This is a genomic window from Mesorhizobium sp. LNHC252B00 (genome assembly GCF_000502955.1).
Classification (GTDB): Bacteria; Pseudomonadota; Alphaproteobacteria; order Rhizobiales; family Rhizobiaceae; genus Mesorhizobium.
In genome coordinates this window covers 1-101996 of sequence record NZ_AYWO01000021.1, presented here as the reverse complement: position 1 = coordinate 101996, position 101996 = coordinate 1, and the positions used below count along the sequence as shown (strand labels likewise).

107 protein-coding genes and 4 pseudogenes are annotated in these 101996 nt (G+C 62.7%); 61 read left to right on the top strand and 50 right to left on the bottom strand.

Features of this window, described 5'->3' with window-relative positions; translation table 11 throughout:
• Window positions 1-141: 141 nt before the first annotated feature.
• Entirely contained in the window at window positions 142-936 is a 795-nt protein-coding gene (locus X744_RS147525) for an SDR family oxidoreductase (protein ID WP_023761318.1), read from the bottom strand.
• A gap of 216 nt (window positions 937-1152) precedes the next feature.
• On the opposite strand from X744_RS147525, the gene X744_RS147530 reads away from it, so the two are divergent.
• On the top strand, window positions 1153-1608 hold the full coding sequence (locus X744_RS147530) for a MarR family winged helix-turn-helix transcriptional regulator (RefSeq protein ID WP_023761317.1): 456 nt from the start codon (window positions 1153-1155) through the stop codon (window positions 1606-1608).
• An 86-nt stretch (window positions 1609-1694) separates the two neighbouring features.
• Here X744_RS147530 and X744_RS147535 read toward each other — a convergent pair whose 3' ends face one another.
• Window positions 1695-2873, bottom strand: coding sequence for an MFS transporter (locus tag X744_RS147535; protein ID WP_023761316.1), 1179 nt, complete (start codon window positions 2871-2873; stop codon window positions 1695-1697).
• A 190-nt stretch (window positions 2874-3063) separates the two neighbouring features.
• Here X744_RS147535 and X744_RS147540 point away from each other — a divergent pair, with 190 nt between their 5' ends.
• The 4 genes and pseudogenes from X744_RS147540 to carB all read left to right on the top strand — a co-directional run bounded on the left by X744_RS147540 (window position 3064) and on the right by carB (window position 9126).
• A complete protein-coding gene (locus X744_RS147540; protein ID WP_023761315.1) occupies window positions 3064-3420 on the top strand; it encodes a helix-turn-helix transcriptional regulator in 357 nt (118 codons plus the stop codon).
• 66 nt (window positions 3421-3486) lie between these two features.
• A complete protein-coding gene (locus X744_RS147545; protein ID WP_023761314.1) occupies window positions 3487-4245 on the top strand; it encodes a metallophosphoesterase family protein in 759 nt (252 codons plus the stop codon).
• Between the two features lie 324 nt (window positions 4246-4569).
• The gene (locus tag X744_RS147550) at window positions 4570-5463 is read left to right on the top strand and encodes an SH3 domain-containing protein (RefSeq protein ID WP_031260757.1); all 894 of its coding nucleotides are present in this window, start codon (window positions 4570-4572) and stop codon (window positions 5461-5463) included.
• A 224-nt stretch (window positions 5464-5687) separates the two neighbouring features.
• Window positions 5688-9126, top strand: a pseudogene (carB, locus tag X744_RS01000000170090) (carbamoyl-phosphate synthase large subunit).
• A gap of 708 nt (window positions 9127-9834) precedes the next feature.
• On the opposite strand, the gene X744_RS147555 reads toward carB, so the two are convergent.
• The 12 genes from X744_RS147555 to X744_RS147610 form a co-directional block, all read right to left on the bottom strand.
• On the bottom strand, window positions 9835-11097 hold the full coding sequence (locus X744_RS147555) for an ATP-binding protein (protein WP_023761310.1): 1263 nt from the start codon (window positions 11095-11097) through the stop codon (window positions 9835-9837).
• A 119-nt stretch (window positions 11098-11216) separates the two neighbouring features.
• Window positions 11217-11609, bottom strand: coding sequence for a RidA family protein (locus X744_RS147560; protein ID WP_023761309.1), 393 nt, complete (start codon window positions 11607-11609; stop codon window positions 11217-11219).
• 246 nt (window positions 11610-11855) lie between these two features.
• Window positions 11856-12248: a RidA family protein gene (locus X744_RS147565; protein ID WP_023761308.1), complete on the bottom strand. Its 393-nt coding sequence runs from the start codon at window positions 12246-12248 to the stop codon at window positions 11856-11858.
• A 98-nt stretch (window positions 12249-12346) separates the two neighbouring features.
• Window positions 12347-12808: a DUF6644 family protein gene (locus X744_RS147570; protein ID WP_023761307.1), complete on the bottom strand. Its 462-nt coding sequence runs from the start codon at window positions 12806-12808 to the stop codon at window positions 12347-12349.
• On the bottom strand, window positions 12809-13198 hold the full coding sequence (locus X744_RS147575) for a DUF6152 family protein (protein ID WP_023761306.1): 390 nt from the start codon (window positions 13196-13198) through the stop codon (window positions 12809-12811).
• 181 nt (window positions 13199-13379) lie between these two features.
• Complete coding sequence (locus X744_RS147580; protein WP_023761305.1) at window positions 13380-13925, bottom strand: DUF4142 domain-containing protein; 546 nt, start codon at window positions 13923-13925, stop codon at window positions 13380-13382.
• A gap of 95 nt (window positions 13926-14020) precedes the next feature.
• Window positions 14021-14764 carry a DUF899 family protein gene (locus X744_RS147585; protein WP_023761304.1) on the bottom strand — a complete coding sequence of 248 codons (744 nt, stop codon included), beginning with the start codon at window positions 14762-14764 and terminating at the stop codon, window positions 14021-14023.
• A 134-nt stretch (window positions 14765-14898) separates the two neighbouring features.
• Complete coding sequence (locus X744_RS147590) at window positions 14899-15321, bottom strand: lysozyme inhibitor LprI family protein (RefSeq protein WP_023761303.1); 423 nt, start codon at window positions 15319-15321, stop codon at window positions 14899-14901.
• Between the two features lie 158 nt (window positions 15322-15479).
• On the bottom strand, window positions 15480-16304 hold the full coding sequence (locus tag X744_RS147595) for a carbohydrate ABC transporter permease (protein WP_023761302.1): 825 nt from the start codon (window positions 16302-16304) through the stop codon (window positions 15480-15482).
• Between the two features lies 1 nt (window position 16305).
• A complete protein-coding gene (locus X744_RS147600) occupies window positions 16306-17268 on the bottom strand; it encodes a sugar ABC transporter permease (protein WP_032907893.1) in 963 nt (320 codons plus the stop codon).
• A 52-nt stretch (window positions 17269-17320) separates the two neighbouring features.
• Window positions 17321-18589, bottom strand: a complete 1269-nt coding sequence (locus tag X744_RS147605; RefSeq protein WP_023761300.1) for an ABC transporter substrate-binding protein — start codon at window positions 18587-18589, stop codon at window positions 17321-17323.
• Between the two features lie 215 nt (window positions 18590-18804).
• The gene (locus X744_RS147610) at window positions 18805-19707 is read right to left on the bottom strand and encodes a lytic transglycosylase domain-containing protein (protein WP_023761299.1); all 903 of its coding nucleotides are present in this window, start codon (window positions 19705-19707) and stop codon (window positions 18805-18807) included.
• Window positions 19708-19888: 181 nt separating this feature from the next.
• Here X744_RS147610 and X744_RS147615 point away from each other — a divergent pair, with 181 nt between their 5' ends.
• Window positions 19889-20458 carry a methylated-DNA--[protein]-cysteine S-methyltransferase gene (locus X744_RS147615; RefSeq protein WP_031260755.1) on the top strand — a complete coding sequence of 190 codons (570 nt, stop codon included), beginning with the start codon at window positions 19889-19891 and terminating at the stop codon, window positions 20456-20458.
• A 12-nt stretch (window positions 20459-20470) separates the two neighbouring features.
• Here X744_RS147615 and X744_RS0137780 read toward each other — a convergent pair whose 3' ends face one another.
• Window positions 20471-20800, bottom strand: a complete 330-nt coding sequence (locus X744_RS0137780; RefSeq protein ID WP_031260754.1) for a hypothetical protein — start codon at window positions 20798-20800, stop codon at window positions 20471-20473.
• Between the two features lie 277 nt (window positions 20801-21077).
• Here X744_RS0137780 and X744_RS147620 point away from each other — a divergent pair, with 277 nt between their 5' ends.
• The 3 genes and pseudogenes from X744_RS147620 (at window position 21078) to X744_RS1000000175385 (ending at window position 22012) form a co-directional block, all read left to right on the top strand.
• The gene (locus X744_RS147620; protein WP_010910991.1) at window positions 21078-21290 is read left to right on the top strand and encodes a cold-shock protein; all 213 of its coding nucleotides are present in this window, start codon (window positions 21078-21080) and stop codon (window positions 21288-21290) included.
• Between the two features lie 271 nt (window positions 21291-21561).
• Window positions 21562-21756, top strand: coding sequence for a hypothetical protein (locus tag X744_RS147625; RefSeq protein ID WP_023761295.1), 195 nt, complete (start codon window positions 21562-21564; stop codon window positions 21754-21756).
• Window positions 21753-22012: pseudogene (locus tag X744_RS1000000175385) on the top strand (hypothetical protein). The gene X744_RS147625 and the pseudogene X744_RS1000000175385 overlap by 4 nt, the downstream one beginning before the upstream one ends.
• Window positions 22013-22043: 31 nt before the next feature.
• Here the strand turns inward: X744_RS1000000175385 and X744_RS147630 are convergent.
• The 3 genes from X744_RS147630 to X744_RS147640 form a co-directional block, all read right to left on the bottom strand.
• Entirely contained in the window at window positions 22044-22607 is a 564-nt protein-coding gene (locus X744_RS147630; protein WP_023761293.1) for a glutathione S-transferase family protein, read from the bottom strand.
• Between the two features lie 107 nt (window positions 22608-22714).
• On the bottom strand, window positions 22715-23563 hold the full coding sequence (locus X744_RS147635) for an EAL domain-containing protein (RefSeq protein WP_023761292.1): 849 nt from the start codon (window positions 23561-23563) through the stop codon (window positions 22715-22717).
• Window positions 23560-24447 (bottom strand): EAL domain-containing protein, encoded by an 888-nt coding sequence (locus X744_RS147640; protein ID WP_023761291.1) that lies wholly within the window; start codon window positions 24445-24447, stop codon window positions 23560-23562. The genes X744_RS147635 and X744_RS147640 overlap by 4 nt, the downstream gene beginning before the upstream one ends.
• 219 nt (window positions 24448-24666) lie before the next feature.
• Between X744_RS147640 and X744_RS147645 the strand changes: the two genes are divergently transcribed.
• Window positions 24667-25869 carry a pyridoxal phosphate-dependent aminotransferase gene (locus tag X744_RS147645; protein WP_031260752.1) on the top strand — a complete coding sequence of 401 codons (1203 nt, stop codon included), beginning with the start codon at window positions 24667-24669 and terminating at the stop codon, window positions 25867-25869.
• 197 nt (window positions 25870-26066) lie between these two features.
• Here the strand turns inward: X744_RS147645 and X744_RS147650 are convergent, their stop codons facing one another.
• Window positions 26067-26462, bottom strand: a complete 396-nt coding sequence (locus X744_RS147650; RefSeq protein ID WP_023761288.1) for a cupin domain-containing protein — start codon at window positions 26460-26462, stop codon at window positions 26067-26069.
• A gap of 311 nt (window positions 26463-26773) precedes the next feature.
• Between X744_RS147650 and X744_RS147655 the strand changes: the two genes are divergently transcribed.
• Both X744_RS147655 and X744_RS147660 read left to right on the top strand, forming a co-directional pair.
• The gene (locus X744_RS147655; RefSeq protein ID WP_031260751.1) at window positions 26774-28825 is read left to right on the top strand and encodes an elongation factor G; all 2052 of its coding nucleotides are present in this window, start codon (window positions 26774-26776) and stop codon (window positions 28823-28825) included.
• A 721-nt stretch (window positions 28826-29546) separates the two neighbouring features.
• Window positions 29547-30044 (top strand): isoprenylcysteine carboxylmethyltransferase family protein, encoded by a 498-nt coding sequence (locus X744_RS147660; RefSeq protein ID WP_023761286.1) that lies wholly within the window; start codon window positions 29547-29549, stop codon window positions 30042-30044.
• Window positions 30045-30210: 166 nt separating this feature from the next.
• Here the strand turns inward: X744_RS147660 and X744_RS147665 are convergent, their stop codons facing one another.
• Both X744_RS147665 and trxB read right to left on the bottom strand, forming a co-directional pair.
• Entirely contained in the window at window positions 30211-31107 is an 897-nt protein-coding gene (locus X744_RS147665) for a LysR family transcriptional regulator (protein ID WP_023761285.1), read from the bottom strand.
• Window positions 31108-31186: 79 nt separating this feature from the next.
• The gene (gene trxB / locus X744_RS147670; protein ID WP_023761284.1) at window positions 31187-32161 is read right to left on the bottom strand and encodes a thioredoxin-disulfide reductase; all 975 of its coding nucleotides are present in this window, start codon (window positions 32159-32161) and stop codon (window positions 31187-31189) included.
• Between the two features lie 249 nt (window positions 32162-32410).
• Here trxB and X744_RS147675 point away from each other — a divergent pair, with 249 nt between their 5' ends.
• Entirely contained in the window at window positions 32411-32890 is a 480-nt protein-coding gene (locus tag X744_RS147675; RefSeq protein ID WP_023761283.1) for an Lrp/AsnC family transcriptional regulator, read from the top strand.
• A 224-nt stretch (window positions 32891-33114) separates the two neighbouring features.
• Entirely contained in the window at window positions 33115-33909 is a 795-nt protein-coding gene (locus X744_RS147680) for a glycosyltransferase family 2 protein (RefSeq protein WP_031260750.1), read from the top strand.
• A 4-nt stretch (window positions 33910-33913) separates the two neighbouring features.
• Here the strand turns inward: X744_RS147680 and X744_RS147685 are convergent, their stop codons facing one another.
• The 5 genes from X744_RS147685 to X744_RS147705 all read right to left on the bottom strand — a co-directional run bounded on the left by X744_RS147685 (window position 33914) and on the right by X744_RS147705 (window position 37879).
• Window positions 33914-34579: an HAD family hydrolase gene (locus X744_RS147685; RefSeq protein ID WP_023761281.1), complete on the bottom strand. Its 666-nt coding sequence runs from the start codon at window positions 34577-34579 to the stop codon at window positions 33914-33916.
• Window positions 34572-35144 carry an SIS domain-containing protein gene (locus X744_RS147690; protein ID WP_023761280.1) on the bottom strand — a complete coding sequence of 191 codons (573 nt, stop codon included), beginning with the start codon at window positions 35142-35144 and terminating at the stop codon, window positions 34572-34574. Before X744_RS147690 ends, X744_RS147685 begins: the two co-directional genes overlap by 8 nt.
• A 7-nt stretch (window positions 35145-35151) precedes the next feature.
• Window positions 35152-36645 (bottom strand): D-glycero-beta-D-manno-heptose-7-phosphate kinase, encoded by a 1494-nt coding sequence (rfaE1, locus tag X744_RS147695; protein ID WP_023761279.1) that lies wholly within the window; start codon window positions 36643-36645, stop codon window positions 35152-35154.
• Window positions 36646-36785: 140 nt separating this feature from the next.
• Entirely contained in the window at window positions 36786-37418 is a 633-nt protein-coding gene (locus X744_RS147700) for a LysE family translocator (RefSeq protein WP_023761278.1), read from the bottom strand.
• Window positions 37419-37642: 224 nt separating this feature from the next.
• Window positions 37643-37879, bottom strand: a complete 237-nt coding sequence (locus X744_RS147705) for a type II toxin-antitoxin system Phd/YefM family antitoxin (RefSeq protein ID WP_023761277.1) — start codon at window positions 37877-37879, stop codon at window positions 37643-37645.
• A gap of 156 nt (window positions 37880-38035) precedes the next feature.
• Between X744_RS147705 and rfaD the strand changes: the two genes are divergently transcribed.
• From rfaD to waaC, 3 genes are read left to right on the top strand one after another with little or no spacing between them, the layout of a single operon-like run.
• Window positions 38036-38986, top strand: coding sequence for an ADP-glyceromanno-heptose 6-epimerase (gene rfaD / locus X744_RS147710; protein ID WP_023761276.1), 951 nt, complete (start codon window positions 38036-38038; stop codon window positions 38984-38986).
• Window positions 38959-39966, top strand: coding sequence for a lipopolysaccharide heptosyltransferase II (gene waaF, locus X744_RS147715; RefSeq protein ID WP_023761275.1), 1008 nt, complete (start codon window positions 38959-38961; stop codon window positions 39964-39966). The genes rfaD and waaF overlap by 28 nt, the downstream gene beginning before the upstream one ends.
• On the top strand, window positions 39963-41012 hold the full coding sequence (waaC, locus tag X744_RS147720) for a lipopolysaccharide heptosyltransferase I (RefSeq protein ID WP_023761274.1): 1050 nt from the start codon (window positions 39963-39965) through the stop codon (window positions 41010-41012). The genes waaF and waaC overlap by 4 nt, the downstream gene beginning before the upstream one ends.
• A gap of 137 nt (window positions 41013-41149) precedes the next feature.
• On the opposite strand, the gene greA is transcribed toward waaC, so the two are convergent.
• The gene (gene greA, locus X744_RS147725) at window positions 41150-41623 is read right to left on the bottom strand and encodes a transcription elongation factor GreA (protein ID WP_013530066.1); all 474 of its coding nucleotides are present in this window, start codon (window positions 41621-41623) and stop codon (window positions 41150-41152) included.
• 272 nt (window positions 41624-41895) lie between these two features.
• On the bottom strand, window positions 41896-42429 hold the full coding sequence (locus X744_RS147730) for a tetratricopeptide repeat protein (RefSeq protein WP_031260749.1): 534 nt from the start codon (window positions 42427-42429) through the stop codon (window positions 41896-41898).
• Window positions 42430-42575: 146 nt separating this feature from the next.
• On the opposite strand from X744_RS147730, the gene X744_RS147735 reads away from it, so the two are divergent.
• From X744_RS147735 to X744_RS147760, 6 genes are all read left to right on the top strand, one after another.
• Window positions 42576-43001: a DUF3775 domain-containing protein gene (locus tag X744_RS147735; protein ID WP_023761271.1), complete on the top strand. Its 426-nt coding sequence runs from the start codon at window positions 42576-42578 to the stop codon at window positions 42999-43001.
• A 186-nt stretch (window positions 43002-43187) separates the two neighbouring features.
• The gene (locus X744_RS147740) at window positions 43188-44258 is read left to right on the top strand and encodes an extensin family protein (RefSeq protein ID WP_031260748.1); all 1071 of its coding nucleotides are present in this window, start codon (window positions 43188-43190) and stop codon (window positions 44256-44258) included.
• Window positions 44259-44373: 115 nt separating this feature from the next.
• The gene (locus X744_RS147745; RefSeq protein WP_031260747.1) at window positions 44374-45177 is read left to right on the top strand and encodes an extensin family protein; all 804 of its coding nucleotides are present in this window, start codon (window positions 44374-44376) and stop codon (window positions 45175-45177) included.
• A gap of 72 nt (window positions 45178-45249) precedes the next feature.
• A complete protein-coding gene (locus tag X744_RS147750) occupies window positions 45250-45951 on the top strand; it encodes an LssY C-terminal domain-containing protein (RefSeq protein WP_031260746.1) in 702 nt (233 codons plus the stop codon).
• A gap of 43 nt (window positions 45952-45994) precedes the next feature.
• Window positions 45995-46186, top strand: coding sequence for a hypothetical protein (locus tag X744_RS147755; RefSeq protein ID WP_023761266.1), 192 nt, complete (start codon window positions 45995-45997; stop codon window positions 46184-46186).
• A 75-nt stretch (window positions 46187-46261) separates the two neighbouring features.
• On the top strand, window positions 46262-47572 hold the full coding sequence (locus X744_RS147760) for a hemolysin family protein (RefSeq protein ID WP_023761265.1): 1311 nt from the start codon (window positions 46262-46264) through the stop codon (window positions 47570-47572).
• 27 nt (window positions 47573-47599) lie between these two features.
• On the opposite strand, the gene X744_RS0137775 is transcribed toward X744_RS147760, so the two are convergent.
• A complete protein-coding gene (locus X744_RS0137775; RefSeq protein ID WP_156938596.1) occupies window positions 47600-47854 on the bottom strand; it encodes a DUF1127 domain-containing protein in 255 nt (84 codons plus the stop codon).
• 127 nt (window positions 47855-47981) lie between these two features.
• Here X744_RS0137775 and X744_RS147765 point away from each other — a divergent pair, with 127 nt between their 5' ends.
• Complete coding sequence (locus X744_RS147765) at window positions 47982-49499, top strand: winged helix-turn-helix domain-containing tetratricopeptide repeat protein (RefSeq protein ID WP_031260744.1); 1518 nt, start codon at window positions 47982-47984, stop codon at window positions 49497-49499.
• 37 nt (window positions 49500-49536) lie between these two features.
• Here the strand turns inward: X744_RS147765 and X744_RS147770 are convergent, their stop codons facing one another.
• The 3 genes from X744_RS147770 to X744_RS147775 form a co-directional block, all read right to left on the bottom strand.
• Window positions 49537-50415: a DMT family transporter gene (locus tag X744_RS147770; protein ID WP_050589574.1), complete on the bottom strand. Its 879-nt coding sequence runs from the start codon at window positions 50413-50415 to the stop codon at window positions 49537-49539.
• A gap of 179 nt (window positions 50416-50594) precedes the next feature.
• Window positions 50595-50723: a hypothetical protein gene (locus tag X744_RS1000000176050; protein ID WP_023761261.1), complete on the bottom strand. Its 129-nt coding sequence runs from the start codon at window positions 50721-50723 to the stop codon at window positions 50595-50597.
• A 263-nt stretch (window positions 50724-50986) separates the two neighbouring features.
• On the bottom strand, window positions 50987-51592 hold the full coding sequence (locus X744_RS147775; RefSeq protein WP_023761259.1) for an NADPH-dependent FMN reductase: 606 nt from the start codon (window positions 51590-51592) through the stop codon (window positions 50987-50989).
• A gap of 89 nt (window positions 51593-51681) precedes the next feature.
• On the opposite strand from X744_RS147775, the gene X744_RS147780 reads away from it, so the two are divergent.
• Window positions 51682-52050, top strand: a complete 369-nt coding sequence (locus X744_RS147780; protein ID WP_023761258.1) for a helix-turn-helix domain-containing protein — start codon at window positions 51682-51684, stop codon at window positions 52048-52050.
• Between the two features lie 111 nt (window positions 52051-52161).
• Here the strand turns inward: X744_RS147780 and X744_RS147785 are convergent, their stop codons facing one another.
• Window positions 52162-52557, bottom strand: coding sequence for an acyl-CoA thioesterase (locus X744_RS147785; protein WP_023761257.1), 396 nt, complete (start codon window positions 52555-52557; stop codon window positions 52162-52164).
• A 104-nt stretch (window positions 52558-52661) separates the two neighbouring features.
• The gene (locus X744_RS147790) at window positions 52662-53603 is read right to left on the bottom strand and encodes a phosphoribosylaminoimidazolesuccinocarboxamide synthase (protein ID WP_031260743.1); all 942 of its coding nucleotides are present in this window, start codon (window positions 53601-53603) and stop codon (window positions 52662-52664) included.
• A gap of 270 nt (window positions 53604-53873) precedes the next feature.
• Between X744_RS147790 and X744_RS147795 the strand changes: the two genes are divergently transcribed.
• Genes X744_RS147795 through X744_RS147805 form a run of 3 tightly spaced genes read left to right on the top strand, consistent with a single transcriptional unit; the run spans window position 53874 to window position 57612 of the window.
• Complete coding sequence (locus X744_RS147795) at window positions 53874-55490, top strand: GMC family oxidoreductase N-terminal domain-containing protein (RefSeq protein ID WP_031260742.1); 1617 nt, start codon at window positions 53874-53876, stop codon at window positions 55488-55490.
• On the top strand, window positions 55487-56698 hold the full coding sequence (locus X744_RS147800) for a mandelate racemase/muconate lactonizing enzyme family protein (protein ID WP_023761254.1): 1212 nt from the start codon (window positions 55487-55489) through the stop codon (window positions 56696-56698). The genes X744_RS147795 and X744_RS147800 overlap by 4 nt, the downstream gene beginning before the upstream one ends.
• Window positions 56695-57612, top strand: a complete 918-nt coding sequence (locus X744_RS147805; RefSeq protein ID WP_023761253.1) for an NAD(P)-dependent oxidoreductase — start codon at window positions 56695-56697, stop codon at window positions 57610-57612. The genes X744_RS147800 and X744_RS147805 overlap by 4 nt, the downstream gene beginning before the upstream one ends.
• Window positions 57613-57692: 80 nt before the next feature.
• Here X744_RS147805 and X744_RS147810 read toward each other — a convergent pair whose 3' ends face one another.
• Window positions 57693-58631, bottom strand: coding sequence for a diacylglycerol kinase family protein (locus X744_RS147810; protein ID WP_031260741.1), 939 nt, complete (start codon window positions 58629-58631; stop codon window positions 57693-57695).
• Between the two features lie 689 nt (window positions 58632-59320).
• Here X744_RS147810 and X744_RS147815 point away from each other — a divergent pair.
• The 3 genes from X744_RS147815 to X744_RS147825 all read left to right on the top strand — a co-directional run bounded on the left by X744_RS147815 (window position 59321) and on the right by X744_RS147825 (window position 61568).
• Complete coding sequence (locus tag X744_RS147815) at window positions 59321-59755, top strand: DUF4383 domain-containing protein (protein WP_023761251.1); 435 nt, start codon at window positions 59321-59323, stop codon at window positions 59753-59755.
• A gap of 6 nt (window positions 59756-59761) precedes the next feature.
• Complete coding sequence (locus X744_RS147820) at window positions 59762-60892, top strand: hypothetical protein (RefSeq protein WP_023761250.1); 1131 nt, start codon at window positions 59762-59764, stop codon at window positions 60890-60892.
• 154 nt (window positions 60893-61046) lie between these two features.
• Window positions 61047-61568 (top strand): hypothetical protein, encoded by a 522-nt coding sequence (locus tag X744_RS147825; protein WP_023761249.1) that lies wholly within the window; start codon window positions 61047-61049, stop codon window positions 61566-61568.
• Window positions 61569-61635: 67 nt separating this feature from the next.
• Here the strand turns inward: X744_RS147825 and X744_RS147830 are convergent, their stop codons facing one another.
• The 3 genes from X744_RS147830 to X744_RS147840 form a co-directional block, all read right to left on the bottom strand.
• Complete coding sequence (locus X744_RS147830) at window positions 61636-62166, bottom strand: dihydrofolate reductase family protein (protein WP_023761248.1); 531 nt, start codon at window positions 62164-62166, stop codon at window positions 61636-61638.
• A 104-nt stretch (window positions 62167-62270) separates the two neighbouring features.
• Window positions 62271-62894, bottom strand: coding sequence for a hypothetical protein (locus X744_RS147835; protein WP_031260740.1), 624 nt, complete (start codon window positions 62892-62894; stop codon window positions 62271-62273).
• 18 nt (window positions 62895-62912) lie between these two features.
• The gene (locus tag X744_RS147840) at window positions 62913-64535 is read right to left on the bottom strand and encodes an FAD-binding oxidoreductase (protein ID WP_031260739.1); all 1623 of its coding nucleotides are present in this window, start codon (window positions 64533-64535) and stop codon (window positions 62913-62915) included.
• A 231-nt stretch (window positions 64536-64766) separates the two neighbouring features.
• Between X744_RS147840 and X744_RS147845 the strand changes: the two genes are divergently transcribed.
• Window positions 64767-65228, top strand: coding sequence for a DUF2314 domain-containing protein (locus tag X744_RS147845; protein WP_245266804.1), 462 nt, complete (start codon window positions 64767-64769; stop codon window positions 65226-65228).
• 13 nt (window positions 65229-65241) lie between these two features.
• Here X744_RS147845 and X744_RS147850 read toward each other — a convergent pair whose 3' ends face one another.
• Both X744_RS147850 and X744_RS147855 read right to left on the bottom strand, forming a co-directional pair.
• Window positions 65242-66210, bottom strand: a complete 969-nt coding sequence (locus X744_RS147850; RefSeq protein ID WP_023761244.1) for a DUF3137 domain-containing protein — start codon at window positions 66208-66210, stop codon at window positions 65242-65244.
• A gap of 65 nt (window positions 66211-66275) precedes the next feature.
• Complete coding sequence (locus X744_RS147855; RefSeq protein WP_023761243.1) at window positions 66276-67334, bottom strand: CapA family protein; 1059 nt, start codon at window positions 67332-67334, stop codon at window positions 66276-66278.
• 108 nt (window positions 67335-67442) lie between these two features.
• Here X744_RS147855 and X744_RS147860 point away from each other — a divergent pair, with 108 nt between their 5' ends.
• The 10 genes and pseudogenes from X744_RS147860 to X744_RS147885 all read left to right on the top strand — a co-directional run bounded on the left by X744_RS147860 (window position 67443) and on the right by X744_RS147885 (window position 79046).
• A complete protein-coding gene (locus X744_RS147860) occupies window positions 67443-68699 on the top strand; it encodes a hypothetical protein (RefSeq protein WP_023761242.1) in 1257 nt (418 codons plus the stop codon).
• Window positions 68700-69133: 434 nt separating this feature from the next.
• On the top strand, window positions 69134-70777 hold the full coding sequence (locus X744_RS147865) for a DUF2778 domain-containing protein (protein ID WP_023761241.1): 1644 nt from the start codon (window positions 69134-69136) through the stop codon (window positions 70775-70777).
• Between the two features lie 125 nt (window positions 70778-70902).
• Window positions 70903-74103: an excinuclease ABC subunit UvrB gene (gene uvrB / locus X744_RS0137770; protein ID WP_023761240.1), complete on the top strand. Its 3201-nt coding sequence runs from the start codon at window positions 70903-70905 to the stop codon at window positions 74101-74103.
• A gap of 127 nt (window positions 74104-74230) precedes the next feature.
• Window positions 74231-75136 (top strand): DMT family transporter, encoded by a 906-nt coding sequence (locus X744_RS147870; RefSeq protein ID WP_023761239.1) that lies wholly within the window; start codon window positions 74231-74233, stop codon window positions 75134-75136.
• Window positions 75137-75440: 304 nt separating this feature from the next.
• A pseudogene (locus X744_RS01000000170085) lies at window positions 75441-76966 on the top strand (ABC-F family ATP-binding cassette domain-containing protein).
• A gap of 140 nt (window positions 76967-77106) precedes the next feature.
• Window positions 77107-77387: pseudogene (locus X744_RS01000000170080) on the top strand (type II toxin-antitoxin system RelE/ParE family toxin).
• A 9-nt stretch (window positions 77388-77396) separates the two neighbouring features.
• Entirely contained in the window at window positions 77397-77696 is a 300-nt protein-coding gene (locus X744_RS147875; protein ID WP_023761235.1) for a HigA family addiction module antitoxin, read from the top strand.
• Between the two features lie 141 nt (window positions 77697-77837).
• A complete protein-coding gene (locus X744_RS1000000174580) occupies window positions 77838-78011 on the top strand; it encodes a hypothetical protein (RefSeq protein WP_084025581.1) in 174 nt (57 codons plus the stop codon).
• 161 nt (window positions 78012-78172) lie between these two features.
• The gene (locus X744_RS147880) at window positions 78173-78595 is read left to right on the top strand and encodes a glyoxalase/bleomycin resistance/extradiol dioxygenase family protein (RefSeq protein WP_031260733.1); all 423 of its coding nucleotides are present in this window, start codon (window positions 78173-78175) and stop codon (window positions 78593-78595) included.
• Window positions 78596-78692: 97 nt separating this feature from the next.
• The gene (locus tag X744_RS147885) at window positions 78693-79046 is read left to right on the top strand and encodes a DUF1428 family protein (RefSeq protein WP_023761232.1); all 354 of its coding nucleotides are present in this window, start codon (window positions 78693-78695) and stop codon (window positions 79044-79046) included.
• A gap of 270 nt (window positions 79047-79316) precedes the next feature.
• Here X744_RS147885 and X744_RS147890 read toward each other — a convergent pair whose 3' ends face one another.
• Window positions 79317-80969 carry a sulfotransferase gene (locus X744_RS147890; RefSeq protein ID WP_023761231.1) on the bottom strand — a complete coding sequence of 551 codons (1653 nt, stop codon included), beginning with the start codon at window positions 80967-80969 and terminating at the stop codon, window positions 79317-79319.
• Between the two features lie 267 nt (window positions 80970-81236).
• The gene (locus tag X744_RS147895; RefSeq protein WP_031260731.1) at window positions 81237-81437 is read right to left on the bottom strand and encodes a hypothetical protein; all 201 of its coding nucleotides are present in this window, start codon (window positions 81435-81437) and stop codon (window positions 81237-81239) included.
• 326 nt (window positions 81438-81763) lie between these two features.
• Here X744_RS147895 and X744_RS0137750 point away from each other — a divergent pair, with 326 nt between their 5' ends.
• The 5 genes from X744_RS0137750 to X744_RS147910 all read left to right on the top strand — a co-directional run bounded on the left by X744_RS0137750 (window position 81764) and on the right by X744_RS147910 (window position 83171).
• A complete protein-coding gene (locus X744_RS0137750) occupies window positions 81764-81970 on the top strand; it encodes a cold-shock protein (protein ID WP_031260730.1) in 207 nt (68 codons plus the stop codon).
• A gap of 144 nt (window positions 81971-82114) precedes the next feature.
• Window positions 82115-82384, top strand: coding sequence for a hypothetical protein (locus X744_RS147900; protein ID WP_023761228.1), 270 nt, complete (start codon window positions 82115-82117; stop codon window positions 82382-82384).
• Window positions 82381-82665, top strand: a complete 285-nt coding sequence (locus tag X744_RS147905; RefSeq protein WP_023761227.1) for a hypothetical protein — start codon at window positions 82381-82383, stop codon at window positions 82663-82665. Before X744_RS147900 ends, X744_RS147905 begins: the two co-directional genes overlap by 4 nt.
• A gap of 41 nt (window positions 82666-82706) precedes the next feature.
• Complete coding sequence (locus X744_RS1000000174575; RefSeq protein WP_023761226.1) at window positions 82707-82844, top strand: hypothetical protein; 138 nt, start codon at window positions 82707-82709, stop codon at window positions 82842-82844.
• Window positions 82845-82946: 102 nt separating this feature from the next.
• Window positions 82947-83171, top strand: a complete 225-nt coding sequence (locus tag X744_RS147910; protein ID WP_023761225.1) for a hypothetical protein — start codon at window positions 82947-82949, stop codon at window positions 83169-83171.
• Window positions 83172-83358: 187 nt separating this feature from the next.
• On the opposite strand, the gene X744_RS147915 is transcribed toward X744_RS147910, so the two are convergent.
• A complete protein-coding gene (locus tag X744_RS147915) occupies window positions 83359-83763 on the bottom strand; it encodes a Kazal-type serine protease inhibitor (protein ID WP_023761224.1) in 405 nt (134 codons plus the stop codon).
• A gap of 502 nt (window positions 83764-84265) precedes the next feature.
• Here X744_RS147915 and X744_RS147920 point away from each other — a divergent pair.
• The 3 genes from X744_RS147920 (at window position 84266) to X744_RS147930 (ending at window position 85624) form a co-directional block, all read left to right on the top strand.
• Window positions 84266-84478 carry a cold-shock protein gene (locus tag X744_RS147920; protein WP_006202520.1) on the top strand — a complete coding sequence of 71 codons (213 nt, stop codon included), beginning with the start codon at window positions 84266-84268 and terminating at the stop codon, window positions 84476-84478.
• 317 nt (window positions 84479-84795) lie between these two features.
• Window positions 84796-85008: a cold-shock protein gene (locus X744_RS147925; RefSeq protein WP_008877668.1), complete on the top strand. Its 213-nt coding sequence runs from the start codon at window positions 84796-84798 to the stop codon at window positions 85006-85008.
• 184 nt (window positions 85009-85192) lie between these two features.
• Window positions 85193-85624, top strand: coding sequence for a BA14K family protein (locus X744_RS147930; protein ID WP_023761222.1), 432 nt, complete (start codon window positions 85193-85195; stop codon window positions 85622-85624).
• 91 nt (window positions 85625-85715) lie between these two features.
• On the opposite strand, the gene X744_RS147935 is transcribed toward X744_RS147930, so the two are convergent.
• The 3 genes from X744_RS147935 to X744_RS147945 form a co-directional block, all read right to left on the bottom strand.
• The gene (locus tag X744_RS147935; RefSeq protein ID WP_023761221.1) at window positions 85716-86354 is read right to left on the bottom strand and encodes an MBL fold metallo-hydrolase; all 639 of its coding nucleotides are present in this window, start codon (window positions 86352-86354) and stop codon (window positions 85716-85718) included.
• Between the two features lie 139 nt (window positions 86355-86493).
• Window positions 86494-86811, bottom strand: a complete 318-nt coding sequence (locus X744_RS147940; RefSeq protein WP_023761220.1) for a hypothetical protein — start codon at window positions 86809-86811, stop codon at window positions 86494-86496.
• A gap of 145 nt (window positions 86812-86956) precedes the next feature.
• A complete protein-coding gene (locus tag X744_RS147945) occupies window positions 86957-87850 on the bottom strand; it encodes a branched-chain amino acid aminotransferase (protein WP_023761219.1) in 894 nt (297 codons plus the stop codon).
• A 245-nt stretch (window positions 87851-88095) separates the two neighbouring features.
• On the opposite strand from X744_RS147945, the gene X744_RS147950 reads away from it, so the two are divergent.
• From X744_RS147950 to X744_RS147965, 4 genes are all read left to right on the top strand, one after another.
• Complete coding sequence (locus tag X744_RS147950; RefSeq protein ID WP_031260729.1) at window positions 88096-88629, top strand: MarR family transcriptional regulator; 534 nt, start codon at window positions 88096-88098, stop codon at window positions 88627-88629.
• Window positions 88616-89335, top strand: a complete 720-nt coding sequence (locus X744_RS147955; RefSeq protein WP_023761217.1) for a response regulator transcription factor — start codon at window positions 88616-88618, stop codon at window positions 89333-89335. Before X744_RS147950 ends, X744_RS147955 begins: the two co-directional genes overlap by 14 nt.
• A 49-nt stretch (window positions 89336-89384) precedes the next feature.
• Window positions 89385-90800: an ATP-binding protein gene (locus tag X744_RS147960; protein ID WP_023761216.1), complete on the top strand. Its 1416-nt coding sequence runs from the start codon at window positions 89385-89387 to the stop codon at window positions 90798-90800.
• A gap of 206 nt (window positions 90801-91006) precedes the next feature.
• Window positions 91007-92029 (top strand): glycosyltransferase family 1 protein, encoded by a 1023-nt coding sequence (locus X744_RS147965; protein WP_031260728.1) that lies wholly within the window; start codon window positions 91007-91009, stop codon window positions 92027-92029.
• Window positions 92030-92082: 53 nt separating this feature from the next.
• On the opposite strand, the gene X744_RS147970 is transcribed toward X744_RS147965, so the two are convergent.
• From X744_RS147970 to X744_RS147980, 3 genes are all read right to left on the bottom strand, one after another.
• Window positions 92083-92442: a tRNA-binding protein gene (locus X744_RS147970; protein WP_023761213.1), complete on the bottom strand. Its 360-nt coding sequence runs from the start codon at window positions 92440-92442 to the stop codon at window positions 92083-92085.
• 17 nt (window positions 92443-92459) lie between these two features.
• Entirely contained in the window at window positions 92460-92960 is a 501-nt protein-coding gene (locus X744_RS147975) for a YbjN domain-containing protein (RefSeq protein WP_013893499.1), read from the bottom strand.
• 344 nt (window positions 92961-93304) lie between these two features.
• On the bottom strand, window positions 93305-93607 hold the full coding sequence (locus X744_RS147980) for an accessory factor UbiK family protein (protein WP_023761211.1): 303 nt from the start codon (window positions 93605-93607) through the stop codon (window positions 93305-93307).
• A gap of 169 nt (window positions 93608-93776) precedes the next feature.
• Here X744_RS147980 and lgt point away from each other — a divergent pair, with 169 nt between their 5' ends.
• The 6 genes from lgt to X744_RS148010 all read left to right on the top strand — a co-directional run bounded on the left by lgt (window position 93777) and on the right by X744_RS148010 (window position 99572).
• Window positions 93777-94631: a prolipoprotein diacylglyceryl transferase gene (lgt, locus tag X744_RS147985; RefSeq protein ID WP_031260727.1), complete on the top strand. Its 855-nt coding sequence runs from the start codon at window positions 93777-93779 to the stop codon at window positions 94629-94631.
• Window positions 94628-95728: a class I SAM-dependent methyltransferase gene (locus X744_RS147990; protein WP_023761209.1), complete on the top strand. Its 1101-nt coding sequence runs from the start codon at window positions 94628-94630 to the stop codon at window positions 95726-95728. The genes lgt and X744_RS147990 overlap by 4 nt, the downstream gene beginning before the upstream one ends.
• Before the next feature lie 128 nt (window positions 95729-95856).
• The gene (pgeF, locus tag X744_RS147995; protein WP_023761208.1) at window positions 95857-96651 is read left to right on the top strand and encodes a peptidoglycan editing factor PgeF; all 795 of its coding nucleotides are present in this window, start codon (window positions 95857-95859) and stop codon (window positions 96649-96651) included.
• Complete coding sequence (locus X744_RS148000; RefSeq protein ID WP_023761207.1) at window positions 96651-97802, top strand: Xaa-Pro peptidase family protein; 1152 nt, start codon at window positions 96651-96653, stop codon at window positions 97800-97802. Before pgeF ends, X744_RS148000 begins: the two co-directional genes overlap by 1 nt.
• A 43-nt stretch (window positions 97803-97845) precedes the next feature.
• A complete protein-coding gene (locus X744_RS148005; RefSeq protein WP_031260726.1) occupies window positions 97846-98481 on the top strand; it encodes a hypothetical protein in 636 nt (211 codons plus the stop codon).
• Between the two features lie 155 nt (window positions 98482-98636).
• Complete coding sequence (locus X744_RS148010) at window positions 98637-99572, top strand: ribose-phosphate pyrophosphokinase (RefSeq protein ID WP_013530002.1); 936 nt, start codon at window positions 98637-98639, stop codon at window positions 99570-99572.
• A gap of 50 nt (window positions 99573-99622) precedes the next feature.
• Here X744_RS148010 and X744_RS08665 read toward each other — a convergent pair whose 3' ends face one another.
• Window positions 99623-100471: a helix-turn-helix transcriptional regulator gene (locus tag X744_RS08665; RefSeq protein ID WP_023761205.1), complete on the bottom strand. Its 849-nt coding sequence runs from the start codon at window positions 100469-100471 to the stop codon at window positions 99623-99625.
• Window positions 100472-100624: 153 nt separating this feature from the next.
• On the opposite strand from X744_RS08665, the gene X744_RS148015 reads away from it, so the two are divergent.
• Window positions 100625-101866: an MFS transporter gene (locus tag X744_RS148015; RefSeq protein ID WP_031260725.1), complete on the top strand. Its 1242-nt coding sequence runs from the start codon at window positions 100625-100627 to the stop codon at window positions 101864-101866.
• Window positions 101867-101996: the final 130 nt, after the last annotated feature.

Sequence of the window (101996 nt, the reverse complement as noted above, 5' to 3'; positions counted from 1 at the left end):
GAGGTCCTTTCAGAATCGATTTCCGCACACCACACAAGAGTCCCTTTGTACTCATGTGCGATTCCCCTGCCCTTGTGGGGAGGGTCGCTGCGGAGCAGCGGGGTGGGGGACCTGGTTCGCAAGCGAACCAGCCTTGCCAGCTCAAGCCGCGTAGCGCGCGGCCGGCTTGTTGGCGTGCAGGCTGCCGAAGAAGACTTGCCGGGCGCCGAGGAAAGTGTCCAGCTTGGCCGGATCGGCAAGTCCCGGCACGGTGACGGCTTCGCCCCTGGCCAGGCCGACAAGTGCTGCATCGACCAGATTGTCGGCGCTCATGACGATCTCTTGCGGGACGCTGTCGATATCGCTGCCGGCAATCTCCCAGAAATCGGTCCGGGTCGCGCCCGGCAACACGACCTGCACCTTCACCTGGGTGTCAGCGACCTCACGCTGCAGGGCCTCGGTGAAGTTGACGACATACGCCTTGGTGCCACTGTAGATGCCGCCGAACGAGGTGTCATAGGCCAGCACCGATGCGATGTTGACGATGGCGCCGCGATTGCGTGCGATCAGGCCGGGCAACACGGCACGGGTCAGCCGCGTCAGGGCGACGACATTGACCTTGATCATGCGCTCGGCGACATCGGCGTCCGCCGTCGCCACCACTTGCGCACCGCCGAGGCCGGCATTGTTGACCAGCAGCGTCACGCTGTCATCGGCTGATATCGCCTGCTCGACGCGGCGCAGGTCATTGTCGTTGGCCAGATCCGCGCTGATCACGCTGACCTTGCGGTCATAGGCATTTCGTAGCTTCTCCGCCAGGTCCTCGAGCCGGTCTGCGCGCCGCGCCACCAGCACCAAGTCATAGCCCTGCCCCGCCAGCCGGTCCGCATAGACCGCGCCGATGCCCGCCGAAGCACCGGTGACGACTGCCGTGCCCTTGTTGCTCTGTCCACTCACTGTCTTGCTCCTTCTTCGAACTGCTTTGCTTCGTTTCGACCTCGCCGCCGGCCCCGAGAGATCACCCTCGCCTTGCAGGCAAAGCCATTTGATTCATTTAGTGGCATATGCCACCATCACGCAAATAGGCATATGCCACTATCTTGTCAATGATCGGAATGGGGATTATTTGAGACGTGGCGGCCGGGCATTATTCGCCGGCACCAAGGACACAGTATGTCGAAGGATACCCTGCCCGGCCTGACGCTCTGCAACAACGCCGCGCTGCGCCGTGCGGCGCGCAAGCTCGGCCAGTTCTATGATGATGTGATGGCGCCTTCGGGCCTGAAGGCCACGCAGCAGGGCCTGCTCTACCAGATTCATATCGGCGATGAGCCGGCGATGGGCGCTATTGCGGCCTCGCTGATCATGGACTTGTCGGCACTCGGCCATACGCTGAAGCCGCTGATCCGCGACGGTTATGTCGAGACCTTCGCCGACCCGGCGGACCGCCGCATCAAGCGCGTACGGTTGACGCCAAAAGGCCTAGTCAAGCTGGATGAGGCGATGAAGCTGTGGCAAATTGCCCAGCAGCGTTTCGAGGACGTGGCCGGCAAGGACAAGGCGGAAAGGCTGCGCGCGGCTCTGGATGAGATCGCCGCGCTGGATTTCGATCTGCCGCCGGCCAGCTGAGCCGGCCGTACTACTCAGCCGGCATTGCGACCGTCCTGGCCGCCCAGTNGATTTCGATCTGCCGCCGGCCAGCTGAGCCGGCCGTACTACTCAGCCGGCATTGCGACCGTCCTGGCCGCCCAGTTGCCGGCCAGCAGGATGCCGAGCCCGACGATCGGGAAGGCTGCGGCGACAAGGCCGAGATCGGCCGGCGCGCCGTAGCGCAGCACGACGCCGCCGACCACGGCACCCAACGCGACGCCCAGGTAGAGCGCCGAGGCGTTAAGCGACAGCACGATCGGGGCGGCATCGGGCGCCAGCTTGATGATGCGGCTCGCCTGCGCCGGTGGGAACGCCCAGCCGACTATGCCCCACGGCACCATCATCGCCATCAGCGCCGGCCCGGCAAGATGGTGCGGCAGGAAGGTCGGGATGACCGACAGCAGGACCAGCATGCCGGCACTCAGCGCCAACGACCAACCGACGGTGCGGGTCGCGCCGAACCGGTCGGCTGCCTGGCCGCCGCCAATGTTGCCGATGACGGCGCCGACGCCGAAGGCGAGCAGCATGCCGGGCAGCGCGATCTGGCTGAGCCCGCCGCCCTCGATGGCGAGCGGCGCGACAAAGGCAAAGACGGTGAAGGCGCCGATCAGCGCCAGCACTGTCGTCAACAGGATCGGCATCACGCCGGGACGCAGCGCGGCAGCCAGCCTGCGCTTCAAGGGCAGCCTGGTGCCAACGATACCCTGCGGCAGCCGATACCACAGAATCGCGCCCGCAAGCGCGCCAAGGCCGGCGATGGCAAAGAAGGTGCCGCGCCAGCCGGCAATGGTGGCAACGAGCGCGCCGAGCGGCGCGCCGACGGCGACGGCCACCGTGGTGCCGCCGACGACGACGGCGATGGCACGCGCCCGGTGATGGTCATCGACCAACGCCACCGCCGTGCCTTGCGCGGTCGCCGCGAACAGGCCCGACGACAGCGCCATTACGACACGCGCGATCAACAGCAGTTCGAAGGAGGAGCTCAAGGCGGCGGCGATGTTGCCGAGCACGAAGAACACCAGCGTCCACAGGATGACGCGGCGCCGGTCCCATTCGCCAGTCAGCGTCGCCAGGATCGGCGTGCCGACCGCATAGGCGAGTGCGAAGGCGGTGATCAGCGTGCCGGCGAGCGGGATGGAGATGCCGGCGTCCGCCGCGATGTCGGGCAGAAGGCTGGAGATGACGAAGCCTTCGGTCGAGATGGTGAACGATCCGAGTGCAAGCCAAAAGAGGCGCTTGTCCATGGGGCGATGTCCTTAGTTCAACAGTTATTGAACAATTGGACAGGAAAGGGCATGATGTCAATGAAGCGAGGGAAAATTAGCTGACCCCTCCTGACAGCCCTGTGTCAGCATGGATTACGCACAACAGTGTGGACAGCTACGGCGGGATGGATGCGTTGAAATCGGCCGAAACTGCGCTTAGTTTCCAGCCATGACCTTGCCACACCCCAATACGGACCAGATCAGCCTGCCCATCGTGCTCGGCGTGCTCGGCGACCCGACCCGGCTCGCCATTGTGCGCTATCTCGCCAGCAAGGAAGGCGTGCCGCTGAACTGCAGCCGGTTCCTCGATCTCGGCTCGAAGACCAATCTGAGCTACCACCTCGCCAAACTGCGCGAGGCCGGCGTCACCCGCGCCGAAGTGGTCGGCACCAACCGCATGATCACGCTGCGCCGCACCGATCTCGACGCCCGCTTCCCCGGCCTGCTCGACAGCGTCATCGCCGCGGCCGGCGACGATCCGGCGCTGCCGGTGGTTGGTTCCCACGACATCGACGTGCCGGCGTAAGCCTCCAAAGCTCGGTTGTTCTGCAAGGCCTGCCTTCCCGCTCGTCAACCCACGGAGCCGCCAAAAATGCGCATTGCCGTCCTCGCCGATATCCATGGCAATGTGCTGGCGTTGGACGCCGTGCTTGAGGATCTGCGCCAGCGCGGCGGCGCGGACCTGACCGTCAATCTCGGCGACAGCGTTTCCGGGCCGCTATGGCCGCGCGAGACGTTTGCGCGGCTGGAGGCGCTCAACCTGCCGACGGTGCGCGGCAACCACGATCGCCGCGTCGCCGCCGACCCGGCCGATGAGACCATGTGGGCCTCCGACGTCTATGCGCAGCAGCGGCTGACACAGGCGCAGCGCGAAGTCCTTTTCACACAGCCGCTGACGCTGGAGATCACGCCCGGCGTGATCGCCTTCCACGCCCGCCCGGACCACGACGAGAAATATCTCGCCGATACGATCGTCAATGGCCAGCTGGTGCGCGCGCCGCTGGCGGCGATCCGGCGCCGGCTGAAGCCGCTCGATCCCGCCTGCCGCATCGCACTGTGCGGCCACAGCCACCGGGCGGAGCTGATCCGCATCCCCGATGGTCCGGTCATCTTCAATCCCGGAAGCATCGGCTGCCCCGCCTATGATGATGCGACACCGCCTGCCCATGTCTCCGAGCAAGGCTCATCGCACGCCCGCTACGGCATCGTGACCTTGGGTGACGCGGGCCAGCCCGACGGTTTCGAAAACATCGCCGTCAGCTACGACCATGAGGCAGCGGCGCGCCAAGCCGAACAGGCCGACCAGCCGGAATGGGCCCACGCGCTCAGGACGGGGTTCATGCCAGACTGAGCGAAGCTCATGTCTGGCTGAACGCACTTGCGTTCATGCCACCAGACTGAGCGAAGCTCATGTCTGGCTGAACGCACTTGCGTTCATGCCACCAGGCTGAGCGAAGCTCATGCCTCAGGCTGAATGCACTTGCGTTCATGCCTGGCTGAACGCACTTGCGTTCATGCCGCCAGGCTGAACTGGTCGGGCTGGCCCGCTGACGGCACGGCCAGAACAGCGATCGAATTTTCGGGCTTACATGGCGGCGCCTCGTCCCTTATAAAACCGGCCGGGTACGCGGCGGGCTCGACCGGTCGCGGTATGATATCACCGCACGGCCAAACGATGAGGCGCACAGTTACGCTCCGAACATCCCTGCATGCGCTGATTGTCGCTCCGCTGCTGATGGCGGCATGGCCCGTCCTTGCCCCCACCATGGCCGAAGAAGCGCCGGATCTCGTCTTTTCCATCGTCACAGGCCTGGCGCCGGACGATCTGCTCAATCTCCGCACCAAGCCATCGCCGGTCGGCAAGACCGAGACACGCCTGGCCAGTGGTGCACGCGTGAAAAATCTCGGTTGCAACGACATTGACGGCCATCAGTGGTGCAAGGTTGAAACCGACGATGCGAAGGCCAGCGGCTGGGCGCCGGCGCGCTACCTCGTCCCCCTCAATCCGGCCCCCTTTGTCGAAGGCGAGACAAAACCGGCGGATGCGCCGGTGGTTGCCTCCACTGGCGACGCGGCGGGCAAGCCGGACGCCGGAGCCGCCGCTGAGGCTGCGGCCCAGCCGCCGCCCGACCTGGCGGCGCGGCTTGGCGGCACCGGTCCGGCAACTGAAAGCATACCGAAAACCGCCACTGAAATCGGCCGCGCCGCGATGCAGGATGCCTATGGCCTGGCACTGGCGGCGGCCGAAACCTCTCTGACAGGAGATGTCCAGGACGCCGCGGCGTCACCGCCGCCCGCTGCTGCCGCCGACGAGATCCCCTGCGCCCGCTATGTCGGCCAGCCGATGCAGCGCTGCACGGTCAGCGCCGTGCGCACCGCCGACAAGGCCGACATCACGGTCACCTGGCCCGATGGCGGCACGCGCATCATCTCCTTCGTCGCCGGCAAGCCGGCCAGCTCCGACGCGCCCGGCGACTTCCGCTTCACCCGAGAAGGCAGCCTCAACATGATCCGCGTTGGCGTGTCGGAACGCTTCGAGATCACGGATCAGTTGGCGCTGGGGGATTAGGGATCAGGGATTGGGCAGTAGGGAATAGGCATTAGGCGCTCGAACGTCCCGTACTGCCTACTCCCCAATCCCTACTCCCTGCTCTCTCGCATTTTCGGGGTTACATCAGTCAAAACTCTTCCCTATAAGGCCCTCCTAGCCTGATACCAGAATCGCGAGCACAACCGGCCGGGTCTTCCCGTCCCGGTTTTTTGTGCAAGCCGCCCGCCGAACGGACCTGTGACATGCCAAGACGCACCGACATCAAGTCGATCCTGATCATCGGGGCCGGCCCCATCGTCATAGGCCAGGCCTGCGAGTTCGACTATTCCGGCACCCAGGCCTGCAAGGCTCTGAAGGAAGAAGGCTTCCGCGTCATCCTGGTCAATTCCAACCCGGCCACCATCATGACCGACCCGGAATTGGCCGACGCCACCTACATCGAGCCGATCACGCCTGAAGTGGTGGCCAAGATCATCGCCAAGGAGCGGCCCGACGCGCTGCTGCCGACCATGGGCGGCCAGACCGCGCTCAACACCGCTCTGTCGCTGCGCCGCATGGGCGTGCTGGAGCGCTACAATGTCGAGATGATCGGCGCCGACGCCACGGCCATCGACAAGGCCGAGGACCGGGCGCTGTTTCGCGAGGCGATGAAGAAGATCGGCCTGGAGACGCCGAAGTCGATGCTGGCCAACGCCACCGACGTCAAGAACACCGATCGCAAGACGCATGAGGCCGAGCGCGCAGCACTCAAGGCCGAGAAGCCGGCCGATCTCGACGCCGCGCTCGATGCGCTGGAAACCCGCTGGAACCTCGGGGAAGGCGATCGCAAGCAGCGCTACATCAGCCATGGCATGGCGATCGCCGCCCAGGCGCTCGACCATGTCGGCCTGCCCGCCATCATCCGCCCGTCCTTCACCATGGGCGGCACCGGCGGCGGCATCGCCTACAACCGCGCCGAATTCTACGAGATCGTCCAGTCAGGCCTCGACGCCTCGCCGACCACCNGCGGACAATTGCATCATCGTCTGCTCGATCGAGAACATCGACCCGATGGGCGTGCATACGGGTGATTCGATCACCGTCGCCCCTGCGCTGACCTTGACCGACAAAGAATACCAGATGATGCGCAACGCCTCGATCGCGGTGCTGCGCGAGATCGGCGTCGAGACCGGCGGCTCCAACGTGCAGTTCGCCGTCAACCCGGCCGATGGCCGTCTGGTCGTCATCGAGATGAACCCGCGCGTCTCGCGCAGCTCCGCCTTGGCTTCGAAGGCGACCGGTTTCCCGATCGCCAAGATCGCGGCGAAGCTTGCCGTCGGCTACACGCTGGACGAGCTGGAGAACGACATCACCGGCGGCGCGACGCCCGCCTCCTTCGAGCCGTCGATCGACTATGTCGTGACGAAAATCCCGCGCTTTGCGTTTGAAAAGTTCCCCGGCGCCGAGCCGGTGCTGACCACCGCGATGAAGTCGGTCGGCGAAGTCATGGCCATCGGCCGCACATTCCAGGAATCGCTGCAGAAAGCGCTGCGCGGCCTCGAAACCGGCCTCACCGGCCTCGACGAAATCGAGATCCCCGGCCTCGGTTACGGCGCCGCGACCGCCAACCATGCCGACGACCGCAACGCCATCCGCGCCGCACTGGGCACCCCGACGCCCGACCGGCTGCGCATGGTGGCGCAGGCGATCCGCATGGGCACCTCGCTGGAAGACGTGCACGCCATGTGCAAGATCGACCCGTGGTTCCTCGAGCAGATCGCCGGCATCCTCGCCATGGAAGCCCGCATCCGCGAGCACGGCATCCCCGAGGACGCCGTCAATCTGCGCATGCTGAAAGCCATGGGTTTTTCGGACGCCCGCCTCGCCTCGCTGACCCGAACCGACATCGAAGTGATCGAGAAGGCGCGTGAAAAGCTCGACGTCCATCCGGTCTACAAGCGCATCGACACCTGCGCGGCCGAGTTCGCCTCGCCCACCGCCTACATGTACTCCACCTATGAAGTGCCGTTTGCCGGCGCGCTCGCCAACGAGGCGCAGGTCTCGTCGCGCAAGAAAGTCGTCATCCTCGGTGGCGGACCCAACCGCATCGGCCAGGGCATCGAGTTCGACTATTGCTGCTGCCACGCGGCCTTTGCGCTGCGCGACGCCGGCTATGAAGCGATCATGATCAACTGCAACCCGGAGACCGTGTCGACCGACTACGACACCTCCGACCGGCTCTATTTCGAGCCGCTGACGGCGGAGGACGTGCTGGAAATCCTGCGCGCCGAGCAGGCGTCGGGCGAACTGGTCGGCGTCATCGTCCAGTTCGGCGGCCAGACGCCGCTGAAGCTGGCGGATGCGCTGGAGAAGGCCGGCATCCCGATCCTCGGCACCTCGCCCGATATGATCGATCTCGCCGAAGACCGCGACCGCTTCCAGAAGCTGCTGCACAAGCTCGGCCTCAGCCAGCCGAAGAACGGCATCGCCTATTCGGTCGAGCAGGCCCGCCTTGTCGCCGGCGAGCTCGGCTTCCCGCTGGTGGTGCGCCCCTCCTATGTGCTCGGCGGCCGCGCCATGCAGATCATCCACAGCGAGGGCATGCTGCAAACCTATTTGCTCGACACCGTGCCCGGCCTGGTGCCGGAGGACATCAAGCAGAAATACCCCAACGACAAGACCGGCCAGATCAACACGCTGCTGGGCAAGAACCCGCTGCTGTTCGACACTTATCTCTCCGGTGCCATCGAGGTCGATGTCGACTGCCTGTGCGACGGCAAGGACACCTTCGTCTCCGGCATATTGGAGCACATCGAGGAGGCCGGCATCCATTCGGGCGACAGTGCCTGCTCGCTGCCGGTGCACTCGCTGCCTTCGGAACTGGTCGACGAACTGGAACGGCAGACGGCCGCACTTGCCCGCGCGCTCAATGTCGGCGGGCTGATGAACGTGCAGTATGCGATCAAGGACGGCACGGTCTATGTGCTGGAGGTCAATCCGCGCGCATCCCGCACCGTGCCCTTCGTCGCCAAGACCATCGGCCGGCCGATCGCGAAAATCGCTGCCCGCATCATGGCCGGCGAGAGCCTGGAAGACGCCTTCGCCCATTACGGCGCCATGCCCGACCCCAGGAACCCCGGCCACATCGCGGTCAAGGAAGCCGTGTTCCCCTTCGCCCGCTTCCCCGGCGTCGACATATTGCTCGGCCCGGAAATGCGCTCGACCGGCGAGGTCATGGGCCTCGACCGCGATTTTGCGCTCGCCTTCGCCAAGAGCCAGCTGGGCGCCGGTGTTGATCTCCCCCGCTCCGGCACGCTGTTCGTCTCGGTGCGCGACGAGGACAAGAAAGGCATCCTGCCGGCCGTCAAGCGCCTCGCCGGCCTCGGCTTCAAGGTCATGGCGACCTCCGGCACTGCCCGCTTCCTCGCCGAAAACGGCGTCGTCGCCGAGAAAATTAACAAGGTCCTGGAAGGCCGCCCCCACATCGAAGACGCCATCCGCAACCGGCAGGTGCAGATCGTCTTCAACACGACTGATGGCCAGAAGGCGGTATCGGACTCCAAGTCGCTGCGGCGAGCCACGCTGATGCAGAAGGTGCCGTATTATACGACGCTTTCGGGCGCGGCGGCTGTGGCGGAGGCGATTGCGGCGCTGAAGGCGGGGAGTTTGGAGGTCAGGCCGCTGCAGGAGTATTTTGGCTAACGAACATTCGCCCTCGCGGCAACAGGGCGACTAGCTACTTCTTTTCAGCCTTTGGTTTTTTCAAGTCGCGAAGATATTCGACAAGCTCGTGCACCAAAGTTGATGGGTTATTAGAACCGGATTTGGCATTAAAATCCTGGAGCTTCCTGGCATTCGAGATAGCTTTTTCAGTATTCTTCGAAAGGACCTCATAAGAGTTCTTTGCTCCTTCTCATACTTAGTGAAATATTCTTTCAATTTATCTATTACATGGTCACACGAAGATTTCTTGCCGACCGCATTGAAGGCAGCTGTCGAATAAATGAAATGCAACGAAACCCATATTTCAAAGCAGGGAGTCGACGTAACTGCAAATAATTTTCCGGCCTTGGCAGCACTATGGTTGTTTAATCTTTCAATAGCTGCGTCATAATTTTGGTGGCCGTCCCTATCAAAAACGCAATATACCCTATCGAAAGGCTCTCGCGATCTAATTGCCGCCTCGGCGGCGCTTACGATAGTCATTGGGTCTGTTCCAGCAGCGTTCTCCACTCGAATGTTTGCGCTGCTGAGCTGGCAATCCGCCTTAAGACCATTGAAATAATTAGGCTCGGTTTTGCTGCCCTCACATATTATCAAGACATAGTCATATGGAGCACGAGTCGGCGCCCGCCGTGCGTACTGCCTAGATGATCTTCCACGGCGGACAGGTGCCATCTTCGATGCTTACTATGATGGAAGGATTGGAAGCGCCCCGTAACGCCCACGTAAGTATCCTCGTTCATAAGCTTCGTCAACTCGAGGACTAAAATCCGTCAAAGGATAAATGCTTGAAGCGCCACGTCTGTCTTTCTCAACGAACCAAATCTGATCGCGGCGGAAGAGGTCTGCTGACAACAATGAAGTATTATGCGTGCTGAAAATCAACTGGGCGTTTTGATAATTACTTTCGTTTGAGTTAAATTTCTCTATTAGATATCTGATCAATAGCGGATGAAGGCTAGTGTCAATTTCATCGATCAATAATACCTCGCCTCTTTCAAAAACATTTAGCCAGGCGCCAGCGGTTCTAAAAAGCATCTTTGTTCCACTCGATTCATCCTCGAAGTCCAAATCGATCTGGCCTTTTCTTTCATCATCCCAATGGGACAACCTTATTTTCAAGAGATCAGGCGAAGGTTGACCTGCCCTTTGATGAAGGATCAAATCCAATCCACCGCCCATAACAACCGCCCCGGCAGCAATACTTTCTCGCTTAACCTCCAGATCAGCTATCCCAAGATCAGCTTCTTGCAAGAAAGGCAGAAGCTTCTCTTTTCCACCTGTAGAATCGAGCAGCTGTATGGTCATGTTTGGATTCAGGCGTGTTTCATCGACTATAACCACCAGCCTTTTTTGAAACCATTCAAAAATTGGGAGCAGTTGCGTGCTATTCAACTGAACAGCTGTCGACAGAAATAGAGCATCCGGCCTAGTAGAATCGCTCCACAAGGATTTCTGACCGACCATGAACGAGCTAAATCTCCATTCATATTCTTCATTAACGCGGTTATAATCTCTTTGAAAAAGCGTTCGGCCGCGCGGATTTACATACTCAATAAGCCATTCACTTTCAAATCTTATAGACGACAGAGAGAACCCGTATTCATACCTGACGCCGTTTTCTGCGAACGTGATAATGAATTCGCTGGGCGCGCTACGCGTTTTTTCAGACATTTTATGCGGCGAATATGCGAACTGCTGGGAAGTGGTTTTTCCGGCCGAAGTCACGACCTGTGTCTTCATGAACTGCATGGCGCGCAGCAAGTTGGTTTTGCCTGCTGCATTTGGTCCATAGATTGCGGCAGAGCGTAGAAACCTCCCGAAACCCGGCAGGGTCGTCTTGAAAGTGTTTGTTGACAAGTGTTCTCGGTTGGCATTTGCCGCCGCCATGGAGAACACCTGCTTCTCCCTAAATGATCGAAAATTCTCAACACTAAATTCGATCAACATAGCCATGGTCCTTTATTTTAACGCGTTATTTTGCGCCTTTTCCGCAGATTTGTCAATATAATTGCCATCAACGCCCGTTTTGGGAAATTTGGGCACGATCACGGCGTCCTCCAGACTCCTCACGCCACAGCCACACACTCGATCTCGATGTCAAACTCCATCGGCCAAGACGCCACCGGCACGAAGCTGCGCGCCGGCGGGTTGACGGTGAAGTACTTCGCGTAAACCCGGTTGATGGCGTTGTAGAAGCCCGAATTGACGGCGTAGATGCGCACCATCACCACGTTGTCCAGCGAAGTGCCGGCCGCTTCCAGGCAATGTTTCAGCGCCTTCAGCGACGCCTCGGTCTGCGTTTCGATGTCGCCGCGCACCATCTCGCCGGTCACCATGTCCACCGGCGGCGTCGCCGAGATGAACACGAAGCCGTTGGCCTTGACCGCTGTCGAACAGGGAAGGCCGAGCGCCCGCACCTTGTCCGACATGACCGGCACTTCGATGATTTCTTTCTTCATGGTGGTTCTCCTCCCCTTTGTTGGACAGGTTGGCGCAAAGGCCCCCTCACCCAGCCTCCGCTTCGCTCGGCTGACCTCTCCCCGAGGGGAGAGGAGACTTGCAACGTCGGCGCCTTCCTCTTCTCCCCAGCGGGGAGAAGGTGGCCGCGCAGCGGTCGGATGAGGGGGTCTTTTGCGTGAACCTCTGATTTCGGGGAGCTTGTCCCGGCACTGGCGGAACGCCAGCGCCGACGCATGGTCCAGGCCTCAACCCGTCGCCACGCACTCGATCTCGATATCGAACTCCATCGGCCACGACGCCACCGGCACGAAGGTCCGCGATGGCGGGTTTTCGGGAAAATGCCTGGCATAGACGCGGTTGATGGCGTTGTAGAAGCCGGAATTGACGGCGTAGATGCGCACCATCACCACATTGTCCAGCGAGGTGCCCGCCGCTTCCAGGCAGTGTTTCAGCGCCTTCAGCGACGCCTCGGTCTGGGTTTCGATGTCGCCCTTGACCAGCCTGCCGGTCGCGATGTCGAGCGGCGGCGTGCCGGACACGAAGACCAGCCCCGCGGCCCTGGTCACCAGCGACAGCGGCACGCCCAGCGTGCGCACGGCCGCCGACAGCACCGGCACTTCGATGATTTCCTTCTTCATGGCAATCCTCCCTGAGTTTGCAGGAGCTTATCCTGGCACGGGCGGAACGCCAGCGCCGTTCTTCCCTTCTCCCCCAGGGGGAGAAGGAAGATGCGGCGCTAGAGAAAACCGATGAACCGTCCGGCGAAAAGCACTGAGGTCCACAGCAGAATCGAAAGCACGGCCAGAGCGGTCCCACCTGCCGGTTCGTCGCTGCCTGTAGCGCGGCAAAAGCGCAGGAAGGCGAGCAGGTTGACGCCGGCAACAAGGATGAGTGTCATCTTGGCCAGGAAGATCGGCATCGCCGCATAGGTGCTCGCCCTCACTGAAAACAGCAGCGAGCCTGTGACGAGCGCACCCGCGAACGCCGCCAATGCAATGCGGCGCAGCAGCGCGACGAACGCCGCGTGCGGCAGCGAGCGGAAGGCGCCGCAGATCCTGAGGTCCATCAGAACGACGCTGGTCAGCAGCGCGCCGATCGACATGATGTGGAGCGCATTGACCACGGGGTAGGCAACGAAGGAGGCCTTCAGCCAGCGCGCGAAGGCAAGTTGCTCGATACCGGCTAGGAACTCCGCCATCTAGGCCGGTGGCACACGCTCTGGATGGACAACGTATGTCTCGCCATTGACGATGATGCGCACCGCCTTCATGCGCTTTTCGGTCCCCTCGAGCGAGCGGTTGCCGATCGCGGTCACTTCGTCGCCGACCTTGGCAACGTCCTCCGTGAAGCCGGCGGCGATCGTGCGGGATGCCGGCGCCAGCTCCACTCGCCAGGCCTCTCCCTTTGCGTCGACATCCAGCGTGGCATGCGGATTGCCGATATAGATGGCCGTGATCTTGCCCCTGAGTTCGAAAAACCCATCCTGCGTCCACGACCAGCCATGATGGGCATAGGCTGCGGTGCCGGCGGCGAGGATCACGGTCGCCGTCAGCGCGACGCCGCGAATTGCGTTGAAAGGTGACTGCATCGCTGGTCTCCTCGGTTCATTCAGCAGGCAATCGAGAGTAGGACACGGCACGGCAAGGTCAAATCACATCGGGAAAGGCCGGTGCCGCCAGGGCCAGCTTGTGGTGCTTGGTTTTGCCAGACGGGCTGGCATCCACCGCAGCACTCTACGGCTCCGCCGTAGAGCGCGGACTTGAACGCCTTCAACCCTGGTGCGCGACCGCCAGTTCCTTCACGTGCCTTTCGTGCATCTTCAGCGTCGGCAGCGTCTTCTTGGCGAATTCCTTCATCGCCGGATCGTCGCCCGACTTTGCATAGGCGCTGAACAGCGCGACGGCTTCCTTGTGGGCGTTGGTCTGCATCTCGATGTATTTCGCCTGGAACTGACCGCCGGTTGCGCCCTTCAGCTCATCGAGCATCTTCTGCTCCTTGGGCTGCAGTGCCGGACCGGAAGGCGCCGTGGCCGAGGTTGTCTGGCCGAGGCTGAGAGCCGTCTTGAAATCCTCGCTGGCCTTGGTGTGATCGGCGATCATCTGCTTGGCGAACGCCTTGACATCAGCGTCGGTCGCCTGTTGCTCGGCGAGCTTGCTGGACTGGATCTCGAACTCATTGGCGCTTGGCACCATTTTGATGAAGGTCGAAGTGTCGACCTTGGTCGTGGCGACAAGCGGCGCGACCGTCGTCGATTGGGCAAAGGCGGGCGCGGCGCCCAGCAATGCCGCGGCGGTAAGGACAAGAAGGGTCTTCATGGCAGGTCTCCGGGTTTGAACTATCCCTCGGACAATCCAACGCGGTTAAAGCGACGAGGTTGCGCGGACCTTTTTTCTCCCCAAACGACGGCATCTCAATGGCAGCAAGCCTCGCCATATTGCAGCTGTTCGTGCCAGTTCGGCCGGCCTTCCGGCGTGAAATCCATCAGGTTCCACAGGATCTCGCAGGTGCCGATGGCGCGTGGGTCCTGGCCGGGCTCCGGGGGCGCGAAGCTGAGCTCGGACGACCAGAAATGGCGGATGCCATCCGCGTCACGATGGAATACCGACAGCACCGGGATCTGCGCGCCGTCGGCATCCTCGGCATTGTAGTCGCGCTTGAAGCTGTTGTCGGCCGAAGATACCAGCCGCATGTTGCGCCAGCCCCTGTCGCGGCCGAGCGTGACCAGGTTTTCGAGCGCGGTCTTTGCGACCACCGCGAAATTGAAGCCGGCCGCCTCGAGATGCCCGACCGCGCCGTCGAACTGGTCGAGCAGCGCCGTGCAGGACGGACATGGCTGGTCCTGTCGCGCGAGCTTCGCCGTGCCGCCGCTGGTGGCCACGTCGCGCTTTTCCTGCGGATGGCGGGGAAACATCATGTTGTACAGGATCAGGCTGTTCTTTCCCGGCGCGAACAGCTCCGACAGTTTTATTTTCGCGGGCCTGCCTTCGGTGTCCAGCCCGTCGAACGCATAGTCCTGGCGGATCAGTCCGCCCGGCGGCAGCGCCCGCCGTGCCTCGGCCACGGCCTCCATGGCGCGGCGCAGTTCGATTTCCTTCCGCAGCAGTTTTTCACGCGCGGTGCGGTATCTGGCGGATTCGTTGGGAAAGGTGATCATGACAGTCTCCTTGGGTCGTCGCGCCGGCGTCCCGGCACGGTTGCTCTGCGACCCAAGGACGTTTTGCGGCCACCGGATCCGACATTTGCGCAGGAGCGCGGCGACGAAGCCTTCCCGAAAACGTCGGACGGACGCTACCGCGCTGCCGGCACCGGGCAGTCCGTGTCGGCATCCGTGCAATTGAGGTAGCCTTGCAGGTCCTTCAGCCTGTTGTTGGTGAGGGACGCCTGGCAGGAGGCCACGACCATCGGATACGTGCTGCCCGCATCGGCAGGCGGACCGCCCTGGAAACTGCATTCGGCGTCGCGGAAAGCGACCCAGGCGCGCTGCGCATTGACCAGCAGCTTCTTCGACGCCGCATTGTCCTTCAGCCTGCGCTCGATCTGCCTGTAGGCGTCGTTGAGCTTCTTGTCGGCCGCGTCGAATGCCTTGCCGGCGCACGCGTTCATGGTCGCCTGGTCCTCCGCGTTGGCGCAGTCGTCGGCGGCCCGCGCGGTGCCGGCATAGAGCGGAACGGCAAGTATCAGGGTGGCAAGGCTGGAGAGCAGAAACCGCATCAGTTTTCCTCCGGTTCAGCAGCGCCCCACGCAGGCGAAGCTTAGCAACCGGACGAGTGCAGGCAAGATGCCGCCTGCCGCGTTGGTGGACAGTGCCTTTACTTGCCCCGTTCTCGCGGCAGCTCGGCAAGACGCGCCGCAGGATGACAGCCGCCACCTCACCCCTTGACCCCGCCGGCGGTGAGGCCGGAGACGATCTTGCGCTGGAAGATCAGGACCAGCACCACCAGCGGCGCTGTGACGATCACCGACGCTGCCATGATGTTGCCCCACGGGATCTCGAACTGCGAGTTGCCCGAGAGCAGCGCGATCGCCACCGGCACGGTCCGCTGCGCGTTGTTGGAGGTGAATGTCAGGGCGAACAGGAACTCGTTCCACGCGCCGATGAAGGCCAGCAGCCCGGTGGTCGCCAGCGCCGGCCACATCAGCGGCAGGAAGACTTGTGTGATGATGATCCACGGCGTCGCGCCGTCGAGGATCGCCGCCTCCTCGACCTCGACCGGCAGGTCGCGGACGAAGGTTGTGAGCACCCAGACGGTGAAGGGCAAGGTGAAGATCATGTATGAGAAGATCAGCGCGAACAGCGAATTGTAGAGGCCGAACATGCGGACCAGTTCGAACAGCCCGGCCAGCAGCGCCACCTGCGGGAACATCGACACCGACAGGATGGTGAACAGCAGGGCCGAGCGGCCGCGAAAGCGGATGCGTGCAAGCGCATAGGCTGATGTGACGCCGAGCAACAGCGACAGCGCGACGACCGCGCCCGAGACGAACAGCGAATTTATGAGATTGCGCACGAAGCTGCCCTCGGTCAGCACATTCCGGTAGTTGGCAAGACTGACCGTCGTCGGCCACAGATCGGCACGGAACAGATCGGTGCCCGATTTCAGGCTGGTGACGATGGCGTAGTAGAACGGGAACACCGCGACGAAGACGATTGCGCCGACCAGCAGGGTGAAGGCCGTGCGCTTCAGCATCCACATGTCAGCGGCCTCCGTCCAGGCTTATCCGGCCGATCCGGATATAGGCGATGGTGAGCAAGGCGAGGATGAGGAAGAGCAAGGTCGAGGCGGCGGAGCCATAGGCGAACTTGTCGAACTCGAACAGGTTCTCGCGGGCAAACACCGACATCGACTTGGTGTGCACATTGTTGGGCGTCAGCACATAGATCAGGTCGAAGATGCGCAGCGCGTCGAGCGCGCGGAAGATCACGGCCACCATCACCGCCGGACGGATGAGCGGCAACGTCACCCGCCAGAAGATCTGCCACGGGTTGGCGCCGTCGAGCCTGGCGACCTCGATGATCTCCCTCGGCAGCATCTGCAGCGCGGCCAGGATGAGCAGCGCCATGAATGGTGTCGTCTTCCAGATATCGACGACGAGGATCGCCGCCATCGCCGTGTCGGCGTTGGCCGTCCAGGCGATCTTGGCGCTGGTCAGGCCGAGGTTGAGCAACACGACGTTGATGATGCCGAACTGGTCGTTGAGCATCCACTGCCACATCTTCGCCGAGACGATCGTCGGGATGGCCCAGGGGATCAGGATCGCCGCCCTGACGATGCCGCGGCCAGGGAATTTGGCATTGAGAACCAGCGCAACGATCATGCCGAGGATCGTCTCACAGGTTACGGAGATCACCGCGAAGCGCGCCGTGTTCCAGACGGCACGCCACCAGACCGGATCAACGAGCAGACCATCGTAGAGGACCCGCCCGCTCGGCATGCTGAACACCGAGAAATAATTGCCGAAGCCCACCCATTGGCGTGCGTCGAGGTCGGCCAGCGAGGCGTCGGTGAAGCTGAAGTAAACCGTGCGGGCAAGCGGCCAGCCGGCCGCCGCGGCGAGCACCAGAAGCATTGGCCCCAGGAAAAGCCAGGCCGAGCGAACGCGCTGTGCCGTCAACGACGAGTGCGCAGCCCTGGCTTTTTCAGGTTCCATTCTTATCATCCCGCACCCGCTCGTTGCGGCTCCGCCAGGCGGATACTCCGGCATCGTCGCGTCACCAGCCTCGGCCCTTCAGCTTGGTCAGCATCGCTTCGAGGTCGGCCAGATTGTTGGCGGCAGTGCCGTCGCCCGAGAGCGTGTTGTGAACGGCGTTCCAGAACTGGCTCGACGCCTCGTTGTATTTTATCCTGGTCGCGGCCGAGGGACGCGGCACCGCATTGAGAAAGATTTGCTTCCAGCGCGGAACGATCGGCTGTTGCCGGGCGATGTCGGCATCGTCATACAGCGCCTGGATTGTCGGCAGGTTGGATGTCTTCAGCGTGCGGTATTTCTGCATCGCGGGCGAGGCGATGAACTTGACCAGCTCGATCGCGGCATCCTGATGCTTCGAATATTTGGAGACGGCGAGGTTCCAGCCGCCCAAGGTGGCGATCGGCCGGGCACCTTCGCCCGTGCCGGCCGGTAGCGGCGCCACGTCGAATTTGCCCTTGATCGGCGAGCCTCCGCCGTTGCCGAGCGCGTAGGCATAGGGCCAGTTGCGCATGAACACCGCATTGCCGGTCTGCCACACGCCGCGTGATTCCTCTTCCTGGTAGGCAAGCACGCCGGGCGGCGCGATGGTCCCGACCCAGCCCCTGGCCATATCGAGCACCGCCGCCGCTTTCGGGTTGTTGATGGAGATGGAGCCGTCCGGCTCGATGACCTGGCCGCCGCCACTCGACATCACCCATTCGAGCGCATTGCAGGTCAGGCCCTCATAGGCGTTGCCCTGGAAGACGAAGCCCCAGATATCCCGATTGCCCGCCGCACGCTCCCCGTCCATGACCAGCTTGGCGGTGTCTGCCAGCTCCTTCCAGGTCGCCGGCACCTTGGCGCGGTACTTGTCGAGGAGATCCTTGCGGTAGTAGAGCGCCGGCGCATCGGTGAAGATCGGCAGCGCGACGAGCTTGCCATTGACCGTCTGCGACTGGATGATCGACGGGAAATGGGCGCCGACGACATCCTTGGTCGCGGCGGTCAGATCGACGAGCTGGCTGGCGAGCTGCGGCGCCCAGATCACGTCCGTCTGATAGACGTCGATGTCGCTGTTTCCCGCGGCGAGCCAAAGCCGGTATTGGCCGAACTGGTCGGTCCCGGAGGTCGGCATGACGACGATGCCGACTTTGTTGCCGCTGTCTTTCTCGTAACGGTCGAGGATCTCGCGCAGCACCTTGATGCCGTCGCCCGTATCGCCCGACACGATCGACAGCTCGACGGCCTGCGCGGGCGTGCCAACCAGCATGGCGGCCACGCCGAGCGCCAGAAATGCGTGAAAAAGCTTCATGGTGGTGGATGTCCCTCCGCCGCCGGCGACGGAAAATCCTCCCACGAACCGGCAGCTTGTCAGACCCCACCCTGCAATGAATGCGGAGCGACGCTTTGGGTTCCCAAATCACGCGGCTGGAACGGTTTCAGCCGTGCGGCGGACCCAGCGTCTCGTCGAGGATCTTGCGCAGTCGGATGTCGTTCAAAGCCGCGGACGCGTTTCAGGCATCGCGCTCAGGCGTCGGGCTGCAGGCGGCGTCGCTGACGGTCGACACCAAGGCCGGTCGCCTCGAGCAGGCCCCTGCGCTTGGCATCGAAATAATAGCCGGTCTGATAGAGCCAGTCGGCCTTCTTGGCGTTGCCGCCGGCCACCAGCCAGGCGCCGCGCAGATATTTGACCGCGTATTTCAGATTGGTCTCGGCGTCGAACAGGCCCTTGGCCGGACCGTCATAGCCCATGCCGCGCGCCGTCGCGTGCTTGATCTGCATCAGTCCCCAATGGCCATTGTTGTAGGCTTTCGGGTTGAAGGTGCTCTCGCGGTTGACGACATGGCGCACCAGGTCCACCGGCACCTGATAGAGGGCGGCATATTTCTCGATCAGCCGTTCGACATCGCCACGCACGCCCGTCGAGCGTTCTTCCATCGGCCCGACCGGACCCTGCACAAGGGCGGCCGGGTTCTGCGGCACGATATAGGCGACCTGCTGGACGCCGGGCATCCGGTCGCCCTTGGCGGTCGCCGGCATCACCAGCCCCGCGGTCGTATAGGTCTCGGCAGCCCGGATCGGCTCGCCCGCACTGGCCGGCGCAGGCGCCTGCCAGGCATTGGCGGTCATCACGGCAGGCACGGCTGGTGCCGCCGGCGTCGAACCGGCAAAGGCGGCGGTCACTGCCGCCGGTTGCGCTGCGGGATCGAGCGGCAGCTCGGCTGTCTGAACGGGTGCGATACCGGAGGATTCCGGCAGCACAGAAACCGTCTCCGGCAGCGGCACGGTGAAGCCGGCGTCAGTGCCGGCGACAGTCGCGGTTTCGGTAAGAGCCGGCGCGGCCTTCATCTGCGAGGTCGACGTGCAACCGCTGATGCCGGCGGCGGCCAGGATCACGCCGATCGCGATAAGGTTGAATTTTGCTGGCAAGCCGAGCTCGGGTCCGATTTGTCGGGGTGTTAAGAAATCCCTTACACCAGCGATTCATGACCGGCAATCGGGGCCACCGGCTGGTTTTCGGGTGGCAAGACTTGGCCCCCGATGCCATATTGTTCTGGATATGTACTGGGGCGAATCCCGGTTTTCGCCACTTTGCGGAAAGGAACGCATCATGGACACGACCTCCTCGATCACGGCCGGCCACGCAGTGTTAGAAACAGTGATCGGTTTCATGGGCATTGCCTGGAGTGAAAAGGGCCTGATCAGGCTCTGTCTGCCCGAACGCAGCCGCGAAGCGGTGGAGCGGCGCTTGCTGCGCCATGGCGGCGTTTCCGCCTCCACGGCCCAGCCGCCATGGGTGGTCGAGCTGATCACCTCGATCAAGGCCTATGCGGCGGGCGAGGACGTCGATTTCTCCGGCGTGCCGGTCGATCTCGACGGCGTCGACGATTTCCGCCTCGCCATCTATGACGCGGCGCGAAAACTCTCCTTCGGCGAAACCACCACCTATGGCGAGCTGGCCAAGACGGCCGGCCATGCCGGACTCGCCCGCGAAACCGGGGCCGCCCTCGGCGCCAATCCGGTGCCGCTGGTCATTCCTTGCCACCGCATCCTAGCGGCCGGCGGCAAGATCGGCGGCTTCTCGGCACCGGGCGGTTCGGTCACCAAGGAGAAGATGCTGGCCATGGAGGGCGTGCGCGTCGGCCCGCCGCCACCGGCGCAGGTTTCCTTCGGGTTCTGACGCGGACAAGTTCTAGTTGTTGTGGAAGAACCGCCTGCGGAAATGCCGGTCATTGTCCGGACGCTTGCAGTTATAGACCGGACAGGACTTGGTGTCGGCGCTCGGCACGTAGGCGCGCGTCCTCACCTCGCCCATGGTGCAGAATTGCTGGCTCTGTACATAGCGGTCGTAAAGCGGCAATCCCGGCACCCGCGTCGACTGGTACCGCAGGATGACGGCGCCTTGCCGGCCTATCGTCGTCTGAACCTTGCAGCAGCTCATATGCGTCGGATCGTAGCGCGAGATCGCCTGCGCCTCGGCCGCCACCAGCGTCAGGCAGGCGGCAAGCAGAATGGTTTTCATGGTCCTCTCCCCTGATCCGCCGCTCGACGACAGCGTGACCTGCCGCAACGTTTTCAGCAGATTGGGGCGGCCGTTGGGCAGCCCCTCGATCACGGCTTTCTCACGCAGTCTTGTATTTTATGCGAAACCAGCCTATATGCCTTCCATTGATATTTCGGCCGATCGATCCGGGCCTCGCGATCTTCGCGTTTGCTGACGTCTATCTCCAAAATCTCGATGCACACCGGCTGGACTTCGGTCTGGTCAAACTAAAGCAAATGTTGAAGGACTATTAAAAATGGCAACTGGAACGGTCAAGTGGTTCAACGCCACCAAGGGCTTCGGCTTCATTCAGCCTGACGCAGGCGGCGCGGACGTTTTCGTCCATATCTCCGCTGTCGAGCGTGCTGGACTGTCGACCTTGGTCGAAGGCCAGAAGATCAACTTCGAGATCGAGCAGGACCGCCGCACTGGCAAGTCGTCCGCTGGATCTCTGAGCAAGGCAGCCTGATTTTGCGATAGCGCGCGCCGGGCGAGAGCCCGGGGCGCGCGGCAAGTCACGGATGTACTGATAGTCGCGCGAGAAGCGCGCCGGAGCGGAAAGACCCGACAAGCTGGATCAGCGGATAGCTGCCAGCCCGGACCGGACGCTCCCGATCAGGCTACCATGGAAGGCGGGATTTTTCCCGCCTTTTTGCTGTCTGGGGTTTAACGCCGACGGCCAGGAACTATAGTCCCACCTCTGGTGACACTTTTGACCCAATTTGTGGTACTATTCAGCCATGACCAAGCTTGAGCAAATCGAAAAATCCGTCGCCGAACTGAGCGCCGAGGAACTGAAGGCCTTTGCCGCCTGGTTCGAAGCGCTTCGGGCGGACATGTGGGATCGGCAGATCGAGGCCGACTCGGGCCGATTGGACAAGCTTGCCGAACAGGCACTGGCTGACCATCGCGCTGGCCGGACCCGGCCACTGTGAATCACGTCGCCTCCCCATCGTTCTGGGAGGCTTATGAAAAACTGCCATTGTCCATCAGGGCAAAGGCTGACAGACGTTTTGCAAGCCTGCGTTCTGATCCCTTTCATCCATTCCATCACTGCGTTTCAAACAAGTTGGACGATATTGGTCGGCGCGAGTTGACGACAATTACCGAGCTGTTGCCGTCCGCATCAATGATGACGTGATCTGGTTCTGGATCGGCACCCATGCTGATTACGATCATCTCCTGAAGTAACCAATACTCCTGGCCAAGGCCGCAAGCCCGATCAGGCGTCGCGCCTATCTCTGCGCCCAATCGGAGCAATGGCGATGGCGTAAGGACAAAAACTNTGGGTATAGGCATAGAGCGCGATGTCGGCGACGCTGAGCGCGCCGCCGGCGAAGAAGGCATTGTCTTCCAGATGCTTGTTCATCACGCCGAGCGCCTTGTTGCCGCGCTCCAGCGTCACCGCCAGCCGCTCCGGCGTCGCATCCGCGGCTCTTTCAGGGAAAGTCAGAAGCGCCTTGCGCACGGCGATGTAAGGCTCGTGGCTGTACTGCTCGAAAAACAGCCATTGATAGGCGAGTCCCCGCTCATATCTGTCGACCGGCAAAAAACGCGTTCCTTCGGCGAGGTAAAGCAGGATGGCGTTGGATTCGGCCAGGCGACGGCCGTCGTCGAGTTCGAGCAGCGGCACCATGGCGTTCGGGTTCTTGGCGACAAAGTCTGCTTTCCGGGTGTCGCCGGTGTGCGAACTCACCTCGACATTGGTGAAAGCAAGGCCAAGCTTGGCCATCAGCAGGCGCGGCTTGTAGCAATTGCCGCTGTCGATCATGCCGTAAAGTATCATGGCTGTTCCCCGGAGCGCTGTCTCTGCTGTCGCGATTATCGCAGCGGCGGCGCCCTCAACCAATGATTTGTTTTGGTACGACGATCAGCGCCGCTGATACCGGCGACCTAGCCAAACAACGGGATGACATTGCCGACATTGCCGAGCAGCGTATCGATATGCAGCGGCTTTTCATCAAATATCGTGCCGGCAAGCGCCGGGCGGGCGAGAAGATAACCCTGCAGAAGATCGACGCCGCCTTCAATCGCAACGCGAAGATGGGTGGGTTGCTCGATGCCTTCGACCAGCACCTTGGCGCCGCGGTCATGCAGGCTGGAAACCAGCGGGCGGAAAAAGCGTTCGGCGGCTGCGTGGCGGCAGAACTCCGAGAACCAGATGCCGTCGATCTTGACGATGTCGGGCTTGAGCAGGTTCACCCGCTCCTCGGTCGAGTGCCCGGTGCCGAAATCGTCGATGGCGATGCGGATGCCGTCGCGCCGCATTTCGCGCGCCAACCGGGCAAGAAGCGCGTCATCGGCCGCCTGTTCGGTGATCTCGCAGACCAGCATGGCTGGCGCGAGGCCGAACTCGCCGAGATGCCTGGTCATCAGCCGGATCTCGGCCAGCGCCCGCCCGGAATGGTCGTTGATCAGCGGATTGTAGTTGAAGAACAGGTCGAGCCCGTCAACGCCGATATTGGAAAAATTCCTGAGGTGCAGCGCCCGGCACATGGTCTCCACAAACAGTCGATCCGAGGCGGCAATACTGTCGAAGAAAACCCGTGGCGCACTGGGGCGCTCGCCGCGGTGCGGCTCGATCAGGGCTTCGACGGCGACCGCGTGAAGGAACCGGCCACGCGGCGCGAAAATCGGCTGATAGGCGCTGCGCAGCCGGAACTCGCCATGGACGCCGTATACGATGCCGACTTCGTCGACCCAGATCGCATCGCCGATATTGCGACGCCTCTCAAGCCTCATGGCACCACCCTGCGTCCAAACGCCTTCACCTGCCGCGCCGAATGCGGTGCCGGGGCGGCGGCAGGCGTGTCGGCGGCGGCGGGGGCCTGCCTGTTCTTGTCGAAGACGCGAAAGCTGGTCGGCGCCAGTTCGGGCCGCGCCAGCACGAAACCCTGCACCATCGATGCTCCCGATTTCTCGGCAAGCTCCAATTGCCAGCTCTCCTCGATACCTTCGAACACCGTCCGGATGCCTTGCGCCTCGAAGCTTCTCACCATGGTGGTCAAGAGCGCGAAGCCGGCGCCGGATTCCATCAGTTGCGTGATCCAATCGGCATCGAACTTGACGATATCGGGCTTCAACTCCCTGACGCGGTTGATGTCGGAATCGTCGGCGCCATAATCGTCGACGGCAATGCGAAAGCCGTTGGCTTTCAGTGCCGCGACGAAACTGTGCAGGGTTTCCTGCGACGCAGAGCGCTGCTCGGTCACTTCGCAGACGACCCGGCGTGGATCGATGCCGGCCTCATGCAGCACCAGCCGCATTTCGCGCAAGGCGGCGTCGGCAACGGGGCGTTCGGTGAACACCGACGGGTCGAAATTGATGAAAATCGACGCCTCTTGTGGCAGGTAGGCGCCGGCGTTCAGAAGATGCAGCGTCCTCGTCAGCGCCTCGATATGCAAACGGTCGGCGGCCGGGCAGGTCGAGAAGAAATTCATCGGCGATTGCGGCTCGCCGTCGCGGAACGGCCGGATCAGCCCTTCGAACGCGACCACCGACAGCTTGCCTTCGTTGAAGGCAAAGATCGGCTGGAAGGCGCTCTGCAGCGTGTAGATGCCCCAGACACCGGTGGAGGTGCCGTCGTCCTGACGGATGATGTGGGCAAGCCCGATGCTGCGCGACACTGTTCCTCGCTCCGCGAACCGGCGGAATTGGTCTGCGATCCTGTCACTCAAGCCTCTACCGCTCGTTAATGAATTTATTGTTGCCGATCACGAGTCCCGATCACGGGTCATTGACGGCTGGATCAGCCGACAATGCTTGCACTGCGCGAAATCATGCGACATGAGAAGCGCCGCGGCCGCTCCTGGTCGCACCGATCTTCCATGGAGACGTTCAAGGTCATGGCTTTTCTTGCCGACACCCTTTCCCGCGTAAAGCCTTCGGCCACCATCGCGGTGACGCAGAAAGCGCGCGAGCTGAAAAATGCCGGCCGTGACATTATCGGCCTCGGCGCCGGCGAGCCGGATTTCGATACGCCCGACAACATCAAGAATGCGGCGATCGAGGCGATCCGCCGGGGCGAGACCAAGTATCCGCCGGTTTCGGGCATCGTGCCGCTACGAGAGGCGATCACGAAGAAATTCAAGCGCGAGAACAGTCTCGACTACAGGCCCGAGCAGACCATCGTCGGCACCGGCGGCAAGCAGATCCTGTTCAACGCCTTCATGGCGACCCTGAACCCGGGCGACGAGGTTATCATTCCGCGCCCCTACTGGGTCAGCTATCCCGAGATGGTGGCGATCTGCGGCGGCACCTCGGTGTTTGCCGACACCTCGATCGACAACGGCTTCAAGCTGACCGCTTCTGTGCTGGAAAAGGCGATCACGCCGCGCACAAAGTGGCTGCTGATGAACTCGCCGTCGAACCCGTCGGGCGCCGCCTACACCGAGGCTGAACTGCGCGCGCTTGCCGACGTGCTGTTGAAGCACCCGCATGTCTGGACGCTGACCGACGACATGTACGAGCACCTGACCTATGGCGATTTTGTCTTCAAGACCATCGCCGAGGTCGAGCCGAAACTCTACGACCGCACGCTGACCATGAATGGCGTGTCGAAAGCCTATGCCATGACCGGCTGGCGCATCGGCTATGCGGCCGGTCCCGTCCAGTTGATCAAGGCGATGGATATGATCCAGGGCCAGCAGACATCAGGTGCCTGCACCATCGCGCAATGGGCCTCCGTCGAGGCGCTCAACGGCCCGCAGGACTTCATCGCCAGGAACAAGGCGATCTTTCAAGGCAGGCGCGATCTCGTCGTCTCGATGCTCAACCAGGCGCGCGGCATCACCTGTCCGTCTCCGGAGGGTGCCTTCTACGTCTATCCGTCCTGCGCCCAGCTGATCGGCAAGAAGACAAAAGCCGGCAAGCTGATCGACACCGACGAGACCTTCTGCTCGGAACTGCTCGAGGCCGAGGGTGTCGCCGTAGTGTTCGGCTCGGCTTTCGGACTTGGCCCCAACTTCCGCATCTCCTACGCCACCTCGGAGACACTGCTGGAAGAAGCCTGCACGCGCATCCAGCGCTTCACGGCATCGCTGACCTGATCGGGTCAGCCCTGGAACAGAAAACCCGGCTTCACCGCCGGGTTTTTATTTTGGCCGTCAGCCTGACACCTCTTGCTTGCCCTCTTTGGCCGAGCGCGCCTCGGCTGGCGCCGCCTCGGCGACCAGCAGGGCGATGGCCTGGAATGCGGCAATCGCCGCCGTCAGCATCCCGGCGTGGAGCCCGCCGGGCTCGCCCCTCAGCCGCCATATTGCTCCGCGGTTACCGCCTCCAGCCAATCGGCATGGACGCCGTCAAGGGCTTCCTGCATGGCGATATGCGTCATCTCCGATGTCGACGCCGCGCCATGCCAGTGCTTTTCACCGGGGGCGAACGAGATGACGTCGCCCGCCCTGATCTCCTGAACCGGTTCGCCCCATGTCTGCGCGAGACCGGCGCCCATGGTGACATAGAGTGTCTGACCAAGCGGATGCGTGTGCCAATGGGTGCGCGCGCCCGGCTCGAAGCTGACCAGCGTGGCCCGCAGCCGCGCCGGCGCCTCTTTCTCGATGATCGGCGTCTGCAACACCCGGCCGGTGAAATACTTGTCTGGCGCTACGATGGTCGGCACGCTGCCGCAGGCAATGATCTTCATGGTCGATGGTTCCTTGAAACGGAGGGCGACGGGTCGCCTGTCCCAGTTTCGGCCGATATCGGCCAACGTGCAACAGTGTTCGACCGCCGACGCCCAGCGTCCGAGCAGCGCGTGTCCGCTTCCGAGTGCCGGATTTCTATTTTTCTTGCCCTGCTGGCAAACAAGTGGGACGATGGCTTTGGGCAGGTAGCGAAACGAAAAGAACCGCCCGCGACGGTCGAACAGGCCGGCCGCCGCTCAGGACCGATTGACCACGCCTGAACCATGAATGCCAGTCGGTCCTGCGGGAAACGCCTGAGTGGAGGTCAGTCATGGGTACTCGCGCCGGAGGACGACGCACGGGACCGAAATGCATTGCCATAGTCGGTCCCTTCGCAAGCGGTAAGACGACACTTCTCGAAGCCATTTTGGCCCGTACCGGCTCAATTCCCCGACAAAATCCCGTTTCATCAGGCAATACCGTTTCAGATTATTCGCCCGAGGCACGGGCTCATGCCATGAGCGTCGAGGCGACGATCGCCACCACCGAATTCATGGGCGAGCAGATCACCTTCGTCGATTGTCCCGGCTCCATCGAATTCTCCTTCGAGGCCGAGCCGGTGCTGGCAGCCTGCGACCTTGCCGTGGTCGTTGCCGAGGCCGACGAAAAGAAGATCCCCGCCCTGCAGCTGATCATGCGCAAGCTCGACGATCTCGGCGTGCCGCGCATCCTGTTTCTCAACAAGGTCGACAAGGCAATCACCGGTGTGCGCGACACGCTGAAGATGCTGCAGCCGGCAAGCTCGGTGCCGTTGCTGCTGCGCCAGATTCCGTTGCGCAAGGACGGCGTCGTCATCGGTTCGATCGATCTGGCGCTGGAGCGTGCCTACATCTATCGCGAATATGCCGAGAGCGAAGTGGCTCAAATTCCGGGCGACGAAAAGGCGCGCGAGCTCGAGGCACGCTTCTCCATGCTGGAGACGCTGGCCGACCACGATGACCAGTTGATGGAACAGCTGCTCGAAGAGATCGAGCCGCCCAAGGACGCCATCTTTGATGATCTTGCCGCCGATCTGCGCGATGGCGCGGTGACGCCGGTGCTGATCGGCACCGCCGAGAAAGGCAACGGCGTGCTGCGCCTCCTGAAGGCGATCCGCCACGACGCACCCGACATCGACGCGACACGCAAGCGGCTCGGCGCACCGGATGGCGCGGCCACCCTGGTCCAGGTGATCAAGACCATCCACACGCCGCATGGCGGCAAACTGTCGGTGTCGCGCATCCTCTCCGGCCAGGTCGTCGACGGCTCCGAACTCTGGCTGCCCGGCGGCGATACGGCCAAGGTGTCCGGCATCTACCGGATGCTTGGCAAGGATCAGTCCAAGCTCACCATCGCCAAGGCCGGCGACACGGTGGCGCTCGGCAAACTGGATGAGGTGAAGACCGGCCAGACGCTGAGTTCGGTCAAGGGCGGCATCAAGCCGCTGATCGAGCTCGAGCCGCCGCAGCCGGTCTTCGCCTTCGCGCTGCGCCCCAAGGAACGCAAGGACGAAGTGAAGATGTCGGCCGCCATCCAGCGGCTGGCCGAGGAAGATCCCTCGCTCAGCTTGCGCCACAACCAGGACTCGGCCGAGACCGTGCTATCCGGCCATGGCGAGATGCATCTGCGCGTGGTGCGCGAGCGGCTGGAAGGCAAGAACCAGATACCGGTCGAAGGCCATGCGCCTGCGGTGCCCTATCGCGAGACGATCCGCAAGCCGGCGCAGCAGCGCGGCCGTCACAAGAAACAGTCCGGCGGTCATGGCCAGTTCGGCGACGTGGTGATCGAGATCAAGCCGCTGCCGCGCGGCTCCGGCTTCCAGTTCACCGACACCATTACCGGCGGCGTCGTGCCGAAGACCTACATCCAGTCGGTCGAAACCGGTGTGCGTGACTATCTGAAGTCCGGGCCGCTCGGCTTTCCCGTCGTCGATGTCGCCGTCAACCTGTCGGACGGCTCGTACCACGCGGTGGATTCCTCCGACATGGCCTTCCAGATGGCGGCCAGGCTGGCAATGAAGGAAGGCATGGCCGCCTGCTCGCCGGTGCTGCTGGAACCGGTGATGAAGGTTGAGATCGTCACGCCGTCCGATGCCACCTCGAAGATCATTGCGCTCATCCCGCAGCGGCGCGGCCAGATCCTTGGTTACGATGCGAGGCCCGGCTGGCCGGGTTGGGATGTCGTCGAGGCCACCATGCCGCAGGCCGAGATCGGCGACCTGATCATCGAACTGCGCTCTGCCACCTCGGGCGTCGCCAGCTACCGTGCCGTCTTCGACCACATGGCCGAACTCACGGGTCGCCTGGCTGACGAGGCAATGAACACCAACGGCAAGGCTGCCTGACCTGCAGCATCGTCAAACGCCTCGGTTCGAGGGGCAAAAAAGAAACGACGCCCAGCGGGGACCGGGCGTCGTTTTGTCTGCGGACCGTTTCCTTGGGAGGTAAAACGGCAGGTCCGCCGCATTGTGTATCGCCGAACTTCGGCGGATGAAACGGTTCGGACGCGGTAGCCGCCTGAGCCCGGGCCGAACGAGTGATGCCCCCATCTCCCGTCCGAACCACACCGCGTCCTATGGTCGGCGTAGCAGGCCGCGGACGTCCGCGATATGTTACCAGAGGTTACATGTCACTGTTACGCGGCAATTGTGATGGATTTTTTGGCCGACCCAGCAGGGCACAGGCAACAAAAAAGCCGGATCAATGAAGATCCGGCTGAGTTTGATTGGAAGTGCCTGTTAAGGCTAACCTCCAGAGGGGAACACTCGAGGGCGCTAATGGGAGGAGAACGCGCCCAGGAGATGATCTATATATGTGCTCATCATGCCCAAGAAACAAGCATCTATTTTGCAACACTCGCATGCAAAAAGACGCAGGCTGTGGTCTACCCCATTCCAGGAGCCAATAGGACCAGAAAAATCGTCAAAATGGAGCGCTGCACTGGGCAATTTCCACTACAGATTCGCCAATCGTCGCTGGTTCTCGGCTCGAGATGCCAAAACTGCGCAGTGACGTGGAAGCGGGCAGCAGGCGTTCATTTCTAAGGCAATCGGGAGGAAAGCTGCCATGCGGACGTTTTCGGCGATCGCCGGCAGTGCGGCCTTCTTCATTGCAGCCCCGGGCGTGATTGCCGGGCTGGTGCCTTGGCTGTTGACCGACCGCTGGGGCTTGCCGTGGTCGAACCTGCCGGGCTTTGTCCCTGCTGGCGGGCTCTTGATCGTCGCCGCGATCGCTGCGTTGCTGCATGCCTTCGGCCGCTTTGCGCTCGAAGGGCTGTGCACGCCCGCTCCGGTCGCGCCGACCGAGAGACTGGTGATCGGCGGCATCTACCGCCATGTCCGCAACCCGATGTATGTCGCCGTGCTTTCGATCATCCTCGGCCAGGCGCTGCTGTTCTCGAGCTGGACGCTGGTCGCCTATGCCGTCATCGGCGCGATCGCCATGGGCTCCTTCGTGCGGCTCTACGAGGAGCCGACATTGGCCCGCCGCTACGGCGCCGAATACGAGACCTACCGTCGCAATGTGCCTGGCTGGCTGCCTCGCCTGACGCCTTGGCGGGGCTAGATTAGGTCAAGCAGAGCCACATGGGGTATGTTGAGATTCAGGTCAGGCCGAGCCGAGAGCGTGAGATTCCGAGAACCGGAACGGAGCGGACATTGGATCCGTGAGTACCGGAAGCGCAGGAAGCCCTCGTTCGCAGGCCCTCATCACCTGAATATCGATATGCCCCTCAGAAGGACCAGCTGCGCGCCTTGGCAATGATGAAATCGCGAAAGACGTGCAGCTTGGCCTGGTTCTTCATCGCGTCCGGATAGGCGAAATAGGTGTCGAAGGATGGCACTTCGGTTTCCGGCAGCAACTGCACCAGGTCGGAGTCCTTGCTGATCACGTAGTCGGGCAGCATCGCAATGCCGGCACCGCCTTGCACCGCGCGCTTGATCGACAATATGTCGTTGATCTGCAGCGTCGGCACCCTTTGTCCGCCTTCGAAATCGCCGACCGTTTCCAGCCAGTTCAGCTCCGACAGATGCGAAGGCACCGGCACGCCGAAGGTGACGATGCGATGAGCCTTCAGCTCGGCGACCGAAGCCGGCTTGCCGTACTTGGCGACATAGGAAGGCGCCGCGTAGAGGTGGAAGTGCACGGTGAACAGCCGGCGCTGGATCAGGTCCGGTTGCTGCGGCTGGCGCAGCCTGATGGCGCAATCGGCCTGGCGCATGGTGAGGTCGAGTTCCTCGTTGGCGAGGATCAGCTGCAGGCTGATTTCGGGATAGAGCTCGATGAACTCCTGCACCCGTTCAGTCAGCCAGCCGGCGCCGAGACCGACCGTCGTCGTCACCCTGAGCACGCCGGAAGGGCGGTCCTTGGTCTCGGTCAGCCGTGACTTGATGGTTTCCAGCTTCATCAGCACGTCATGCGCCGTGCGGAACAGCATCTCGCCCTGCTCGGTCAGCACCAGCCCGCGGGCGTGGCGGTTGAACAGCGGCACGCCGACATCATGCTCGAGCGCGCTGACCTGCCGCGAGATCGCCGATTGCGACAGATGCAATGTCTCGGCCGCATGGGTAAACGACCCCGCCTCCGCCGCAGCGTGAAACACGCGTAGCTTGTCCCAGTCCAACGCCATGATTCCCCTCGTTCTGTTTTGGCGTCTGAATGAAAAATCAGGCTTTTACACGGCATTTCTGAGCCGTTATCTGAACTCTCTACTCGGCCGCTTCGCGGTGCACCTCAATGCCGGCCAGATATTTCTCCGCCTCGAGTGCGGCCATGCAGCCGAGTCCCGCCGCCGTCACTGCCTGGCGGTAGATATCGTCGGTCACATCGCCGGCCGCGAACACGCCGGGCACGTCGGTGCGGGTCGAATCCGGCGCCGTCCACAGATAGCCGTTCGGCTTCTGCTTCAGCTTCCCGGCGAACAGTTCTACTGCCGGTGCGTGGCCGATGGCCACGAATACGCCATCGACCTTGAGGTGCGACACCTCGCCGGTCACCGCATGCTTGAGCTTCAGCCCTTCGACCGAGGGCGGCAACGGTGTCTTGCCGGGACGGCCGGTGATCTCGTCGACGATCGTGTCCCAGATGACGCGGACATTGTCCTTCTTCAAGAGCCGCTCACGCAGGATGCGTTCGGCGCGAAAATCGCTGCGCCTGTGGACGACCGTCACGCTCTTGGCGAGGTTGGACAGATAGAGCGCCTCTTCCACCGCCGAATTGCCGCCGCCGATCACCGCGACATCTTTGCCGCGATAGAAGAAACCATCGCAGGTGGCGCAGGCAGAGACGCCAAAACCCATGAAGGTCTGTTCGGTCGGGATGCCCAGCCATTTGGCCTGCGCGCCGGTGGCGATGATCAGCGCGTCGGCGGTGTAGGTGGTTCCGGAATCGCCCTTGGCACGGAACGGCCGCACGTTGAGATCGACCTCGGTGATGATGTCGTTGATGATGTCGGTGCCGACATGCTCGGCCTGCTTCAGCATCTGCTCCATCAGCCACGGCCCCTGGATCGGGTCGGCGAAGCCGGGATAGTTCTCGACATCGGTGGTGATCATCAGCTGGCCACCCTGCTGCAGGCCGGCGACCAGCATCGGCTTCAGCATGGCGCGGGCGGCGTAGACGGCCGCGGTATAGCCGGCCGGGCCGGAACCGATAATGAGAACAGGCGCGTGCTTGGTGGTCATTCAAAGCCTCTGCGGAGGGTTGCCGGCGATTGCGGCATGGAAAACTCGTCGCTACCGCGCGTAATGTAAGTGTTGCCCACGACGCCAGCAAGGCAAGTTGGCGTTCGTCCCCGGAAAGCTTTGTCGCACCCTTGCGCCGTCTGAACCTGCGAAATATTCCGGGCAAGGGATGGAATGGACAGCGAAGTCGTTTAATTACGAAATCACGCAAGATCCTTGCGTCTTGCCACTGACTTCTCGAGAGCCCTCATGCCGCTCAAGGCCGACCTCGACGCCATCGACTGGAAGATCCTGCGCGAGCTGCAAGGCGACGGCCGCATGACCAATGTCGAACTATCGAGCCGCGTCGGTATTTCGGCACCGCCATGCCTGCGCCGCGTGAAGCGGCTGGAGGAAGCCGGCATCATCCGTGGCTACCGCGCTTTGCTCAACGCGCCGGCGCTCGGTCTCGATGTCGTCGCCTTTTGCCTGATCGGCCTTCATCATCAGGCCGACGCCGAGCTGCGCATCTTTGCCGAGCGCACCCGAGGCTGGCCGATCGTGCGCGACGCCTGGATGGTGTCGGGCGAATCCGATTTCCTGCTGCATTGCGTGGCGAGCGACCTCGGCGCCTTCCAGACCTTCGTCATCGAGGAGCTGACCTCTGCCCCCAATGTCGACACGGTGCGCACCGCGCTCACCATCCGCCGGGTCAAGGACGAAGGGCTGGTCTCGTTCGCACAGCCTTGAGTCGGTCGAACGGCGACGCGAATTCTCGGCTTCGCCACACCAGGGCCGCTTTGGCGTTCGATAGCCTCTCGTGTAGAAAGCCGGATCGTTTTGCCGTGCCCGCTCTGGTGGGTTTCCTGGAGCAATTCCGGGAAAAATGTGTAACGGTTTCCGTCCGGGATTGCTAAAAAAGAGATGGCGCAAGCAGCGCAATTTCCGAGAACAGGGTGCCGCGGGGTGAGATCATGACTCGATTTGCTAGCCCCGTTTCGGCGCTCATCATCTGCATGAACGAAGCCGACATGATCGGCCAGTGCCTGGAAAGCGTCGACTTCTGCGCCGAGATCATCGTCGTCGATTCAGGCTCGACGGACGGCACCCTGGATGTTGTTCAGGAGTTCATCGCCAAGGGCTACCCTATAAGGCTGTTTCACAATGATTGGCCGGGCTTTCCACGCCAGCGGCAATTCGCGCTAGATCAGGCCACGCAGCCATGGTGCATTTCGATTGAAGCCGATGAGGCCATCGACGACCTGCTCAGGCAGTCGATCATCGACGTGACGCAGCCTCGCAATGACGCCTTCGACGGATGGTACATAAGACGCCGAGACAAGCTGAAGGGCTATGGCTACGCGCACCGCTGGGTACTGCACAACAGGCTGCTGCGTCTTTTCCGCCGCGACAAGGCCACCATGGACCTCAACTTGCGGGTCCATGAATCGTTCGAGGTGCCGGGCGAAACCGGCACGATTGAAAATGGCGTGCTGCTGCATCGCCGCGAAATGACCGTCGCCGAAGACCTGGCAAGAGCCAACACCTATTCCGGCCTCAAGGTTGCCACGCTGATCGAAAAAGGCAAGAAGCCTGGCCTCGTGAAACTTGTGCTGTCGCCGTTCGGCAACTTCCTGAAGTTCTATCTGGCCAAGCGCTACTTCCTGTGCGGCCGGCACGGCTTCGTCTATTCGATGATGGTGATGGTGTATTCGTTCGCCACCGAGGCCAAGCTCTACGAAGCGTCGCGAGACAACGATCCGGTGTGAGCCGTCACGGCTCGCCCGAAACGGCGCCAAGTGCCGCTATCGCGGTGAGCAGTCCGTCGAAATCCGCGCGATCGCGCCAGGACCTGACGGTGAAGTCCGGTTGAACAGCCGCTTGCCCGTCGACCAGCCAGCCCTGCGACAGCCCGGCGCGCCGTCCCGCTTCCATGTCGGCCAGCTTGTCGCCAACAATCAGCGAACGTTGCAGATCGAGCCCGAGATGCTTGGCCGCCTCCAGCAGCATGCCCGGATTGGGCTTGCGCATCGGATGGTCGGCGGCCGCGAGCCGGCCGGAGCCCGCCTCGTGATAAGCGCAGGCGAGGACCATATCCACGAATGCATTTTCGGCACCCAGCAGTTCGAGCACGCGGCCATTGACGGCGGCGAAATCGGCCCAACCGTAATAGCCGCGCGCGATGCCCGACTGGTTGGTGACGATGACGACGGGAATGCCGGCCCGGTTGGCAGCGGCGATCACTGCGGCGATATCCTCGCGCAGTACTATTTCGCCGGGATCGTCAGGATAACCGGTATCGAGGTTGATGGTGCCGTCGCGGTCGAGGAACAGCGCCGGCGTGCCTGCGGAGAAGACCCTCGATCCGACCCGCTCGACCCATAGGCCAGGCTCCGCCAGCGGATAGGATCCAGGCGGCGTGTCGTGCGTTTCAGCCATCGCTGAGACGCGCTTCGACGACCTCGCACAGATGGTGATAGAGGCACAGATGCCCCTGCTGGATGATCGGCGTCGAGGTCGACGGCACGTTGAGCAGGATGTCCGTCAGCGACTTCAGCTTGCCGCCGGTGTCGCCGGTCAGGCTGATCACCGTCATATCCATCATCCGCGCCTGTTCGGCTGCGGCGAGGATGCTCGGCGAGTTGCCACTGGTCGAGATTGCCAGAAGCACACCGCCGGCCGCGCCATGCGCCTCGACCTGGCGCGCAAACACCGTGTCGAAGCCATAGTCATTGCCCCAGGCGGTCAGCACGGCGGCATTGGCCGGCAGCGCGATGACATTGTAGGCCTTGCGCTCCTTGAGAAAGCGGCCGACCAGTTCACCGGCGATGTGGATGGCGTCGCTCGCCGAGCCGCCATTGCCGGCAATCAGCAAAGCTTTTCCAGAGGAAAGCGCCGTCACCACGGCGCTCGCCGCACGCTCCATCTCGCCGGTCAGGTCGCGCTCGACCATAGCGGAGATCGCAGCCGCGGAACGGACCAGGTAATCGTTCAGATCAGCCATGAAAACCTCAGTTGGTGATGCCGCCGGCACGCAATTTGCCAATGGTGCCGGTGGTGCTCTTGCCTGCGACGAGATCGACCAGCACGACCCGTCCGCCGGCCTTCTGCACCACATCGGCGCCGACGACGGTGTCGACCGTGTAATCGGCGCCCTTGACCAGTATGTCGGGCAGCAGAGCCTCGATCAGCGCTAAAGGCGTATCCTCTTCGAACACCACGACCGCATCGACCGAAGCCAAGGCGGCGAGCACGCAGGCGCGGTCGTGCTGATCATTGACCGGGCGCCCGGCGCCTTTCAGGCGCCGCACCGAGGCATCGCTGTTGAGACCGAGCACCAGCCGGTCGCACTGGCTGCGCGCGGCGTGCAAGAGGCTGACATGGCCGGCATGCAGGATGTCGAAGCAGCCATTGGTGAAGCCGACGCTCAAGCCCTCATCCTTCCACGCCGCCACCATGCGTGCGGCCGATGTGGCATCGAGGATGGCGTCCTTGTGGGCGGTCGGTCCGTGCGAGCGGAACAGCGCGCCGGTGAGTTCCTCGGCCGTCAGCCGGGCAGTGCCGCGTTTTCCGACCACGACGCCGCCGGCGGCATTGGCGATCGAAGCAGCCATGACGGTATCGGCGCCTGCGGCCAACGCCAGCGCGAAGCTGGCGATCACCGTGTCGCCGGCACCCGAGACGTCGAACACTTCCCGCGCCTGGGTCGCGATGTGGCGCGCCTCGGTCGGACCGACGACGCTCATGCCCTTTTCGCTGCGCGTCGCGACGACGAAGTCGAAGCCGTGCGCCGAAATCAGCTGACGTGCCGCGCCGACAATCTCGTCATCGGCAAACACCGCGTGGCCGACAGCTTCGCCAAGTTCCTTACGGTTCGGGGTGATGGCGGTCGCCCCGGCATAGCGCGCATAGTCGCGACCCTTCGGGTCGACCAGCGCCGGCTTTCCCGCCTCGCGGCAGATGGCGATCAGGTCGGCAGCGACGCCGTCGAGCAGGATGCCCTTGCCGTAATCGGACAGGATGACGATGTCGGCGCGCGTCAGTGCGGCGCGGAAATGACGTATCAGGCCGGCGCGCTCCGACGCATCCAGCGGCTTGACCTCCTCCTCGTCGAAGCGCAACACCTGCTGGTTGAGCGCGCTGAAGCGGCTCTTCGACGATGTCATGCGGCCGCGCTCCTGCGCCAGGCCGGTCGTGTCGGCGCCAAGCTCGCCAAGCATCCGCAGCAGGCTGTCGCCTGCCACATCGGTGCCGATTACCGAGACGGGAACAGCGGTAGCACCGAGCGAAGCGATGTTGGCCACGACATTGCCGGCACCGCCCATCGTCGAGGTCTCGCCGCGCCCGTGCAGCACTGGGATCGGCGCTTCCGGCGAGATCCGCTCAATGACGCCGTTGACGAAACGGTCGAGGATGAAGTCGCCGACCACCAGCACGGTGGCCTGGCCGAACCGCGCAATGGCGCGGTGCAGGGGCTCGGGAGAAGGCGGATTGTGCTTGATCATGTCATCTGCGGCGCGCGGGAAAAGTCGATCTCAGATAGGTCATAGTGCTCGGATTGCGAGGTCGGTCGGTCACGGCGAAGCCGATATACCGCAATTCCATGCAGCGCAACGGCAGGGCATGATCGCGACGGCCCAGGCGGTCAGCTCTTCTGCAGGGCGACATGGACGCCCAGCCCTACCAGCACCGCGCCGCCGGCCCGCTGCATCAGCCGCTGTGCGCGGCTCGAACGTCGCAAGCGACCGATCACGGCACCGGCCAGGAACACGCAGACGACATCGGCCGACGAGAACATCAAATTGACTGTCGTGCCCAGCACGATGAATTGCAGCCAGACCGGAAACGCCGCCGAGGCATCGATGAACTGCGGCAGGAATGCCATGAAGAAGATCGCCGTCTTGGGATTGAGCACCTCGACGGTGATGCTCTCGAAAAAGGCACGTCGTGCCGATTTGCGCTCGATAGCGGGCAGCGCCGTATCGCCCTCCACACGCTTGCGAAACAGCGAGACGCCGAGCCAGATCAGATAGAGCGCGCCGACCAGCTTGACCGCCATGTAGAGCGTCGGCACGGCGTGAAACAGCACCGACAGACCGGCGGCAGCGGCGAAAACATGCACATAACCGCCCAGATGGATGCCAAGGGCTGCAGTAAGGCCGGACCAGCGGCCACGCGCCATCGTCTGCGCCGCGGCATAGAGCATGGCGGGGCCGGGGATGTAGGCGAAGATCGCGGTGGTGACGAAAAACGCGATGAGCAGTTCGGTCGACGGCATTATTGGTCCCTTACGATCATGCCTCTCTCCTGTCGGTTCAGTCGGCGCGCGGGATGGCTTCGGACCGGCCCGTACGGACAGCCGCGATAAAAGCGGACATGATTTTCTTATGGAATGATGGCCACGAAGGCGACAGGCCGTGTCTTGCGGCCTTCGGTCTCGCCGTCTCCGTGTTGGCGATACCACACAGATATGGATATCTCCAGACGTCGGCGGCGATGGGTCTAATCACGATCCAACTCCGCCATGTATTCTTCAAGCATCTTGACATGTTCGGGTGGCGCGTCTTCGGTCGCGTAGACGCGGCGGCTATCGTTGACGAAGCGAGCTTCGTAGGTCTCTATGCTCATCAGGACGTATCTCGGCTTGTTGTGACGAGTGATGGAGACAGGCTGCTGGCTGGCAGCCGCGAGCACGTCTCCAAGATTCTGTTTCAGATCGGTCGATGGATAGCGTTTCATAGGCCACTCCGTTTTGCACATAATAGACAAAATAGACAAAACGGACAAGCCTAAGAAATGACAGATCTGGCGACCACGCCTGCTTTATCGACAGCCCACCCTGCCTCCCCTATAAGGGCCGGAATCGGCAAGTGAAACGCGTATAGGGCCAGCAACATGATCATCGTCACGGGCGGCGCCGGCATGATCGGCTCCAACATCGTCGCAGCTCTGAATGCCGAAGGCCATGACGATATCCTTATCGTCGACGACCTCACCGACGGCCACAAGATCGCCAATCTCGCCGACTTGCAGATCGCCGACTATCTGGACAAGGATGATTTCCTGCCCCGCATGGAGGCAGGTTCACTCGGCCGCATCGAGGCCGTCTTCCACCAAGGCGCTTGCTCGACCACCACCGAGTGGAACGGCAAGTTCATGATGGAGGTGAATTATGCCTTTTCCAAGCGGCTGCTGCATGCAAGCCAGGCACTGCGCGTGCCCTTCCTCTACGCCTCCTCGGCTTCCGTCTACGGCGGCGGCGCGGAGTTTCGCGAGGACCCGGCGCTCGAGCGGCCACTCAACGTCTATGCCTATTCCAAGAAGCTGTTCGACGACTATGTCAGGCGAACGGTGTTCGATACCGACCATTCGCAGGTCGCGGGCCTGCGCTATTTCAACGTCTATGGGCCGCGCGAAGCGCACAAGGGCGCCATGGCGTCGGTCGCTTTCCACCTGGTCAACCAGGTCGAACGGGGCGAAAACCCGAAACTGTTCGGCGCCTATGACGGCTTCGGGCCTGGCGAACAAAGCCGCGATTTCATCCATGTCGGCGATGTCGCCGACGTCAATCTGTGGCTGTGGAAGCGGGATCTGAGCGGCATCTTCAATTGCGGCACCGGCCGCGCCCAGCCCTTCCGCGCCATCGCCGAAACGGTGATCGACACGCTGGGCAAGGGCGAGATCGAGTTCATCGAATTCCCCGACCATCTCAAGGGCAGCTACCAGAGCTTCACGCAAGCTGATATGTCACGTTTGCGCGCGGCCGGTTACAATGGCCAATTCCGGACAGTGGAAACCGGCGTCAGAGACTATGTCGAATGGCTGAGAGCCCAACGATCCTCGTGATCGGTCCACGCTGGGTGGGCGACATGGTGATGGCGCAGTGCCTGTTTTCGGCGCTGAAGGAGCTGCATCCCAACGCCGCCATCGATGTGCTGGCGCCGGCATGGGCCGCGCCGCTGGTCAAGCGCATGCCCGAAATCCGCCAGCAGATCGACTTTCCGCTCAAACCCGGTGCGCTCGAATTCACGCATCGTCGCCGCTTCGGCCGCCTGCTGCAGGGCCGCTATGACGTGGCCTTTGTCCTGCCGGGAAGCTGGAAATCGGCACTGATCCCGTTCTTTGCCCGCATTCCGCGCCGTGTCGGTCATCTGCGCGAAATGCGCTATGGCCTTTTGACCGACATCGTACCGCTGCCCGACAGCGTCAAACGACGTACCGCGCAGGCCTATTTCGGCCTCGCCCAAGGCGCTAGTTTCCGGGCGCCTCGACTAAGCGTGGACACGAAAAACCAGGTTGACCTGCTCGACCGCTTCGGGCTGGCGCCGCAAAAATTCGCGGCACTGATGCCTGGTGCCGAATTCGGCCCGGCCAAGCGCTGGCCGAGTGAAAGCTATGCCGGCCTTGCCCGCGGCTTCATCGGCAAGGGCCTGAAGGTCGCGCTGTTCGGTTCGAAAAACGACCGCGACGTGACGGCGGAGATCGCCGCACTCGCCCCTGGCGTCGTCGATCTCGCCGGCCAGACGCGCCTGGAGGACGCCATCGACCTGATCGCTGCCGCGAGGCTCGCGGTGTCCAACGACAGCGGGCTGATGCATGTCGCCGCTGCCGTCGGCACGCCGATCGTGGCCGTCTATGGCTCGACCTCGCCTGGGAACACGCCGCCGCTGGCCGAGCACCGGGAACTGGTCTGGCTTGGCCTGTCATGCTCGCCCTGCCATCAGAAAATCTGCCCGCTCGGCCACCTCAATTGCCTGAAGACGCTTGAAGTCGGCCAGGTCGCGGCGGCGGCGGACCGCCTGCTGGAAATCCCGGCCGCCGCATGAAGGTGCTGATCGTCAAGACATCCTCGATGGGCGATGTCATCCATACTTTTCCGGCTGTCGAGGATACCAGCCTTAACCGGCCGGACATAAGCTTCGATTGGTGCGTCGAAGAGGCGTTCGCCGGCATCGTGGCGCTGCACCCGGCGATCGACAGAATTCACACGGTGGCGATCCGGCGCTGGCGAAAGGCGCCGTTCGACGGTGGCACCTGGCGCGAGGCCGCCGCCTTGCGCCGAACCTTGCGCGAGTGCCGCTACGATCTCGTCATCGACGCACAAGGCCTGCTGAAATCGGCCCTGGTTGCAAGACAAGCCGGCGCTCCGATTGCCGGCTTCGACCGCTCCAGCGCGCGCGAACCGTCGGCAACTCTGTTCTACGACGTCGCCTATCCCGTGTCGCGCAACCTGCACGCCATCGAACGGACGCGGCAACTGTTCGGGCTGGCGCTCGGCTATCAGCCCGAGCTTTCGACGCTGGATTCCGGAATTGTGCCGCCGGCCGGCACTCTGGCCGGCATCGCCGGGAAAACCGCCTTCCTGCTGCACGGCACCAGCCGCGAAGACAAGAAATGGCCCGTCCAGGACTGGATCGAAACCGCCCGCCTNGCCTTCCTGCTGCACGGCACCAGCCGCGAAGACAAGAAATGGCCCGTCCAGGACTGGATCGAAACCGCCCGCCTGCTGGTTGAGCGGGGAATGGCGCCGGTCACCACCTGGTCGAACGAGCGCGAGAAGGCCGTGGCCGAAGCGATCGCCAAAGCCGTCCCGTCAACGGTCGTGATGCCGAAATCGCCGCTGGCCGAGATCGCCGCCATCATCGGCCGCTCGACGCTGGTGATCGGCGCCGACACCGGGCTGACCCACCTCGCCAGCGCTTTCGGCCTGCCGACGGTTGCGGTGTTCCTGGCAACCGAGCCAGGTCTCACCGGCCCGCGCGGGCCCTATTCATCGACACTTTTGGCAGCGCCTGGGGAGAGTGTGATTCCGGCGGAGGTGGTGGCGGAGGCAGAGAGGCTAACGGCACTTAAATCACAAGCGCCGGCATAGGACCTTTCAGAATTCGCTCTGGCGAGTCGAATAGCGTGGTTCTTCGAGAACCGGAGCGGAGCGTACTTAAAGTACGTGAGCACCGGAAGCGCAGAAAACCGCGCTAGTCGGCCGCCAGAGTAGAATTATCAAAGGTCCTAGATGAACTGCACCTGGACGATCTCATAGCCCCTGGCACCGCCAGGCGCGTTGACCTCGATAGCGTCGCCGACTTCCTTGCCGATCAGCGCGCGGGCGATCGGCGACGAGATCGAGATACGCCCGGACTTCACATCCGCTTCCTGGTCGCCGACGATCCGATAGGTCTTCTTTTCCTCGGTATCCTCGTCGACCAGCACCACGGTGGCGCCGAACTTGATCTTGTCGCCGCTGAGCTTGCTCACGTCGATCACCTCGGCGCGCGCGATATAATCTTCAAGCTCGTTGACACGGCCCTCATTGAGGCTCTGCGCCTCTTTGGCGGCATGATATTCGGCATTCTCGGACAGGTCGCCATGCGAGCGCGCTTCGGAGATCGCCTCGATGATGCGCGGCCGCTCTTCCTGCTGGCGCCAGCGCAGTTCTTCCTTCAATGACGCGAAACCCTCGCCTGTCATCGGGACCTTGTTCATAATGCCTGCCTTTCCTGCTGCCACCCCCGCGTTTCGGGGGAAGCCTCGTCGATGAGTACAAAAAGAAAACGGTCCGGCAGCCTCGAGCCAACGGAACCGTGTCACCGCAATTTCCTTGAATATAGCAATATTCGCGCGTTTTTCACGCCCAAAAATTGGTTTTGCAAAAATCATCCCCGCTTTCATCAGTCGGGGGGCGGCCAGCGGGAGTGAGGGCCACAAAAAACGACCGCGATTGCTCGCGGTCGCTTCGAAGAGCCCTTGAGGCCGTCTCAACTCCTCATGAAATGGTCGATCTGCTCGGCCAGCATGCCGTATTCGCGCGAACCTTTGCCGGTCCGCTTCTCGATTTCCATCAGCTGCTGCTGGGCGCCGGCCAGATCGCCGATCTGCAGATGCGCTTCGCCGAGATATTCGCGCACCAGCGTATAGTTGGGATCGATGCGCAGCGCTTCCTCGTAATAGCCGAGGCCGACGGTGACGCGGCCGGAGTGGCGGTGCGAATAGCCGAGATAGTTGAGGATGCGCGGATCCTGCTTGTTGGCCGCGAGGCTGAGCACGGCAATCGCCTCATCATAACGCCCGGCCATCGCCAGGTCGTGCCCGGCATAGTAGATGCTGTCGTCGTCCAGCATGCCTTCCTGGGGCGCGACGCACTTCTTCTTCTGCTTGTCCCAGACCATGCCCTTCTTGCATTGGGTGGTCGTATTAGTGTCGCCACCGCTGCCGGCAGCAAACGCGGGAACGGCAAGGAACTGCAGCGCGACAAGGGCAGTCGCAGCCTGGATCAGCATTCTTTTATGCATCGAAGCCTCCTGGAGGGGTGAGAATGCAACACTAACGCCGGACGGTTCGCATTTCATCCCGGAAAAATGCGTGCCGCAGAACATCAGGTGACGGATGCCGCAAATCCGCTATCATCAGCCAGGATTTCGGCACTGGGAGACTGCTCGTGCAGCGGCGGCTTGAAAAGGACTGGGAGCTTTCGATCGGCCCCGACACCGTGCGCCTGTTCATTCTCAAAGCCAAGGCGCTGAGTGCCGCCGTCAATGAAGACTATGCCGATGGCGCCGAACACGAGGTCGAACTCGACGGCGAGTCCCATGCCAGCCATCATCATGACGGCCTTGCCGAGGAAAGCTCCGAAGATCTCACCGAGGAAGAGCTGCGCGAGCTGATCAACGACCTCAATGTCGATGAAGCCGCCGAACTGATTGCGCTGGCCTGGGTCGGTCGCGGCGACTACGACGCCACGGAATGGGCGGACGCGCTTGCCACGGCGCGAGAGCGCGCCAACAAGCGCACCGCAAAATACCTGCTTGGTATGCCGCTTCTCGCCGACTGGCTGGAGGAAGGGCTGGAAGCGATCGGCGCGTAACGAGGCGGTTACCGTTCGTGATGCGGCGCAAGCAACCTCCTTGCGTCGGCGCCGTTGATGGTGATGGGGTCGCCTGTCTTTTCCCGAACATGCAAAATTGCGTTGATCATGGCCATCACGGCCTTGCCGGTGGTGTCGGCAGACGCCCGGCATCGCCATCGACCTGCCAAGCCGCTGACGCCGCGGGTGGACCAGCCGCTGACACAGCGGGTCGATCAGCCCTTGAAGCCGCGGGGCGGACTGCGCCTGAAACCGCGGCGCCACCGGCACCACACACCGAACCAGACACAACAGGAGACTCAGGCTCCGCGGCCCTCGCCTGCCGATGTTCCGGTGCTGCCCGGGCCCGGTAGTCCATTGCCCAGTCCCGTTCCGGTGCCCGAACCACGCCCGGCGGACACTGAGGCGCCGGAAAAGCAAAAGACGGAAGGGCCGGAGACCACCGGAGCATCCGACCGGTTCAATGAAGAACAATCCCATCAGAAAAAGCAGGCACGCCCCGAGCCGTCGGCCACAGAGCCGTCAATCGATACGGTAGGCGAGCCGGAGCTGCCAGCCATTGCGCCGACGCCGACACAGAAACCTGACACCGAAAAAGCGCCCGATGTTGAGCCCCCAACCGTCGCCCCGCAGCCGCCGCAAAAGCCGGCCGATGCAGGCGACAAGAAGATGCTGCCCGACCCTCGCTCGGCCGATCTGCCCGACGCCAAGATGCCCGCCGAGGAAGTCGCCTGCCGCGATCGGCTGAAGACGCTTGGCGTCGAATTCGAGGAGCGCAAGGCGGAAAGCAATCCCGAAATCGGCTGCTCGATTCCGTATCCGATCGTGCTGAAGACGCTTGGAAAGTCCGTCGACATCGGCCCCAACCCCGAACTGAACTGCAAGATGGCCGAGGCGGCTGCCCGTTTTGCCGCCGATGTGATCCAGCCGGCCGCGAAAGCCGAATTCGGTGCCGACCTGAAATCGATCGGCCAGGCATCGGCCTTTGTCTGCCGGCCACGCAACGGCACACAAAAATTGTCCGAGCATGCCTTCGGCAACGCGCTCGATATCGCCAGCTTCACGCTGTCGGATGGCAAGAAGATCGAAGTCGGTCCTGCGCCACCCGAGAAGGACGCCAAATTTCTCGACACCGTGCGTCAGGCGGCCTGCGGACCGTTCAAGACCGTGCTCGGACCGGGCAGCGATGCCGATCATTCCTTGCATTTCCATCTCGATCTCGAGCCTAGACAGCATGGCGGAACATTCTGTCAGTGAGCATGGTTGGCCGGACCGCGTGCCCCAATTCGGCCGCAGGCATGAACGCGAGCGCTGAGTTTTCCTTTACCCTTGATCGTTAAAATGCCGGACATCTGGGACAGGGATTCCGCTGATGGCCGGGATATTTGCCGCCGTACGGCAGTCGAGACGCATGTGCGCGGCAGCCGGCAGGCTGGCCGCCGGCCTTGCCCTTGTGGCGGTTTCCGCCTGCAATACCGGCAGCGTGCTATCGCTTGAACCGGCTGTCGACGTCGGCTCCCAGACTTCAACCGTGCCGCAATACACCGGCCTGCAGAAGCTCGTTCCCTCCAATCCCTATATGACGCAGGCCGCTTATCCGCGCATGGACGAGCCGATGTCGCCGGTCGAGCAGATGCCGGCCAGTGAAACCGACTGCCGCCAGCAATTGAAGCGCCTCGACGTCGCCTTCACCGACCTGGCGCCGATCCATGAAGGCCAGTGCGGCATCGACTATCCCGTAAAGGTCTCGGCCATCGGCAACATCCAGATGAAGCCAGCCGCGACGCTGACCTGCGACATGGCCGCCACCTTTGCCGGCTGGACAAAGAATGAGCTCGTCCCCTCCGCCCGATGGCGCTATTTCTCGGGCGTCAAGACCATCCACCAGGGCTCCAGCTATTCCTGCCGCAACATCGCGGGTGAAGGCGTGTTGTCGGAACATGGCAAGGCCAACGCGCTCGACGTCATGAGCATCGAGCTCAACAACGGCGACGACATCGACGTGCGCAAGCCCGGCCTGTTTGCCTTCCGCACCCGCGGCTTCCTGAACAATGTGCGCGCCGACGGCTGCCAGTACTTCACCACCGTGCTCGGCCCCGGCTACAATTACGACCACCGCAACCATTTTCATTTCGACATCAAGAACCGCAAGAACGGTTATCGCGCCTGCCGGTAGATCGATGCCGGGTATCCTTTGCGGGAGTGCCACGCACCGCCTAATGTGATGCCGGACGTTTGAGCCTCCTTCATGAGCCAACGAAGTCTTCGGCGACGCATCACGATCTGGATGGTGGCCTTGCTGGCCGGCTACCTGGCGCTCGCCTATTTCGCGGTGCCCGAGTTCTGGACGTTCCGCGATCGCGGCTTTCGCACCCAGCGTTTCGAGATGGTGACGCACACTCCGCAAGGTATTCTTGGCGACCCGATCAATGTCGGCCTTGTCGGCACGCGGAAGGAGGTGGCCCATGCCTTCGCCGTCGCCGGTTGGGACACCGCTGACGCCGTGACCCTGAAGACTGCAATCGAGATCGGCGAGAGCGTTTTGTTCGACCACCCCTACCCCGATGCGCCGGTCAGCCGGCTGCTGTTCGACGGCCGCGCCCAGGATCTCGCCTTCGAAAAGCCGGTTGGCGGCAGCGCCGATCGCCGGCATCATGTCCGCTTCTGGCAGACCGATGCTGCAGGCGATGATGGCCGGCCGCTGTGGCTGGGATCGGCCAGCTTCGATCGCGGCGTTGGCCTCAGCCGCGATACCGGCGCCGTCACCCACCATATCGGCTCCGACATCGATGCCGAGCGCGATTTCCTGATGCGCGACCTGGCCACCGCCGGCACACTGGTCTCGACCAGTGACATATCTGGCATCGGCGCGACAACCACCGGACGCAATGGCGGCGGCGATCCCTATTTCACGGATGGCGAGGCGATCGTCGGCATACTCAAACAGTAGATCGCGCGGCCTGGTTCGATCCGGCGCCTAAAGAGCGTCGCTGTTGTTCGCCTCATTCGAACAGGAAGGCACATACATCGAGCCCACGGTGCATATCTCGGAAGCCGAGGCGCTGCTCCATCACATCGATCAGGTCCTGAAAACCCGCCCGGGCTTCTGGTTCGAACGGACGACCTTGGTCTATGTCCATCATGACTGCCTGCGTTTTGGCTGGGTGCGAGGGGCCGACGCCTGACCGAAATACCGGTCATTCCGCAAAAACCACGCCGGACTATTTTCGAACACCGCGCCGCAATGCTATTGACCGGTCATGCTATACGTCGAAATCGCTACCGTGTTCGTCCTCATCTGCGTAAACGGCCTTTTGTCGATGTCAGAACTTGCCATCGTCTCGTCGCGGCCTGCTCGGCTGAAAGCGATGATCGACCGCGGCATCAATGGCGCCGGCCGCGCTCTCGAGCTTGGCTCGAATCCCGGCAAGTTCCTGTCCTCGGTGCAGATCGGCATCACCCTGGTCGGCGTCCTCTCCGGCGCCTTTTCCGGCGCCACGCTTGGCGAGCGGCTGGCGCAGTTCCTGGCCACGACCGGCATACGTGAGGCCGTTGCCGATCCGCTCGGCGTCGGCATCGTCGTCGCCATCATCACCTATTTCTCTCTGATCGTCGGCGAGTTGGTTCCCAAGCAGATCGCGTTGCGTGACCCTGAACGGGTGGCCGCAAGAGCGGCGCCCGCCATGACCATCCTCGCCACTGTCTCGGCACCGCTGGTTTTCCTGCTCGATTTTTCCGGCCGCGCCATCTTGTGGCTGCTCGGCCAGCGCGGCGAAAGCGAGGAGAAGGTCACCGACGAGGAGATCAAGATGCTGGTTGCCGAGGCCGAGCATCACGGCACCATTGAATCCGACGAGCGGCGCATGATCGCCGGCGTCATGCGGCTTGGCGACCGCGCCGTGCGCGCGGTGATGACGCCTCGCACCGAGGTCGACTGGATCAATTTGCAATCCGACGAGGCGTCCATCCGCAAGCTTTTGATGGAAACCCAGCATTCGCGCCTGCCCGCCGGCGACGGTGGCGTCGATGTCATGGTCGGCGTCGTCCAGACGCGAGACGTGCTGGCGGCGCTGCTTGCCGGCCTCGTGCTCGATCCGCGCAGGCATGTGCAAGCCGCACCCATCGTCTATGACCAGGCCGACGCGCTGGATGTGCTGCAGAAGCTCAAGGAATCCGACGTGCCGATGGCGCTGGTACATGACGAATACGGCCATTTCGAAGGCATCGTCACCCCGGCCGACATCCTCGAAGCCATCACCGGCGTGTTCCGGGCGGACACCGATGCCGGCGACGAGGAAAATGCCGTCAAGCGCGAGGACGGCTCATGGCTGCTCGCCGGCTACATGCAAGCCGACGAGATGGCCGACATTCTCGGCATCGACCTGCCGGAAAACCGCGACTACGAGACCGTGGCCGGCTATGTGCTGGCACACATGCACCATCTGCCGGCGACTGGCGAATGCGTCGATGCGCAGGGCTGGCGCTTCGAGGTGGTCGACCTCGACGGCCGCCGCATCGACAAGCTGATCGCCACCCGGCTGCCCGGCGCTCAGCGCGAGGCGGTGCGCTGACGGTCAAGACGATGTGCGGCATTCGCTTTATGGTCGCCAGAAGGGCTTGGCGATCTCTTCCTCGACCTCCCGTTTCGTCAGACCGATATCGTCGATAAGATAGGGATTGTCGTTCGACATTTGCCTGAGTTGCCAGCGAAAGCGTATCCGCTCGCGCCAGCTCCGCTCGCGCAGGGTCGTGATAATGCTTCGCAAGGTCGTCAGGAGCCGGCGCGACGCCGGCCCCACGCGCGTTCCCAGCCGCGCTGCGCGATGCGGGGCCGAGGCACGGGTATTGGTCATCGCAACCTCCATCTGATTTGAGGGCTCAGGGGTTCTCGATCGAAATGAGGTTGAATTCTGCGCGATACGGACAGCGCCGTAATTAAGCCCTCCCAAATAGTTCTCAAAACTTCCAAACCGGCTATAGATGCGCCCTATGCAGGGATCGCGTTTTGCCTTTGGTCCGTTCGTGCTTGATCCGGGTGCGGGTACGCTGCTTCGGAACGATGTTCCTGTTGCTATTGGCTACCGCGGGCTAAGTCTGCTTGCGGCACTCGTCGGACGGCCCGGGCAAGTCCTGGGCAAAGCCGAGTTGATGGACGCGGCGTGGCCGGGGACGGCGGTCGAGGAAGGCAATCTCACCGTCCAGATCGCACAACTGCGCAAGTTGCTTGGTCCGGCAGCCGATGGCAGCGAATGGATATCCACCGTTCCGCGCGTCGGCTACCGCTTCACGGGCGCCGTCGAACAGCTCGGCAGCGCGAAGCGAAAACCTCTGCCGCTGCCCGACAAACCGTCGATAGCCGTGCTGCCCTTCGTCAATTTCAGCAACGATCCCGAGCAGGATTCCTTCGCGGATGGGTTGACCGAGGACCTGATCACCGACCTTTCAAGGATCTCCGGCCTGTTCGTCATCGCGCGCAACTCGACCTTTGCCTACAAGGGAAAGGCGATGGACGTGCGCGAGATCGCCGGGGATCTTGGCGTGCGCTATCTGCTGGAAGGCAGCGCAAGACGCGCCGCGGATCGCGTGCGCATCAACGCCCAGTTGGTCGATGCGGTGAGCGGCGAACATCTATGGGCGGAACGCTTCGATCGGAGCCTGGAGGATATCTTTGCGGTTCAGGACGAGGTCACGGCCAAGATCGTCGAGGCTTTGCTTGGCCGGCTGCGCGCACCGCTGCCGCGCAACCGGCCCCAAAATCTCGAGGCCTACGATCTCTGCGTGCGGGCGCGCAAGCTGATCGATGATTCGCCGCAGACGGCGCGGGAAGCGCACCTCATGCTCATGCGTGCGGTATCCCTCGATCCGGACTACGCCGAGGCCTATCGCTGGCTTGCCATGAACCACTGGATGGGATGGGTGCATTGGGGCGAACCCATCGAGCCCAACCGTAGTGTTGCTTTGGAGTTGGCGCGCAAGGCCGTGGCGATCGATCCCAACGATGCCGGCTGCCGCTGGGTCCTTGCCAACCTGCTCGCCTATGAACGCCGCTTCGCCGAGGCAGATGCGGAATTCGCCAAAGCATTCGAGCTAGACCCGAACGAGGCCGACGCCTGGGCGACACTATCCGACATCGCGGTCCTCGCCGGGCGGGTCCAGGAGGGCCTGGAGCACATTCGCAAGGCGTTTCGGCTGAACCCGTTTCCCGCAAGCTGGTACTATCTGACGCTCGGCGCGGCGCAATATGCGGCGCGTGAATACGAAGCCGCTGTCGAGACACTGCGCCGGGACGAAACCTATCGCACAAGCTCGCGCCGCTTCCTTGCGGCAAGCCTTGCGCAACTGGGCCGGTTCGAAGAGGCGCGCGCGGAGGTCGAAATGTTCCTCATCAGCAACCCGCATTTTACGACCCGCCACTGGGTCATGACGGAACCGTTTCGCGACGCCGCCATTCAGGAGCATTTCGTTGATGGCTTCCGCAAGGCCGGTCTTCCGGAATGACGCGCAGGCGGAGTCCCGAGCGGACGGACGTGCGTCCTCAAACCGCCGCTTCGATTGGTTCGGCAAGCCGGGGATTTGCCCGCGCGGCGATCAGGCAGCCGGCGACGATCAGGCATGCTCCGGTCAGCGTGGTCCAGGTCGCCTCCTCGCCGAAGAAGAACCAGCCAAGCGCGACCGCCCAGATAAAAGCCGAGTATTCGGTCGGGATCAGATATTGCGCCTCGGCGCGGGCGTAGGCCCAGCTCATCAGGAATTGCCCTGCAAGTGACAGCCCCGTCACCCCGGCCAGCGGCAGCCAAAGATTATTCGGCAGGGCGACGGCGAGCCAAGGTGCCGCGAGACCGACGATGATTGCAACGCAAAGGTTCTGGAACAACATGATCTCGATAGGCTTGGCCAACTGCGCCTGTTGCCGGGCGAGGATCAGATTGTAGCCGTAGAACACCGTTGATACAAGGACCGCCGCCGTGCCAAGCACGGCATCCTGCGTAGTGCTTGCATGCCCGAACTGGCCGGCCATGATGATCGCGACGCCGGCGATGCCGGCCAACGATGCCCAGATTGCCTGGCGCCGGATTCGTTCGCCCAGCAGCAGCGCAGCGAGGAAAAGGGCGAACAAGGGCGCCACGAAGCTGAGCCCGATCGCCTCCGCCAGCGGCAGCCTGGCAAGACCCCAGAAGAAGGATATCAGAACGATGCCGACAATTGCGGCACGCAGCGCATGCAGCCTCAGCACCGGAAAGGTTGGCTTTGAGCGCGGCCCTGTCGACCAGGCAGCACCCGCGACCACGGTCGCCAGCATGCTGCGCCACAGCACCGTGTTATAGACGCCCACCGCAATGACCAGCGTCTTCATCGCCGCGTCCATCCCCGACAGCAGGAAGATCCCGAGCGCGCAGACGAGCACCGGGATCATCGGGGAAACGGCGCCGGTCAGGCTGGATGTCTTCACGGCTTCAACTCATGTGACGGATTGCAGCCGGATATCTCAGAGCAAAGGGCGGCACCAGATGGCAGGACCGCCCATATGGAGGTCCAATCCCGATTGACGTCATGTCCGCCGCGGCGCCAAGGCACCAGCACCACTTTCCCCGTCTAGCGGCGCTCCTCAAGCAACCGGTGCGCTTCGCCGGGCCGGTAGAGCCGGAAGCAGCCGCTGATCGCTGCCCGAAGCCGGCCGCTGACCGCCAGTTGGAACAGCTCGGACAGGCTGGTTCTCAGCACGTCGGAGACAGCAACGGCAGCAGTGCGAAGCCTTTCAGCGACTGGTTGCGGCCGATCATCGCCTTCAGGTCCTGCTGGCGCTCTGCCAATGGGGTCGGCACCGTGCGGACGAACTCAACGAGGCGGATCGCTCACCGACCGCATCGTCCGGTCAAGACAGGCGCGGGAGGCGGCCGCCTCTGACAATTGACATGCCTCTAACAATTGAAAAGGGCGGCGCAAGCGCCGCCCTTGATCCTTGGGAGGATAATTCGAACCGGCGGTCAGGCCGCCCTGACTTCCTCGGCAACGGCATCGGCCTGACGCGCTGCCTTGAGCACCTTGGCCCACCACGCAACATCGTTGACCAGCGCGGTAGCGGCTTGGTTCAGATGCTCGAGATCTTCCAGCTTCTTCTCGCCCTGGCGGACGGCAAGGAAATCGCCCCAGGCGATATGGACGGCGGACTTGACCGGCGCCATCTGCAATTCGACCGCATGAAGGCGGAGCTGCTCGACGGCGCGGGAACCACCGACGCTGCCATAGCCGACAAACCCGGCCGGCTTCTTGTTCCATTCGTTGGCCGCGTAATCGATGGCATTCTTCAGCACAGCCGTCGGACCATGATTGTATTCGGCGGCGGTGAAGATGAAGCCATCGAATTCGGCGACCTTCCTTTGCCAGCGCTGTGCCACTTCATTCGTCGACGGCACCCAGGCAGAGGATGCAACCTCGTCGAAGAAAGGCAGCGGAAAGTCACGCAGGTCGACGATCTCGACGTTGATGTCGGCATGTGACTTGGCGATCTTGGCGATCCATTCGGTCGGCACATCGGCGAAACGCGCGGCGCGTGTCGAACCGATGACGATGGCGATTTTGGGTTTTGACATGGGGGCTCTCCATTCAGTAAAAGCTGGTATCATTTAGATACCGGCGCTATATGAGATACTGTCAACTCCCGACGCAAGGAGGCACCTTTTTGTTACTGAGGCACCCGCACCGCACCGAGGATTGTCGCGCCATCTCCGAAATCCTGCAGCGCGTCGGTGACAAATGGACCGTTCTGGTGGTTGGCAAGCTGGGCGACGGACCGCTGCGCTTCAACGAATTGCGCGCAGCCGTCGGCGGCATTTCACAGAAGATGCTGACTACGACCTTGCGTGGGCTGGAGCGCGACGGCTTCGTCACCCGCACCGTGTACCCGACCATCCCGCCGCGTGTCGACTACGAACTGACCGAGCTCGGTCACGAGTTGCTGATCCCGGTCAGCGCGCTTGGTGAATGGGCGCGCAGGAACACCGCGCGCGTGCGGGCCGCACGTGAAAAATTCGACGGTATGCATGCCTGAAATCCTTGCCTGGCAAGGTATCCGGAATTTGCGGTGAGCGACGAAGCGTGTATGTCCCGAAGCGCATCACCTGGTGTTACAAATGACTGAGCGCTGGAGAACCGGCTTCCATCAGCCTTCGGCAGGAACCGCTTTCGGCTTGCCCTCGCCGTCCAGCGCCACCATGACGAAATCGGCATGGGTAACTTTTTCCATCAGGTCGGAAAGGTAGCGTTGCGCCCAGGCTTCGACCTTGAGCGTCATCGAGGTGCGGCCGACGCGCTCGACATGGGTGTAGATGCACAGCGTGTCGCCGATCTTCATCGCCTTGGCGAAAGACATTTCCTTGACCGCCGCCGTCACCACGCGGCCCTTGGCGCGCTCGGCAGCGCGGATGCCGCAGGCCAGGTCCATCTGCGCCATCACCCAGCCGCCGAAGATGTCGCCGGCTGCATTGGCATCCGAAGGCATGGCCAGCGTGCGCAACGTCAGGTCTCCGATCGGCCGTCCATCCGCATAGTGCACCATGGGGAAAATCCTTCGAGACCGGTTGCCCTCGATCCCGTAACGTCATGGCGCCGACAGGTCAACGCGCCACTGCCGACTGCCCCCGGCGAAGGCTCACTTGGCCGCTAAAAGTAACGCTCAAGGTTCGTGCGAATGCGATCGAGGACTGTGTCCCCGGAAAGATCGGGAGAGAACTCCTTGCCCGTGATCGACTCATAAGCCTGCGCATAGACCCTGGAGGCCTGTTCGACGATCTGGTCGGGTATCTCGGGGACAGGGTCGCTGTAGGGATCGCACCTAGCCGACACCCAAGAACGGATGAAATCCTTGTCAAAACTCTCCGGCCGGCTGCCGCTGGCGAGCGCCTGTTCGTAACTCGCCGCGATCCAGTACCGGCTGCTGTCGGGCGTATGGATTTCGTCGGCAAGAATGATGGTGCCGTTCCTATCGGTGCCGAATTCGTATTTCGTATCGGCGAGGATGAGGCCTCGCTCGGCGGCGCGCTGCTGGCCGCGAGCGAACAGCTGTAAGGCATAGCCCGATACGATATCCCACTGCGCCTTCGTGAGCAGGCCCTGTTCAAGGATCTCGGCTTTGGACAGGGGCTCGTCATGACCACCCCGCGAAGCCTTGCTGGTCGGCGTGATGATCGGCTCCGCCAGTTTTTCATTGTCGCGCAGCCCGTCCGGCAGGCGCATCCCGTACATCTCCCGTTCGCCGCGACGATAGCGGGTCAGGATCGAGGTGCTGGTGGTTCCCGCCAGATAACCACGCACGACGATCTCGACCGGCAGGATGTCGAGCCTTGTGCCGACGACGACGTTCGGGTCGGGATACTCCAGGACATGGTTCGGGCAGATATCGGCTGTTTCCTCGAACCAGTACCGAGCCGTCTGGGTGAGGATCTCTCCCTTGTATGGGATCGAAGTCAGGATGGTGTCGAAGGCGCTGAGGCGATCGGTTGCGATGATGATGCGCCTGCCATCCGCCAAATCGTAGTTTTCGCGGACCTTGCCGCTGTAGTGGCCCGGCAGTTCGGGAATGAACGCGTCAGGAAGGGTCCGCATATGATTTCCTGCCTTCCGCAGATTGGCCAGAGCATGATTCCGAAAAGTTGCAGACTTTTCGGAAAAAATCATGCGCCAAAGTAATGCCATCGCATAGGCCGTCGAGCCGGTGCATATCAAGCACGATTGTCCGGAATCCCCTCGAACCCGACCATTTCGACGGTCGCTTTTTTCACAACTGATGCCGGAAGGCACGGCTACGCGGTGAACCCATGGCGTCTAGGCTGCGCCAGATTTCCGGCGCCGCCCAAACCAATCGTGCAGACCATCATGCAGACCTATGATTTCATTATCGTCGGCTCCGGCTCGGCCGGCTCGGTCCTGGCCGACAAACTCTCGGCCTCCGGGCGCTTTTCGGTGCTGGTGCTGGAGGCCGGCGGCACCGACCGCCGCTTCTACGTGCAGATGCCGCTCGGCTACGGCAAGACCTTCTTCGATCCTGATGTCAACTGGAACTATAAGGCCGAGCCGGACCCGGGCCTTGCCGGCAATGCCGACCACTGGCCGCGCGGCAAGCTGCTCGGCGGTTCGAGCTCGATCAACGCCATGGTCTGGATCAGGGGCGCGCGCGAGGATTTCGACGCCTGGCGCGACGCCGGCAATCCCGGCTGGGGTTATGACGACCTGTTGCCCGCCTTCAAGGCGCTCGAGGACAACCAGGCCGGCGCCGACCAATGGCGCGGCATCGGCGGACCGCTGCACATCACCGACTGTGCCGACGCCGTCCACCCGCTGACCAGGCGCTATCTCGCTGCCGGCCAGCAGGCCGGCCTGGCGCTCAACCCGGATTTCAACGGTGCCGTCCAGGAAGGCGTCGGCGTCTACCAGATCTCGACCCGCAACGGCCGCCGCATGTCGGCGGCGCGCGCCTTCCTGCGTCCGGCAATGAGACGCGCCAATGTCCGCGTCGAGATGAACGCGCTGGCGACCAGGGTCCTGTTCGAGGGCAAGCGCGCCGTTGGCGTCGAATATCTGCAGAACGGCGAGACGAAGACGGCGCGTGCCGGCCGCGAGGTCATATTGTCGGGCGGTTCGGTCAACTCGCCGCAATTGCTGCAGCTGTCCGGCGTCGGCCCGTCCGCTCTGCTTGGGGGGCTGGGCATTCCCGTCGTTCACGCCAACGAAAATGTCGGTGCGCATCTGCAGGATCATGTCGGCATCAACTATACCTTCAAGGGCCGGCTGCCGACGCTCAATCAGATCCTGCGTCCGTGGTGGGGCAAGCTCTTGGTCGGCATGCAATACATCCTGACGCGTTCGGGCCCGCTGTCGCTGTCGATGAACAATGCCGGCGGCTTCTTCCGCACCGACCCGGCGGCCAGCCGGCCCAACATGCAGCTCTATTTCCAGGCCTTCTCGACCGTCATTCCCAAGAGCGGAGAGCGCCCGATCCTGACGCCGGATCCATGGCCGGGCTTTTCCATCGGCCTGTCCAATTGCCGCCCGTCGAGCCGTGGCGAGATCATGATCCGCTCCAGCAACCCGCGCGACTACCCCAAAATTGTCGCCAATGCCTATTCCACCAATGCCGATGTCCAGGAGATGCTGGCAGCGGTGAAATTCGTGCGCAAGATCGCCTCGATGCCCGCCATGGCCGAGATCATCGAGGAAGAGGTCCTGCCCGGTCCGTCGATCACTTCCGACGCCGATCTGATACAGGATTTCCGAAAGCGCTCGGGGACCGTCTATCACCCGGTGTCGACCTGCCGCATGGGGCCGGATCGCGCGCGCGCCGTCGTCGATCCGCGTCTCAAGGTGCACGGCGTCGAAGGCTTGCGCGTCATCGATGCCTCGATCTTTCCCGACAACATCACCGGCAACACCAACGCCGCCTCGATCATGACCGGTTGGAAGGGCGCCGAGTTGGTTCTGGAGGACCAAAGATGAAGATCACCGACGTCAAGACCTGGGTTGTCGGCAACCCGCCGCCCGGCATCGGCGGCAAGTATTTCATCTTCGTCAAGCTCACCACAGACGGCGGCGTGGTCGGCTATGGCGAGGCCTACAACGCCACCTTCTCGGCCCATGTCACGGCGAGGATGGTCGAGGACATGGCCGAGCGCTATCTCGTCGGCCGCGATCCGCACGACATCGAGAACTTCTTCCGCCGCGCCTATTCCTCGGGTTTCACCCAGCGTCCCGATGTGTCCGGCATGGGTTGCTTCTCGGCGCTGGAGATGGCCTGCTGGGACATTATCGGCAAGGAGGCCGACAAGCCGGTCTACAAACTGCTCGGTGGCCAGGTGCACGAGACGCTGCGCTCCTACACCTATCTCTACCCGCACACCGGCAGCGTCCATTCCGAGGACGCGCACGGCAAGAACGTCTACAACGATCCCGATCTCGCCGCCGCCTGCGCGCTCGAATATGTCGAGCAGGGGTTCAACGCCGTCAAGCTCGATCCAGCCGGCCCCTACACCGCCTTTGACGGCCACCAGCCGCGGCTTGTCGACATCGACCTGTCCACCCGTATGGTCAAGGCGATCCGCGAGGCGGTCGGCACGCGCGCCGACATATTGTTCGGCACACACGGCCAGTTCACCGCCTCCGGCGCGCTACGCATGGCGCGCGCCATCGAGCCTTATGATCCGCTTTGGTTCGAAGAGCCGGTGCCGCCTGACATGCCAGAGGTCATGGCCCAAGTGGCCCGCGCGACCTCGATCCCGATCGCCACCGGCGAACGGCTGACGACTAAATTCGAGTTCGCTCGCGTCATCGAGAACCGCGCCGCGACCATCCTGCAGCCGGACCTCGGCCGCTCGGGCGGCATCCTGGAAACCAAGAAGATCGCCGCCATGGCGGAGGCCTACCACATCCAGATCGCCCCGCATTGCTACTGCGGACCGATCGTCGGTGCCGCCAACATCCAGTTGGCGGTGACGCTGCCCAATTTCCTCATCCTCGAATCGCTGAAGCAGTGGGACGGGTTTCACGCCACGCTGCTGAAGAAGAAGATCGAGTGGCAGGACGGCAACGTCATCCCGTCGAAGGAGCCCGGCCTCGGCGTCGAACTCGACGAGGCGGTCTGCGACGCGCATCCCTACACGGGCAAGGAACTGCATCTGCAGATGATGCAGACGCCGCTGATGCCATGAGCGAAAGCTACGCCTTCATCGGCCTTGGCCATCTCGGCGGCAACCTTGCCGCCAGCCTGATCCGCAACGGCTTTTCCGTGACCGTCTTCGACCGTGATCCCGCCGCTGTCGAGTGCCTCGTTGCACTCGGCGCCTCCGCTGCGAACAGCCCCGCCGACGCCGCCGCACGGGCCGGCAACGCGATCACGTGCCTGCCGTCGCCGAAGGTCAGCGAAGCGGTGCTGGCCGGCCCCGGTGGATTGCTCGAAGGCCTGCCGAAGGGTGGCACCTGGATCGAGATGTCCACCAATGGCCGCGACGAGATTCTTCGCCTCGCTGCCCTCGCTTCGGCCAATGGCGTCGAGACGCTGGAATGCCCGGTCACCGGCGGCGTGCACCTGGCGGCGGCCGGAAAGATCACCGCGCTGGTCGGCGGCGATGCGGCGCTCCACGAGCGTCATCGCCCGGCGATCGAAGCGATGTGCGCGAAGTCCTTCCTGATGGGACCAATCGGGTCGGCGGCGGTGATCAAGGTCATCACCAACATGCTCGCCTTCATCCACCTTGTCGCCGCCGGCGAAGCGCTGATGCTGGCCAAACAAGGCGGTCTCGACCTCGCCCAATCCTACCACGCCATCGTGGCCTCCTCAGGCAGCAGCTTCGTCCACGAGACCGAAAGCCAGCTCATTCTCAACGGCTCCTACGACATCGGCTTCACCATGGATCTGGCGCTGAAGGACCTTGGCTTCGCTCTCGCCATGGGCGAACAGTCAGGCGTGCCACTCGACCTCGCCACGCGCGTCAATACGATTTTCGAACAGGGCAAGGCTGCCTATGGCGGCAGCGCCTGGTCGACCCAGATCGTCAAGTTGCTGGAAGATGCCGTCGGCACCGACCTGCGTGCCCCTGGCTTTCCGGCCAAACTAGCGATCTGACTCCATGCAGAAAACCAAGCGATTTCAATATGTTGTATGGGCGGGCGAATCCATCTGAATCAACCCGTTAACGACTTGATTCAGTATCTGAGCGTCAGCGCGCCGGGCAAGATCTCGAAGGTCGCGGGTATGCGTCCGGGCGACTCGCCGTCTATATCGACCAGCGCACCGTTCTTCTCCACATCGCCGAGCGGCTCGACCACCACTTTCCTGCCGCGCAGGATGGTGATCGCTGGATGATTGCGGTGCCGGCCGCCATAGAGCAGGCGGATATCCCAGATCAGCTTCAGCTTGCCGGCGGCCCGCAAGATAACGATGTCGAACTGCCCGTCGGTCAAATCGGCATCTGGGGCGATCATCATGCCGCCGCCGAAGAATTTGCCATTGGCCACCGCCACTAGCGCCATGCGCGCCTCGACCGGGGCGCTGTCATCGACGGTGATCCTGACGTCCTGGAAGCGGTAGCGGATGAATTCGATCACGGTGCGCCACAGGAACAGCGCCTTGGCCGACATCCTGCCCTTGCGCTTGTCGGCATTGACGGCACGGTCGGTGGCGCCGGACAGGCCCAGGCTGGCGATGTTGATGAAGTGGCGGCTGGCCAGCGCGCCATGGTCGTCGATGTAGCTGATGCGGCCGGCATCGATCTTGCGCGCCTTGGCTTCAGCGATCCGCTTCAGCACCGCGTCCATCTCTTTCGGCAAGCCGAGGCCGCGCGCGAAATCGATGCCGGCACCGCACGGCAACAGACCGAGTTCGGTCGTCCTGCCGCCCTCCTGGATCGCCTGCAGCAGCCCGTCGGCCACTTCGCTGGCGGTGCCGTCACCGCCGGCCGCGATCACCAGATTGAAACCTTCAGCCGCAAGATCGAGCGCCAGCCTTTCTGCATCGCCTTCGGCCTGCGTTTCGCGCAGTTCGAATTCGCCGAAATGACTTTTCAGCGATGCCGCGACATCGGGCCAATGCCGTTTCAGCCGGCCACCGCCAGCAATCGGATTGAGAACCACCCCGACTTTCAAGCATACCCTCCCGCAAAGACATCGAAGCGCACGGCGCCTCGAATCCTTTGCTGGCATTGAAGCCCGCACCGGTCGGCAGGGCAAGGCCGAATGTCTACCGATGCCGCCCACCCTATGACGGATCGGAAAATCGCATTCTCCTTGGTTGGTCCCCGATAATCCCGCTATCCACAGGCCCTTGGCCATTTCGCAAAGCCCTTACCCGGCGTAAGTTAAACCCATCTCAGGCGGCTACCGATCGCCCAGCCGAAAGGCGAAGTGAAAGGCGGATTTCCTGAGGCCCGTACGGACCGAAGCGAGAGCAGGCTTGCCTGTTTCGAGGGTCGGAGCCGAGACCTACGGGGCCGCGGAAAGCGTGCTAACGCCGACGGCGGACCGATGCTGCCATGAAGGACGGCAAAAACCTTCGATGGTGCGCAGGGCAAAGCTCGCAAGGGTGGCGACCGGCGTGGTCCCGAACGGACGCTGCTTTCGGGTGGCGGACTGGCAGGACCGTCAAAATCAAGGCCGGCAAGGCGCGACGACTTTACGGAAGTTGCTGCCGCGACCGTGTCCTGATCTGACAGGGAGGCGCTGGGAGAAATCCCGGCGCCGACTGTCTTTTCCACATTTTTACGGTGTTTTCGGTTGGGGCTGCAACCGGCGGTAAAATCGGCTAACGTTCGGCGTCACTCGGAGGGGGATACTTCATGACGCTGATCCAGAAGCTTGCCGTTGCCTATGCCTTCCTGTTCTTCGGCGTCGTCGCCATCGGCTACATACCGCCGTTCAACGATGCCGACGGCAATCTGTTCGGCCTATTCTCCCTGCAATGGTATGATGATCTGCTGCACGCCTTCTCCGGCGTCTGGGCGCTGGCCGCAGCCTTCATCTCGCACCGCCAGGCCGTGTTCTATTTCAAGCTGTTCGGTTCAGTCTACCTGTTCGACGGCGTGCTCGGGCTGATTACCGGTTCCGGCTGCCTCGATGCCGGCATCTTCATCAACGGCTTCCGCTCCCTCAACGACATCGAGTTCCCGGCCCGCTTCTTCGCCAACCTGCCGCACATCGTCATCGGCGGCTTCGCCGTCTATGTCGGCTTCTGGCTGGCAAAGCGCATACACGATCACTTCGCCACGGCCTGATCGGCCATGTTCCTGTTTCGCTGGCTGAAGCGCATCATCAAGACGATCCTCTCGCTGATCGTCATCGTTATCCTCATCCCTATCGCCGGGCTGAGCTATGGCTTCCTGACGACGTCGTCGCTCGACAAGGCGCCGCTGCCCGGCATTGCCGACGGCGCTCTGCCCAAGGCGCTGGCCGACAAGGTCCGCGCCGAGATCCCCGGCTACCAGCGACCGGAGGAATCGACCTTCCTCACCTATCCGGAATGGGCGATCGTCTACGCCGCGCGCGAATATGCCGGCTTCGTCGCCAAGGACCAGCCGAGCGGCTTCCCCTACTGGTCCTATGTCGGCCGCTTCTGGCAGGACTACGCCATGGTGATCCGCGCCAGTTCTCCCTACAAGTTCAACTACGCCAACCACCAGATGCTGGTCATCATCGGCACCAGCCACTCGATCGAGCATATCCTGCAATGGACCTATGAGAACACTGTCGGCCGTATCACCGAGGCGACAGCAGGCAAGCGAACCGCCGTCGACATCTATCAGGCCAAAATCGCGGCCGATTATGCAGGGTTTCTCGACCAGGTGCCGTGGTACCAGTTCCCCTATGCCGAGAAGCGCGCGGGCCTGTTTGCCGTGCAGCCGGCGCCGGGCGACAGTTCCATCCGCACCAGCGAACGCAAGCTGGCATTCGGCCTCGCCGACACCATCAAGCACGCCTATGCCGACCTGATCAAAAAGGCGCTTGCCGCCACGACGAACCCGGCCTTTCTCGATATCCATGTCTGGGCCAAGGGGCCGGTCGGTGAAGCCACGCGCGACGAGCCGGACACCTTGCTCGAACGCGACCTGGGGGCCGATGGCACCATTTTCGTCACCAAGCGCTATCAGGTGTTCACCGAAATGATTCCGCGCCTGATCGACAAGGGCGTGTCGTTCGTTGAGATCGGCGGCAACGACGAGATCATGGTCACCATGCTCTCCACCGACTCGATCGCCATCCCCGAAGGCATGCGCATCCTGTTCAGCTATCCTCTGCCGGCAGATCCAGCAACGCGCCGCACCGGCATGATCGTCGCCGTACGCAAGCTGCATCTCGTGCTGCCGGCGCTGATCAAGTCGGGCGCTAGGCTCGAACATGTCTATGACTACTGAGACGATCCGGCCACGTTCCGCAAGGATCGGCTATCGCGAGCGCCCCGCCACGCTCATTCCACAATCGCGGCCAAATCCCGCCTTGTTCACGCGCGATGGAATGTTGCATGCACCTGAATGAGCTGCCGGGGAGCCATCTCGAAGGGACGAGACCGTGATCAAGACCGCCCTTGTCGCCATGACCATCGTCGGCTGCGACTGCGACGCCAAGCTTTGCGAATATATCGGCGAGACGCCGGCCAAGTGGTCGACCGTCGCCGAGTGCGAAGCGGCGATGAGAAGCCAGATGCTGCACGAGCGCAATTTCAACTATCCGCTCGTCTCCGGCATCTGCCGCACCAAGGGCTCGTCGTCCTCTTCGCAGCTGGCCGCGACCGCGTCGCGCCCTGAACTGAAGCCCGCCAGCCGCGTTGTCAGAACCGAAAGCCCGTTGCCGCCTGAACTGAGCCATCGGCCGAGCGTCTCGGTCGGTTCGCCGACGACGGCCATGGAAGCGGACGCCGCCCGGCCCGTCGCCTATGAACAAGTGGTCGATGGCGGAACCGGCGTGCTCTATCGCACGAAAAACGGTTATGCCTTGGTCAAGACCGATCTCGGCCGCGCCGCCTCGGCGACCGCCGACGCCGCGAAACGCTCTGTGAACTGGCTGGCCGGACTTGTGCCGAAGGGCCTGTAATCCCGCAAGCGTCTCGGTTTGACGACCGCAACATGCGGCATCCTATCGTCGCACCGGGTGTCCGTGATTAGGCAGGCACATAGGTCAACCTGATCACGTCATCGCCAATCAGGTCGCTGGCCACAAAGCGAAGCGGCGGCCGGGGGCCGGCGAAGAATGGCTTACCATGACCAAGCACGAACGGATGGAGGTAGAGTTGGTACGCATCGATAAGACCAAGGTCGGTCAGGCTTCGTGCCAGGTTTGGTCCAGAAACTGAAATCTCCCCAACGAGTTGGGCCTTAAGCCCACGTATCACTGCCTCGACGTCGTCCGCGACAAGGGTGGCGTTGGGGCCGACCGACTTCAGCGTGCGCGACACAACCCATTTCGGTTGGCTCCGCCACGCGGCCGCGAATTCACGCGCCTCCGCGCTCCACTCTGGACTGTCTTCGTCCCAATAGCGCATCACCTCGTACATGCCGCGACCGTACACGCTGCCGCTCAGGTTGCGCACTTGCTCTATCCAGTGACGAAAGATCGTGGGCCCTGACGGCATTTTCTGGTGGTCGACATAGCCGTCGAGGGACTGGTTCATTCTGAAAATGAGCTTCGCCATGCTGTAAGACCTCCAATTCAGGGTCTTCAGAATAACTGGGGCCGCCGTTACGCAAAAGAGTGGACCCCCAGCCGAAATCCAAACTGGGACACGACCCTGATCTCCTACAGCTTGACCTTCAGGCTCTGCCAGAACTTGTCGATCAGCGGCTTTTCGGTCGCCACGTCCTCGCCGGCAATGCGGGTGATGAACAACAGCCCCTGTTCGGCAACGCCGTAGCCGACGATCTCGAAATCGGCCGTGTCACTGCGTGTCTTCACGACGGCCTTTATACCAGTTAATTCCTTGCCGTCGGCAAGTTTGCGCGTCGTCGGCTCCTGCGTCAGCGTGGCGCCGGCCTGCACCGAGTCCTTGGTCATCTCCTGCAGCATCAGCTGGTTGAGCGACACCGGATTCATCTTGCCATACTCCTGGACGATGACGATGGTACCCAGCGCCGACGCCATCAGATACTGCGTGATATTCTCACCCAGGTCGGACTTGGTCACCGAGATGTCGCTCGGATGGACAAACGAGAAATCGCTGCCGGCAAAGGTGGCGAAGTCGTTGCGCTCGAGCGTCACCTTGCTCTTTCTGCCGCCGGGCAGCGTCATGCTTGTGCTCTCGCCGGGATCGATATCGACGGTCACGCCGTCGATGGTCAGCTTGAAAGCCTTGATATCCTCGGCCTGGACCGGTCCAGCGCACAGCGCAATGAGGGTGAGTGCCGCCGCCGATACCATCCGCATGGGTTGTTCTCCTGCTTTTTATGCCACCCCGCTCAGCGCCTTGATGGCACGGTAGAAGGTCGAGGAAAACAGTTCCGTCGGGTCATATTGCCGCTTTGTCGCCAGGAAGGCCGGCAGTTCGGGATAGGAGGCCAGCAACTCCTTGGACGTGTAATGCAGCTGGTAGGGCAGGAAGAACCGGCCGCCATGCTTGATCGTCACGTCGATCAGCGCCCGGGTCAGCGTCCGCATCCTGGCATTGCCGTCGGCATCGGTCGGCTGGTTGATGTAGAGCACCAGCGAATAGGCAGGCTCCGGCGCGTAGGTCAGCGCGACATCCTCCTTGTGGACGATGCGCACCGAGGCGTTGAGCACCGGCAGCGACTGATTGCGCAAGATCTCGCGGGCTTCCGTGATGAATGGATTATACGCGGCGCGTGGAATAAAATATTCGTGCAGAATGTCGGTCTCGTCAGTCAGGTCGTTGAACAGATAAGGCACCGAATCGTGCATCGGGTTGTTGCGGGTGACGAGGCAGGCCTCGCCTTCGGCCATGGCCGAGGTGCGCGCCACCGTGCAGCTTTCGAATTTCGGCTCCAGCGTCTTTTCGGTGAACCACTTCAGCTCCTGGAACAGGCTGCCCCATTTCGCCATGTTGATGATCACGCGCTTCAGCCCGACCGAACCCGGCTCGCCGATACCAGGCTGGTCCGCCGGCGGCTGGTCGGCCACCTTGTCATAGCGGTAGACGATCATGTCCTCGAGGAAATTGCCCGGCGCCGTCGACAGATGGCCGTAAAACAGACCGATCGTCCTGTTCGGCTCCAGCACCTCGGCGAAGAATTTCGGGAAATCGTCGGATTTGATGATTTCGCGAGAGGTCCGGTAGACGGCGTTGTCGACGATATCGAGAGTCGCCTCCAGCACAACGCCGAACAGGCCGTAGCCGCCGACGACGTGGCGGAACAAATCGATATTCTCGCTGGGCGAACAGGTCGTCACCGAACCGTCGGACAGCATCACACGCATCGAGCGGATCGAGCTTGCCACCGAACCCGCCTGATGGTCCATGCCGTGCGCATTGACCGACAGCGAGCCGCCAACCGAAAAGATGTCGGTCGACTGCATCGCCTTCACCGCGAAACGCGGATGCAAGAGGTTCTGGATGTCGTGCCAGCGCGCACCCGGCTGCAGCGTCATGGTCTCCGCCACGGCGTCGACGGTCACCTTGTTGAATTTTCTGAGGTCGAGTACCAGCGCATTGTCGTCGAAGGCATGCCCGCCCATCGAATGGCGGATGGCCGCCAGCGAGACCTTCAAGCCATTGGCGCGCGCGAAGGCCAGCGCCTTGGCGATGTGCTCTTCCTCACTGACTTCCACCACGCCATAGACCGGCGTCTGCGACAGGCCGCTGGCATCGTTGATGTCGCCGCCCTTTGCCGACCAGGGCAGCGATGCGTCAAAGGCCGGCGCATTCTCCAGCGACTTCAGCGGCAGCGCGATGCCGTCGATATCGGCGATGCGGCCTGCGTTCTTCGGTCCCAAAGGCCCGCGCGCCAGCCGTGCCACGGTGTTGCCGCCCCACAGCACCGCGCCGCCAACGACAGCCGCACCGAGTAGCAATCGCCGCGACAGCCGAAATTCTTTTTGTTGCCCAGCCATGGATATCCCCCGTTGGCCAAGGGATAGCGCGGCCTCCTGGCAAAAACCATAGCGGTCGGTCGGAAGAGCGTTCCGCCAGAAAATCGATATGAATTATGGTCGGCTCAATTACGCCAAAAACCGATTGAAACTCGCGCTTGGGTTGCAAATCCGGAATGAATGCACCATGGTGGCCGCGACTACGGTGAGGGGCCTTCCATGAAGCTTGCAATCCGGACCATGATGTCCCTGATGCTGGCGCTTGCTACGGGATCGGCCGGTGCACAAGGCGCGGACCCAGGCGACGACAAGACGATTATCTTTACCCCGGGCGATACCGACATGGCGGCGGCGATCGCCCAGGCACTCGCCAGCCTGGATGAATTCCTGGCGCTGTCCGAGGCTCCTCCCTCCGGAACAGACAGGTTCAAACTGAAGGTCAAGGTACGGGACGGGAATGTCACCGAACATTTCTGGGTCATACCGTTCCGCCGCACCGAGACCGGATTTGCCGGCATTTTGGCGAACCAGCCGGAGGAAGTACGCAACGTCGTCCTCGGCCAGAACATAGAATTCACCAGGGACGAAATTTCCGACTGGGGATACACAAGCGACGGGCATCAGGTCGGCAGCTTCACCGTCTGCGTGATGTTCAAGAAAATGTCGAAAGAAGGGGCAGACTACATGCGCGACAAATATGGCTTCGACTGCTGACAGCGAGGCCCGATTAACTGATCTCGTCCTTCGCGCCGATCTTTCGCACCAGCGCCGCCGTCGCCAGCATCGCGCCCATGTCTGATATCATCGGCGCGACATGCGTGGTGTAGTCGAGCGGCACCGAAATAACCGGCAGCTCGAAGAAGTTCTTCGTCAGCGGTAACAGCAGGAAGCCGTCGCTGCCGTTGAGCGCGACGCGGGCCGGGTCGTCCGGCCAGGTTTCGCCAAGCCATTTCAGGGCCTGCGCCAGGCGACCTGTCACCAGCGGCCGCGCCGGCTCGGCGTTGTCGGTGCGGAATTCATAGGCAGCGTCGAGTTCGGGCACACCGGACGACAAATCCTGCATCTTGCCGGCGAACATGCCGCGGAAGAAGCCGACGACCGCATTGGTCCGGCGCGTCGCCACCAATACCCCCGGGAACGGCTCGATCGCTTCGAAAGCGACAATGACACCCTTGAAGACTGTCGATGAATCCTTGCCCGACCCTACTCGCAGTTCTGCTTCGTAAAGCTCGAACGGAAACTCTTCGTAACGGCCCGAAACGACATCGTCGAACGACTGCTTGTTGAAGGCGCCGACCGCCTCGCGCGGCAGCCGGTCGAAAGAGTTCGGCGTCACGCCGTGCTGGTAGCGCATATCCGCGATGAAGCCGAAGATGATTGGCAGCAGCGTCTCGCGGAAAGATTGCTGCAGCCGCGTCGCCGGTTTCATGGCCTGGAAGTAGAGCACGCTCGAAGCCACCAGGCCGGTGCCATAGAGAAACACATGCGGCGTCGAGAACCATTGCTCGTTGGGGTCGGCGACCTTGTTGAACAGCCAGGAGACCAGCATCACGAACACCAGCACCAGCCCGACGAACACCGGCGCCCGCCAGCGCACCTGGCGGACCGCCGAGGCCCTCGCTGCCTCATAGGCCTCGATATCCTTCCGGATGCCGGCAATCACCGCCTCGTTCGGCATGAAATCCGCTGTTTCCACCGCCGCCCCCGCAAGCCTGCCTCTGCCGTCGCATGATAGTCGGTTTTGCAGGAGCCGCCAGACGGTTAAGCGGCGACGCCCTCTTCGCTTGAAGAGGCGGGAAAGATCGCTCTCAGCCGACCCTGGGCCTTGCCGCGCATTTGCCCCACCAGTGCCTCCACCGGTACCAGCCGCTCATGGTCGCCGGCGCGCAGGCGCATGAAGGGATGCAGCCGGTAAGACGCAACGGCACCGCGCGAGCCACCATCGGCACTGACATCGACGACAAGGATGCCACCGATGCGACCGGGCCATGGCTGGCGGGCAAGGGCTGTGCCTAGGAAATCGCCAAGCCCATAGGCAACGATCGTCCCGTCGATCCGCTCAACCGGCTGCACGACATGGGCGTGATGGCCGGCGATCAGCCCGACGCCTTGCCCGACCAGCCGCCTGGCCAACGCTCGTGTTTCAGCGCGCGGAAAATGCCTGAACTCCCAGTCCCAATGCGGCACGGCGCAAAGAAGATCGACACCGTCACGCCGCCGGCGGACCTCGTCACTGTCCATCGATACGCGCCCGGCGAACAGATTTTCATCGGCGTTGCGCCACAGCGTGAAGGCGGCGAAGCCGATATCAAGCGGTCCGACCTGGACAGGCACCACCGGGCCATTGGCGGCAAGGCCGACCGTGCGGATCCCAAGTCGCTGCAACGCCCCGACCGTCTCGTCGAAACCGGCGACGCCCTGGTCGAACACATGATTGTTGGCCAGCGACAGCACGAGCTTTTCGCGCGCAATACCAGCCGCCGCCAGCGCTGCGGCCAGGAACCGCTCGCTCATCGCATGATGGGTACCAAGCCTCGTCCCCAGCACCGCGCTTAGTCTGTCCACAACAGGGCTTTCGCAATTGCCGATCACCAGATCGGCCGCGCCGAGCAGCGCCTTGATCTCCGGATCGCAGTCCGGCGCGCTGCGGTTGGCCACCGCCGAGATGTCGCCGACGAAGACCAGCCGCACCGCCCGCTTTGGTGGCGGATCCATCAGCGTTCCCGCCATCGGCGCAAAGTCTTGCGCGTCGCCGGCCAGCGACGGCTTCAGAAAACGCGGTAGCCAGGACAGCTTGTAGGAAAACGGATAATTCGACACGCGGCGCCCAATTGTTTGCCTTGTGTAGACCGTCCTCGGGACGGGTTGAAGCGCGACGCTCCAAATGGTGTATATTTGCTCTGCGCGACAAAATATTGGGGGGGAAAGATGACACGACTGGCTAGCCTGCTGACATCCGCTTTCATGCTGATTCTGCCGCTGTCTTCCGCATCGGCGGCAATGCCCGAAGCGGCATCCGCTCTGTTCGAGGCGAAAACGGTGGCCGGGCGCGACAGCGCGCTGTCGACGCTGGAGGCCGCCGCGCCAAAAGACCCGGCATCAGCCTATGCCGCCGGCGCCGGCGAGTTCTTCACCGCGCTGGAAATCCTGGCCAGCGGCCTCCATCGCCATGGCTTCGAGAGCCCGCAATCCTTCATGCTGCCGCTGATGCGGCTGCCGGTACCCGACAATCCCAACCCCGAGCCGCTGACCTATGAACAATTCCGTGCCATCCTGGTCGCCTTCCGCGACCGGTTGGAGAAATCCGCCGCAACGTTTGCGGCGGTGCCGGCGAACGCCGATATCGGCATCGTAATCGACCTCACCCACACCGGCATCGACCTCAACGAGGACGGCACGATCGCACCTGATGAAAGCATGGCGGCGATCATTACCTCACTGTCACACGGCGGCATCTCGTCGGACGCCGCCGCCCCCACCCTCACATTCCGCTTCGACCGCGCCGACGGTTTCTGGCTGCAGGGCTATGCGGAGTTCCTGATGGCGCAGACCGATTTCTGGCTGGCGCATGATTTCAGGAGCACTTTTGACGGCTCGTTCCACATGCTGTTCCCGCGCGCCAAGCTGCCGTTGCAGGACATTCTCGTACCGCCGGCCGGTGATATGGGCAGCAGCATCTTCTCCTCGGAGTGGCGCATCGCTGATTTCATCTCGCTGGTGCATCTCGTCAACTGGCCGGTGATCGAGCCGGAGCGCCGGCAAGCGGCGCGCCGCCATCTGCTGGAAATGATCCGGCTGTCACGCGAGGACTGGAAGGCGATCCGCGCCGAGACCGACAATGACCGTGAATGGCTGCCGGGTCCGCAGCAGAAAGGCGAGAACCCGCTCACAGGCCTCGACGTCGGCGAGGAGCAGGTCCAGGCCTGGCTCGCCACCTTGACCATGGCCGAGGACCTCCTGGAAGGCCGCGTGCTGCTGCCGCATTTCCGCATTGTCGATAAGGGCATCAACATGAAGCGGTTCTTCGACGAGCCCAAAAACTTCGACCTGGTCCTGTCGATCACCGGCCCGGCAATCGCGCCCTATCTCGAAAGCGGCAGGATCCTGACCAGCGACGATTTCGACCAGATCCAGCGCCAATTCGGCGGCGGTGGTTTTCTGACCTTTGCCCTGTGGTTCAATTGAGGTGCCACTGAAGGCGGCCGTCCAGGCGAAGAAATTGTGACAGGCAGGCAACAGTTCTACCTGAGACAGGCGCCCATTTGGGCAATTTTCACCGGCAGCCGCTTCGTTCCATTTATCGCTGACCGCGCCGCGAAAAAATTTAGAAACGGCTGTTTTGCTTGACTCGGCGATCAAAAGCAGGCAGCAAAACTGCGTCGGAAGGGCGACAACACCACTTTCCTGGCCGTGGACGAAGCCTTATTTGGCCTAAATCCACATTTCGTCGTTGGTTTTGAGAGGGATTGATTAACCAACTTTGTCCATATTTTGAAGCAATCGGCAACCAATGACAGACGCGGCAAACGCGTCGGGGACCACCTGGGATCACTCACAGAATGGTCGTCGCGGCTATTACAGCCGCGGACGTGGGAGCCGCTTGGAGCAAGATTGGTTGCATGGCGTTGTTGAGTAAAAAAATTGTCGGGGACGAGCGTTGGGACGGCGAGAACGCCTGTGACGCGCCACGTGCCTCTTCCTTCACCCCTGAACGGATCGTCCGCTGGGTCGCGGTGCCCGGCGCCAGTGCTGCCGTTGGCCTGTGGTTGATAGGCACCATGGCTGGCCTCAGTTCCGTCGGCGCCTCGCTTTCGGCGACATCGGGTGGCCTCCCGCAGACCCTGTCGATGCCGGGATCGCTCGCCCTGGCCGATCCGTTCAAGCAGCATTTTCTGAGAGCACCCTTCGTGCTTGCCAATGCCAATGGCGGCACGCAAGCCCTTCACGACCATGCCGTGCAGTGCGGTGCCAGCTGCTTCAAGCTTGCCCGGTTGAGCCCGCGGGCGGAGAAATCCGCGCGCCTCGTGGCGCAGGCAAAGCCCGTTCCCACTGCCGCAAAGTCGAAGTCGCAGGAGCGTTTCGAGCGCATCGAAGCATCGCTTTCGCCGATGAAGCTCGCCGCTGCCTTTGCCGGCGCTGGAAAGCCCGTGGTCGTGGCCAACGCGCCGGTGCACCCTGTTATTTCCACCGTCGCGCCGCAAATTGCCGAAGCGTCGCTGGTGCCATCCGTCAAGGTTATGGCCAGCCTCTCGGAAGACATGCCCGCTCCAGCGGCCGAACGCTTCGCGCGGCTGGATAACGGCTCGGACGTCGTGCAGACCGCGCCGCAACCGATGGGCTTTGCCCAGTCGGACATGCAGACGCCAGACAATTCGCAGTTGGCGCTGGCCCTCGTGCAGTCGCTGCCAGTCGACGACGAGGCGTTCGCCTCGCCGCTGCCGATCGAGGAATCCCCGGCCGACGTCGCGGTTTCGCCTGTCGAAACCCAGCAGGACCAACCAGGCGACGCCGCCTCGCTGCCGGACGCGCTCACCGACGACGTGCCGTTGCCGACCCGTCGCCCGCAGTTCGACGCCCCGCAGCCCAAGGACACCCCGCAGCCCAAGATTGTACAGCAGTCCAAACCTGTTCAGCAGACGAAGCCTGATCAGCAACCGAAGCCGGCTCGCGAAACCGTCCAGCAAGCCCAGACTGCCCGACCGGCCAAACCGGACCGGCAAGGACGGCCGGCCGATGGCAGCGGTGTGCTGGCCTATGCCAAGCCGGACACGCCGTCGGGTGGCCTCGGCAAGGCTTTCAGGAACCTGTTCAACTCGCCGGGGTCCAGGAGCGGAGCCGGCAATGGCGTCGCCGTCTACGACATCAGCGCCGGGACCGTCTATATGCCTGACGGTTCGAGGCTCGAGGCGCATTCGGGCATCGGCGCCATGACGGACCAGCCGCGCTATGCCGACCAGAAGAACCGCGGACCGACACCGCCCAATACCTACAATCTGTCGCTGCGCGAGACGCGCTTTCATGGTGTGGAGGCCTTGCGCCTGACACCGGCCGATGGCCGCAACAAATACAATCGCGACGGCTTTCTGGCCCATACCTACCTGCTTCGGGGCCGCTACGGCCAGTCGAGCGGTTGCGTCGCCTTCAAGGACTATGCGCGCTTCCTCGCCGCCTACAAGAAGGGCAAGATCAACCGCCTCGTCGTGGTGCCGCGCCTGAACGGATCGCCGACCCGCGTTGCGGCGGATAACGCGCGCGGCGCCTGATCCTTCCGGACAGGCACGCGGCCGCCGTTTCCTCCTGACAGCCTACTGTCAGGAGCCGCATCTGGCGAAGCGCTTCATCTCATCCCACTCTTTCCATTTTGGCCAGGAAATCCCATATTCGGGTCATGGCCAAATCTCCCGATAAGAAAACGCCGCCGACGGCGAATGACGACCGCGCTTCGCCGAAGCGGCGCAGTCCGCTGACCGATTTCCTCGACGCCTCGGAGCCCTTGCACAGAGGCGGTTTCGCCGAGATGCCGCAGCCGGAGCTCTCGGGCACGCCGCTGACCAGTTCAATTGCGGATTGGGCCGAGCAGATCGAGGAGGAAGCCGAAAAGGAAGGACGTCGCCAGATCTCCCCCCTCGAGGGGGAGATGTCGCCGAAGACGACAGAGGGGGTCGTCACAGAAGGCACCGCCGGGACGTCGAACCCGGTCGAACCGACCCCACCCGGCGGCTCCGCCGCCACCCTCCCCTCGAGGGGGAGGGAAAGCGCCAAGTCGAAGAAGATACCCGAGCGCTCGAGCTCGCCGGGGCGCAGCGCGCGCGGCACCTCGATGGGTGGCGCGGCATCAGCCAGGGAGCGCACGGCAGCCGGCCTCAATCCGGTCGCCGGTCTCGACATTTCGTTGGAAGACGCCGAGACGATGGCCTCGGGCAGCGTCACCGCCACCGTCGCCGCGCTGTCGGCGCTGATCGAGTCCGGCAATCCGCTGCACAAGGACGGCGTGCTGTGGACGCCGCACCGCCCTGCCCGCCCGGAAAAGTCCGAAGGCGGCATCGCCATCAAGATGGTGTCGGATTTCGAGCCGGCCGGCGACCAGCCGACGGCGATCAAGGATCTGGTCGAAGGCGTCGCCAACAACGACCGCACCCAGGTGCTGCTCGGCGTCACCGGCTCCGGAAAAACGTTCACAATGGCCAAGGTGATCGAGGAGACGCAGCGCCCCGCCCTGATCCTGGCGCCGAACAAGACGCTGGCAGCCCAGCTTTATTCCGAGTTCAAGAAATTCTTCCCCGAAAACGCCGTCGAGTATTTCGTCTCCTATTACGACTATTACCAGCCGGAAGCCTACGTCCCGCGCACCGACACTTTCATCGAGAAGGAATCCTCGATCAACGAGCAGATTGACCGCATGCGCCATTCGGCGACGCGCTCGCTGCTCGAGCGCGACGACGTCATCATCGTCGCCTCGGTGTCCTGCATCTACGGTATCGGCTCGGTCGAAACCTACACGGCGATGACCTTTCAGATGCAGATCGGCGACCGGCTCGACCAGCGCGCTCTGCTCGCCGATCTCGTTGCCCAGCAGTACAAGCGACAGGATGTCAATTTCGTTCGCGGCTCGTTCCGCGTGCGCGGTGACACGATCGAGATCTTCCCGGCCCACTTGGAAGATCGTGCATGGCGCATTTCGATGTTCGGCGACGAGATCGAGCAGATCACCGAGTTCGACCCGCTGACCGGCCAGAAGACCGGCGAGCTGAAGAGCGTCAAGATCTACGCCAATTCGCACTATGTGACGCCACGCCCGACGCTGAACCAGGCGATCAAGTCGATCAAGGAAGAGCTCAAGCACAGGCTGGGGGAACTGGAGCGCGCCGGCCGCCTGCTGGAGGCGCAGCGGCTGGAACAGCGCTGCCGCTTCGACCTGGAGATGCTGGAGGCCACCGGCTCCTGCGCCGGCATCGAGAACTATTCGCGCTATCTCACCGGCCGCCAGCCGGGCGATCCGCCGCCGACGCTGTTCGAGTACATTCCCGACAATGCGCTGGTCTTCATCGACGAAAGCCACGTCACCGTGCCGCAGATCGGCGGCATGTATCGCGGCGACTTCCGACGCAAGGCGACGCTGGCCGAGTACGGTTTCCGCCTGCCGTCCTGCATGGACAACCGGCCCTTGCGCTTCGAGGAATGGGACGCCATGCGCCCGCTCTCCGTCGCCGTTTCGGCAACCCCGGGCGCTTGGGAGATGGAACAGGCCGGCGGTGTCTTCGCCGAACAGGTCATCCGCCCGACCGGGCTGATCGACCCGCCGGTCGAGGTGCGCCCGGCCAAGAGCCAAGTCGACGATGTCGTCGGCGAAATCCGTGACACCACCAAGGCTGGCTATCGCACGCTGGTGACGGTGCTGACCAAACGCATGGCCGAGGACCTGACCGAGTATCTGCACGAACAAGGCATCCGCGTCCGCTACATGCACTCCGACATCGACACGCTGGAACGCATCGAGATCCTGCGCGATTTGCGCCTCGGCGCCTTCGACGTGCTGGTCGGCATCAACCTTTTGCGCGAAGGCCTCGACATTCCCGAATGCGGCTTCGTCGCCATTCTCGATGCCGACAAGGAAGGTTTCCTGCGTTCCGAGACCTCGCTCATTCAGACCATCGGCCGCGCCGCCCGCAACGTCGACGGCAAGGTCATCCTCTATGCCGACCAGGTCACCGGCTCAATGGAACGGGCGATGGCCGAGACCAACCGCCGCCGCGAGAAGCAGATGGAGTGGAACGCCGCCAACGGCATCACTCCGGAATCGGTCAAGTCGCGCATCTCGGACATTCTGGACTCGGTCTATGAGAAGGATCACGTCCGCGCCGACATCTCGCAGTTCACCGACAGCGCTGGCGCCATGATGGGCAACAATCTGAAGGCCCATCTCGACGCGATGGAGAAGCAGATGCGCGACGCCGCAGCCAATCTCGACTTCGAGAAGGCGGCCCGCATCCGCGACGAGATCAAGCGGCTGCGTGAGATGGAACTGTCCATCTCCGATGACCCGCTGGCCAAATACGCCGACATGGAAAGCCCGGTCTCTGGCCGCGAAAAGGGCAAGCACAACAAGGGCGTAGCCAAGCATCGCACGGCCGAGGAACAGGAGCGTTTTCGCAGGCTCGACGAAGTGCGTGCCGCCGAAGAGGCGGCCAAGGCTGCCCGCCCCAACCTCTTCCGCAAGCCGGCGCTTGACGAGATGGGCGCCGATGGCGCCGTGCCGGCGAAGAAGCCGCTATTCGCCAAACCTTCGATTGACGACATGGGTCCAGGCACGGACATGCCGACCCCGGCCGGTGCGGTATCGCGCTCGCTATTCAAGAAACAGTCGGCCGAAGAGGCACATGGCAGCGATTTCGGCATTCCCGGCGAGCCGGTCAAACCGCTGTTCAAGAAGAACTCACTCGATGAGATGACCGTGCGGCGAACCGAGACGCCGATCGAGGGTGACAAGCCGGTCAAGCGTGAGCGCGCCGGCATCGGCTCGTATGAAGATCCTGGCGACGCCCGCCGGGAAAAGCGCCGGCCGGGGAAGACAGGCAGACCGGGACGGTAGGGCCTGGAGTCACACTGTCGACTGGCTGGGCCACGCCCCCAGCCTTGTCAGTTGCCAGTCGAAGCGATACGGGCCACGGCAGCTTCTCCGCTCCCAACCGCAAGAAACTCCCACGGCCGCCCGCAGAATGAAACCCAAGGACATCGCCGCCTATATCTTCCTGGCCATCACCTGGGGCTTGTCGTTCCTTATTCTGCTCAAGGTGGTGCACGCCTTCGGCTGGGTCGGCGCGGTCACCTTGCGCTCGCTGATCGCCGGCATCACGCTCCTGCTGCTTGCCGCCGCGACCCGGCGCCGGCTCGATTTCAGCGCCGGCTGGCGGCGCTTCGCCGTTGTCGGCGCGACGACGGTTGCCGCGCAGCTTATCGGCCTATCCTATGCCACCCCGCGCATCGGCACGGCGGTGGCGGCCATTCTTGTTGCCGCGATCCCACTGTTCTCGATGATCCTCGGCCAGCTGTGGGGGCTTGAGCGCATCACCATTCGCGGGCTGGCCGGACTGCTGCTCGGCGCCTTCGGCATCATCGTCCTGGTCGGTTTTCCCGCGGTGCCGATCACAGCATCCTTCGCTTTCGGCTGCGCCGCCTCGCTGTTCAGTTCCTTCTCGGCCGCTTTCGGCAGCAATTATGCAAACCGACATCTGCGCTCGACCGGCTCGTGGGAACTCACCAGTGCCGCCTTCCTGTTAGGCGGCCTGATGACGCTGCCACTGCTTCTCGCCGTACCGGTGCCGGCGATGCCGCGCGCCATCGACTTCCTCTATCTCGCCGTCCTCGCCTGCATGATGAGCGCGTTGACCTACATCGTCTATTTTCGGCTGGTTGCCAGTATCGGCGCGACCAGGACGATCAGCGTCGAATTCGCCGTGACCGTGATCGCGGTGCTGGTCGGCACCAGCATGCTTGGGGAGTCGCTGACCGTAATCCAGGGCTTCGGCGCTGTCGCGATCATCGGCGGCTGCATACTGGTGCTCGATCCGTTCCCGCGCCGGGTGAAAGCGGTAGCCTTGCCATCCGCCACGCCCTTGGTGTAGTCAGTCCGCACACTCGAACGTCTTGAAAGGAGGGCTGCGTGTTCGATTTTTCTCGTCACCATCGTCAGCGTGGCCCGATTTCTGCCCTGCGAGCTTGCTTGCAGGGCTGACCAGGGACGGTCCGGGTTTTCCCGCTTCGATTTTTTGGTCTGCCCTTCGTGGTGCCGCAACGCCGAACCTGATGGCCGGTGGGCGCACCGTCAAAGTGCATTGAGCCGCTAGAGCATGATCCCGAAAAGTGGGAACCGGTTTTCGGAAAAGATCATGCTCCGACAAAGAGGCGGCCAAGACCAGAGAAATCAAAATGGCCCTGATCAGCCTCAAATCCCTCGGCGTCACCATGAGTGCGCCGCTGTTCTCCAAGCTCGACCTCACCATCGGCGGCGGCGACCGGCTCGGCATCGTCGCAGCCAACGGCCGCGGCAAGTCGACCTTGCTCAAATGTCTGACCGGCGCGATGGAGCCGACCTCGGGCGACATCACCCGCACGCGCGGCCTGCGCGTCGGCCATGTCGAACAGTCCGTCGCTCCAGCCCTTCTCAGCCATACCTTCCATCAGGTGGTGGCCGACGCCCTGCAGCCGGAGCAGGCCGACAGCGAGGTGTGGCGTGTCGACGTGGTGCTCGATTCGCTAGACGTGCCGGAGCCGATGCGCGAACGGCCAATGCAGGCACTGAGCGGCGGCTGGCAGCGGCTGGCACTGATCGCCCGCGTCTGGGTCACCGATCCGGATGTGCTGCTGCTGGACGAGCCGACCAACCATCTCGACCTTGCCCGCATCAGCCAACTTGAGACCTGGCTGAACACGCTGCCGCGCGAGGTGCCCGTCGTCATCGCCAGCCACGACCGCGCCTTTCTCGACGCCACCACCAACCGGACGCTGTTCCTGCGCCCTGAACGGTCGCCGGTGTTTGCCTTGCCCTATTCACGCGCCAGGCAGGCGCTCGACGACGTCGACGCTCGACGGAGCGCAAGTTCCAGCGCGACATGAAGGTGGCGCAGCAATTGCGCCGGCAGGCGGCCAAGCTCAACAACATCGGCATCAATTCAGGTAGCGACCTGCTGACGGTCAAGACCAAGCAGCTCAACCAGCGCGCGGAAAGACTCGAAGAAGCGGCGAACCCGGCACATCGCGAAAAGTCGGCCGGTGCCATAAAACTCGCCAATCGCGGCACGCACGCCAAAGTGCTGATCACGCTTGACGACGTGGCTGTCGAAACGCCCGACGGCACGCTGCTGTTCAGGACTGGCAAGCGCCACATCTGCCAGGGCGACCGCATCGTCCTGCTCGGCCGCAATGGCGTCGGCAAGTCGCGCTTCGTCACCCTGATCCGCAACGCCATTGTCGAACCGGACACGGTGCGGAATGTGAAGGTGACGCCGTCGACGGTGCTCGGCTACAGCGATCAGGCGCTGTCCGGCATCAGCGGCGACGACACGCCGCTGGGGCTGGTCTCGCGCCGCTACGATGTCGGCGAGCAGCGCGCCCGCTCGTTGCTGGCCGGCGCCGGCGTGGTCATCGAGATGCAGGAGAAAAAGATCGGCGTGCTGTCCGGCGGCCAGAAGGCGCGGCTGATGATGCTGGCGCTCAGGCTCGCCAACCCCAACTTCTATCTGCTTGACGAGCCAACCAACCATCTCGACATCGACGGCCAGGAAGCGCTGGAAGCGGAGCTGCTGGCGCATCAGGCAAGCTGCCTGCTCGCCTCGCACGATCGCTCCTTCATCCGCGCCATCGGCAACCGCTTCTGGCTGATCGAGAAGCGGCGGCTGATAGAAGTCGAGGACCCGGAGGATTTCTTCCGCTCGGTGGCTGAGGCGGAAGGGTAACGATTTTGGCGGCGTGACGGTATCCATGCCTGTGAAATTTCGGCCGATCGACATCAGTTCAAAATTTCGTATCACGATATGAGACGTTTTCTTGACTTACGAAGCGTATCATGTGAAGGTACGCTGCTCGGATACGGCAGATGATACGCTCGTTCAAGGACAAGACCAGCGAGGCCGTTTCGAACGGCAAGGCTCCGAAGGGGTTCCCGTCGGACCTTGTCCGGTCAGCCAGCGAAAGCTGTTCATGATCGACAATGCCGCCGAACTATCGGACCTGAAGACGCCTCCCGGCAACCGGCTTGAGCCGCTGAAAGGCAACCGTGCCGGTCAGCATTCGATCCGCATCAACGATCAGTTTCGCATTTGCTTTCGCTGGGTGGATGGACAAGCCGAGGATGTCGAAATAACCGACTACCATTGAGGTTTTCAAATGCTGAACATCAACCCACCTATTCATCCGGGAGAAATCCTCCGCGAGGAATATCTCATGCCGCTTGGCCTGAAACCTTACACGCTGGCCAAGAAGCTGCATGTGCCGCGCACACGCATCGAGCGCCTCGCCAGCGAGACAACACCGGTGACGCCCGACACAGCGCTACGCCTTGCGAAATTCTTCGGAACCACGCCGCAGTTCTGGATGAACATGCAGGCGAGCTACGACCTGGCTATCGAGGGAGAGGCCAAGAAGGCCGATCTAGAAACGATCGAACGTTTGGAAACGGCTGCCTGAAGTAAACCGCGTTGGCAACACCTGCCTTGAGCCGACTACGGAGGCAGCTAAAAAAATCGACCGTCTGTCGGATGACCACCACGCGCCACGTCCTTGGAATGCCGACACGATGATGCCGGCTTCAACCGAGGACAAAGCATCATGTTCACCCTGTCATCCATAAGTCACGCCGCCACCCGCTACGCGCAGGCTCGCGCCCGCTATCGCAGCGAACGCGTCCTCCTTTCATTGCCGATCGAATTGCGCAAGGACATCGGCTGGCCGGAAATCGTGATCGACGCCCAAAATGCTCCTCATATCCGCAGAGAATCCTGACCGAAGCGACCGTCTAAAGCGGTGTCGCCTGCATCGACATGCGCATTCGAAAGCCTGGCCTATCCAGGGCCGGTCCGCCGAAAAAATTTGGCGGCCATGTAGCATTGCCGCCGCCTCATCCGTCCTATGGCTCGCAAGGCCAAACGCAAAAGGAGCAAGACATGACTGATCAGACCCCCGTTCAGCCCGCCGCTAAAGTGCTCGGCGGATTGACCCCTTATCTGCAACTTGACGGCGCCTTCAAGGCCGCTGAATTCTATAAGAAGGCCTTTGGCGCCGAGCAGGTGTTTGCTTATCCGCCGGACGAAAAAGGCCGCACGATGCACATCCATCTATACGTCAACGGTTCGACGTTGATGCTGGGCGATGCCTATCCTGAACACGGCCATCCGCACAAGGATGCGCAGGGCTACACGCTGCAGCTGCACCTCCAGGACGACACCATTGAAACCTGGTGGCAACGCGCGATCGATGCAGGCTGCGAGGAAGTGGTGCCGCTGCAGGTCATGTTCTGGGGCGACCGTTGGGGTCAGGTTAGGGACCCGTTCGGCGTGGCCTGGGCGATGAACGCACCGGTCAAGTAAGATTTAGCGAGCAGCAACGCCCTACCCCACGGGGTGATGCGCTCATCTGCGCCGGGCTGCCGGCCCGGCGCCCGATTCCAGCAACAGGAGACCAACAATGTCCTATGTCGATGGCTTCGTGCTTGCCGTGCCAAAGGCAAGACTCGACGACTACAAGAAGCTGGCCAACACCGCCGGCGTTGTCTGGAAGGAGCATGGCGCGCTCGCCTATGTCGAATGCGTCGGCGACGACGTGCCCTACGGCGAGGTCACGTCCTTCCCGCGTGCCGTGCAGGCGAAGGACGACGAGATCGTCGTCTTCTCCTGGGTCGTCTATGGATCGCGTAGGAGCCGCGACGAAATCATGGCCAAGGTGATGGCCGATCCGCGCATGAAGCCGGACTGGTCGACCATGCCGTTCGACGGCAATCGTATGATCTTCGGCGGCTTCGAAACGTTCATGGAGCTTTAAGTAAGTAGCTGGCGCCTGTCTGACTGATCGTAGGTGTTGGAGACTGGCCCGAGTGCCCATCGCTTCGTTATCCTATGGCGGAGCAAGGAGCGAGGCGACGCGGCGCAGACCATAGGATCCATGCGGTGACGTTAAAACGTTGAAAACGGTGAACAATTCTGCCCCGTTTGCATCCTTCGATCGAGGTCACGGAATGGATCCTCGGGTCTCTGCGACGCCGCTTCGCGGCTGCTCCGCCCGTGGGGCTTCGGATAAACTGTAGCCAGGCCGCTAATCCAGTTTATCCAGCAGCGGCTTCAGCCTGTCGCCATAGCGTTTCCACAGATCGACCGAGCCCTGGTACATCGGCTGGCGCACCTGTGCGGCGGAAGCCGTGCGCACCGGCCGGTCGGTCTTGTGGAAGGATAGCGCCGCATCGTCCCAAGGCAGGCCGAGATGGGCGATCAGCGCCCGCGTCTGGCCTTCCTGGTCGGCGACGAAATCCTCGTAGCGCACATCATGCACGACGCCTGGCAGCACCGTGTGCCAATGCGCCATGATGTCGGTGTACAGATTGTGGAAATCGGCCAGTTCGCCGAGATCGTAGCCATAGCGGTGACTGTCGCTGCGGAAATGCACCTTGTAGATCGACAGGCAGGTGGCCGCCGCATCGCGCGCGCAATGGACGATTTTGGCCTTCGGCAGCATCAGATGCAGGAACCCGATCAGCAGGAAATTGCCCGGCATCTTGTCGGTGACATGCTTGAAGCCGGGATAGCGGGCGTGCAGCATGTCGAGATAGGCCTCGCCGGCCTCGGCGAAAGCCTTGTCGGGCATGTCGGCAATCCCTGCCGGGAAGCCGCCCTTCATGGTCAGGGGAAACTGCTTGCCGACCGCCGTCTTCAGGATGCTGAGCTCGCCGGCACCGTGGACATGGGGATGGCTGGCGATGATCTGCTCGACCAGCGTCGTGCCCGAGCGCGGCATGCCGACGACGAAGATCGGCGTGTCGTCCTCGATCGTGCTCGGCTTGTGCTTCTCGAAGAAGCCGGCGGTGAAGGTTGCCTTCATCGCCTCGAATTCGGCTCGCGTCTTGGCCGCATCGTAGTCGATGCCCTTGCGGCGGATCGCATTGCCTTCGGCGAAATAGTCGAAGGCTCGGCCATAATCCTTCAGATCGTCATTGGCCTTGCCGAGACCGAAGGACAACTGCATGCGCGCCAGGCTGTCCTGCGGCGCCTTGGCATGCTGAGCTTCCATACTGGTCAATTCGCTATCACGTTCTTTCTGGCGCTTGACCTGCGTCAACATCAGCCAGGCTCTCGCCATGCCGGGGTCGACCGCCAGCGCCTGCCGGAACAGCTCGGCTGCTTCATCGAGCTTGCCCTTTTCCATCAGCCCGACGCCGAGCCCATGCAGCAGGTCGCCATCCTTGGGCCGGATCGCCAGCGCTTCGCGGAAGACGGCAAGCGCCTCGTCCAGGCGTCCCGCTTCCTGCAGCGTTTCGGCAAGACCGATGCGCGCGCGGACATGGAAGGGGTTGCGCCCGACCGTGCCGCGATAGATCTCTTCGGCGCCCTCGAACTGGCCGAGCTGCTTCAGTGATGAACCGAGATTGTCGCGCGCCGCCAGTTGATCGGGCCGCAGCGCCACCGCCTTGCGGAAGCAGTCGACGGCAGCGGCGACCCGGCCGAGGTCGCGCAGCACCGTGCCTAGATTGTTTTGAAAATCCGGATTGCCGGGCTGCAAGCGCACCGACTGTTCGATCAGGTCCAGCCCTTCGGCGCTGCGCCCGGTCTGGTGCAGCAGCAGCCCCAGGAAATGCGCCGCGGCGGCGTGATTGGCCTTCTGCGCCAGCACCTGCCGGTAGATCGCTTCGGCCTCTTGCCGACGCCCGGCCTGATGCAGCTGCAGCGCCTGCTGGACACGCTGGTCGAGCCCCAACGGCGGCTGTCCTCCAGCGCCAGATCTGGCTCCCGCGCCCGCCGCTCGTCTCTGATCTCTGTTGATGGGAACCTGCCGTGTTTTGTACGCCTGTGGCGATCTAGGCCATCGGCGCGGCAGGTTCAAGGCTTCGCTTGGTGTCTCGCTCGTTGCAACGGCGTGGAAGGGATCAAATTAGCCGGTTGGTCTCGGCGACCTGCCTGGCACGCCGAACTGTTCCATCGGTGTCGGCGATCCTTCGCCTCGCAGCCTCGTCGCTCCTGATGGTCAGTCGTGCCGNCGCCGAACTGTTCCATCGGTGTCGGCGATCCTTCGCCTCGCAGCCTCGTCGCTCCTGATGGTCAGTCGTGCCGACTTGACGATCATCGGCTTGCCGGCCGGGTCAGCGGCGATGGTGTGCATGACGGCTGGCTTGATGATCGGGTTGATCGCTACGGTCATGCCTCTCGGGGTTCTGACGGAAATCATGGTTTTCATCCTTCCAGAAATAAATAAAATGCAAGTTCCTGGACAATCGGCCCAGCGTGACTTTAAGCAATTTTTGAAAGTCGCCGACCCATATCAGACTTTTTCAAATAGTTACAGCGATCTATTTTTTTGCCATCGTCAGTGTTTTTCATAAATCTTCTTGAATAACGGGCCCTATCGGCCTATGTTACGATATCGCTTTGGGCCAGAATTGGCATCTCGCGGCGTCGGAGGTTCTCGACCCGCCATTCTTATTCCAATCATCGATATCGGGCGCGCGGTCCGTTTTGCTCCGCGGCCATGTCTCATTCTTTCGAAAGATCCATATGAACACCGGAACCGTAAAGTTCTACAATGGCCAGAAGGGCTTTGGCTTCATTCAGCCGACCGAAGGCGGGAAGGACGTTTTCGTCCATGTCAGCGCGCTGGAGCGCGCCGGCTTCCCCGGCCTCGCCGAAGGCCAGAAGCTGCGGTTCGAGTTGGAGCGCGACACCAAGGGCCGCGAGTCGGCCGCCAATTTGCAATTGATCTGATCCGGCCGAATTCGATGAACGCTGACCACGGATGTACTGGCAGCTCTCGAAAGCGGCTTATTTCCAGCGACTGCCGGAAATAGGAAAGCGGGGTTCGTCCCCGCTTTTTTGCTTTCAGGACCGCTGCTTTGCATAGGTAAGACAATGCCGGACCGCACCACCCACTCCATCGCGCATTTCGCGACGCCCTTCGTGCTCGGCGGGCTGGAAGGGATACTGCCGGCCGGCGACTACGACATCGATCACGACGAAGAGTTGATCGAGGGCATGTCACGACTTGCCTGGCGCCGCGTCGCCACTTTCATCCATCTGCCGGCAAGGGCAGTGAAAAACCCGCCCACCCGCCAGCTTGTCGCCATCGATTACCTCGAACTCGAAACAGCGCTGAAGCGCGACAGGGAGAATGCAGCATGATCCGTTTCCAGCAGAATGCGCGCCCGCGCACCGACACGCCCGCGCACCAGTTTGCGATCGGTCAGACAGTGCGCATGAAGAGCCGTATCGGCCTCGTCCAGAAGACCGCCGAACTGTTCCAGATCAAGAGCAGGCTGCCGGTCAAGGACGGCTCGCCGCAATACCGCATCCGCAGCGAGCAGGAGACCCATGAGCGGGTCACCACCGAAGACAATCTCGAACCGGCCGACAACCCGGTCGTTGCCAACGACCCGGTTGCTGCTAACAACCCGATTGTCTGAGACCCCAGCAAAGCCAAGTCAGCACGCAACAGGAGCACGATATGTCCAAGGGTCAACAGCGAAGCAACCGCGAAACGCGCAAGCCGAAGAAGAACAAGGTCGTGGCCAAGCCCGCCTCCCCGTTCGGCTCGTCGGTCAAGCAGGCCGAGAGCAGCCTGAAGCCGAAGTCGAAGGGCTGACAAACCGGAGGGCGCGCCTCGTGCGCCCTCTCTGTCGCCCTATGTGAGGCGACGGACTGACATAGCAGGCCTGCGCAACATCTGCCCACTACGGAGGCGCGCTTGAACTTAGTCATCGAGTTCTACCGGTCGCGCGACGCCGACGAAGCCACGCTCGACAAGGTGTCGCTGGAAGCGCCGAACCTGCGCGCCGCCCTGCAGGGTGCCGCCGCGCTGTTCCACACGCTGGCCATGCCGCAAATCCCCGATCGCCTGCGCATTTCCGACGACAATGGCAGCGAGCTTTACGCCGGCCCGGCTGATGGAGCCTATCCGACGGGAATTTGACCGAACGCCTCGGTTTTTCATTCTCCCCTTGGGGGGCCCGAAGGGCCGGCGAGGCTCCCGCCCCGCCCAAGCGGTGAATTGGCGCGCGGCACCGAAACGGTTGAGGCCGGCCCAACTCATAGGACCGAGCTTCGCTCGGCCACTTTCTCCAACAAAAAGGTGAGAAGGCAAGGCACGCCTTGCCTTCTCAGCACGGCCCGTCGTCAACGACGCGATAGTCCGCAGCCCGAGCCTCGCAAGCGTTGGGGAAGGTACGCATCTCGCCGTGCCGGCGAGCGCACACCGGCGCATATTCGCGGGTGCAGAACGTCTGTTCTTCGCCGGCGCCGCCGTCGCCTCCGTCGCGACACGGACCGTCGCGGACGATGCGATAGCCGGCCCGGTCGGCAAGGCAGGCGTTGGCGAAGGTCTGGCGGTCGCCGCCGCGGCGGGCGCAGACCGGCTCGTACTGCCGGCTGCAATATTGCGGTTCGGGACGTGGCGGACGCGGCCCCGGTCCGTCATCGACGACGACGGTGCAAGCGGCAAGAATTGTCGACAGCAACAGGATGGCAAAACCCTGTCGCGAAAAGATTGCCGCCAGAAATGGCATGTTGATCTCCCACGATCGCGTCCCCGGTTGCCGATCCTCGCCATTACCTTGCCAAATGCAACCCCTGTTTGCAGTCCCCTCAGACGGAAACGGCGTCTCGACCATGGCCGGCGTCGGCTTGCCCAGCCACCTCGACAACTGGCCTATTCGTGCCCCGGCTCTGGCCGATGACCCAACCGGCAAGCCAGCCTATGCCGAGCCGATCGATGTTCAGGTCAGTCGATCCATGCGTCGGGATGCGCCAATGCGGCGGCCCGCGGCGCTATCTTGCAACCATCACGTTTCCGTGCGATAAATTCCGTGTTCGGGCATTTGCGACCCGGAGAGCGGAACGTTTTGGACGACCTTTCCCCGATACTGTGAATCTCTGACGGCCCCGTTTTCGGCGGGGGGTTTGACCATGCGCCAATGCATGACTGCCGAAGCAACCACCGGGAACTGCCCTTTGCGCCAGGCGGCGGGCAGGACCACCAAAGACTGAACGGGTGAAGGAGTTTCCCCAATGGCCCAGACCGGCACCGTTAAATTCTTCAACGCGACCAAAGGCTTCGGTTTCATCACGCCCGACGGCGGCGCCAAGGATGTGTTCGTCCATATTTCCGCGATCGAGGCCTCGGGCCTGCGCACGCTCGTCGACGGCCAGAAGGTCACCTTCGACGTCGAGCCGGACCGCATGGGCAAGGGACCCAAGGCCGTCAACCTCCGCGCTGCCTGAGCCATTCGGGCGTCTCTCGGACGCGCGACGGAAGCTCCAACGCCTGAACCTGGCTTGGAGAGGGATCTGGATTTTTGAAAGGCGCGGCGATCTTCGTCGCGCCTTTTTCGTGCCGAAGGTGCAGACCAATGCTTGTCGCCCAAAAATGGCTGGTTCGGGGGACCGATATGCATGAAAGCAAGGACCTGAGGCGCGCCGCGACGCCCTTTGGCCGCCTGCAAAACTTTCTCTTGCCGATGACGCTAAAATAAAGGACAAATTTCCATTCGGGCATTTGCCGGCCCGAGACTGGAATTTATGGGACAAAGGAGCTTCCCATGCCGCAGACCGGCACCGTGAAATTCTTCAACCATGCCAAAGGCTTCGGCTTCATCACGCCCGACGATGGCGCGAAGGATGTTTTCGTCCATATTTCAGCCGTGCAGGCGTCAGGTCTTCCCGGTCTCGAGGATGGGCAGAAAGTGACATTCGACACCGAGCCGGACAAGCGTGGCAAGGGTCCGAAGGCCGTCAACCTGTCGGTCGGCTGAGCCGCCTCAGACCGTCGACGGCAAGCAGTTTCGCCCCGTTGAGAGCGTGTGACCATTTACGCCTTTTTTGAATTAACACATCGAAATCCGTTCAGCCCCTGTTCAGCCACGGTCGCATATTAGTCTTTGGTAAAGCCGGACCGCATCCCCCGAAACTGCACGGGCCGGTACGAAGGAGACCAAGATGAACCGAGTTTTCAAGATCGCCGCCCTGTCCGCAGCCGTGGTCGCCACCACGCTCGTGACCTTGCCCGCGGCTAATGCAGGTGACTGGCGCCACCATCATGGCCATCACGGCAACGGCGATGCCATTGCCGCCGGCGTCCTCGGCCTCGCGGCGGGCGCCCTGATCGGTGGCGCGTTGGCCAACGACCAGCCCCCGCCCTACGCTGACCGCTACTACGACGACAGTTACTACGATCGTGACGTAGTGGTGCGCCCGGCCCCGGTCCGCCGCTACTATGCGGAGCCGAGGGTCGTTTACAATGAAGGCTACGCCGAGCCGTGGACCCGCGGTTGGTACGAGTATTGCTCGGACCGCTACCGCACGTTCAACGCCCGCACCGGCACGTTCACCGGCAGTGACGGCGAACAGCATTTCTGCACGGCAAATTAAACTATAGGGCTTCCCTGCCCCCAAACAAAAAGCGCCGGCCGCGAGGTTGGCGCTTTTTGCTTTTCAGGATCGCGCTCAATATCGCTCCACCTTAAACCAGAAAGGGATTGGTGCGCCGCTCCTCGCCGAAGCGTCCGCCAGGACCGTGGCCGCAGATGAAGCCGATGTCGTCGCCGAGAGGCAGCAGCTTGTCCTTGATCGACGCGATGAGCGCCGCGTGGTCGCCGCCCGGCAGGTCGGTGCGGCCGACAGAACCGCGAAACAGCACGTCGCCGACATGGGCGAATTTGGCCGCGCGGTTGTAGTAAACGACATGGCCAGGCGCGTGGCCGGGGCAGTGCAACACCTCGAAAACATGGCCGCCGAACGAGACGGTCTCGCCTTCGGCCAGGAACCGGTCGGGCACGCAGTTGCGCGCACCGGCAATGCCGTAGCGCCTGCCCTGGTTTTCCAGATTGTCGAGCAGCGGCTTGTCGGCCTCATGCGGTCCGACGATCTCGATGCCGAGCGCTTCCTTCAACTCCATGGCGCCGCCGGCATGGTCGATATGGCCGTGCGTTATCCAGATCGCACCGGCTGATATCGCATGGTCCTTCAGCGCCGCCAGCACCTTGTCGATGTCACCGCCTGGATCGACGACGACACCGTGCTTGTCGTCCATGTCGAACAGGATGGTGCAATTCTGCTGGAACGGTGTGACCGGCACGATGCCGGCATTGAGCTGACCCATGATCGTCCTTTCGCTATGCCAGCCGTGATTTAGAGACGCTGGTGAAGGGCGTCCACCCCTCGAAAGACGAACAGTTAGTAGCTCCAAAGCGGAAATGGGCGAACGAAGCCGCCCATTTGAAAGACCGAATGGCCGCTGCTTACTTCTTCATCGCGCCCATGACCGCGCCGAGAATGCCGGTCAGGATCGCGCCGCCGCCGGCGCCGCCGATGATATTCTGCAGGTTCAGCGCGCTGCCGAGACCGCTCGTTGCTGCTGCCGCAGCCGCCGTATCAACCGCGCCGCCGCCAAGCAGGCTGCCGAGGATCGCCGCGCCGCCGACGCCGCCAATGGCTCCACCCAGGATTTTGGGAAGCTGACCCATCGCCGCCGTCTTGAGCGCCGCACCGACTGCCTGACCACCGATGATGCCTGTAATCACCTGCACAATGATCGGAAGAAGCGTGTTCATGTCCATATGATTAGTCCCTCCATAACTGCCAGCCTCCCGGGCCGACAGCATCATGAGACGCCGAATTGGACGAAAGTCAAATGCAAGAATGCTTAAATAGAAGGGGCGGCGCTAAAACTGCCCCTGCTTGCTAAAAAAGCTGTGACTATCGTTATTCTGCAGCGATCGCGTGCTTGGGTTGAACGGCGGCAGAATAGTCATCCATAAGGTTCTTGGCGATTTCACCAACCTCGAATCGGTAAGGTCCGATCTCCGACACCGGCGTTACTTCCGCTGCGGTGCCGGTCAGGAAGCACTGCTGGAAGCCTTCCAGCTCTTCCGGCAGGATTGCGCGCTCGATCACCTCCAGACCGCGATCCTTGGCCAACCCAATGACCGTGCGGCGGGTGATGCCGTCAAGGAAGCAGTCGGGCATGGGCGTGTGGATCTTGCCGTCCTCGACGAAGAAGATGTTGGCGCCGGTCGCTTCAGCGACCTGGCCGCGCCAGTCGAGCATCATGGCGTCGGCATAGCCCTTGGCCTCGGCGGCGTGCTTGGACATGGTGCAGATCATGTAGAGGCCGGCGGCCTTCGATTTGGACGGTGCGGTGCGCGGGTCGGGCCGGCGCCATTCCGCCACGTCGAGGCGGATGCCTTTCAGCTTCTGCGCCGGATCGAAATAGCTCGGCCACTGCCAGATGGCGATTGCGCAGTTGATGCGGTTGTTCTGCGCCGAAACGCCCATCTGCTCGCTGCCGCGCCAGGCGATCGGCCGGACATAGGCGTCCTGGAAACCCTGCTTCTTCAAAAGCGTGGTGGAGGCGTCGTTGAGCTCGGCCACCGAATAGGGAATCTTGAAGCCGAGCATGCGCGCCGATTCATGCAGGCGCTCGGTGTGTTCGTTGAGCTTGAATATCTCACCGCCATAGGCGCGCTCGCCCTCGAAGACGGCGCTGGCGTAATGCAGACCATGGGTCAGCACATGGATTTTGGCGTCACCCCATTGGACGAATTCGCCGTTCATCCAGATGAAGCCTTCCAGTTGATCGAAGGGAACGGATGCCATGGTAACCTCCCGCGGGCGGCAGCCCGCATAGCGTTGTGTCGTTGTGTGTTCTTGTCGCCTATGGAAGGCGGCTTTTTCAGGAGCGTAGGCGGATAATTGCGCTCTGGCAAACTAAGGAAGTTCCGGAAAAGCCGGCTTGGCTTGCCTTTTCGTTCGCAATTCGCCCAAAAGCTTGTCAAAAATTACCATTGCAGGGAAATTACGTCAATAGTACTGACATAATCTCTCTTTCCCACGGAGAAATGATGACGGATCGTAGCCACGCAGCCGGGAAACCGATCAGAACCGCGATGTCAGACGAGGACGGCATCGACTTCGCCATCATCGAATTGCTCTTCTTTGCCTATCGTGACTTCACCTCCGATCCGGATCAGATCCTGGCCGACTACGGCTTCGGCCGTGCCCACCACCGGGTGCTGCATTTCGTCAACCGCAGGCCGGGCCTGACGGTCGCCGAACTGCTCGACGTGCTGAAGATCACCAAGCAGAGCCTGGCTCGCGTGCTCAAGCAATTGATCGACACCGACCATGTCGTGCAGTTGCAAGGTCCACGCGACCGCCGCCAGCGCGAGCTTTATCCGACGGCCAGGGGCCGTGCGCTGGCGCTGGCGCTGGCGCGGCCACAGTCGCGCCGCATCCATGCTGCATTGGAAGATTCCGGAATAACCGAACGGACCTTGGTGGAACGGTTCCTCGAAGCGATGGTCGATCCGGAACTGAGGGCGCAGATCGACCTGGGGTCCGCAAAAATGTCAGGGAAAAACCATGGAGAGCACTGAACGGGTAGATCACGCGGCCGCACCGGACGACGACGCACCGCACCTGCTTGTGGTCGACGACGACACCCGCATCCGAAATCTTCTCAAGCAATATCTGACTGAAAACGGCTTTCGCGTTACCGTCGCCGGCAATGCCGGCGAAGCCAGGCGCAAACTTGCCGGCCTCGACTTCGACCTTCTGGTGCTAGACGTCATGATGCCCGGCGAGACAGGCGTCGACCTGACCAAGTCGCTGCGCGCCGAAAAGAACGTACCGATCCTGATGCTGACGGCGCTGTCGGAGACCGATAGCCGCATCAGCGGGTTGGAGGCCGGCGCCGACGACTATCTGCCAAAACCTTTCGATCCGCGCGAGCTGATCCTGCGCATCAACAATATCCTGCGCCGCGGCGGCCCGACGAGCACGCCGAAGGTCGAGCAGCTGGTCTTCGGCCCCTACACCTTCCAGATCGCCAGGCGCGAATTGAAGCGTGGCGGCGAGGCGCTGAAGCTGACCGATCGCGAGCAGGAGATCCTGGCGATCTTTGCCGCGCGGGCAGGTGAGACCATACCCCGCCACGAGCTTGTCGGCGACGATTCGGAAGTCGGCGAGCGCACCATCGACGTCCAGATCAACCGGCTGCGTCGCAAGATCGAGCGCGATCCATCCAATCCGGTCTGGCTGCAGACCGTGCGCGGTATTGGGTATCGGCTCAGCGTGGAATAGAATGCCGCCTGCGGCCGGCTGAACGGCTGCGGGTGAGCGAAAAGAGCGAATGGCAACCACGGAACTGGAACAGCCGGGCAATGGCGGCTTGAGCGCACGCGCCACGCGGACGCTGAAGGCTGTGCCGCGCGCCTGGAACCGCTTCTGGCGCCTCGTGTCGCTCTATATGCCAAAGCGGCTTTACGCCCGCTCGCTGATTATCGTCATCGCGCCGATGATCCTGCTGCAATCGGTCGTTGCCTTCGTCTTCATGGAGCGCCATTGGGCAACCGTGACGCAGCGCCTGTCGCAGGCCACCGTACGCGACATCGCCGCCATCATCGACCTGATCGAGACCTATCCGCACGACGCCGACTACACCAACATCATCCGCATCGCCCAGGATCGCATGCAGTTGAAGGTCGACCTGCTGCCGCCCGACCCCTTGCCGCCGCCTGGACCCAAACCTTTCTTCTCTATCCTCGACGATGTTCTCTCGTCCGAAATCACCCGCCAGATCAACCGCCCGTTCTGGATCGACACGGTCGGCAATTCCAACATCGTCGAGGTGCGCGTCCAGCTCGAGAACAAGGTGCTGCGCGTCTTCGTGCGCCGCAGCCAGGCCTACGCCTCGAACACCCACATCTTCCTGATCTGGATGGTCGGCACCTCGCTCGTGCTCCTGATGATCGCCATCCCCTTCCTGCGCAACCAGATCCGGCCGATCCTGATGCTTGCCGAAGCTGCCGAAAGCTTCGGCAAGGGCCGGCCGATGCCGCGCGACTTCCGGCCGCGCGGCGCCGAGGAGGTTCGCCGCGCCGGCTTTGCCTTCATGCAGATGCGCGAGCGCATCGAACGCCAGATCGAGCAACGCACCGCCATGCTGACCGGCGTCAGCCATGATCTGCGAACCATCCTCACCCGTTTCAAGTTGCAGCTTGCGCTGGCCGGCGGCAAGGCCGAGACCAAGGCGGCGCTCGACCAGGACATCGACGACATGCAGTCGATGCTGGAAGGCTATCTCGCCTTTGCCCGTGGCGAAGCTTCGGAAGACGCCGGGCGGTTCGATCTCGAAGCCTATTTCGAGAAGCTCGGCGAGGAAGCCAGGCTGCGCAAGCGCAAGCTGTCGACGACGCTTGCCGGCGACCGCGATGTGCATGTGCGGCCGAACGCCTTCGCCCGACTGATGTCCAATGTCATCGGCAACGCCTTCCGCTATGCCAAGACGGTGGAGGTCAACGCCACCCATGGCCGCGGCTCGCTGCTGGTCACCATCGACGATGACGGCCCAGGCATTCCGGCCGACAGGCGCGAAGAGGTGTTCAAGCCCTTCGTGCGGCTCGACGAGGCGCGCAACCTCGACGCCAGCGGCACTGGGCTCGGCCTGTCGATTGCCCGCGACATTGCTCGCAGCCATGGCGGCGATATCACCCTGGACGACAGCCCGCTCGGCGGCCTGCGCGCCGTCATCAAGGTTCCAGCATAGTCGGCGGAACACGGGCTTCATCCGCCCGTCATGAAACCATGATCAAGGACGCCCATGAAGCGCGCGACCTCAGTCGATTCGGCCCTGCCGCCTCACTTCGACCCCGTGCCCGCCCGGGTGCGCTGGAGCGAAGCGAGGGCGGCCGGCTGGTCGCCGTTCAAGCATCGTCTCAAAGCAACCGTCGACCTTTCCTGCAAAGGGCCGCCATGCGCATATTGATGGTCACCGACGCCTGGCGCCCGCAGGTCAATGGCGTCGTCCACACGCTGGAGCAGCTCACCGAGACGCTGAAATCCTTCGATGTCGCGGTGGATTTCCTGACGCCCAACATCTTTCGCACGCTACCCTTGCCGACCTACCCCGACATAAGGCTGGCACTGACCACCCCCGGCCATGTCGCGCGCCTGATCGACGCCGGCAAGGCCGACCACATCCACATCGTCACCGAGGGTCCGTTGGGCATCATGGCGCGGCGCTATTGCCGCAATGCCGGCCGGCCGTTCACCACCAGCTATCACACGCGCTTTCCCGAATATCTCAGCGCCCGCCTGCCGGTGCCGGAGAGCTGGACCTATCGTTGGCTGCGCGATTTCCACAATTCCGGGCAGGGCACGCTCGTCGCCACCCAGTCGCTCGCCGACGACCTCTCGGCGCGCGGCTTCAACAAGCTGCGGCCGTGGACGCGCGGCGTCGACACCGACCATTTCCGGCCGGACAAGAAGAAGGACCTCGGCTTCCCCGGGCCGGTCTTCCTCTGCGTCGGCCGCGTCGCCATCGAAAAGAACCTGGGTGCGTTCCTCAAACTCGATCTGCCCGGCAGCAAGGTGGTCGTCGGCGAGGGTCCGGAGCTTGCCAGGCTGAAGGCGAAATTCCCACAAGCGCATTTCCTGGGCCACCGCCCCAATGACGAACTGGCCGAGATCTATGCCTCGGCCGATGTCTTCGTCTTCCCAAGCCGCACCGACACGTTCGGCAACGTCATCATCGAGGCACTGGCCAGCGGCACCCCGGTCGCCGCCTACCCGGTGACCGGGCCGATCGATATCGTCGGCGACGGTTTTGGCGGCGCGGTGTCGAACGATCTGCGCGAGGCAGCGCTTGCCGCCCTCAGCGTAGATCGTGCGGAAGCACGCGAACGCGCCATGCGCTACAGCTGGAAAGCCTGTGCCGAAATGTTTCTCGACACGGTCGAAGAGGCGCTCGGCGCGATGCGGAAGCTGGCGGCCTGACGGAGGCGCAACCGCAATGAATGCTCGGAACCGGCGCGAAGGAACGCAACGGTCTAAAACAATCTGCCGCCATCCGGCACCTTGCGCTCGATGGCGCCGAGCACCACCGCGCCCTCCTCGTCGGGAAAGCCGAGCGTCAGCACTTCCGACATGAACGGCCCGATCTGGCGCGGCGGGAAATTGACCACCGCGAACACCTGCCGGCCGACCAATGTCTCCGGCGTATAGTATTTGGTGATCTGCGCCGACGACTTCTTGACGCCAATGCCGGGGCCGAAATCGATCTTCAGCTTGAATGCCGGCTTGCGCGCCTCGGGGAACGGTTCGACCTCGACGATGGTGCCGGCGCGGATGTCGACACGATCGAAATCGGCAAAACTGATCTCGGGCTTAAGCGCGCTGCTCGAACTCATCTTCCGTTTCTGCTGGTTCAGGCGTTGCCGTAGGTCTCGAACAGCACGCCAGCCAGCGCGTCCTTGGCCGAGGTTCCCGACCAGACGACGAACTGGAACGCCTGGAAATAGCACTCGCAGGCTTCCAGCGCGGACGACAGCAAGACCTCGACCTGCTGGCTCGACGGCTCGACCCCGCCGGCCAACAGCAGCGACTGGCGGAACATGATCGCGCCCTCCTGCTCCCAGAGGTCGAAATGGCCAAACAGCATCTGTTCGTTGATGAGCGACAAGAGCCGCATCACTTCCAGCGCGCGGGTCTCCGGCACCTTGATGTCGAAGGCGCAGGCCAGGTGCAGCGCCTCGAAATCCTCCATCCATGAGAAGGAAACGTGATAGTCGGTCCAGCTTCCGGCAACCGAAATCGAAATTTCGTCGTCGCCGGCCCGCTCAAAGGACCAGTCGTTGTTGTGGGCCACCTGCTCGATAACATCCACCGGATGGATTTCGCGGGAGAATTCGAGTTCGAGAAGTTCCATGGAATGCTTCCTGTCGTTCTGTACGAGCGCCGCCACACGCTCAGCGGGAGGGCACACACAACGAACAATCTTGTCTAGAACTCGGACGGCCAGGACTTTCTTCGCGCAAAGACCACTTCTCGACACAAAGACCCCGGACCGGACCCCACCGCCCGGCCACATGACCCTGCTCCGAATCATGCAACAAATTCAGTCTATTGATCGGGAGTCGCGTGAACAGCCCAATTTTTCGCACTGCGTCATTCGCATGTGGAAAGCCGCTGTCACAAAGATTCATGCAATGCCGTTAAGCGATTCACGGCAAAGCGCTTTTCAGGATCGGGCTATGTGGAAAAGTTTAACGATTATTTTTTTGCGCGGGGCTTGGCCGCCGCCGCCGGTGAGGCGTCACCGGCCAGTTCGGCAAGCTTGGTCTCGAGCGCCTCGATGCGGGCGGAAAGCCGGGTGTTTTCTTCCCGGGCCTTGGCGGCCATCTCGCGCACGGCTTCGAACTCTTCGCGCTGCACCACGTCCATTGTGTTGAGAATGCGCTCGGCCTGGCCCTTGAAGGCGGTCTCCACCTCACGGCGCACGCCCTGGGCGGCGCCGGCGGCATCGGTCATCAGCTTGGCGAATTCATCGAGAATGCGGTTCGGTCCGGTAGACATGGCAAATCCTCGCGCTTGCACAAATTGACGTAGTGGCGCTGCGCGTCGAATGCAAGCATGTTGCGCTGCGTTGCGGCATCAAGTCGAGAGCGCCCACCTTGCCTTGACCGTGCCAAAAGCCTGCCGCATGGTCCGCGCGAAAACGCGTTTTGCAACCGAGAGTTCCCCGTTGAACGAATATTTCCTGCAGCCGCTGGCCTCCCTGCCCTTCCCCAACATCAACCCGATCCTCATCCAGATCGGGCCGCTGGCGGTGCATTGGTACGGCGTCGGTTACATCGTCGGCATCCTGTTTGCCTGGTGGTATGCCAAGCGGCTTGCCGCCAGTGCCAAGCTGTGGCCGAACGGCGTCCTGCCGATGAAGCCGGTGGACCTCGACGATTTCATCGTCTGGGCGGCCATCGGCGTCGTGCTGGGCGGCCGCACGGGCTATGTGCTGTTCTATGATCTGCCGCGCTACATTGCGCACCCGCTCGATATCTTCGCGGTCTGGCAAGGCGGCATGTCGTTCCATGGCGGCCTGCTTGGCGTTATCCTCGCCATGACGCTGTTTTCGATCAAGCGCGGCATCCGCACATGGTCGCTGTTCGATGTCGTGGCGGCCGGCGTGCCGGTTGGCCTTGGCCTGGTGCGCGTCGCCAACTTCATCAATTCCGAGCTGTGGGGCCGGCCGACGGAGGTGCCCTGGGCGTTCGAATTCCCCAATGGCGGGCCGTTTGCCCGTCACCCCAGCCAACTCTACGAGGCGCTGCTCGAGGGTGTGGTGCTGTTCCTCGCGCTGCGCATCCTCACCCATTGGCGCCTCAAGCTGAAGACGCCGCGCTTCGTCGGCGGCGCCTTCATCTGCGGCTACGGCCTGTCGCGCATCTTCGTCGAGTTCTTCCGCGAGCCCGACCAGCAGCTCGGCTATCTCCTCGGCACCAACTGGCTGACCATGGGCATGATCCTGTCGACTCCGATGGTGCTGGCCGGCATCTGGGCGATGCTGACCGCCAAGCCGGTGGCACAGCCGCAGCCGATATGACCCGGCTGAAGACCCGCATCGTCGACCTGATCGAGGCATTGGGGCCACTTCCCATCAACGAATACATGGCGCTGTGCCTCTTCGACCCGCAGGACGGTTATTACATGACGCGCGAGCCCTTCGGTGCGGCCGGCGACTTCATCACCGCGCCCGAGATCAGCCAGATGTTCGGCGAACTGGTCGCTGTGTGGGTGTACCAGGCCTGGCTGGCGAGCGGCCGGCCGCTGCCGGCCACCATCGCCGAGATCGGCCCCGGCCGCGGTACGCTGATGAAGGACATGCTGCGGACGCTGTCGCGGCTAGATCCTGAACTCGCCAACGGCGCCACCTTCCCCATGATCGAGACCAGCCCACGCCTGACAGAAGTCCAGCAACGGACGATTGGCGTCACACCTTTCGCGGTTCGTTGGCACGAAACCATTGAGACGCTGCCGCAGCAGCCGCTGTTCATCGTCGGCAACGAACTGTTCGACGCCGTGCCCGTCCGCCAGTTCGTCCGCGCCGGCGCCGGCTGGCGCGAGCGCATGATTGGTCTGGATGACACCAACGAACTGCGCTTCTTCGCCGGTGCCGGCTCGGTCGACCCGACGCTGCTGCCCGCCGATGCCGATGGCGCACCGCAAGGCGCTATCGTCGAAGTGGCGCCTGCCCGCACGGCACTGATGGCGGCCATCGCAGAGCGCATATCAAGGCATGGCGGTGCCGGCCTGTTCCTCGACTATGGACATCTCCAGCCGGGCGTCGGCGACACGCTGCAGGCATTGCGCGGCCACAATCGCGAAGATGTGCTGGCAAATCCCGGCGAGGCCGACCTCACCACCCATGTCGATTTCGCCGCCCTTGCCGCAGCCGTTCGAGCGCACGGCCTCGACGCCCATCTGTCGACGCAGGGCGATTTCCTGCTCGGCATGGGAATTCTCGAACGCGCCGGCCGCCTCGGCGCCGATGCCGACCAGGCGACACGCGACAACATAACTGAGGCCGTCGAGCGCCTCGCCGCTCCGCAAAACATGGGCGCACTGTTCAAGGTGCTTGCGGTGCTGCCGCGCGGCGTGGCCGTCCCACTCTCTGCAACAACGACCTTCGCGGCGGATTGACTTTTCACCGCCGCCCCTCCCAATCTCCCGTCCGGCGAAAAGAGACGGTCACACCGCCCAGCCCCGCCTCCTTATCGACGAAGCACCTTCTTCTTGACGAAACCGCCCACACGGACAACAACGCCCGCATGCTGAATCAGACCAAACCGGATCCCGTTCGGTCGCCGCTGCTGGACAAGGCGCAGGCACAAGGCATCCGCCACGGCTATTTTACCCGCATTGGCGGTGTCTCCAGCGGCATCTATCACGGCCTCAACATCGGCACCGGATCGAACGACGATCAGGCCCTGGTGGCCGAGAACCGCGCCCGGGTCGCTGCGTGGATGGGCGTGCCGGCACGCCATCTGTTGACCGCCTGGCAGATCCACTCACCTGATGTCGTCATCGCCCGGGAACCCTTTGCCGGCGAGCGCCCCAAGGCAGACGCCATCGTCACCGACCGGCCGGGCGTCGCCATCGGCGCCTCGACCGCAGATTGCGGTCCGGTGCTCTTCGCCGATCCGCAGGCGCGCATCATCGGCGCCGCACACGCCGGATGGAAAGGCGCTTTCACAGGCGTGCTTGAAAACACCGTCATCGCCATGGAAAGCCTCGGTGCCCATCGCCAAAACATCATCGCCGTGCTCGGCCCTTCGATCGGCCCGCAAAATTATGAAGTCGGACCGGAATTCCTTGCCCGCTTCGTTGAGGCCGACGCCGAGAACATCGGCTATTTCGCGCCTTCCGCCAACGCCGGCCATGCGATGTTCGACCTCAACCGCTACACGGTCGACCGGCTGGCCAAGGCCGGTGTAATAGCCGACGGCCTCGGACGCTGCACCTATGCCGAGGAAGATCTGTTCTACTCCTACCGGCGCGCCACGCACCGCAAGGAGCCCGATTACGGCCGGCAGGTTTCGGCAATCGTTTTGGAGAGGGAATAATGGCGCTGCATTTTGAACGATCCGAATTCGACGCGCGGCGCGACCGGCTGATGATCGAGATGGCCGAGAAGAAGCTCGACGCCATCCTCCTGTTCGCGCAAGAGAGCATGTACTGGCTGACCGGCTACGATACGTTCGGTTTCTGCTTCTTCCAGTGCCTGGTGGTGAAGGCCGACGGTTCGATGGTGCTTCTGACCCGCTCGGCCGATCTGCGTCAGGCGCGCCAGACCTCGATCATCGACAACATCGTTCTGTGGACCGACCGCGATGGCGCCAATCCGGCGGTCGACCTGCGCAATCTTCTCAACGAACTCGACCTGCTCGGCGCTCGCATTGGCGTCGAATACGACACTCACGGCCTGACCGCCTTCAACGGCCGCCGGCTCGACGAACAGTTGCAGACCTTCGGCCAGATCGCCGATGCATCCGGCATCGTCGGCCGGCTGCGCCTGTTCAAGAGCCCAGCCGAAATCGCGAAGGCCGAGAAGGCCGCCAATCTCTCAGACGACGCGCTCGACGCGGCCTTGCCGCTGATCAAGCAGGGTGGCGACGAAGCCTTGATCCTGGCCGCCATGCAAGGTGCGATCTTCGCCGGCGGCGGCGACTATCCAGCCAACGAATTCATCATCGGCTCCGGTGTCGACGCCCTGTTGTGCCGCTACAAGGCCGGCCGCCGCAAGCTCACAAAGAACGACCAGCTGACGCTTGAATGGGCTGGCGTCTTCAACCACTACCATGCGCCGATGATGCGCACGGTGCTGACCGGCAAGGTCTCCAAGCGCCATCAGGAGCTCTTCGACGCCGCCCGCGCCGCCCTTCTGGCCGTCGAGAAGGCGATGACGCCGGGCAACAGCTTCGGCGACGTGTTCGACGCCCACGCCCGCACCATGGAGGCGCACGGCCTGACCAAGCACCGGTTGAACGCCTGCGGCTATTCGGTCGGAGCCCGCTTCACGCCATCCTGGATGGACATGCCGATGTTCTACCAAGGCAATCCCGAGCCGATCGCGCCCAACATGACGCTGTTCGCCCACATGATCATCATGGATTCCGACACCGAGACGGCAATGACGCTTGGCCGCACCTACCTGACCACCGAATCCCAGCCGAAGCCGCTGTCCCGCCATGATCTCGACTTGATCGTACAGTGAATCCATAATGGGAGGCGTTCTTCGCCAAGGAGTTAGAAGGCAAATGAGACGATCGCATGTGACGACCGTGTCATTGCTTGTGGCATTGGCTCTTGGCGCCTGCACCAACGCAAAGGACGTGCTCGAACCCTCTGCCATCACCCCGCCGGCAACGTCGACCCAGACACTGCCCGCCACATCAGGCAACACGGCAGCCGCTGTTCCGGCCCCGGGCGGCCCTGCCTCCACCGTGGCGGGCGCTCCTGCAACCACCACCACACCGGTCACATCAGCCCAAAGCGCCGCCGCCCTGGCGAGGACCCGGCTGCAGATCGCGCCGATTGTCGGCGCGTCGGTCGAGGCCGCGACACCACTGACGGCGGAACTGCAGACGCGCGCCCGGCAGCGCGGCATCACGCTCGCCGGCAGCGCCGACCAGACCGCGACGCATGTGCTCAAAGGCTATTTCTCGACGATGTCTGAAGGCACCGATACCACCGTTATCTATGTCTGGGACGTCTATGACCCGGCAGGCAACCGCCTGCACCGCATCAACGGCCAGCAGAAGGCGCCTTCGGTTAGTGGCGGCGCCAGCGGGGCCGGTGACAGCTGGAAGGGGGTCTCGCCAGCCACCATGCAGGCGATCGCCGACCAGACCATCGACCAGTTCGCGGCCTGGCTTGGCGGCAAGGCGGGCTGAAATGATTTCTACCGGCGATGGTGCAAGGCTTTCCTAGGATTATCCGACGGATTCCCGATCTCGGTGCTTGCAATACCGGCGCGGGCCGCTAAAAGCCCGGTTAAAGGGCGCAGGCGAGTCCGTCAGGGCTTTCCATCCTCCACCAGGAACGGTGCATGAAACTCTTCGCGGGCAATTCCAACAGGGTGCTGGCCGAAGCGGTCGCCCGGTACCTCAACGTCCCGCTGGGCAAGGCCACTGTCAGGCGCTTCGCCGACCAGGAAATCTTCGTCGAAATCCAGGAAAATGTGCGCGGCGAGGATGTCTTCATCCTGCAGTCAACCTCGTTCCCGACCAACGATCACCTGATGGAACTGCTCATCATGATCGATGCCTTCATGCGCTCATCGGCCAAGCGCATCACGGCGGTCATCCCCTATTTCGGCTACGCCAGGCAGGATCGCCGCGCCTCCGGCCGCACGCCGATCTCGGCCAAGCTGGTCGCCAACATGATCACCCGCGCCGGCGTCGACCGTGTTCTGACGCTCGACCTGCACGCCGGCCAGATCCAGGGCTTCTTCGACATCCCGACCGACAATCTGTTCTCGGTGCCAGTGATGGCCCGCGACGTGAAGGCCAAATACAAGCAGCTCGGCAACGTCGTGGTGGTGTCGCCCGACATCGGCGGCGTCGTGCGGGCGCGCGCGCTGGCCAAGCGCTTCGACGCGCAACTCGCCATCGTCGACAAGCGCCGCGAGCGACCCGGTGAATCGGAAGTGATGAACATCATCGGCGCGGTTGCCGGCAAGGATTGCCTGCTGATCGACGACATCGTCGATTCTGGCGGCACGCTGTGCAACGCCGCCGATGCGCTGCTGGCCAACGGCGCCACCAGCGTCACCGCCTATATCACCCACGGCGTGCTGTCGGGCGGCGCGGTTGCCCGCATCAGCGGCTCGAAACTGCAGGAACTGGTGATCACCGATTCCATCCAGCCGACCCAAGGCGTGCTCGATGCTCCCAACATCCGCGTCATCTCTATCGCCGACCTGATGGGCGAAGCCATTTCGCGCACGGCGACCGAGGAATCGGTGTCCAGCCTCTTCGACTAAGACCGATACCTGACCTTACGGCGCAGGACTCTCCAGTCGAACCGGGCCAATCAGGCGACGAGCGACTTCGAGCTTTCGCGTGCGCCGCGCATATAGCCGCGCGGCGACGCGCCCAGCATGCGTTTGAACATGGTGATGAAGGCCGGGACGCTGTCATAGCCAAGATCGAGCGCCACCCTGGTGATCGGTTCGCCATCGGCCAGCCGCGGCAGCGCCGCGAACAGGCAGGCTTGCTGGCGCCATGTCGACAGCGACAGGCCGGTCTGGCGCTGGAAGGCGCGGGTGAAGGAGCGGCGGCTCATGCCGGCGGCATCGGCCCACTCGTCGATCGTCGCGTGCGGCGAAGGTGCGGCGACGAAGCGCCGACAGAGTGCCGAGAGCCTGGGATCGGACGGGAACGGCAGACCGAGCGGCCGTTCCGGCAGGGTCGGGATTTCGTGCAGCAGCAGATTCATGATCAGCCCGCCGCGCCCTTCCAACTCGCCGCCCTGTGGCAGCTTTTCCGATTCCACGATCAGGCTGTGCATCAGGTCGGTGACGCCGACGACGCGCAACCCTTCCGGCAGCCCGGGTATCGCCTGCGGCATGACATAGACCGAACGCATCGAAACATCGCCCAGCATCTCGACGGAATGCTCGGTGCCGGCTGGAATCCACATCGCATGGTCGGGCGGCACCATCCAGCGACCGTATCGCGTGGTCACCAGCACGACGCCTACCAGCGCATGCAGCAGCTGGCTACGGCTGTGGCGGTGCAGCGGCACACGATAGCCGTCAGGATATTCGGTCGGCAGCGCCACCGCCGGCCCGGCCACTTGCTCCAACCACTGCCAGCGGCGCTCGTGCAACTGCTCGAGATCGGCACTGCCGGCGTGGAAGACTTCTTTGCCGTGCGGCATCTTGTATGGCCCACTTGCGAAACTATTGGACCAAACCACGAAAGAAGTCACCCTGCAAGCAGCTTATAAGGCAACCCGTTCCTTAGGCGGCCTTCAGCAGCGTCCGCCAGTTTGCCCTGCGGGCGTGCCGCCAAAAAGATCACGGAGTCTACCTTGACCGATACGACAGCCGCCAGCGTCGCCCCACCGACCGCCAGTCACGCTTCAGCCCAGGCGACGGCCTTCACCGTCATCCTGGCGGTGAGCTTCTGCCATTGCATCAACGACATCATGCAGTCGCTGCTATCGGCCATCTATCCCTTGCTGAAAGAGAATTACGGCCTCGATTTCTGGCAAATCGGCCTTCTGACCTTCACCTTCCAGGTGACCGCATCGCTGCTGCAGCCGGTGATCGGCATGATCACCGACAAGCGGCCGATGCCCTATTCGCTGCCCTACGGCATGGCGTCTTCGCTGATCGGTCTGGTCGTGCTCGCCTATGCCGGGCACTATTCGCTGCTCCTGGTCGGCGCCTCGCTGATCGGCATCGGCTCGGCGATCTTCCATCCGGAATCCTCTCGCATCACCCGCTTCGCCTCTGGCGGCCGCTTCGGTCTGGCGCAGTCACTATTCCAGGTCGGCGGCAATTTCGGCCAATCCATGGGGCCGCTGTTGGCTGCCTTCATCGTCGTGCCCTTCGGCCAGACCAGCATCTCCTGGTTCGCAGGCGGCTCGCTGATCGGCATCATCGTTTTGTGGCGGGTCGGCGGCTGGTACAGCCGGCTGCGCGCAGCACAGGGCAATCGCAAGACGGCAAGCTTCGTCTCGCCCTTCCCGCGCCGCAAGGTGTTGTGGGCACTGGCGGTGCTGACGCTGCTGGTGCTGACCAAGAACGCCTACATCGCCAGCCTCGCCAGCTACTACACCTTCTATTCGATCCATAAGTTCGGCGTTTCGGTGCAGATGTCGCAAGTCATGCTGTTCCTGTTCCTCGGCGCCTCGGCGCTAGGCATCCTGCTTGGCGGCCCGTTCGGCGACCGCTATGGACAAAAGGCCATGATCTGGTTCTCCATCGTCGGCGTGCTGCCCTTCACGCTCGCCCTGCCCTACGCCAACCTGGAATGGACGATGGTGCTGACGGTGGTGATCGGCCTGATCCTGTCATCGGCCTTCTCCAACATCGTCGTTTTCGCCCAGGAACTGGTGCCGGGACGTGTCGGCATGATCGCCGGCATCTTCTTCGGCTTCGCCTTTGGCATGGGCGGCATCGCGGCTGCCGTGCTCGGCGTGGTCGCCGACATGAAGGGCATCGATTATGTCTTCCAGGTCTGCTCGTACCTGCCGCTGCTTGGGCTGCTGACCGTGTTCCTTCCGAATATGAAGGAAGCCAGGAAGGCGGTCGCTGCAAGCCGGTAAGGCCGGGCGATATAGGCACCCGCCCGATGGCGGATGCCTGCTGGAAAATATCCTAGCTAGTTTCCGTCCACAAACGGCAAATAATTGATTTTGTTGAGTGAATCGTAGCTTTGCATGAGCAAGGCCCGGC

Coding starts and splice junctions, on each gene's coding strand:
- X744_RS147530 (WP_023761317.1), top strand. CDS start 1,153: ATGTCGAAGGATACCCTGCCCGGCCTGACGCTCTGCAACAACGCCGCG.
- X744_RS147535 (WP_023761316.1), bottom strand. CDS start 2,873: ATGGACAAGCGCCTCTTTTGGCTTGCACTCGGATCGTTCACCATCTCG.
- X744_RS147540 (WP_023761315.1), top strand. CDS start 3,064: ATGACCTTGCCACACCCCAATACGGACCAGATCAGCCTGCCCATCGTG.
- X744_RS147545 (WP_023761314.1), top strand. CDS start 3,487: ATGCGCATTGCCGTCCTCGCCGATATCCATGGCAATGTGCTGGCGTTG.
- X744_RS147550 (WP_031260757.1), top strand. CDS start 4,570: ATGAGGCGCACAGTTACGCTCCGAACATCCCTGCATGCGCTGATTGTC.
- X744_RS147555 (WP_023761310.1), bottom strand. CDS start 11,097: ATGTTGATCGAATTTAGTGTTGAGAATTTTCGATCATTTAGGGAGAAG.
- X744_RS147560 (WP_023761309.1), bottom strand. CDS start 11,609: ATGAAGAAAGAAATCATCGAAGTGCCGGTCATGTCGGACAAGGTGCGG.
- X744_RS147565 (WP_023761308.1), bottom strand. CDS start 12,248: ATGAAGAAGGAAATCATCGAAGTGCCGGTGCTGTCGGCGGCCGTGCGC.
- X744_RS147570 (WP_023761307.1), bottom strand. CDS start 12,808: ATGGCGGAGTTCCTAGCCGGTATCGAGCAACTTGCCTTCGCGCGCTGG.
- X744_RS147575 (WP_023761306.1), bottom strand. CDS start 13,198: ATGCAGTCACCTTTCAACGCAATTCGCGGCGTCGCGCTGACGGCGACC.
- X744_RS147580 (WP_023761305.1), bottom strand. CDS start 13,925: ATGAAGACCCTTCTTGTCCTTACCGCCGCGGCATTGCTGGGCGCCGCG.
- X744_RS147585 (WP_023761304.1), bottom strand. CDS start 14,764: ATGATCACCTTTCCCAACGAATCCGCCAGATACCGCACCGCGCGTGAA.
- X744_RS147590 (WP_023761303.1), bottom strand. CDS start 15,321: ATGCGGTTTCTGCTCTCCAGCCTTGCCACCCTGATACTTGCCGTTCCG.
- X744_RS147595 (WP_023761302.1), bottom strand. CDS start 16,304: ATGTGGATGCTGAAGCGCACGGCCTTCACCCTGCTGGTCGGCGCAATC.
- X744_RS147600 (WP_032907893.1), bottom strand. CDS start 17,268: ATGATAAGAATGGAACCTGAAAAAGCCAGGGCTGCGCACTCGTCGTTG.
- X744_RS147605 (WP_023761300.1), bottom strand. CDS start 18,589: ATGAAGCTTTTTCACGCATTTCTGGCGCTCGGCGTGGCCGCCATGCTG.
- X744_RS147615 (WP_031260755.1), top strand. CDS start 19,889: ATGGACACGACCTCCTCGATCACGGCCGGCCACGCAGTGTTAGAAACA.
- X744_RS0137780 (WP_031260754.1), bottom strand. CDS start 20,800: ATGAAAACCATTCTGCTTGCCGCCTGCCTGACGCTGGTGGCGGCCGAG.
- X744_RS147620 (WP_010910991.1), top strand. CDS start 21,078: ATGGCAACTGGAACGGTCAAGTGGTTCAACGCCACCAAGGGCTTCGGC.
- X744_RS147625 (WP_023761295.1), top strand. CDS start 21,562: ATGACCAAGCTTGAGCAAATCGAAAAATCCGTCGCCGAACTGAGCGCC.
- X744_RS147635 (WP_023761292.1), bottom strand. CDS start 23,563: ATGAGGCTTGAGAGGCGTCGCAATATCGGCGATGCGATCTGGGTCGAC.
- X744_RS147645 (WP_031260752.1), top strand. CDS start 24,667: ATGGCTTTTCTTGCCGACACCCTTTCCCGCGTAAAGCCTTCGGCCACC.
- X744_RS147650 (WP_023761288.1), bottom strand. CDS start 26,462: ATGAAGATCATTGCCTGCGGCAGCGTGCCGACCATCGTAGCGCCAGAC.
- X744_RS147655 (WP_031260751.1), top strand. CDS start 26,774: ATGGGTACTCGCGCCGGAGGACGACGCACGGGACCGAAATGCATTGCC.
- X744_RS147660 (WP_023761286.1), top strand. CDS start 29,547: ATGCGGACGTTTTCGGCGATCGCCGGCAGTGCGGCCTTCTTCATTGCA.
- X744_RS147665 (WP_023761285.1), bottom strand. CDS start 31,107: ATGGCGTTGGACTGGGACAAGCTACGCGTGTTTCACGCTGCGGCGGAG.
- trxB (WP_023761284.1), bottom strand. CDS start 32,161: ATGACCACCAAGCACGCGCCTGTTCTCATTATCGGTTCCGGCCCGGCC.
- X744_RS147675 (WP_023761283.1), top strand. CDS start 32,411: ATGCCGCTCAAGGCCGACCTCGACGCCATCGACTGGAAGATCCTGCGC.
- X744_RS147680 (WP_031260750.1), top strand. CDS start 33,115: ATGACTCGATTTGCTAGCCCCGTTTCGGCGCTCATCATCTGCATGAAC.
- X744_RS147685 (WP_023761281.1), bottom strand. CDS start 34,579: ATGGCTGAAACGCACGACACGCCGCCTGGATCCTATCCGCTGGCGGAG.
- X744_RS147690 (WP_023761280.1), bottom strand. CDS start 35,144: ATGGCTGATCTGAACGATTACCTGGTCCGTTCCGCGGCTGCGATCTCC.
- rfaE1 (WP_023761279.1), bottom strand. CDS start 36,645: ATGATCAAGCACAATCCGCCTTCTCCCGAGCCCCTGCACCGCGCCATT.
- X744_RS147700 (WP_023761278.1), bottom strand. CDS start 37,418: ATGCCGTCGACCGAACTGCTCATCGCGTTTTTCGTCACCACCGCGATC.
- X744_RS147705 (WP_023761277.1), bottom strand. CDS start 37,879: ATGAAACGCTATCCATCGACCGATCTGAAACAGAATCTTGGAGACGTG.
- rfaD (WP_023761276.1), top strand. CDS start 38,036: ATGATCATCGTCACGGGCGGCGCCGGCATGATCGGCTCCAACATCGTC.
- waaF (WP_023761275.1), top strand. CDS start 38,959: ATGGCTGAGAGCCCAACGATCCTCGTGATCGGTCCACGCTGGGTGGGC.
- greA (WP_013530066.1), bottom strand. CDS start 41,623: ATGAACAAGGTCCCGATGACAGGCGAGGGTTTCGCGTCATTGAAGGAA.
- X744_RS147730 (WP_031260749.1), bottom strand. CDS start 42,429: ATGCATAAAAGAATGCTGATCCAGGCTGCGACTGCCCTTGTCGCGCTG.
- X744_RS147745 (WP_031260747.1), top strand. CDS start 44,374: ATGGCCGGGATATTTGCCGCCGTACGGCAGTCGAGACGCATGTGCGCG.
- X744_RS147750 (WP_031260746.1), top strand. CDS start 45,250: ATGAGCCAACGAAGTCTTCGGCGACGCATCACGATCTGGATGGTGGCC.
- X744_RS147760 (WP_023761265.1), top strand. CDS start 46,262: ATGCTATACGTCGAAATCGCTACCGTGTTCGTCCTCATCTGCGTAAAC.
- X744_RS0137775 (WP_156938596.1), bottom strand. CDS start 47,854: ATGACCAATACCCGTGCCTCGGCCCCGCATCGCGCAGCGCGGCTGGGA.
- X744_RS147765 (WP_031260744.1), top strand. CDS start 47,982: ATGCGCCCTATGCAGGGATCGCGTTTTGCCTTTGGTCCGTTCGTGCTT.
- X744_RS147770 (WP_050589574.1), bottom strand. CDS start 50,415: ATGATCCCGGTGCTCGTCTGCGCGCTCGGGATCTTCCTGCTGTCGGGG.
- X744_RS147775 (WP_023761259.1), bottom strand. CDS start 51,592: ATGTCAAAACCCAAAATCGCCATCGTCATCGGTTCGACACGCGCCGCG.
- X744_RS147785 (WP_023761257.1), bottom strand. CDS start 52,557: ATGGTGCACTATGCGGATGGACGGCCGATCGGAGACCTGACGTTGCGC.
- X744_RS147790 (WP_031260743.1), bottom strand. CDS start 53,603: ATGCGGACCCTTCCTGACGCGTTCATTCCCGAACTGCCGGGCCACTAC.
- X744_RS147795 (WP_031260742.1), top strand. CDS start 53,874: ATGCAGACCTATGATTTCATTATCGTCGGCTCCGGCTCGGCCGGCTCG.
- X744_RS147800 (WP_023761254.1), top strand. CDS start 55,487: ATGAAGATCACCGACGTCAAGACCTGGGTTGTCGGCAACCCGCCGCCC.
- X744_RS147805 (WP_023761253.1), top strand. CDS start 56,695: ATGAGCGAAAGCTACGCCTTCATCGGCCTTGGCCATCTCGGCGGCAAC.
- X744_RS147815 (WP_023761251.1), top strand. CDS start 59,321: ATGACGCTGATCCAGAAGCTTGCCGTTGCCTATGCCTTCCTGTTCTTC.
- X744_RS147820 (WP_023761250.1), top strand. CDS start 59,762: ATGTTCCTGTTTCGCTGGCTGAAGCGCATCATCAAGACGATCCTCTCG.
- X744_RS147830 (WP_023761248.1), bottom strand. CDS start 62,166: ATGGCGAAGCTCATTTTCAGAATGAACCAGTCCCTCGACGGCTATGTC.
- X744_RS147835 (WP_031260740.1), bottom strand. CDS start 62,894: ATGCGGATGGTATCGGCGGCGGCACTCACCCTCATTGCGCTGTGCGCT.
- X744_RS147840 (WP_031260739.1), bottom strand. CDS start 64,535: ATGGCTGGGCAACAAAAAGAATTTCGGCTGTCGCGGCGATTGCTACTC.
- X744_RS147845 (WP_245266804.1), top strand. CDS start 64,767: ATGCTGGCGCTTGCTACGGGATCGGCCGGTGCACAAGGCGCGGACCCA.
- X744_RS147860 (WP_023761242.1), top strand. CDS start 67,443: ATGACACGACTGGCTAGCCTGCTGACATCCGCTTTCATGCTGATTCTG.
- X744_RS147865 (WP_023761241.1), top strand. CDS start 69,134: ATGGCGTTGTTGAGTAAAAAAATTGTCGGGGACGAGCGTTGGGACGGC.
- uvrB (WP_023761240.1), top strand. CDS start 70,903: ATGGCCAAATCTCCCGATAAGAAAACGCCGCCGACGGCGAATGACGAC.
- X744_RS147870 (WP_023761239.1), top strand. CDS start 74,231: ATGAAACCCAAGGACATCGCCGCCTATATCTTCCTGGCCATCACCTGG.
- X744_RS147875 (WP_023761235.1), top strand. CDS start 77,397: ATGCTGAACATCAACCCACCTATTCATCCGGGAGAAATCCTCCGCGAG.
- X744_RS1000000174580 (WP_084025581.1), top strand. CDS start 77,838: ATGTTCACCCTGTCATCCATAAGTCACGCCGCCACCCGCTACGCGCAG.
- X744_RS147880 (WP_031260733.1), top strand. CDS start 78,173: ATGACTGATCAGACCCCCGTTCAGCCCGCCGCTAAAGTGCTCGGCGGA.
- X744_RS147885 (WP_023761232.1), top strand. CDS start 78,693: ATGTCCTATGTCGATGGCTTCGTGCTTGCCGTGCCAAAGGCAAGACTC.
- X744_RS0137750 (WP_031260730.1), top strand. CDS start 81,764: ATGAACACCGGAACCGTAAAGTTCTACAATGGCCAGAAGGGCTTTGGC.
- X744_RS147900 (WP_023761228.1), top strand. CDS start 82,115: ATGCCGGACCGCACCACCCACTCCATCGCGCATTTCGCGACGCCCTTC.
- X744_RS147905 (WP_023761227.1), top strand. CDS start 82,381: ATGATCCGTTTCCAGCAGAATGCGCGCCCGCGCACCGACACGCCCGCG.
- X744_RS1000000174575 (WP_023761226.1), top strand. CDS start 82,707: ATGTCCAAGGGTCAACAGCGAAGCAACCGCGAAACGCGCAAGCCGAAG.
- X744_RS147915 (WP_023761224.1), bottom strand. CDS start 83,763: ATGCCATTTCTGGCGGCAATCTTTTCGCGACAGGGTTTTGCCATCCTG.
- X744_RS147920 (WP_006202520.1), top strand. CDS start 84,266: ATGGCCCAGACCGGCACCGTTAAATTCTTCAACGCGACCAAAGGCTTC.
- X744_RS147925 (WP_008877668.1), top strand. CDS start 84,796: ATGCCGCAGACCGGCACCGTGAAATTCTTCAACCATGCCAAAGGCTTC.
- X744_RS147930 (WP_023761222.1), top strand. CDS start 85,193: ATGAACCGAGTTTTCAAGATCGCCGCCCTGTCCGCAGCCGTGGTCGCC.
- X744_RS147935 (WP_023761221.1), bottom strand. CDS start 86,354: ATGGGTCAGCTCAATGCCGGCATCGTGCCGGTCACACCGTTCCAGCAG.
- X744_RS147940 (WP_023761220.1), bottom strand. CDS start 86,811: ATGGACATGAACACGCTTCTTCCGATCATTGTGCAGGTGATTACAGGC.
- X744_RS147945 (WP_023761219.1), bottom strand. CDS start 87,850: ATGGCATCCGTTCCCTTCGATCAACTGGAAGGCTTCATCTGGATGAAC.
- X744_RS147950 (WP_031260729.1), top strand. CDS start 88,096: ATGACGGATCGTAGCCACGCAGCCGGGAAACCGATCAGAACCGCGATG.
- X744_RS147955 (WP_023761217.1), top strand. CDS start 88,616: ATGGAGAGCACTGAACGGGTAGATCACGCGGCCGCACCGGACGACGAC.
- X744_RS147960 (WP_023761216.1), top strand. CDS start 89,385: ATGGCAACCACGGAACTGGAACAGCCGGGCAATGGCGGCTTGAGCGCA.
- X744_RS147965 (WP_031260728.1), top strand. CDS start 91,007: ATGCGCATATTGATGGTCACCGACGCCTGGCGCCCGCAGGTCAATGGC.
- X744_RS147970 (WP_023761213.1), bottom strand. CDS start 92,442: ATGAGTTCGAGCAGCGCGCTTAAGCCCGAGATCAGTTTTGCCGATTTC.
- X744_RS147975 (WP_013893499.1), bottom strand. CDS start 92,960: ATGGAACTTCTCGAACTCGAATTCTCCCGCGAAATCCATCCGGTGGAT.
- X744_RS147980 (WP_023761211.1), bottom strand. CDS start 93,607: ATGTCTACCGGACCGAACCGCATTCTCGATGAATTCGCCAAGCTGATG.
- X744_RS147990 (WP_023761209.1), top strand. CDS start 94,628: ATGACCCGGCTGAAGACCCGCATCGTCGACCTGATCGAGGCATTGGGG.
- pgeF (WP_023761208.1), top strand. CDS start 95,857: ATGCTGAATCAGACCAAACCGGATCCCGTTCGGTCGCCGCTGCTGGAC.
- X744_RS148000 (WP_023761207.1), top strand. CDS start 96,651: ATGGCGCTGCATTTTGAACGATCCGAATTCGACGCGCGGCGCGACCGG.
- X744_RS148005 (WP_031260726.1), top strand. CDS start 97,846: ATGAGACGATCGCATGTGACGACCGTGTCATTGCTTGTGGCATTGGCT.
- X744_RS148010 (WP_013530002.1), top strand. CDS start 98,637: ATGAAACTCTTCGCGGGCAATTCCAACAGGGTGCTGGCCGAAGCGGTC.
- X744_RS08665 (WP_023761205.1), bottom strand. CDS start 100,471: ATGCCGCACGGCAAAGAAGTCTTCCACGCCGGCAGTGCCGATCTCGAG.